The following is a 111,669-nucleotide window of genomic DNA, read 5'->3' on the forward strand; positions in this document are numbered from 1 at the left end:
ATGTCGCGGAAAGCCTCGCGCTTGCCCGCCGGGACGGGAATGACGAAGCCGTCGACATAGCCGCCCTCGACGGCCGCGCCCTCGTCCATCAGCGGCTCGAAGCCGCCGAAGATCATGCGCTTGCCGTCGAAGGGCATGTCGCCGATCTCCCGCATGCGCGGGTCGGACATCATCTTGTCGAAGCAGGCCTTCGCCGCCGCCTCGTCGGGAAACTCCATCCAGCCGAAGCAGACGGTCTCGTCCGCCTTCGCCGCAACGGCGCCCTTGAAGTCGTTGACCTTGCCGTCCGGAACGTCGACGCCCCAGGCATCGACGACGCGGCTGGCGCCGAATTCGCGCATCAGCTCGGCCGCCTTTCTGGCGTGTTCGACGAAGGCCTGACGGTTCGCGGTCGGAACCGCGGTCACGAAGCCCTGGATGTAGGTCATCTCACTCTCCTTCGTTTCCGTTGGCGCCGGGCGGTCGATCGGCAGGATCCACCGCATCCGGCGCTTCTCAGCCTGCCGCCGGGCCGCCTTCGGCCATGGCCTTCTCCATCGCGGCGAGATCCATCCAGGCGACTTCCCAGATGTGCCCGTCGGGATCCTCGTAGGAGCGGCCATACATGAAGCCGTAATCCTGCTTCGGCGTCGGATCGGCCTTGCCGCCGGCGGCAACCGCCGCCTCCACCGCGGCGTCGCAGGCCGCGGGGCTCTCCAGCATCAGGCAGAGCAGCATCTGGGCGCTGGCCTTGGCGTCGGGAATCGTCTTCGCCGTGAAGTCCCGCCAGCGCTGGTGGGACATCAGCATGACGTGGATGGTGTCCGAGATCACCATCCCGGAGGTCGTCGCGTTGGAAAACCGCTCGTTCTTCGTCGCGCCGAGCGCTTCGTAGAAGGCGGTGGAACGCGGAACGTCGCTGACGGGGAGATTGATGAAGATCTTCTGGCTCATGGACGCTTCACTTCAGTGTCTGGCGCATCGGTCGCCGGTTTCGTCTCGGGTCGGGGCCGTCTTCCGGCTTCAGTCCCGATCGGGAGCACCGAGCGGGAAGAGCGGGCGGTGGGGCCGCGCCTCCTCGATGCAGCGGGCGAAGGAGGGCCGCGCCATTAGTCGCTTGCGATAGGCGGTGACGGCGGGAAAGCGCTCGCCGATCGGATGGGTCCAATCGGCATAGAAGAGCTGTGGCGCGGCGGAACAGTCGGCGAGGGAGAAGGCCGCCCCCGCCACCCATTCGCGGCCCGCCATGTGGCGGTCGAGATGGGCATAGGCGGTGTCGAGCATCGCTCCGGCACGTTCGACGCCGTAGGGATCGCGCTTGTCCTTGGGGCACATGGCGTCGATGACGAACTTCTGCTGAGGCATCGCGATGTAGTTGTCGAAGAACCGGTCCCAGAAGCGCACCTCCAGCGCCCTTTCCGGGGCTTCCGGGATCAGTCGGACAGGGCCGGGGTGATGCAGCGCCAGGTGCTCGATGATGATCGAGGCCTCGTTGACCGGCCGGCCGTCGTCCAAAAGCATCGGGAACTTGCCGATCGGCCAGTGCGCCGTCAGTTCCCTGTAGGCATCCGGGGCGTCGGGCCCGAGCATGCGGAATTCGAAGGGCGTATCGTTCTCGTAGAGGGCGATCAGCACCTTCTGGCAATAGGAGGAGAAGGGATGGGCGAAGAGCTGCGGCATCATGTCTGCTCCTCCAGCGCGAAGCTGCCGGTCCGCACCGCGCCCGCCGGCTCGTAGACGGCGATGATCACGTCGCTCTCCGAGACCCGATGTTCCAGCAGTTTGAAGGCCGTCGGCATGGCGCCGGGAAGCGCCCGCTTGCCGCTGCCGAGAATAATCGGGAAGGTGAGGAGAAACAGCCGGTCGATCAGGCCGTTCTCGATGAGCCCGGGATAGATCGTGCTCGATCCCTGGACGATCAGCCGCGGCCCGTCGGTCCGCTTCAGCGCCTCGACGGCGGCGAAGTCCTCGAGCCGGTGGGAGTTCTGCCAAGCGAGCGGCTCGCTCGACGAGGTCAGCACGTATTTCGCCGCCGCGTTGAACTTGTCGGCGAAGGGGTCGTTCTCGATCTTCGGCCAATAGGCGGCGAAGATGTCGTAGGTTCTTCGCCCCAGGAGCAGATCGAACTCGCCCGCGAAGACCTCGTCGATGAAGGCGCCGGTGGTCTCGCTGAAATGCGGAACCAGCCAGCCGCCGAAGGCAAAGCCGCCGCTTTCGTCCTCGTTCGGGCCGCCCGGCGCCTGGACGACGCCGTCGAGGGACTGGAACATGCCGGCAATGATCTGGCGCATCGGAATTTCTCTCTCGCGGCACGTCTTGCCGATCAGTAGCGAAGGCTCGGATACCAGTCGGTCCCGCGGCCCCCGGGGGTCGTGTCGAGGATGATCCAGAGCGGATTGAGGTCCGGCGCCATGTGCGGGTCCTGGCCGGGATCGGCGACCTCCATGCCGCCCTCGGGGGCCCAGAAGTGCCGGATCGTGCCGCTCCTGCGGGAAAAGACGTTGTAGGCCGGCATGTCGGCGTCGCGCTCGCCGACATAGTCCGCCGTGTAGTCGCCGGACGGGTCGCTGTAGAGCTTCAGGTGCCGCCAGCCCCGTGCTTCGGCAAGGCGCGACAACCGCTCGATCGGCGAGCGGGCGACCATCGCGAAGCCGACGCGCTGCGCAATATGCGGCACCTCGCCGTCCCAGGAACTCATCGTCGCACTGCACATCGGGCAGAGGTTTTCGCGCGCCGGCCCGTACATGAAGCTGTAGAGGACGAGCGTGTCGTGCGGGCCGAAGAGATCGGCGAGGCCGACCTCGCCGTCGATCCCGACGAAGCGATAGTCCGTCGTCACTTCGCCGCCGGGCGGCAGGGCGCGGCGCTGGGCCGCGACCCTCGCGATGTGGCGGCGCAGCTCGATCTCCTCGGCGAGGAGCTCCGTGCGGGCCTTGCGATAGGCGCTGCTCTCGTTGGGAAAATGCACCGGCGCGAGACGGGCGAGTTCGCCCGCCGGCTTCAACTCTGCGTCCTGCATGTGTCGTCTCCTTCCCCTCGACGAGGGCGGCGATCTCAGGCGGCCCGCTCGTAGCGATGGGCGTTCTGCGCGAAGGACTCGAGCTGCTCGCCCAGCGCCCGCTGGAAGGCCGGTCTTGCGGTGCAGCGCTCGAGGTAGCGGGCAAGGGCCGGATAGTGGGAGAGGAGATCGCTGTGGCCGAGATCGCGCAGCACCGTCGCCATCAGGATGTCCGGCGCGCAGAAGTCGCCGACGAGATGGTCGCGGTCGCCGAGCGCTGTCTGCAGCTGGGCAAGGCGGGTCTCGACCGCCGCCACGGCGCGGGGGCGGAGCTTCGTCTTCAGCTCCTCGTCGTCGAGGAAGAAGACCACCTCGGCGAGCCGGGCGACCACCGGCTCGACGGTGTTGAGCGCCGCGAAAGTCCAGGTGAGGGCCTGCCGGCGGGTCGCCGGGTCCTTCGGCAGGAGATGGTCGCTGGCCTCGGCGATGCTCCAGACGATGGCGCCGGATTCGAACATCGAGCCGCCGTCCATCTCGATCGCCGGGACCTGGGCGAAGGGCTGGCGGGCGAGATGCTCGGGCTCGGTCTTCTGCTGGTGGTCGATCAGCCGGGCCGCGTAAGGCAGATCCGCCTCGTTCAGCGCCCAGCGGACCCGCAGGTCGCGCACATGGCCCTGGGCAAAGGAGGGAACCCAGTCATAGGCGGTGACGACGATGGATGCGCCTCCGCCGGTTGCGTCGTCGATCGAAGCGTCTTGCACCGGAACCTCCCAATTCCCAACTGGACATAAGAGTTGATATCAACGTAAATGAGCCATGTCAAACCGAAATGATTCGCCTGCCGATCCATCGAGAACCGTCCCCTTCACCACCACGCTGCGCGTCCGCGACACCTGCCTCTGCCTCCACACGCAGCGTGCGGCGCGGGGCATCGCCCGGAAGTTCGACGAGGCGTTTCGGCCGCTGGACCTGAAGAGCGGCCAGTTCTCGATCATGATGTCGCTGAACCGGCCGGAGCCGCCGACCCTCGGCGCCGTGGCGCAGCTTCTCGGCATGGACCGCACGACGCTGACGGCGAACCTCAAGCCCCTGCAGAGGCGCGGCCTCGTCGAGGTGCGCCCGGACGCGGCGGACCGGCGCTCGCGCCGCCTGGCGCTGACCGAGGCGGGAATCGCGCTTCTCGTCGACGCGGTGCCGCTCTGGGAGTGGACGCAGGCCGAACTGGAAACGAAGCTCGGCCTTGCCGGCGAGCCGGACCGGCTGCGGGCGGGGCTCGACGCTCTCGCCTGAGCTGCCGTGCGAAGCGCCGTCCGGGCCGGCGTCGGGGGCCGCGGAGCCCAGGGCGCGGCGGCGCAAGCCCCGGCAGGCGGCGGCCGCAACGGCCCTTTCGGCGGCCCCGACGCGTCGATCTGCCGACGCCGGTCGCGATGTCTTCCCGGCTCATTCCTTGCCTTGTCCGGCGTTTTGCCACATTGGCATGCTGCCAGAAGACGCCGGAACGGGCCGGGACAGTGCATGAAAAGGGGGTGTCGGTGAGCGATCAATATGGAGACGGCGGCGAGCGTCGGGGCTATCGCGGCCGTTCGTTCACCCCATCGCCCGCTCCCAAGCCGCCGAAGCGGTCGCGTCACGCCCGCAACCAGCTGGTGATCTTCCTCAATTTCTGCCTGTCGGCGGCGCTGTTCGCGGTGCTCGTCGCCGGAGCGCTGATCTACTGGGGCAAGGGCGAGTTCGAGCGGCCCGGTCCGCTGCAGCAGGAAGCGTCCTACGTGGTGCCGCGCTCGACCGGCGTCTCCGCCATCGCGACGGGGCTCGAGACGGCCGGCATCATCTCCGATGCCGACGTCTTCGAATATGGCGTGCGGCTCTCCGGCGCCGGCTCGCAGCTGAAGGCCGGCGAGTTCGCCTTCCCGCCCGGCGCCTCCATGCGCCAGGTGATGGAGAAGCTGAAGAGCGGCGATTCGATCATGCACGCCGTGACGATCCCCGAGGGCTGGACCGTCAACCGGGCCTATGAGCGGATCCGGGACGCCGACTTCCTCGCCGGCGAGATGCCCGACGAGGTTCCGGAGGGCACGCTGAAGCCCGACACCTATCTCGTCCAGCGCGGCACCACGCGCAAGGAGATCGTCCGGCAGATGAAGTCCGCCCAGGACCAGATGGTCCAGGAGATCTGGGAGGGGCGCGACGAGAATCTGCCGATCAAGGACATCGGCCAGTTCATCACGCTGGCCTCGATCGTCGAGCGCGAGACCGGCATCGCCGGGGAGCGGGCGCATGTCGCCTCGGTGTTCATCAACCGCCTGAGGAAGGGCATGCGGCTCGATTCCGACCCGACCTTCCTCTACGGCGTCTATGGCGGCGCCGGCAAGCCGTCCGGCCAGCCGGTGACCCAGTCCGACAAGGACAGCGACACGCCCTACAACACCTACAAGATCCGCGGCCTGCCGCCGGGCCCGATTGCCAATCCGGGCCGGGCGGCGCTGGAGGCGGTGGCCCATCCGATGGAGAGCGACGATCTCTATTTCGTCGCCGACGGCACCGGCGGCCACGTCTTCTCCCCGACGCTGCGCGAGCACAACAACAACGTCGCCAAGTACCGCGCGATCGAGCGCCAGCGTGCCGCCGAGGAGAGCGCCGCCTCCGGCAATGGCGGCTGAATGGCAGAGGCGGTCCGGCCGACGCACCGCCGCGCGACGGGATGGCGACCTCTGTGGCGAAGGCACGGCGCGTGGCGGCGGAGGTGCAATCCCCGGACTTCCCGCCGCCGGGGCTTGATCCGGGCGCCGGGATGGGACACTCCATCGGCTGATGCAGCCGACTTTCTCTCTTCGGGAAGGGGTGCGGGGCAGATCGAGCAACGGGGGACGCGCCATGGCGGTCAGAAGCATGACGGGCTTTGCGCGGGCCGAGGTCGAGACGGACGCCGGCTCCTTCGTCTGGGAGCTGCGGGCCGTCAACGGCAAGACCCTCGACGTGCGCTACCGCCTGCCCCAGGGCCTGGAACATCTGGAAGGCGAGCTGAAGCGGCTCGTTTCCGCCACCGTCACCCGCGGCAACCTGCAGGCCAATCTCCAGTGGCGGCGCGAACCGGGCGTCGCCCGCCTCGTCGTCAACGAGGAGATGCTGGCGCGGGTCCTCGCCATGTCGGGCAAGCTGGTCGCCGACGGCCACGCCGCGCCGCCGACGGCCGACGGCCTCCTCGCCATCAAGGGCCTGATCGACGTCGCCGAGCAGACGCTGGACGAAACCGGGGCGCAGGCGCGCGACCGCGCCGTCGTCGCCGGATTCGAGGCGGCGCTGTCGCGGCTCGAGGCCGTGCGGCGCGAGGAGGGCGCGGCGCTCGCCGCCATCCTCTCCGCCCGGCTGGCCGAGATCGCCGATCTCGCCGAGCGGGCCGACAAGGATCCCGCCCGCACCACCGAGGCGATCCGCAGGCGCCTGAAGGACCAGGTCGAGGCGCTGGTCGGGGCGAGCGAGAATCTCGATGCGGGGCGTCTCCACCAGGAGGCGGCGCTTCTGGCCGCCAAGGCCGACATCCGCGAGGAGATCGACCGGCTGCGCGCCCATCTGGCGGCAGCCGAGGCGCTGCTTTCGGCCGGCGGGGTGATCGGGCGCCGGCTGGACTTCCTTTCACAGGAATTTCACCGCGAATCGAATACCATCTGCTCGAAATCCAACGCGGCCACGCTGACGGCGATCGGGCTCGACCTCAAGGTCGTCGTCGACCAGTTCCGCGAGCAGGTACAGAACATCGAATGACGCTGATCCCCGACCTCGGCTCGACGCCGGACATCGCCCGCCGCGGCATCATGCTGGTCCTCTCCTCGCCCTCGGGGGCGGGCAAGTCGACGATCGCCCGCAACCTTCTCGAATTCGACCCGAGCTTCTCGCTGTCGGTGTCGGTGACGACGCGGGCCCGGCGCACCAGCGAGATCGACGGCATCCACTACCGCTTCGTCGACCGCGATGAGTTCGACCGGCTGCGCGCCGGTGACGGCCTCTTGGAATGGGCGGAGGTCCACGGCAACTTCTACGGCACGCCCCGGGCGCCGGCCGAAAAGGCGATGCGCGAGGGCCGCGACATGCTCTTCGACATCGACTACCAGGGCGCCCTGCAGCTGCAGGAGAAGGCCGGCGACGACGTCGTCTCGATCTTCATCCTGCCGCCCTCGATGGCGGAGCTGAAGACCCGGCTGCTGCGCCGCGCCGAGGACTCTGCCGAGACCATCGCCATCCGCCTGAAGAACTCCAAGGTCGAGATCGGCCGATGGCGCGACTACGACTATGTCGTCGTCAACGACGACCTCGACCGGGCGTTTCAGGCGGTGCGGGCGATCATCGCGGCGGAACGGCTGAAGCGGGACAGGCGGCCGGGGCTGGAGGCGTTCACGGAAGCGCTGCTGGCGCAGGAGGTGGGGTGAGGGGGGAGCTGTTTTGAAGGGCTGCCATGCTCGCGGACGATCCGCGCACCTTCATCTGTCGATTGATAGTCTCGCGGCTTACCGGTGCAGAAGCGCGCGTATGCTCGCCGACTGAGGGCATGATATTGTCCTTCATCTCATATGCCACGCCTGCATAAGGGCGAAAGAGAGTAAGAACTATTGTGAATCTACGATAGCAGTGCTATAGCAGCAGTGCGACAGTCGGTCGCTGTCTTATCAAGGAGCCTGCCATGCCTGCGATGTCCGTCTCAGTTCGTGGGGACCTGATTGCCGAAATGGTCCTTCGCTCCAACGGGCGAGTCGACGTTGGGGGTATGATAGAAAACCTCATCGAGTCGTTTCTCGACCGGACCCGGGGTGATCCGGATATCTGGTCGAAGGAGCATGCGGAGGCCGTAGCGGACGAGGGAGCCGATGAGACGGTGGTCAAGTATGGTCATCCGGCGAAGGGTTATCATTGGCAAAGCGTCTTTCTGCCGAACGGGACGCAACTGAAAATCTCCTACAAGGGCGGAGAGAAGCTGGCGGAGGTGCGGCACCAACAGCTCTATTTGGATGAGCAGCCTTGCTCGCCGTCGCAGTTCGCGTCGCGGGTGGCGAACAACACTTCACGGAATGCGTGGCGCGACATCTGGATCAAGCGGCCCACAGATCGGGAATGGCTTTTTGCCGATACCCTAAGGACCGCTGTGACGGCATGAGCCGGATTGTCGCCTTCGTCCCCTCGCGCAAACCTGCCCTGGTCGCCGCTGCCGGCGACCAGGCTACGATCCGCTTCCTGGAATTTTCATCGCGCAGATCCGCAACCCGAACCCCCGCCGAGCCTATGCCCGCGCCGTCGGTGAATTTCCTCGGCCGGTCTCACGTGTCTGGCGGGTACTCGATCGGGGCCGTCAAGCGCTGCACGTCGGTGGTTAAATCGATGAGTATTAAAGCGCGGCTCGGGCAACCGACGTTTTTCCATCCTGAGGAAAGGTCACTTAACATTCCGGGCGACGCTCCCTGAGCCCGCAATGCAGGATGACACCTCCCGAAGTCCAACCTATGTTGCGTTCATGACCCGCGACGACGTCATCGCCCGCCTGAAGGCCCTGGAGCCGCAGATCCGCGCCCATGGCGTGGCGGCGCTGTATCTCTATGGCTCCTACGCGCGCGACGAGGCCGGGCCGGACAGCGATATCGATCTGCTGGCCGACTTCGACGAGGGGCGGGACGCCGACATCATGGACTTCCTCGCGCCCTATGAGGCGCTGGAGAAGGCGTTTCCGGGGATCGAGATCGGGTTCAGCACCCGCGACCGGCTGGTGCCTGTCTACCGGCCGTCGATCGAAAGCAGCGCGGTTCGTGTCTTCTGATGGTTTCGGCCAAAGACCCCCGCGTCAGGCTCCAGCACATTCTGGAGAACATCGACGGCATCCTGTCCCATACGGAAGGATTGGCCTTCGAGACGATCGTCGGAGACTTCGTGCTCGTTCGCGCGGTCGAGCGATCGATCCAGATCATTTCCGAGGCAGCCAAGGAACTGCCACCGGAATTGCGGAGCCAGGAGCCCGATGTCCCTTGGCAGAGGATCATCGGCATCGGCAGCTTCCTGCGCCACGAATACAATCGCATCAACCAGAACGACATCCGGTCGATCCTGGCCGTCCATTTGCCGGCTCTGCGGCCCGCCATCATCCGGCTGATGACCCGGCTGGACGGATAGCGCATGTCGGCGGGGCATGCCGGCAAGAATTGAGCCGTCGCCCTCGTTCCCGTCCCTTTCGCCTCGCGGCTCCGGACAGGGAGAGGTCAGGCGGCGTTCCCCTCACACCGCATTCGCCAGCGCCACGAACTCGCTCACGCTGAGGGTTTCGGCCCGGCGCTGCGGGTCGATGCCGACGCTGGTGAGCAGCTGCTCGCCGCCGAGGCTTTTCAGGCTCTGGCGCAGCATCTTGCGGCGCTGGCCGAAGGCGGCGGCGGTGACTGTCTCGAGCTTTGCCAGGGCGGCGGGCTCGGGCGCCTCGCGCGGCACGATGTGGACGATCGAGGAGGTGACCTTCGGCGGCGGCGTGAAGGCGGCGGGCGAGACGTCGAACAGGATCTTCGCCCTGGCCCGCCATCCGGCCAGCACCGAGAGCCGGCCGTAGTGATCGGTGCCCGGCGCCGCGACGATGCGCTCGGCGACCTCCTTCTGGAACATCAGTGTCAGGCTCTCCCAGGCGGGCGGCCAGTCCGGCGGCGTCAGCCAGTTCAAGAGGAGCTGCGTGCCGACATTGTAGGGCAGGTTGGCGACGATCTTGATCCGGCCCCCCGCCGCCAGCCCCGCCAGATCGACCGTCAGCGCATCGGCGGCGACGATGTCGAGCCGGCCGGAATGATGGGCCGCGATCTCCTCCAACGCGGCGATGCAGCGCGGGTCCTTCTCGATCGCCACCACCCGTCCCGCCCCTTCGGCAAGAAGGGCCCGCGTCAGGCCGCCGGGGCCGGGGCCGACCTCGACGACGGTGACGTTGTCGAACGGCAGCGCCTGGCGGGCGATGCGGCCGGTGAGGTTGAGGTCGAGAAGGAAATTCTGGCCGAGGCTCTTCTTCGGCGAAAGGCCATGGGCATCGATCACCGCGCGCAGCGGCGGCAGGCCGTCCGGCGACGCCATCAGCGCTGCGTCGCGCCGGACCGCGCCTCGATTTCCGCCATCCGCCAGGCGAGCGACAGGGCGGCTCTGAAGCTGTCCGGGCGGGCCTTGCTCGTGCCGGCGATGTCGGCCGCGGTGCCGTGGTCCGGCGAGGTGCGGATGATCGGCAGGCCGAGCGTGACGTTGACGGTCTGGTCGAAGGCGAGGGTCTTTGCCGGGATCAGCGCCTGGTCGTGATACATGCAGATGGCGACGTCGTAGCGCGCCCGGGCCGGCGGGTGGAACATCGTGTCGGCGGGCAGCGGGCCGATGGCGTCGATCCCTTCGGCGCGCAGCATCTCGACGGCCGGGCGGATCACCGCCTCGTCCTCGGCGCCGATGGCGCCCTTTTCGCCGGCATGGGGGTTCAGCCCCGACACCGCGAGCCGCGGCGCGGCGACGCCGAGGCGGCGGCGATAATCGGCGGCGGTGATGCGGCAGGTGGTGACGATCAGCTCGCTCGTCAGCTGCCGCGGCACCTCGGCGAGCGGGATGTGGATGGTGACGGGCACGCAGGACAGCTCCGGCCCGGTGAGCAGCATCACCGGAGTGAGGTCGATTCCTACGCGCCGGGAGCAGAGTTCGGCGAGATATTCGGTATGGCCGGGATGCCGGAAGCCGACGTCGTAGAGCGCCTTCTTGTCGATCGGCCCGGTGACGATGCCGGAGGCCTGGCCGTCGAGGGCGAACCCCGTCGCCCGGTCGATCGCCGCGATGGTGCCGATGCCGTTGAGGAGGTTCGGCGTTCCCGGCGTCTCGTCCTGGCGCTCGGCGAGGGGCAGGACGGCAAGCGCGCGCGCCGGAACCTCCCCGGCTTCCTCGGGAGAGCCGACGATGGCGACGTCGATGCTGGCGGCGAGGCCGAGCCGCTCGGCCCGCGCCTTCAGCATCGAGGGGTCGGCGAGGACGAAGAGCGGCGGCAGCCTGCCGTCGCTCGAGGCTTTCAGCATCAGGAGGATGTCGGGTCCAACGCCCGACGGCTCGCCGAGCGTGACGGCGAGCGGCGCTGCCGGAGCGCCAGACGCGTCGGGGCGGCTCATTTTCGGACGATTCGGGCGTTCTTCCGCAGCTTGTCGAGGAGCGCCTTGTCGGGCCCCGATTCGCCCTTGCCGAGCTTTTCGAGCTCCTGGGCGCGGAACACCATGGCGGCGCTCTTGTCGTCGGAGATCTGCCTCGTGTTGCACACGGCGATGAACTCGGCGCCGCGCTCGGTCTCCTGGACCGGCGTCGTCTTGCCGGCCTTGGCGTTCTCGATGGCGTCCTTCCACCGCGGCGGCAATTCGGGCGCCGCGACGCGCCCGAGATCGCGCACGGTGACGTCGACCAGCTGCTTGGCGATGTCGTAGGTCCGCTCGCAGCCCTGCAGCCGCGACCGCATGCCTTCCGCCTCGCGCTTGCGCCGCGACAGCAGCGAACCGCGCTCGTCCGGCGGCACCACGAAGATCACCTGCTGCAGCGTGTATTCGGTCGTGCTCGGCTTCTTGCCGCCCTGGGCCAGCATCTTCTGGACGACGTCCTGCTCGCTCAGCGCGTCATTGCTGCGCAGGCTCGCCTGCACCGCCTGGCCCCAACCCATCTGGATCCGGATGTAGTCCTTGAAGGATCTGGCGGAGAAGCCGGCGCGCGACAGGACTTCGGTGAGCTGGGGAACGGTCAGCTTGTTCTGCTGGGCGAAGTTCTCGAAGGCCTGCTCGACGGCCTCGTCCGGGATGCTGACGCCGCGCCGGCGCATCTCCTGGCTCTTCAGCGCCTCGTCGACGAGCTCGTCGGTCGCCTTCTTGGTCAGGTTGCCGCTCTCGCGCCGGAGCTTCAGGAAGGCGGCCCGCTGGCGGATCTGGAAGGTGGTGACCGGCTGTCCGTTGACGACGACGGCGACTTCCGTCGCGGCCATCGCCGGGCGGGTGGCGCCCGGAAATCCGGTCGGGGCGGCGACGCAGACGGCCGTGGCGACGGCCAGGCCCAGTCTCACGAAGGTCATCGAGCTCATGAAGGTCATCGAGGCTGCTTACTCCCCAGTCGAGGTGACTTGTCCTGCCGCAACGTCGGCCGTGCTCACGCACGCTGAACGTCTCGAGCGACCGCATCCCGCAAGTGGCAGCTTTCGTTTAGGCGAGTTCGGTCCCCGTGAGAAGACACTCCCGGCCAAAAGACGCTCCGCCGGAAGAACGAGGGCTGCAACCGATGCGACATGCCTGGAGGCCATCAACACCAAAGCTTTGGCGAAAGCATGATGGTCCGCCGCATGCCGGCCCGATGCTCACCGCTTCGTCCTGCCCGCGCGATCTCCGAGTGGTCCCTGTCTGAGTGGTCCCTGAGTGGGTCCCCGAGCAAGATCCCTGCGCGGCCGCCCGGGCAGAGCTGCGACCGGTGGTGCCTGTGCCCGGTGGACCCTGTGCCCGGTCCACGGCGGCTGCGACGACTCTGCCGCAGCCGGTTGACCGCCTCAAAGGCCGATGTCGTAGGGCTCGTTGAAGCTGGTGAGCGTCCTCAGCCCGACCTTGAACATGACGGTCGAGGAACCGTTGTCGGCGGCATAGCTGGAATTCTCGTTCTCGTAGGACAGAAGCACCGAGAAGCAGTCGTCGGCCCAGCCGACCGCGACGCCGCTGCGGATGACGTTCTTGTTCTCGATGTCGTAGCCGATGGTCCCGTAGGCGGTCCAGTTCTGGTCGAACTTCAAGGAGGCGCCGGCGGTGAGCTGGTTGAGATCGTCGATCGAACCGTATGTCGGCTGCGCGCCGATGAAGGAATAGGCGAGGTAGCCGGTGACCGCGTCCCCCTCATAGGAGCCGAACAGATCGGCCCGGCGCAGCGAGAGGTCCTCCTCGTCGAAGCGGCCCTGGGTGCCGAGGGTGATGCCGGTCGGCATGCCGAAGGACAAGGAGCCGACATAGTCCGAACGGTCGGTCTCGAGGCCGGAATCGTAGCCCACCAGGCTGAGATCGCGCTGGGCGTAGGAATTGAGGCCGGCGAGGTGGTAGGACTGGCCGACCACCGCGTCGATGGAATAGCCGCCGTCGAAGCTGCCGGCATATTTCAGCCCGACATTCGCCCGGGTGCCGCCTTCCATCCGGTCGTAGCCGGAGAACTTGTCGAGGGCAAAGAGGTTGGCGGTGTTGAAGACGAGGGTCTGGGCGTCCTCATTGGGCAGCCGGCCGATTTCCGTCTCGTTCGGCCGCACGATGATCTGGGCGATCGGCTCGATCACGTGGCTGCTGTGGGCAGCCTCGATCAGATAGGGATAGCGCGCCTCCAGCGCCGCCGTCGCCATGCCGCGGCCGCCGCTGTGGTCGATCGAGACCGCGCCGAAGGGGGCGTCGCTGACGAGGGCCCCGCCGGCATAGAGCGGCAGGGTCGAGCCGTCGCTCGACATGTCGGCGGTGTAGAGGTCGCCTCTGGCCGAGGCGATCGGCGTCAGGACGAGGCCGGCGGGCAGGACGTAGCTGTTGCGCCATTCGAGCGCGGTGGTCGCGCGGGTGTAGCTGCCGTCGAGGCCGTCGTAGCGCAGATAGTCGGGGCTGAACTTGTAGCCGTTGAAGGGATCGACGCAGTCGTCCTCAGGCTCGGTGCCGCCGGACAGGTGGGTGTTGCAGATCCGCGTGGAGGAGGATTTGCTGCGATGCACCGAGGCGACGTTGGCCTCGAACTTCACTTCGCCACCGATGGCCGGCGTCTGCTCGATCCGCTCGTAGTCGAACGACGGCAGCACGCTCGCCTGCTGATCGGCATAGTCGTCGTCGTCCGACTGGAACTGGAATTCCTGCGCCCGCAGATCGAAGTAGCTCTGGTCGCCGAGACCGGTCAGATAGACTTCCGACACCCGCCGCGTCTCCGAATAGCCGGAGATCGAGTAGGTGTTGGAGAAATTGTCGTCGCTCTGGAGGAGCACGTCCCAGCCGAAGGTCCAGCGGTCCGACAGGGCGAACTTGCCCGTCGAGGCGATCATCCCGCGTTCCTTGGTGTAATCCGGCGATTCGTCGGCCAGAAGGCCGTTCCGATAGATGTTGTCGTCCTCGAACGCCTCCCGGTCCTGCTGGATGATGCCGGCGGTCTTCAGGGTGAACATGCCGTTGTCGAAGGCCTGGCGATATTCGGCCTCGGCGAGGAATCCCTGCTTGGTGTAATAGGTGCCGGCGACCGTCACGTCGGCGCTGTCGTTCAGCACCATGAAATACGGCACCCGCACGCCGTAGCCGAGATCGCTGGAGCTCTTGAAGCTCGGGGCGAGGAAGCCGGAGAGGCGCTTCACGGTCGGATCGGGCGACTGGAAGTAGGGGAGAGCGGCGATCGGCAGGCCGAACAGCTCGAACCGCGCGCCGTAATAGCGGATCACCTTCTCCTGCTCGTCCCAGACGATGCGGCGCGCCTTGATCTGCCACAGGGGCGGCCGCTCGGGATTCTCCCGGCAGGATTCGCAGGCGGTGTAGACGCCGCGTTCGAAGGTGGTGACGTTGCCGTTCTCGCGCACCGCCTGGGCGGCGGCGAAGCGGGTGTTGTCCGGCGTCTCCAGCCGGAGCGCCTCGACGAAGCCGTCGCGGAAGTCGTCGGTGATGTCGATCTGGTCGGCATAGACGAGATTTCCGTCCGGCTGTTGCAGCTGGACATCGCCCACGGCGATGAGGCGCCGTGTCTTCTGGTTGTAGATCAGCCGTCGGGCGACCAGCTTGTAGTCGCCATAGTCGATCTGCACGCCGCCGGTCGCGGTGACCACGTCGCCCTTGGTGTCATAGGTGACGGTATCGGCGGCCAGGAACAGCTTGGCATCCCTCTGCACCAGCGGCGCCGAGGTCGGCAACGCCGGCTGCGCCCGTCCAACCGACAGGCCGCCAAACGCACAAAGCATTGTCCCCGCTAGAAGAATGGCGAACGGCCGATACCAGGTCGCGCCTGGCGCGGCGACGTACGTCCCCCTCGAAATCATGCCTACCCATCCTCCTGATGGAGCAGGATCGTTACCCCTAACAATCCTGCGGCCAACACCGGAAACCATGCTGCCACGACCGGTGGAATGATATCGTTACTCCCCAGCGCCTTGGCGAGAAACGTTACCACGTAGAGAGTGAAGCCCGCCAGCACTCCGACCGCGATCGCGCGGCCCGGCTGTGCGGTTCTGGAGAACCGTGTCCCAACTGTCGCAGCCACCAGCGTCATCGCCAGGAACAGGGCCGGGCGGGCGAGCAGCGTCTGGTACTGCATGTCGAAGGCATTCGCGTTGAGGCCGAGGCTGCCCGCCACCTCGATCTTCGAGGGAAGCGACCAGACCGACGTCGCCTCCGGGTCGGCGACCCGCTGTTCGACATATTCGGGCCGCAGCGACGTCGGCAGCCGGAACTGCTGCGGATAGGACGGCGGATAGCCGATCCGTGTGACCCGCGGCCTGTCGAGCACCCACTGGCCGTTCTCGAGCGTCGCCTGATCGGCGTCGATGCGCTGGGTGATCGAACCGTCGGCGCCGAACAGGAAGGCGCTGGCGTGCCGCAGTTCGGCGCCGCCCCGGCCGACCGCCGCACCGCCGATGATCGAGCGCACTCCGTCCGCCGATTGGCGCAGCCAGATCTCCTCGCCGACCTCGGAGGGCGAGCCGCCGAAGACGCTGGTCTCGATCGACGAGGCCTGGGCCTTCGTCCAGGCCGCGAACGGGTTGTAGACGAAGGTCGCGGCGAGACCGAGAAGCAGCGAGCCGGCCGCGAACGGCAGCAGGATCTGCCAGATCGACACGCCGGCGCCCCTGGCGACGACGAGTTCGAGCCGCCGGTTGAGATTGAGCAGCGTGAAGATCGAGGCGAACAGGACGACGAAGGGAAACGCCTGTTCCATGAAGGCCGGCACGCGCAGGGCCGAAAAGCTCGCGGCGCCGACGAAGCCGAGGACCTCCGAGCGCCCGCGGCGGCTGAGCTCGATCATGTCGACCAGGTAGACGAGGGCCGAGACCGCGATCAGCGTCGAGAAGAACGACGTCAGATAGAGCCGCAGGAAATACCGGTTGAGCGTCCAGTTCATCATCGCCCGACCCCCGTCGCCGGGGCCTTGCGGCCCTCGAAGAGCCGGCCCATCGCGGCACTGGCCGCATGCAGCCCGTCGGCGGTGCGCCGGTAGACGATCCACTCGGTGATGTCGACATTGGCCCAGATCAGCCAGCTGTCGAGAACGATGGCGCTGAGCGGCAGAAGGTAGGCCAGAGGGACGAAGGCGACGTTCGTCTCGATCTGCGCGAGGACGAGGAAGCCGAGGGCCTTCAGGCCGAGCCCCCCGGCAAGCCCGAGGGTCATGGCGGCGGAACTCGCCTGGCGATTGGTGCGGGGCTGCGCCGCGACCACCACCGCCCAGAGCGCGAAGGCGATGGCGTAGAGCCACTGCGTCATCCGGTCGGTCAGCTCCGAGGTCAGCGAGTTCGGATTCTCGCGATAGACCTTGTCGGCGGGATTGGGCGAGATGAGATCGGCGGTCGAGCGCTCGGAGGTGCGGATCCAGTCGCCCTGGCTGGCCGGCTTCAGGTCGGCGAGATCGAAGGCGTAGGACTGGAACTGCACCACGGCGACCGAATCGTCCTTGACGTCGCGGCGATGCAGCTGGCCGTCGCTGAGGAGCAGCAGCGAGCGACCGTCCTCGTCGGCGATCCGCGCCTCGCGGGCGAAATAGATCAGCTCGGTGGCCGGGTCGCGGCTGTCGGCGATGAACAGGCTGGTGATGTTGGAGCCCCTGGCCGAGCCGATCGACAGTTCGAGCCCGTCCTGCACCTTCTCGAAGCGGCCGGGCTGGAGAAACAGCGTGATCGTGTCGGCGTTGATCGCCCGGATCCCGTCGCGAAAGGCGCGGGTCGACATCGGTCCGATCACATGGGCGACGAGAAGGATGGCGATCGCGCCGCAGATGCCGAGGACGACGATCGGCTTGGCGACGACCTTGGGCGAGGCGCCGGACGCCGCCATCACGGCGCGCTCCGAATCGGCATTCAGCCCGTTCAGCGCCTGGATCGCGCCGATCAGGATGGCGAAGGGAACGATGCCGGCGGCAAGGTCCGGCAGGAGCATCAGCGCGATCCAGAAGACATTGCCCGCCGCCGACGCCGTCGACTTGACGATGTCGACGCGCGAAAGGGCCTGCACGATCCAGACGATCAGCACCAGGGACGCCAGCGCGCCGAGCGAATTCACCACGGCGCGCCCGAAGACGTAGCGTTCGAGAAGCGTCATGAGGGGCGCCCTTCGATCAAGCGGCGGCTCCCCGGCAGATCCCCGCCGCACCGCGCTCCGCCATGCGGCCGTGCGCTTGGCGGCTCTGCGCCAAGCGGCGCGGACCGGCAGCCACCTTGCGGCGGCGGGCCGGCACCTCGCCGCTGGCCGGCTTGGAGAACTTCAACAGGATCATCGCGTTAGCCGTTGTCCTATCATGGTCCGACAGGGCCGGCACCCTTCGCCGAACGGGCCTGGCGATGCCGGAAACTTGGCCGCTGCCCGTCTGATGTCGCCGCCGCAATAGCTTTCCTGACCGGGCTTGTCGAGAAGTCCCGTATCGCAGTGGCGACCGGCGAGGGACCGGCACGCACCCCGCCCGGGCGCTGCGGCCGGCGAGGGCGGGGCGTGCGCAGCGACACTGCGCCCGTCCGGCTAACGAAAGCCGAAGCCGCATGGTTAACGCGATCATGCGTCGCGGCGCCCTTGCAAATCGCGCCCCGACGCTCAAATCTGCCCGGGTTCGACCACTGCCGCGACGGCCGGCCGGATGGCACCCGTGCTCTCGCCGCGGCCGGCGACGGCGAATGTGGCGCCGAAGGCCGAGCCACCCGCCTCCGGCCCTTCGCTTTCAGCCACCTCCAGGAGACATCATGGCCAAGCTTCCCAAGATCGAATTCGCGTCTCTCGACCAGGCCCCGGGCGACGTCCTCGTCGTTCTCTCCGGCGAGGGCGGATCGGTGCCGGAGGGGCTGCCGGGCGCCATGCGCGAGGCGATCGCCAACGCCGCGCGGATCGCCAAGTTCAAGGGCAAGCGGCTGGCGACCGTCGATCTGATAGCGCCCTCGGGCGTCGCGGCCGACCGCCTGCTCGTCGTCGGCACGCATGCCAAGGAGCCCGCGACGGAAGAGGACTTCCTGAAGCTCGGCGGGACCATCGCCGCCAAGGCCAAGGGCACCGTCACGATCCGCTGCGAGACGAAGGAAGGTCCGCTCGCTCCCGCCGACGCCGCGAGGATGGCGAGCGGGGCGACGCTGCGCGCCTACGAGTTCGACCTCTACAAGTCGAAGAAGTCCAAGGGCGACGACGAGGAGGAGAAGGAGGAGAAGGAGGGCGACGACGAGCCCGCGACGCTGACCTTCGCCGTCGCCGATCCGGACGGCGCCCGCGCCGCCTTCGCGGCCGAGGAGGCGATCGCGGCGGGCACGATGCTCGCCCGCGACCTCGTCAACGAGCCGGCCAACATCCTCGGCCCGGTCGAATATGCGGACCGCATCAAGGAGCTCGAGGCCCACGGCATCGACGTGGAGATCCTCGGCGAGGACGAGATGCGCGCGTTGAAGATGCACGCGCTCCTCGGCGTCTCGCAGGGCTCGCCGCGCCCGCCGCGGCTGGTGATCATGCGCTGGAACGGGGCTGCCGAGGGCGAGCAGCCGGTGGCCTTCGTCGGCAAGGGCGTGGTCTTCGACACCGGCGGCATCTCGATCAAGCCGGCCGGCGGCATGGAGGACATGAAGGGCGACATGGGCGGCTCGGCCGCCGTCGTCGGCCTGATGCGGGCGCTTGCCGGCCGCAAGGCGAAGGTCAACGCCATCGGCATCGTCGGCCTCGTCGAGAACGCCGTCGACGGCGCCGCCCAGCGGCCGGGTGACATCGTCACCGCCATGTCCGGCACGACCATCGAGGTGCTCAACACCGACGCGGAAGGCCGGCTCGTCCTCGCCGACGCGCTCTGGTACTGCCAGGACCGGTTCAAGCCGCAGTTCATGGTCAATCTCGCGACGCTGACCGGGGCGATCATCGTCGCCCTCGGCAACCATCACGCCGGGCTGTTCTCCAACAACGACGAACTCGCCGAGCGGCTGTCGGCCGCCGGCAAGGTCAGCGGCGAGAAGCTCTGGCGGCTGCCGCTGTCGCGCGAATACGACAAGATGATCGAGGGCAAGTTCGCCGACATCAAGAACATCGGCGGCGGCCGGGCGGCCGGGTCGATCACCGCGGCGCAGTTCCTGCAGCGCTTCGTCAACGACGTGCCCTGGGCGCATCTCGACATCGCCGGCACGGCGATGGGCTCGCCGTCCAACGAGTACAACCAGTCCTGGGCCTCGGGCTTCGGCGTCAGGCTGCTCGACAGGCTGGTCGCCGACCACTACCAGTCGGCCTGAGCCGAGGTCTCGGCCGAACATCGGGTCGACCGGCCGCAGCGACGTCGCTCCGAGACATGACGGGGCAGGGGAAGGCGACACGCCTTCCCTTCGCGCCCCGGATCGGCGAAGCTGAGCCCCGCGCGGCGGCTTGGGACCCGGCCGCGCGGCCGGCAACAGGGATCTGCCCCCAAGGGCCCCCCAAGGGATCTGCCCCCAGATGACGGAAGTCCTGTTCTACCATCTGACCGAGAGCCGGCTGGAACAGGCGCTGCCGGATCTCCTGGAGAAGTCGCTGGCGCGCGGCTGGCGGGTGGTCGTCCAGTGTTCCAGCGATGAGCGCCGCGACGCCCTCGACAACCATCTGTGGACCTATCGCGAGGACAGTTTCCTGCCCCATGGCAGCGACCGGGACAGTTCCGGCGTGTTGCAGCCGGTGCTCCTCACCGTCGAGGCCGGCCAGCGGGCGAACGAGCCGCATGTCCGGTTTCTCGTCGACGGGGCGGTGCCGGACACGCTGACCGGCTATGTGCGGGCGGTCTATCTCTTCGACGGCCACGACGCCGGCCAGCTGGAGACCGCACGCGGCCGCTGGAAGATCGAGAAGGCCGCCGGCCACGCCGTGACCTACTGGCAGCAGACCGAGGAAGGCCGCTGGGTCAAGAAGGCGTGAACGCCAGCGGGACCGGCCATCGGGAAGAGGCGCGCGGGTCGGGCTGCGATCGGGCGTGCCAGCCGGATGCGGTCATCTCGCCGCGGCCGCCGCATCGTCGTCACCGCTGAAACACGGTCATCGCCGGAACCGGCCGGACCGCTTGCGCGGGCGCTGGCGTCAGGGATCGGTCATGGCGAAGGCGGGGCCCTCCGCCTCGCTGCGCAGGCTCGCCTCGGCGCACCAGTCGCGGCGCTTGCCGCCCTCGTAGGGCGCGACGAGGCCTTCCTTCAGAAGCGTCCTGCCGAGATCGTCGTTGCCGTCAACCGACAGCCGCGCCAGCACCCGGCCGAAATACTTGTCGCCGGCGATGTCGGAGAGATAGACGCGGTCCGTGCCGACGAGCTCCGTCAGCCGGGCGGTCGCCCGCGCCGCCGCGGCCTTCTCGACGTCGCACTTGCCGCGCTTTTCCGGCGCGTCGATGCCGCGCAGCCGCACCGCCACATGGACGCTCTGCATCGGCCAGACGAAAGCCTCGACCTCCACCGTGTCGCCGTCGCGCACCTTGACGACGCTGGCCGCCACCGGCCCGGCGATCTCGCGCGGATAGGCGTCGTCGTCGGCGAAGGCCGAACCCGTCGCGGCGGGGCCGAGAATGCAGCCGATGAGTGCAGGAAGCGCCAGGACGCGCACGAGGCCGATGCTCCATATGTGAACATCTTCCTATATATGGATTCGCGCCCGATTCGACAAGTTCCTCAGGCGGCGCAGGGCTACGAGCCGAGGCGTCCACCGGTAGGACCGGCAGCCTACACGCAATGGTTTCGCGGCTCTTGGCGTGGATCAGAAATCCGAGATGATGCCGTTCTTCTCCCAGTCGCCGTAGCGGACCGGCTCCGGGCCGTCGCGGCCGGCGATTTCCTTCGGTCGCTCGCTGGCCTTAAGCGCTTGCGCATCGCGCTCGCGGCGGCGCTCCTCGGCCTCGGCGAGCGCCCGCCGGGCGGCGGGCGTCAGCGCCTTCTCCGCGCTGCCGGCCGGCTTCTGTTCGGAGGAGAGGCGCATCCGGGCGAGCACCGCGTCGCCGCTGCCGGCCTCGTGTGCCGCGTTCTTCTTTGTCTCGCCTTCGTCGCCCATCGCTGCGATCCTCGCTTCGTCGCGCATCGTTTCGTCTCGTCACATAGTCGGTGACGGCACCGAACCGAAGAGCATGAGCGCGAAATCCTGCATTCCGGTCGGGCCGGCGGCGGGATCATCCCGCGACGCGGCCCTGGAGCCAAGCGCCGGGGAACGGCGAAAGTCGCGGCGCGGCGCGTCACCGTCAGATGGCGGGCCGGATGGCGGCCGGCATGCAAGTCGTGTGAAACTTGAAGCCGGGACGGGAAATGCCCAGATTTCCGGGTGATCGGGCTGCCTGCCCGCAACGGATCGAACGGTGCGAGCCACCCCATGAACATGATCAAGACGGCGATGCTGATCGCCTTCCTTACCGCGCTCTTCATGGGCGCGGGGCTTTTGATCGGCGGGCGGGCCGGCATGCTGATCGCGCTGGTCATCGCGCTCGGCATGAACCTCTTCGCCTACTGGAACGGCGACAAGCTGGTGCTGAAGATGTACGGCGCCCGCCAGGTCGACGCGCGCACGGCGCCGGAATTCTATCGGATCGTCGAGCAGCTCACGGCCCGGGCCGGGTTGCCGATGCCGCGGGTCTTCGTCATCGACAGCGACCAGCCCAACGCGTTTGCCACCGGCCGCAACCCTGAGAACGCCGCGGTGGCGGCGAGCCGCGGGCTCCTGGAGGCGCTGACGCCCGAGGAGGTCGCCGGCGTCATGGCCCACGAACTCGCCCATGTCGAACATCGCGACACCCTGACCATGACGATCACCGCGACGCTCGCCGGCGCGATCTCGATGCTGGCCAATTTCGGCTTCTTCTTCGGCGGCAGCCGCGACAACAACAATCCGCTCGGCTTCATCGGGGTCCTTGCCGCGATGATCGTCGCGCCGCTTGCGGCGATGATGGTGCAGATGGCGGTCAGCCGGACGCGGGAATACGAGGCCGACCGGCGCGGCGCGGAAATCTGCGGCCAGCCCTTGTGGCTCGCCTCGGCGCTGGGCAAGATCGCCGGCGCCTCCCGTCGGATCCCGAATCGGAGCGCGGAACGCAATCCAGCCACGGCTCACATGTTCATCATCAATCCGCTCAGCGGACAACGCATGGATGGTCTGTTCTCGACCCATCCGGCGACGGAAAACCGCATTGCCGCGCTCCGCGAGCTGGCGACGCAGATGGGCGGCGAGACGCTCGGCTTCGAGGCGCGGGAACGGCTCGGCGACGGCACCTCGCCTCGCCGGAGTCAGGCGCGCGCGGCCTCGCAGCTGCCGGGCGGCAGCGCCGCGCGGGCCGGACCCTGGGACGGGCGGGCCTATGATCCGCGCAGCGACGAACGCGAGGACGACCATCCCGGTCCCTGGGGCCGGGGCTCGGCCGAGAAGCGCCCCTCTTCCCGCGGCCGCTCCCATCGCGGACCCTGGGGTTGAGCGGCCCGCAGGAGCCCGGAACGGCGGGTGAAGCCACGCGTGCGAAGCGCAAACAGGCGGGGGCCGGCAGGCCGCAACGTCCGCAGGGCGGTGGCAGGCCGAATTTCGGCGACGCCGACCGGCCGGGCCTTGCGGCGCGGCAGGTGGCGGCGCGGCTTCTTTCCGCCGTCGTCGACAAGCAGACCTCCCTCGACGGGCTGACCGATCCGGTCGGCGGCCATCCGCATTTCCGCCAGCTGAGCCCCCGCGACCAGTCGCTGGTGAAGGCGATCCTGACGTCGTCCCTGCGGTTTCGCGGCACCATCGAGGCGGAGATCGCGGCGCGGCTCGAACGGCCGCTGCCGCCGAACGCCGCCTCGCTGCGTCATGTCCTGCATGTGGGCGCGGCGCAGATCCTCTGCCTCGACGTGCCGGATTCGGCCGCCGTCGACCTTGCCGTCGCCAGCGCCGCCGCCGATCCGCGCGCCCAGCGCTTCACCGGCCTCGTCAATGCGGTGCTGCGGCGGATCGCCCGCGAGGTGAAGCATCTCGGCGCCGAGACGGCCGATGCCCGGACGAACTGTCCCGACTGGCTGTGGAACCGGCTCGCCGCGCAATATGGCGCCGAGCGCGCCGGCGCGATCGCCGCCGCCCATCTGTCGCGGGCGCCGATCGACCTGACGGTGAAGCGCGATGCCGAGACCTGGGCGGCGCGTCTCGGCGGCCGGGCGATCGGCGGCGGGGTTGCGAACGGCCCGGGAACGGTGCGGCTCGATGGCGGCGAGGGCGCGATCTCGGCGCTCGACGGCTTTGCGGAAGGCGACTGGTGGGTCCAGGACGTCGCGGCGACGCTGCCGATCCGGCTCCTCGGGGAGATCAGCGGCCTTGCCGTTGCCGATCTCTGCGCCGCTCCCGGCGGCAAGACGGCGCAGCTCTGCGCGCTGGGCGCCAGGGTCACGGCGCTCGACCAGTCCAAGACGCGGATGAAGCGGCTCGAGGACAATCTCGGCCGGCTCGGATTTGCGGCCGAGACGGTTGTCGGCGACGTCCTGGACTATTCACCGGAGACCTGGTTCGATGCGGTGCTCCTCGACGCGCCCTGCTCCTCGACCGGCACCATCCGCCGTCATCCCGACGTCGCCTATACCAAAGACGACGCCGAGATCGACAAGCTCGCGGCCCTGCAGCTGCGGCTTCTCGACAAGGCCGCCGATCTCGTCGCGCCCGGCGGCCGGCTGGTCTTCGCCAACTGTTCGCTCGACATGCGGGAAGGCGAGGCGGTCGCAAAAGCCTTCCTTGCGGCGCGGCCGGGCTACCGCCTCGAAGCGATCGAGCCCGGCGAAATGGCCGGCTTCGAATTCGCCGTCTCGGCCGAGGGAACCCTGCGCACCACGCCCGACATGTTGGGCGGGGCGGCGGGCGGCGGCATGGACGGATTCTTTGCCGCAAGGTTCAGACACGAAAAACCTTGATTTCCAGACTAATACGGCGCTCCATTCCGTTACGTGATCCCTGCGGTCGGTAAGGCTTTGTTTACCCTAATGGCGGAAACTTGGCTCTCGACGGCCTGTGAGGGGCGCCCAAGACGGCGCCTCCGCGGCTTCAAAGGCGACGCGTGAGCCCTCGCGAAGGGCCGGCCATGGGGTGATCGGAGTGTCGACGGCGTTGGCGGAAAACCCGCAGATTGCGGTTCTGACGATGCAGGAGGCCTGGCGGCGCCTGCGTCGGCGGCTGCGTACCGGTCCGCTGCATCGCCTGCGCTTCGTCGGCTCGGCGCCGGAGCGCCTGGCCGTCATCCCGCCGACGCTGCACCAGGGCGATCCCTTCGTCGCCGAGGCGATCTATGCCGGCAGGTTCCATCTCGCCGGGCGGCTCGTCGAGGCGGGCCGCGGCTCGATCTTCCAGGCGCCTTCGCCCTCGGACGAGTTTTCCGCCGAACTCCACAGCTTCTTCTGGCTGCGCCACCATGCGGCGGCCGGCGACGCCCTGGCGATCAAGAACGCCCGGGCTCTCGTCTCCGACTGGCTGCGCCATTCTTCCGGGCGCCTCGGCGGGCCGGCCTTCGAACCGGAGGTGGCGGCAAGGCGGCTCATCGCCTGGCTGAACCATGGCGACCTCCTGCTCGGCACGGCCGACTACGAGTTCTACCGGAGGTTCCTGCGCAGCCTCAGCGCCCAGACCCGCTATCTGCGGTCGATCGCCCAGGAGGCGCCGGCCGGCATGCCGCGGCTGATGGTGCGCATGGCGATCGCGCTGGCCGGCGTCTGCCTGCCGATGCCGGCGGGCCGGGCGAGGGCGAGCGTCCAGCATCTCGCCGACGAGCTCGACCGGCAGATCCTTCCCGACGGCGGCCATGCCAGCCGCAACCCGGCGGCCCTCGCCGCGATCCTCGCCGAACTGCTGCCGATCCGCGAGACCCTCGTCAACCAGGGCCAGCCGGTCCCCAAGGGCATCTATTCGGCGATCGACCGGATGCTGCCGGCGCTGCGCTTCTTCCGCCATGCCGACGGCACGCTGGCGCTGTTCAACGGCACCGGCGCCTGCGAGATGCAGCTCCTCGCGGCGCTGATGCGCTTCGACGAGACACTCGGCGAGCCGCTCTCCAACGCCCGGCACTCCGGCTACCACCGGCTGGCGGCCGGCGGCACGGTGGTGATCGCCGACACCGGCTGCCCGCCGCAGGTGGCGCTGTCGCGCAGCGCCCATGCCGGGACGCTGGCCTTCGAACTGTCGTCGCAGGCGGCGCGCATCGTCGTCAATTGCGGCTCGCCGCAGCCCGGCCAGCCGGAATTGCGGCGTCTCTCCCGCTCGACCGCGGCCCATTCCACCGTCACGGTGGAGGACCGCTCCTCCTCGCGCTTCGCCGGCCAGCCGCAGCTCGACCGCTTTCTCGGCTCGCCCCTCGTTCCCGGGCCGACGGAGGTTCGCGTCGACGAGATCGCCGCCGAAGGCAGCGAGCGCACCATCGGCTTCGACGCGACCCATGACGGCTACGAGCGCGAATTCGGCTTCCTGCACCAGCGGCGCCTGCAGCTCTCGGCGGACGGGGCGATGCTGTCGGGCAAGGATCACCTCATGGCGACCCGCAAGCCGCGGGGGCGCGAGGACGCCAAGCGGGCGGCGATCCGGTTTCACCTGCATCCGCAGGTCAGCGTCGAGACGATCGGCGGCACCGCCCGCCTGTCGCTTCGCGGCCAGCTCTGGCGCTTTTCCGCCGACCGGCCCTTCACGGTGGAGGATTCGATCTTCTTCGCCGACACTTCCGGCTCGCGCCGGACCCTGCAGCTGGTCGTCGAGGTCGATCCGGGGCTGACGCCCGAGGTCGCCTGGGCCTTCGAGCGGATGTCCTGACGACGCGGGGGGCAACGCGGTGCGGCGCGGCGGACGGAACCCGCCGGCTCGCGCGCCACGGCCTTTACCTTGCGGCCAGCCCCGCCAGATCTTTCCCGCATGACCTTGCGCCCGCGCCACCCCGCCGTCCTCGTCGTTGCCGGCCTCCTCTCCGCCTCGCTGCTCGGCGGCTGCGGCGGCCTGAACCGGGCGGTGACCACGGTGCCGAAGACCTTCGACGATCTCGGGGCGAAGACCGCCCCCTTCCGGGCCGGGCGCACGTCCGAAGACGAAGCCGGGCCTAGCCGCTGAGCGGCCCGCTGCCGCTCCTGCGGCATCGCGTCCCCGGCAAGCATGTCTTCTCCCAACAGGTCGCGCCGCGATTGACTCCGCCTGCAGCGAGGCTCATGGACGCGCCGCATCCGTCCTGTGCGCCGCTTGGGCCCGGCCGGACGACGTGGCGTGAACTTAATGATGCCGCCAGCATTATGGGCTGACAAACGATGCCTCGCTTTCCCATATCTGGCCGGACCAACCATGGAACCATGCCCGCGGCGTAACGATGCCGGCGCAGTCCACCCCGGCCGGCCGGCGCCGCCCTGAGGGCCCCCGCCGGCCGATCCTTCCGAACAATCCCCAGCTTTTCCCGACGGGCCGTCTCCGGTGCGCAGCCACCGCGGCGACGCCTGCGTAACGGAGTGACGGCTTTCCGCCGTTCGATCATGATCGACACCCCCATCGAGGCCTCCCGGACCGGCACGCCGGCCACGGCCGGCCATGGCGCCACGGCCGGCGCCGGCCTGACCATCGGCGCCCTCGGCGTCGTCTTCGGCGATATCGGCACCAGCCCCCTCTACGCCTTCAAGGTCGCGCTCACGGCGAGCGGCGGGGCGGACGCCCCCGCCGTCTTCGGCGTCCTGTCGCTGATCCTGTGGGCGCTCATTCTCGTCGTGACCGTCAAATACCTGTTCTGGATCCTGCGCGTCGACAATGCCGGGGAGGGCGGCATCCTGGCGCTTGCGGCGCTGCTCCGGCTCGATCGCCGCCACGGGCTGAAGCCGCAGTCGCTCTTCCTTCTCGCCATCGCGCTCGCCGGCGGCGCGCTGCTCTTCGGCGATGCGGTGCTGACGCCGGCGATCTCGGTGCTGTCCGCCGTGGAGGGTCTGGGCGAGATCACCTCCAGCCTCGACCATCTGATCGTGCCCGTGGCGCTCGCCATCGTCATCGGCCTGTTCGCCGCCCAGTTCCTCGGCGCCGGCCGCATCGGCCGGGCCTTCGGACCGATCATGCTCGTCTGGTTCGCCATGCTGGCGGTCTCGGGGGTGGTCCAGATCGTCCGGGTTCCGGCGGTGCTCGAGGCCGTCTCGCCGCATTATGCCATCGTCTATCTCGCCGCCCACCCGGCCGTCGCGGCGGCGGTCTGCGGCGCGGTCTTCCTCGCGGTGACCGGCGGCGAGGCGCTCTATGCCGATCTCGGCCAGTTCGGCCGGCGGGCGATCACCAATGCCTGGGTGTTCATCGCCTTTCCGGCCCTGGCCATCAACTATTTCGGCCAGGGCGCGCTGGTGCTGTCCGGCGAGGTGACGGACAGCCCCTTCTACGGCCTGTTCGGCGGCATCATGCTGCCCTTCGCGGTGATCCTCGCGACGCTCGCCTCGATCATCGCCTCGCAGGCGGTGATCACCGGCATCGCCAGCCTCGCCAGCCAGTCGATGCGCCTCGACTTCCTGCCCTCGATGCGGATCCGCTACTTCTCGCCGACCAACCCCCACGACCTCCTCGCCCCGGCGGTCAACACGTTGGTCGGCTTCTGCACCGCCATCGTGATCCTCACCTTCCGCTCGTCGGACGCCCTGTCCAGCGCCTATGGCATCGCGGTTGCCGGCGCGATGCTGAGCACCACGGCGCTCTATCTCGCCTACCGGCTGAAGGAGCCGGGGCGGGGCGGCTGGCGGGCGGTCTCGGTGGGCGTCACGGTGATCTTCCTCGGCCTCGACCTCGCTTTCGTCGGGGCCAATCTCGGCAAGCTGGAGGCCGGCGGCCTCCTGCCGATCGGGCTTTCCTCGGCGGTGATCTTCCTCGCCGTCTCCTGGCGGATCGGCCAGATGCGCATGGCCCGCATCCAGGAGGGGGAGGAACAGGGGATGCGGGAATATCTGAAGGCCTGCGGCGGCCGCCCGCCGACGACCGGCCGCTCGGCGGTCTTCCTGGTGCGGCGCGGGGCGAATATCCCGCACACGCTGGTGGAGATGACCGATCTCGCCGAGACGCGGTTTTCCCGCACCATCCTCGTCTCGGTGCGCACCCGGGCGATCCCCCGCGTCGCCCAGGACGAGCGGATCCAGCGGACCGACATCCGCCCGGACCTTGCCCGCATCGTCGTCTCTGTCGGCTATCTGCAGCGCATCAACCTGCCCTCGCTGATCGCCGGGGAACTCCTGAGCCTCGGCGCCGACCCGGAGAACACCGTCTATATCGTCGGCCTCGAACGGCCGGTGGCGCCGCCGATCTTCTCGCGGACCCTCGGGCCGTTCCTGTTCGCCTATGCCACCATGGCGCGGCTGGCGCTGCGGCCGGCGGACCGCTTCAACCTGCCGCCGACGCGCACCCTCGAACTCGGCATGCCGCGCTACCTGTGATCCGTCTGGGCCGGGCGGGACCGTGCGCCGGGCGTGGCCGTGAGGACAGGACTGGGCATTGTCGCGGCGGGGCAAGGCGACTATCAGGGCGCCATGACCCTGCGGCGGAGCAGATGCCGCGTGACACGCGCCCGGTCGTTGCGCCGCCTGCGGCCGCCGGGCGAAGCCGAGGAAGCCGAGAGATGTCCGTCAAAGCCAACGCCACGCCGCTGCCCGACCGGGTGAAGATCCGCCGCGCGCTGATCTCGGTCTCCGACAAGTCCGGCCTCGAGGACTTCGCCAGGGGGCTCTCCGACCTCGGCATCGAGCTGGTCTCGACCGGCGGAACGCAGACGGCGCTCACCGAGGCGGGCCTTGCCGTCCGTGACGTTTCCGAACTGACCGGCTTTCCCGAGATCATGGACGGCCGCGTGAAGACGCTGCATCCGGGCGTCCATGGCGGGCTTCTCGGCATCCGCGACGATGCGGCCCATGCCCGCGCGATGGAGGAGCACGGCATCGCCGGCATCGACCTCCTGGTCGTCAACCTCTATCCCTTCGAGGCGACGCGGGCCTCCGGCGCTTCACGTGAAACCATCGTCGAGAACATCGACATCGGCGGGCCGGCGATGATCCGGGCCGGCGCCAAGAACCACGGCTATGTCGCCGTCGTCGTCGATCCGGCCGACTATGGCGACGTGCTCGCCGCCCTCAAGGACAGCGGCGGCGAAACCGGCATCGCGCTGCGCCGCACCCTCGCCGGCCGCGCCTATGCCCGCACCGCCGCCTATGACGCGGCAGTCTCGGCCTGGTTCGCCGAGAGCCTCGGCGAGACGACGCCGAAGCGGGTCGCCATTGCGGGCGAACTCGCCGAGCCGCTCCGCTACGGCGAGAACCCGCATCAGTGGGCGGGCTTCTACCGCACCGGCGAGGCCCGGCCGGGCGTCGCCACGGCCCGCCAGGTGCAGGGCAAGGCGCTCTCCTACAACAACATCAACGACACCGACGCCGCCTTCGAGCTGGTCGGCGAGTTCGATCCCGCCCGGACCGCGGCGGTGGCGATCATCAAGCATGCCAATCCCTGCGGGGTCGCCGAAGGGGCCGATCTCGTCTCGGCCTACCGCGCGGCGCTCGCCTGCGACCCGGTCTCGGCCTTCGGCGGCATCGTCGCGCTCAACCGCCGGCTCGATGCCGCGAGCGCCGAGGCGATCGTAAAGGTGTTCACCGAGGTCATCATCGCGCCGGAGGCCGACGACGCGGCGATCGCCATCGTCGCCGCCAAGAAGAACCTTCGCCTGCTTCTCACCGGCGGCCTGCCGGACCCGCGCGCGCCCGGGCGCTTCGTGAAGTCCGTCGCCGGCGGGCTGCTCGTCCAGTCCCGCGACAACGGCGTCGTCGACGATCTCGACCTGAAGGTCGTGACGGAGCGCGCGCCGAGCGAGGCGGAGCTGTCGGATCTGCGCTTCGCCTTCCGCGTCGCCAAGCATGTGAAATCCAACACCATCGTCTATGCCAAAGGCGGGGCGACGGTCGGCATCGGCGCGGGGCAGATGAGCCGGGTCGATTCGGCCCGGATCGCGGCGCGCAAGGCCGAGGACGCGGCACGGGCCATCGGTGCCGACAAGCCCGCGACGATCGGCTCGGTGGTCGCCTCCGACGCCTTCTTCCCGTTTGCCGATGGGCTCCTGTCGGCAGTGGAGGCGGGCGCCACGGCGGTGATCCAGCCCGGCGGCTCGATGCGCGACGACGAGGTCATCGCCGCGGCGAACGAGCACGGCATCGCCATGGTGCTGACGGGGATGCGGCACTTCCGGCATTGAGGGGGCGAAGGTTGGGGGCGGCGGGTGGCCGAGCACCGGTGTCAAGGTCACCAAAGTTTTGCAAAAGTACACCAATGTCTTGAATTGGCACACCGATAGACGGCCTTTGGCTTAATTCCTGCCGAAGGCGTTCAGATGTGTTACTGAAATGTTAAGCACAAAGCAGGCCGATAGCAATTCCTTGCCGTCGGCCCGTATTTCCTTCCAGTGACTGTCGGAGGTGCGGCGAGAAATCCTTACGGTGGATCTCTCCTGGCGCCGTTGCATCGCCTGCGCAACGGGCCTGACGGCCCGATGAGAGTTCGCGACTGATCGTCAACCGTTCGGCGGCTGGCGGCCGCCGGTCGCATTCGGAATGAGGATACTACGAGCAGGCGAGCTACGCGATCCAGGATACCCTGGAGATGGTCGCCCAGCACTACGGCCGGTTTCTCCCGCAGGACAAGGCGACGATCGCGGCGCGGATCCTGAACAAGGTGTGGGAAGCGGCCTGAGGAAAGACGCTGGGCCTCGGCAGGTGCGTACCTGCCGAGGCCCTACTCTGTCGCGAGGCCGTTGGCTTATCCGGCGCGGCCAAGACCGCGCCGGAGGGCGAACTCCGCCAGAAGCGCCCGGCCGAGAACGCGCTTCTCGATCGCCAGCGCAGCTAGCGCCTCGACGTCGAGGCGGTGGCGGCGGACGAGCATGACTGCCTCCGCGTAGAGCCGCGCCAGCCGCTCATGCACACGCCGACCGTCGACATCGAGCCCGTGCGCCAGCGTCTCACCGAAGCCGTAGACACCTTCCGCCGCGGCGACGAGACGCGTCGCATGCCCGAGGTCGGAATCCTTCGGTCCGCCTGCCCCGCCGGACACGACGCCGAGAATCACCTCCTCCGCCGCCCGACCTGCCAGCATTGCGATGACGTCTCGTGCGATTTCCGAGCCGAGCCCCTCGATGCTCGCGGCGTCGACGTCGTGCGACACGAAGCCGCCGAGGTCTCCGCTCGCAATGATCGACAGCGATCTCGGCACCTGACCGAACAGCATCCGAACGATCGCATGTCCGGCCTCGTGGATCGCAACGCGCCGGATGACCGCCGGCGAGCGCCGATCCTCCGGAACCGCGGCCGCGACGAGATCCTCGGCGGCCAGCGGCCGCTTCGCCAGGCGCGCGATGCGGCGAGCGTCGCGAGCGATCCGCACCACGTCCGCTCCCGACATCGTCCCCGCGAACAGCGTCGCGACCTTCTCGATGACGTCGCGGTCGATCCCGTCGCCGAGGTGGTACCGGAAGATGCCGGCCAGTGCAGCTTCGTCGGGCAGGCCGATGAAGAAGCGGCGGTCGAGCCTCCCCGATCGGACGAGCGCAGGATCCAGGTTCCGGTCGTCGTTGCAGGCAGCGATCACGATGACCCCCTCACGCCGGCCGATTCCATCGAGGCACTCCAGCAAACACGTCGTGATCGCCGTGAACCAGCCGTCGTTTCTGTCGGTGCTGCCGCGGCCGCGGACCGTGTCGATCTCGTCGATGAACACGAGGGCGGGTATGTTCGCGGCCGCCTCGCTGAAGACGGCGCGCATCGCCTTCAAGACATCGCCGAGGTAGCCGCCCCTGTTCGTCTGCCAGTCCGAGTAGCTCGTCGGCACGAAATGAACCCCGGCGCTGTTCGCCAGTGCTTCGGCGAACGTCGTCTTCCCCGTCCCGGGTGGTCCGACGACGAGTGCACCCGCATCGACGTCACGCCACTCGATCTCGCCCGCCGCGAACGCACGCAGATCCTCGACAAGCTGGAGCCCCCAACGCTTGGCGTCTCCGAAGCCGTCGAGATTCTCGAGTCGCGGCCCCTCCGCGGGATCCGGCTGCGGATCCGCTCGCTCGCGCTCCGGCGCGTCCTTCCGCGCCAGCGACGCGAGCAGGGAGAAGCGCTCCGCAGGCGTGCGGCCGCGAGACAGCGCGAAGTCGAAATGATCCGGCGCGAGGTCCCGGAAGCCGAGCGGGTGAGGAAGGTCCGAGGCGTCACCGAAGCCGATCTCCTCCGCGAGCAGGTCTCGCGACGGCTCGCGCACCTCGAGGATCGCGTCGGCGAACGTCCGGAGCAGGTCCGGAATGGCGTCGTCCTCGCCGAAGAGGCAGATGAGCGAGTTTTCGGCAAGGAATGCAGGAACGCGATCGATTTCGAAGGTGCCAAACGACTGCCCTGATGCCTTGCTGTTCGGAGTTGCGAGCACGACGGGATCGTACATCACGTCGCCGTAGGCATGACGCGCCGCCACCTTGGTAGCGGTGGCCGCCGGCGTCCACCAGCGGCCGTCGAACACGACCGCGGCCAGCAACAGGCTGCGATCCGGTCGCGCGTTCGCGGCGGCCGCGACGTCGGCGCTGATCGCGTCGAAGATCAGGCGTTCGGAAGCCCGGAGGCGCTCGATCTGCCGCAGCACCTGCTGCCGCGAAAATTCCCGCTCTGCCTCGTCTTCTTCATTCTCCTGCGCCGCTGCGCGCCGCGCAGCCGACGGGATGCCTCGGTACTGTCGTCTCATCGGGATCTCACTGCGGTCTCGGGTCCGATCGGGGTGTCTTCCCAGTCGATGCGGACGATCCTTCTCAGCGCCAGCGCTATGACGGCACCGACGGGCTCACTGCTCTCGCGCATCGCGGAAGCGGCTTCCACGAGCGTGATCGGCGACATCTCGGCCAGATACGCGAGCAGCCGTACCCGGTCGCCGAGCGGCACTACGCGTTTCGCGTAGCGCATGGCGTCGCGGGCGTTCGAAAGGAGCGGTTCTTGACGAATCTCGTCTTCGGGGACCGCTCGATATGCGACCAAGGGATCGACCGGGGTCAGGCCGGTCTCGCCGGCGTCGAGGAAGCGGTCGCGGCCGTCGGTGCCGCGGACGAGGAAGTCAGGCACGCGCTCGATGACCTCCCCGTCGCCATCGGCGAATTCCACGACGGCCGGCAGGCACCACCAGGCGGCAACGTCCGGGTCGAGATCCAGCAGCAGACCGAGGTCGCGCGCGAGCGCAGACCGGAATGCCGGCCGGCCGAGGCAGCGCACAGTGCCGGCCGGGCCGAAGCGGCGGCTCGACGCGCGACGTCGCGCCTCCGTCAGGAGGCTCTCGGGGAGAACGGGAATATCGGAAGGGGAATGATCGAGGCGGAGGCTCATGGTCGTCGTCCGGAGATGCCGTGAAGGGGCGATCGCCGGGCGACGGGCGAAGAGCCCTATCCGGCGGTGCGATGCGTCGGGCACTTTGCCACGACGGCTACGGTCATCTTCGTGCGCTTGATCATGGACGAGAACGTAATAAGAACATTAGCTGTCGGTCAACCCCGATTCTGCTCGGGGGTTCTCATGGAGGTCGTCATGGCGAAGGCGGAGAAGTCGACGGTCGATCTTCCGGAGGTCCCGGACGACGTGGTCGAGGCCGCGATCGCGGAGGCCGGCGGCGACCCGCGCGAGGCGGTCCGCGGCCTGATCCGCGGGCAGCACGAGATCGAAGAGCGGCTCATCCGGCAGATCTCGGCCGGCTACGTCAGGCGGAAGCGATGAGCGGACGCGCACGACACTGCCGTCCACTCGGCAGCTTCGCCGACCGCGAGCCGGACGCCGTGGACTATGAAATGCGGACGGCGCTGCTTCTCGCCTGAGGAGGAGATCCCGCCGGACATGCGGGCCCGGATCGCGATCACCCGCCCGCGCGTCGACTGGCAGGAATACGAAGACGCTCGCCGCCTCGTCGCCGAGCATCTTGTCGTGCGGATCCGGGAACTCGTCGAATGCAGCCGACGCGGCAGCGCCTCCCGCGGTGGGCATGGATAGCCTCGTGATCGAAATTTGGCGACCGGCCGCCGGGATGGACGGCCGGTTCCGATGCGCTGAGAACTTGCCGAACTACGGCAGAGCCAGCGCCCCTATTGCGGCCCGACGAGCGGCTCGCAGCCCTCCATGCAGGCAGTCGTCTTCGCCAGCGTCTTCGTGTCCATCGGCTCGAAGCCGTCACGGTTCGGCATCTCGACCTTCGGCAGCGTGTTCTTGTCCATCACCGCATCGTCCGGGACGATCCCGTTGAGATTCAGGACATAGGCCGAGACCGCATAGACTTGGTCCGGCGTCAGCGACTGCGGAGCGTTGAACGGCATGGCGCGATGGACGTAGTCGTAGAGCGTTGTGGCGTACGGCCAGTAGCTGCCGACGGTCTTCACCGGCTTGTTCGTCGCAAGCGTGCCCTTGCCGCCGACGAGGCGGCCGCCGACCATGCCTTCGCCGCCCTCGCCCGTCTCGCCGTGGCAGGCGGCACAGGTGCTGGCGAAGATCTCCTTGCCGTCCGCCACCGAGCCGCTGCCGTCCGGCAGGTTCTGGCCATCCGGCGAGATGTCGATGTTCCAGGCCTTCACCAGGTCGGCCGACGGCTTCGAGCCGATCCCGAGCGGCTGGTCGGGCGTGCTCTTGGCCGCCGACTGAGCGAAGCCGACGGCGGTGGAAGCGACGACGAACCCGGCGGCCAGCGCCGCGACGGTCTTAAGCTCCGGCAGCATAGGCATTGGTCACCTCCCCGTTCTGGCCGATCTTCCACGGCGCGATGGCGTTGTAGTGATAGGTGTAGGCATTGCCGCGCTCGGAGATGAGGTCCTCCCGCGTCGGCTGGACGTAGCCGGTCTCGTCGGTCACCCGGCTGGCGATGACCGTCGGCGAGCCGTCCCAGCGCCAAGGCAGCCGAAATCGCGTCAGCGCCTTCGGCAGCGGCTCCCCGTCGAGCGTCGCCTCCGCCCAGGAGCGCCCGCCATCGACGGAGACGTCGACCTTCTTCACCCGGCCGGCGCCGGACCAGGCGATGCCGGAGATCTGGACCGGCCCCGGGCCGCCCTCGATCATGCCGCCGGCGGCCGGGCTGGTGATCACCGATTTCGCCTGCATGGTGAAGGTGAACTGCCGGGCGCGCCCGTCTGGCATCAGGTCGGTGTATTTCGAGGTTTCCTCGCGCGTTTCGAACGGCTTGTCGCCGACCTTCAGCCGCCGCAGCCACTTGATGCTCATATTGCCCTCGAAGCCCGGCAGGAGGAGGCGCACCGGGTAGCCTTGTTCCGGTCGCAGCGCCTCGCCGTTCTGGCCGAAGGCGATCAGCGCGTCGTCGAGCGCCTTCTCCATCGGGATGGAGCGGGTCATCGCCGCGGCGTCCGCGCCTTCGGCGAGGATCCACTTGCCCTCGGGCTTGACGCCAACGGCGTCGAGGAGCGTCGACAGGCGCACGCCGGTCCATTCGACGCAGGACAGAAGGCCGTGTGAGGTCTGGACGTTCGCGGCCGGCTTGCTGCCGTACTCCGACAGGGAGTTGCCCGAACACTCGAGGAAGTGGACGACCGAGACCGCAGGGAACCGCATCAGGTCGTTCATGGTGAAGATCAGTGGTCGATCGACCAGACCGTGGATCATCAGCTCGTGCTGGTCGGGATCGATCGTCGGCACGCCGTTGTGGTGGCGCTCGTAGAACAGCCCGTTCGGCGTGATGATCCCGTGCAGATCCTGCAGCGGCGTGAAGCTCCAGGACGACAGGTCGGTCGGCGTCCCGTCCGTCGGGCGGCGCACCACGTCCTTCTCAAACGGCGATGGAACGCCGTAGGGCGGCGTGACGATCGGCTGCCCCTGCTCCAGCATCGACTGCGGGACCAGCGGCCCGGCCGCCTGCGCCATCGCCGAACGCGTCCCGAGGATCCCGGCCCCGCCCAGCGCCGCCCCGCCGAGCGCGGCTGTCGCAAGGACGCGCCGCCTCCCCGGATCGAATGTCTGCCTGCTGTCCTTGACCATCGGTTCCTCCCTGATTGTTCCAAGAACAACTAGGCAGGGATCACCGAGCGTCACGCGACTTTCGGCGGCCTCTGGCGGTCGGATGCGGGCCGCGGCGGTCTAGACGAGTCCCAGTTCGCTCAGCACGGGCAACACGGCAGGACGGAGCGTGTAGCGTACGCTCCCCTGACCGCGCTCCTTCTGGATGAGGACGGATGATTGGTCCTCATGATCCTCCACGAACCGCCGGAAGCAGCCGAACCGGTCATAGACCAGGTGCTCGATCGCCAAGGAGAGATCGCCTTTGCCGTAGGCCTTCAGGGCATCGGCATAGGAGCCGCCGGGGTTGGCGGCGATCCAGGACAGGATCCGCCTCTCGTCCTCCGACGCCGGATGGAACTCGAGAAGGCATACCGGGTGGCGGACGCGAGGTCGTAGTTCTCGACGACACCTTCGGCCTCGATCATTTTCGCCGCCGTGTCGCCGTCGTACTCGATCGGGCGCTTCGCCAGTTCGGCATCGCAGGCCTCGATCAGGTCCAGGAGCCGATTGGCCTCGCCCCGGCGACGCATCTCCTTCACGTCCTTCGTCGACTGGACGGGAAGGCGCTCGATGACCTTGCGGACGGCGTCGGGCAAGAATGCGGCGGTGGGCATGCATGTCATGTATCGGTTTCGGCCGCGTTGAGCGAAACGATCGAATCCGCTCGGAAGCCGCTGTTCTCGTCGGCCCGGCCCAGCGGGTTCGCAAGGATCCGCGTCCCGGCGATCGTGTAGTCGCTGCCGGCGTGGATGTGTCCATGGACCCACAGGGCCGGCCGCCACGCTGCTATCTCGGGCTCGAGGTCGCTGGCGTAGCAGTGGTTCAGCGGATCGTCCGGCAGCGACAGCGGCCGCAGGCTCGGCGCATGATGCGTGACGACGATCGTGCGGGCAGGATTGGCATCCTCGGCGAAGGCTCCGGCCAGGAACCGCCGCGAGGCTCGGTGCCAGTCCAGCGTGTCGCTCGGCGTGATCCGGCGCGAACGGCGTGTGGACGAGTTCCGGTGGATGCAGTGGTAGTCGTTCATCCACCTGTTCGCGTCCGCGAACGCATGCCGCCTCGTCGCGTGATGCCGCGAGCGCAGGTCGGTCCACAACGTCGCGCCGAGGAAGCGGATGCCCGCGATCTCGACGGCGTCGTCGGACAGGAGCGTGACCCCGAGCCGCGCCGCCAGATCACGGCCAGCCGAAAGCTCGTTCTCGATCGTGAAGCCGAACGGACCGCCGTCGCGATACCAGTCGTGGTTTCCCGGAACGTAGATCGTCGGCGTGCCGGGGAAACGCTCGCCCAGCCAGGCAAGCGACGACGTCAGCCGGCCGGCGCAGTCGCCGGCGACGATCGCGACGTCGAACGGCGCGGTGATCTCGGTGGCGGGGTCGAACGGTCGGCCGCCGTCGTTCTGGTGGAGATCGGACAGGATGAGAAGGCGCAGATTCATGGCGCCGGACCTCGAGACTGGCCGGTGCATGAAGCCCGGCGGAGATGGAAAGCCGCCCGTCATGAGGGCGCACGATGGTGATCGCCGGCAGCGTCAGCGCTGCGGCGTCCTCTTCATCACGACGGGCTTTCTCGTCTCGTAGGTCATGCGTCAGGCATACTCCTGCTGCTTTCCAGAGTCGAGAAAGGCCAGACCTTCATGGTTTCCGGTCTCATTCTGGTGCAGGCGTCGAGCGGGGGCCTCAGCTTGAACAAGCGAGATCGTGTCCCGATGTCGAACACGCGGTATATCTGCCAGCCTTCGGTCCTCTCACCGACTTCGATTTCGTTCCGCGAGAGGAAAAAGGGCACATACTGTGATCCACGCGTGGATTTCACCTCGATGAACTTCTTCTTCTCCGTTTGCGGGTCCACGGAGACGATGTCATAGCCGTGGCCGTCTCCCTCATCGCGAGAAACCCATCGAACTTCGCTCAGAAGATCCCGCCTTCCTTCGGCGATCATGTTCTGTTGCTCGAAGTCGAAGACGAACTGTTCGCCACGCAGTCCGAGGATCCTGTTCTTGGCGTCCCGCGCCGCCGGGTCGAACTTCCGGACCAGCCGCGACAGCGCCTCCATCTGTTCTGCTGACGCGTTCCTGAGAGGAGGTATCGGTTCTACGACGTCGAAGGACGTAGCGTCCGCCTTTCGGCCCGGCTTCGGCGACGGCCTGTCGCTCCGCGGAGAGAAGTTCTCGAGAAACTCGAGGTCGGCAGGATAGCCGGCGAGACGCCGTTCGATGGCAGCAAAGAGACTCTGCTGGAAGTTCATCTTCCTGGCGTATCCGGTCAGGTGCGTGAATCCGAGTTCGGACAGTACGGCTGAAACGTTCATCAGCTTTAACTCGACGGAGCGTTTGGTTCTCTCGAGCCGGTCCTGCGCCTCCTGGCGAATATGAGACTTGATGAAGTCGACACGATCGTGCTCGAGTCGCATCATCCTGAGATACGTTTCAACCAGGAAGTCGTTGTCCTCGTCCGACCAGTCGGTCCCGTTCTTGGACGGAACCTCCTTCTCATCTTCCTCCCCCGAAGCTACGTCTGTCACGTACCGTTCCTTACGACATCGATCGCCGCCAGAGGCCGTCGTGCAAGCTCGAACGTATCGATGAGCGCGACATCCTCGGGAATGTCGAGGCGCTCCCTGAGAGTTTCCAACGACCACAACGGGTGAACCACGACCGCCCACCTGTTTCCATCGCGATCGACCGTGAAGCCCGGAAGGTCGAGCTTGCCGATCGCTCGCCGACGGCGGCCCGGGACATAGCTTTCCACTTCGTCTGCCATTGCGGCGGCCATCCGCGGCCAGTCCTCGAGTTCGAAGTTTTCGGAGAAGCGACCGTCCAGCCCGCACATGAAGCCGGCGTCCGAAAAGGCGCGCAGGTACGAGATCCCCAAGCGCCAGTCGAGCAGGCCGTGATAGTTCCGGTTGTCATACCTCTGCAGGCATAGATAGCACGACGTGTCGCAGGATTTCCTGTGATCGTGCGTACTGCTCTTCGCCTCCAAGGCCTTGCGTGGCCAAACGTCTCGTTCGTCCAGCATGCTGCGGATCAGGTGTGGCACGGCATTGTCGCCGGTCTGGAGATGACGGCAAAATCCCGAGCCGTTGGCAAGACTGTCGGCGATCTGCAGGAACGGTCTCATGCCGCCGTCCGGTCCGCTGGCCGAGCGTGGCGACAGGATCTCGAACTCCTCCGGTGCGACGTCGAGATCCAGCGCAGCGCGCTGGACCACCATCTGAGTCGCGGTGATCGCGGCCGCCCGGATGCTGGTCAGTTCCGGCAGACGCTCGCCGAAGGGCGAAGAGTCGATCTCCCTGATCCGCAAAGCCGGGTTCAGGTAGCGGGGCGAAATCTGGAGGGCATTCGTCCGCTTCGAAGACGCTAGCCATCCGTGGACAAGCGGATCCCCCGAAAGTGTGAAGCGACGATCGTCAACGAGATCGCCTTGAACGGCCTGGTCGAGCAGCACCGTATCGACCTCGCGGCCGAAGATCCGCCGCTTCGGGAACCCCCTGACCGGTTGCGTGTCCACGACTTCACGCACGGAGAACCCGTAGGGCTCGCCTTCCGGCACTTCAGGGCCCGGATTGACGGTGTGAATCTCGGTGACTTCCTGAAAGTAGACGTCGAGATTCCCGGTCGTATCCGGCTCCTGCAAGGTGCCGATGCTCGACAGCTTCAGGCTCCGGCGCCCGCCGACCCTGACGTCGTCCTGGCGCGGCGAGAAGTCCGTTCGATATCCCGCCGGACTGATGCATGCACGCCGATTCGCCTCGTCGATCGACGAGCCGCAGACGGCGCATTCGAGAAGGTCGCGTTGCCAGTTGCCGCACGCCGAGCAGTAGCCGAGGACATACTTGTCCTTGTACCAGTTGCCGTAGGGCGCGACGTCTACTTCCTTGTGTGACGAGAGATCGGGAAGTTCCCCGGTGAAACCGACGGCGAGATGCCGCTCCTTGTCCCGGACGACTACGCTCCCAGGGGCGAAGTCGAAGATCGCCATATCTTGATCCCGGTCGATCGTGTCCCAGCCGTCGAACTCGCCGTTCCCCTGCTTATCCATCTCAAGGTAGAGATTCCGGCTGCGCGTCGGCATTCCGTAGAGCGGAAAGAGGCCGTTCTCCGCCATCGCGGAGGCCAGGCCCGTGGCTTGGAGACCGAACTCTTCCTCCATGCCTGCGATGGCGCCGAGAAGCGCGTCCCGGGAAACGAGTCCCAGAAGATCCCCCTCGTCCACCGAACACGAGGAGGCGAGAAGGCTCGCAAGCTTGCGGCGATGTCCCTCCGTCGTGTCCAGGGCGTCCGAGAGCCTGCGCGGCCACTCTTCGTCGGACGCGAAATACTTGGAGCACCTCACGAACTCGCCGTGGAAGTCTCCCGGTACCAAATCGTCGCCCGCCCATTCGTCGCCTGCTTCTTCGCGCAGGACGTCGAAGGCGGCGATCATCCAGAACTTTCGCAGAAGCCTCGCCGGAATATCGGTCAACCCGTTGGTGAGGAAGGGCGGCGGCGGTGCGTCCCCGGTGATCGCGACAGGGTTTCGGAAGTAGTGCAGGTCGTGGGAGCGGCTGCGGCAGACGGTATAGACGGACGAGAACGCCTGACCACGACGCCCTGCCCGACCGACGCGCTGCTGATAGTTGAACCGCTGCGGCGGCATGTTCGCCTGGTAGACCGCCTGGAGCGCTCCGATGTCGACGCCGACCTCCATCGTCGTCGTCACCGAGAGAAGATCGATCTCATGCGCGCTTCGTCGGAGATCGAAGGCACCTGCGCTCTCGCCCTGCCTGGTGACGAAGATCCCTTTGAACTGCTGAAGGCGTTCGCTCGGATCTCCGGTCTGACCGGTCAATTCCTGGCAGCGCAGGCGGAACGGCTCGCCTCCGCCCTTCATGGCTCGGACGACACGCGCACCCAGGAAATTCCCGTCGCGCAGTTCGTCGACAACCCCGGAAGCTTTCTGCGGCAGCGGCTCGGCGCAACGGGTGCATCGCCCGAAGCCCTTGTGCAGATGAACCCTCGAGCACCTCTCGCAGCGCCAGAACGGATCGCCGGGACGTGTCGGACGAAGGAAGAGCTTGCGGACGTCGATCTTGCCGTTGCGATGACCGGCCGTGTCGATCTCTCGCAGGAACTCCTCTACGACAAGTGCCGCGGCCGCGTCGGTTCCGAATATCGATCTTGCGAGTTCGCGGAAGCGTCGGCTTCTTGAAACGTCATGCCAGCTATCCCAAGGCTTGGCGTCCTCGACCTTCATGAACCGGTTCGGCACGATCCTGTACGCGTCGCCGAACATTCGGAGCAACGCGTCCTTGCGGTCCAACTCGTCCGTATAGGCCTGGGTCCCGTAGAAGCTCGGCCAGCCGAGACCGGTCTCCTCGATCGCGAAATAGGTCTTGCTGAACAGGAGGTCCGTGGCCTCCGGGCTTTGCTGAAGCTCCAGTTGCGAGCGAGCGTCATCGAGCTTCTTCGCGTCGCTCGCGTCCGTGCTCTGCTTCCAGCGGTACGTCCCGTCTTCATGGCGATAGAAGTTCTCTTCCCACCGCCTTTTGCCGAGCAGCCTCCGCTTCGTGTCTGCGCCCTCGATCGGATTGGCACCCAGGCCGACCAGCGTCGAGAGAAGCGGCCTCAGCTTTCCATGCTCGCGGTCGGCGCCCTCGTTGAACTCGAAGAGGTGCTTGAGGGGAACTGCGACAGGAAAGTTCGCGCTGTCCCGTCTCTTTTCGAGATCGTTGATACGCTTGGCAATTCCCTCAAGGTCGCCCAAGCGCCTTTCGGCGAAGGCTCTACCGGCTTCTGCCTCGGCCGATTCGAGGGCAATCGCATCGTCCGCGGTGAAGGACTGTCCTTCTGCGATGCGTTCTGCTTCGATGGCGAGAAGCTCGCGACGGAGGTCTCGTTGGTGCGCCTCTTCCAGTTCCATCGCAAGACTGGCGGAATCCCGCCGACTGTCCGAGAACGCGACGAGCTTCCCGTCGCCACCCTGGATCTTCAGGGCTCCGACGAGTTCACTCGCCAGCAACTGAGAAAACTTGTTGAAACCAGTCCGGAAGCTACGGATCGGGGACAGCCTTCCCTCACGCCGAAGAGCGTTTTCCGAAAGTCGCCGAGTCGAGTAGTCCGCGCCGCATTTCGGGCAGCAGTAGGGGACGGCTGTGCCTGCCGAGTCGTCGAACCGCTTATGCGTATCCCTGCCGCTGGAGCGGTGGGAGAGAAGGTAGCCGGGAATCTGACCAGCGACTTCGGCGACCGAGACCACACCGGTCCTCTGATCCAGCGAAGCTTTCGACCAGTGGTACTTCGGATCGTCCGGCAACGGCGCGACGAGGCTTGGCCAGAACACCGCGTACTCGGAGAAGCTGGAGTCCTCGAAGCGGCCCGTCGACGCGGTCTCCGGAAGACTTTCCAATGCCTGGGGAGTCGGGAGAAGCGACACCTTGTTGGTTTTTGCCCCGTCGCCGCCGCGACGTCCTCCGACGAGGAGCGTTCCGCAGGCTTCGCAGTAGAGCATCTCGAAGCGGCGGAGCCGCTCGCTCCCCTCTCCGGTATCGAAGCCTACCCCGCGCTCGACGTCCGGGCTTGCCCACTTGAAGCCTGTATCGTCGCTGGTGGTGAGCGAGCCGAACAGTCCCTCGAGGCTGCGGAAGAAGAAGTGCCCACGGAAGCTGGGAAGCTCGGCGAACAGACGCTTGGAGGGCCTGAGCGTCTCCGGCAGGATCGGGTCAGGCATGTCCGGGATCGCGCGAAGCAGCATCAAGCCGCGAACGACCCGAGAACCGTCCGAGTTGCAGATTTTCTCCGCAATCTCGGATACGGGAGCGGGCCGGTCCGCCAGGATCGATCCGAGAAGCCGGCCGGCTGCCGTGACGGCCGCCTCGAGAGATGCCCGGCCCGTCAATCCGGACAGCCGATTGGCGGCTGCCGTGACTGCGGCGCCACACCGTGCGAAGTCGATGATCTCCCGATCGAATTCTTCGGAAAGCTCCACCAGCGTGGGGGCGTCGACATTGGCCTCGCCGGGGCTGGAAGGCTTGATCGCCTCGCCCTTCACGATCGATTCTTTCCAGATCTCCTTGGTACGCGTCTCCTTCTCAGCACGTCCATGTGTGCCGGCCGAGCCGAACATGTCCGTCAGATAGTTCAGGCTGCGCTCGGCGACGTCTTCTTCGTCGACCGGCAGCGACGCGGACGACGCGAGAATGCGCAGCTTGTGCCTATGCTCCGGCTCGTCGAGGCCGAGCCTCTGTAGGAGAAGTCTGACGAGAGCCGAGACCTCCGCTCCCCCCGAGCCTCTGACGAGATGAAGCTCGTCCATGACCAGGAAAAAGCGAGCGTCGACGCTTCCGTGCAGCCATTCGCGGGTCTTGTCGAGAATGCTGCGGTCGATTTCGCGGGTAAGCAGGGCGCTCATCATCGCCTGGTTGGTCACCAGGATGTCCGGCGGATACGCGTACATGTCCCACCGGCTGTACATCTCCGCCCCGTCGAGAGACTGGAAGAGATACCGGTTCTCGTCGGCGGTCGGATCCGCCTTCAGGCGGTTCTCGTCGTCCTCTCGGACCCTGGTCTGCAGCGTGTCGGCCTCTTGAAGCTTCGCTCGAAGCTGACGGATCTTCCGCTCCTTCCGCTTCTTTTCGTAGTCTTCCACCGGCCGCGGGTGATCGAGAAACCCGGTAACCGGCGTCGCGCCGGTATATCGCCCAAAATAGATGCGGTTGCCCGCGAAGTGGCCTTCGTGGACGGAGCGTGCGGCAGGCGAATCCAGCGCTTTCCTCAGGCGCGTCAACTGATCCTCGACGAGCGCGTTCATCGGGTAGAGGACGAGAGCACGAACGGCAGCGGGACGGCGTTCGCCGCCGCGCTGGTAGGCGAACTTGTTTCCGTCCTCCCACCAGCGTGTCCCCAGTTCGCGAGACGGCGCCCTCCACGAGACCGCTTCCGACGCGATCTGTGCCAGGACTGGCAACATCATCGACTCGGTCTTTCCCGAGCCGGTGCCGGACGTCACGATGCCAGGATGGCCGTCGACCCGCCCCCTCGCCAGCATCTGCAACTGGTGCGCATACGGGGCGTAGGCGCCGACCCGGCGGCCGTTAGCGTCGAGCTTACTTTCGAAGAGTCCGGAAAGCACGAGATCAACGAAGGCGCGCCGCTGTGCGAGAGGCATGTCGCCGAGATATCGATCGCCGGCCGCTCCGACCAGTTCTTCGATCGAAGTGTCTGCCGACCTGTATCGGGGGACCATCTCCAGGATCGGATCCAATGAGAGCGTGCCCGGCTTCTCCAGAATCGCTCGGCGGATTCGGGCCACGTCGGGATCGTCGATCCGGAAGGCGGTCTCGATGTAGGAGATGAGAAACTGTTTCGAGCGCTCGAAGCCGCCGATCGGGTCGTACATTCGGTCTTCAGCCTTTCAGTATGTCGATCGCCTTCGCGATCAGTTCGTCGTCCGACCGTTCCGTCCGCCGCTTCCAATGGAGTGCGGCTTCGAATCCGAGTCTGATGTCGTCGGGATCCAGATCGAGGTACGCGGCCGCAGTCGTCAGGAGCGAATGGCCGTCATGAGCGATCGACGTGTCGAAAGTCGCGCCGCACGCCGCTCTACAAGCACGCTGCGCTGCCTGCATCAGCCCTTCCGGGATGGGACCAGTTCCGGCTTTCGCGCGCGTCCACTGCATCGACTTGTATGCCTGGGCGTCGGGCAGCGCCGATGTGGGAGCATCTCCGGATGGCCGGCTTGCCGCAATCGGCACCAGATGGTCCCAGAGCGCCTCGGGGATCCCAACCCTTCCTCCGTCGTCGGCCAGTGTGGAAATCACCACAAGGTTTCGCGGAAGGGGATAGCCGTCCTTGCGATCGGCGAGCGCCTGCAGCCAGAATTGACACGGCGCGTAGTTGATGTTGCGCAGCAGGACCGGAACGAGAATGTCGGAATTTTCCGTCGCCTCCTCGATCGCATCGCTGAAGGGGGTGAAGAAATCACCTTTCCGGCCCACCAGGTCGGCGAATGAAACCATCGTCGGATCGCAGTGCACGACGTAGTGTTCTCCACCGCCGACGGCGTTGCAGATCGCTTCTGCGGCGGCGTCCCGGTGAGGTCCGGCCAGCGTCGGGACACGCCAGGTCATCGACGCGACGAACGTGATCATCAGGTCGGCAAACTGCATATGAGCGTCGTAGGCCCACATTCTCAGACTTCCGGCCCGGTCCTGAGGGCTCGAGGCCTTCGGCCGAGATCCGCGCTCCGTTCTCTCTGTTTCGGCTTTCGCCGAGGCGAGCGCTGACGCGACTCGCGCTAGCGAGTCGGGAGTGTCCAAAAGGCGGTCGACTATGAGATCGATGTCGGGAGACGTTTCCCGCCGCGATCCGCCCGATTCGAGCGAGGACACGCGGGCCGCGAGATCCATCGCGCTCTCGCCGAGGAATGCGATGACGGCTTCCTCGATGCTCGACTTCATCTCTGCCATGGCCGATGTCGTGGCGTCGGCATAGGCTCGGCTTCGTTCTGCTGCGAGGGACAGTTCGCGTTTCGCTTCCTCCAGAGCCCGCCGGGCGTCGGCAAGTTCTGTCTCCGCTTCGCGCCGGGGGCCGGTGAACTCCTCCTCGATCTTCTCGATCGATTCCTGCCGGGCCCTCTCCGCGGACGACCTGAGGTCTTCGGAGAAGGCGGGGTCTTCACGTAGAAGCTTGGGTAGCGCTTCGATGATCGGGGTGCGGTCCACGATGTCTGCCAAGGTCGCTCTCGCGACCTCCAACTCTTCGGCGGCGAGGCCCTCCGAGGAAAGCGCGTCGACCAGGTGCGCGGCTCGCGCCAGTATCTCTCGATCCCCCGCGTCGAATCGTCCGGAGGAAGCCGCTTTATCCAGAAGATCGCGAAGCGCCTGATCCTTTTCCGCTCCGGTCCTGATGTCGACGGGGCGGCTCTGGATGCTCGGATCGTCCATGAAGATCCGCAGACTTCTGCCGGACAAGGCAATGTCGTGGTGTCGTCCAGAGAGAGCGAACGCGGGGAATAGGCCCACCTGCCGCTCCGGCGCGAAATATCTGCCCGACCGATGGGTCAGCGAGTCACGTCTCACGAATAGATCAGGGCCGATCCCGACGAAATCTGCCTCGATCGCGGAAGGGGCCAAGATTCCGTCGAGCCGCAGCGCCGAGGCCGGGCTTTGCGCGGAGCGATCTGGGAGGAGCGCGACGACGAGCCTCGAGGCGGTTCGGACGGTCCGGGCCTGACCGCCGTCGGGAAGTGCGAAAGACTTCGTCGGCAGCGAAACCGACGAATGGAAATGCTGCGTTCCTGCTGGCCGCGCGAGCAGAACCGAAGCGTCGGGGGCCGTATGTTCGACCGACGGCTTTTTCTCCGCGTCGAGTTCGATGTCCCAGAAGGTTCCGAGGCTTTCGCTCTGCAGGACCGCGGATCGAACCGTAAAGGGTGTCGAGGGAACGGGGCCGTGGTCGTTGCCGGAAGAGTCCGACGCGCGGATCGGCTCGACGATCACGGCGTCGAAGCTTGCGCGTTCCCGGAGCCTGCAGATCATCTTGTTTCGCGGGGTTCTCGTGAGCATGTCCGCAAGCCTGAGAGATCGTGGATCGCCCTCAATTTCCCGTCGTGCCAGATCGGACGACGATCTCTTGCGAGGCGGACCCGTGTCCGTTCCATCCATGGAAGAATGCCTGATTCGGATGCCTGCGGATTCGATTTCACACGCAGTGCGGGGTAAATTTTCGAGAGTATGAGCGCGGAGTCCGGAGAGGCCGGATAGACGCAGGCCCATCCGCCGTCACTCGGCTCCAGTGCGCAATTGCGGAGATGGACGGTGGCCAGCCACCGCGCCCATGCCGACGGAAGCCGGTGGCGCTGGTGCATCGTCCGGATATTGTCTCCGGACGCCTCGAAGGCAGTAATCTCTCGCAAGTCCAGATATCGAAGGAGAGCGAGGTTCGCGGAGCCAAACGTTTCCCGCTGACCCGCATCGTGCTCGACCACGTATCGTGCGTTGGTGTCTCTGGCAGGGCGGTCCATCCGCACGAACCTTGGCCACGGCTCGGCTGCGTAGTTTCCGCCGAATCGGACTTCCGCAGAATCCCAGGTGCCGGTCCGCTCGAAGTCGTCACCGACGCCGATGTCCGACCACTCGTTCGACTTCTTCAGGACCGTCGCAACGCGAAGTTCTTCGAGATCGCTGGACTTGAGAAACTCCTGAAGGGCATCTTTCTCGCTCGATCCCACCCAGAGCTTTGGGAGACTCCACGCCGTGAGTCCAAGATTTCGCTCGAAGGTCAAATCGAAAGATCCGGCCCTCCGACGGATCGCCTCCTCCAGTAAGACCGGCATCGGCCCCTCGATGGAGACACCTTCGAGATCGGCCTTCTTGCGAGGACGATAGCTGGGGCGTCTTTGCACCAGCGTTCGCGCAGGCACCTGGGACACGTACGGGAGGTCGAACCATCCGCTGTCGACGAAAAGGCGGACGAGTGCCCATACGTCGGGCGCGCCTTCGGTAGAGGCGACGCGCGAAGCCATGTCTACGGCCGCCTGAAGTGTCATGGTTCGGGCGCTGCGGGCGTACAAGGCTTCCTGTAGCGCGATCAAACGAGGGTCAGGTTCGATTCCTGATCCGGAAGTTCCGGTCGTCAGGAGATCTGGATCTTTCGGCTGCGTGTCGTGGAAAATGCCGTCTTCTGGTAGATGGCGCGACCGATCGAAGTAGCGGATGTCCTCGTCGGCATGGGGATACGCGTCTCCCCGAAGGGTGACGGTCGTTGCCTGACTTCCTGCCTGGGCGCCTACCGGCCCGTTCCATACCCCTGGAGGAAAGCTCGCGATCCGGTCGCCGATCGACGTGCTCTCATACGACTGCCCCTCGATCAGGAGGACGGGCTGTCGGCCTCCTGGAAAGACGACGCGCGGCGTCATCGGCCACCGCCCCAGATAAGTTCCCCGAGCGCCGACGCGAACCTTGTCTACAAAGCGAAGGGATGGGTTCTGGGGGGTGTTGCTCCCGATTTCCTTCCGCTGGCCGACATTGCACAGCCGCCAAGACAGATAGCGGACTTCGCCACGCATCTGAATTTTGCTCCGCACGAGCGGCGTCAATCTCCCAAGCGCCGCTTCCGAGATCAGGCATTCGCCCGTGCGGTCTCCTTCGCTCACAATCCATGACGCCAAGCCGGATCGTTGGAGCGTCAGCATGCCGACACCCGCGGCCTTGGCGATTTCACCACTGAGCTTGCGACATGCCTGACGAAGTTCTCGATCGGACTGCAGCGTTCGCGATCTTCCGTCAGCGAGGATTTTCTGGACTTCGATCTCCCCGAATTCGTCGCAGGACAACACGATGCTCGTGCCGAATTCCTTCTCCGCCAGCACGCGCGTCCAAGCGCTCATGAAGGGAAGTTCCCTCGCAGCCTCCTCATCGACGTTCGCCGCGGTACGCCAGGATTCGAAGGCGCGGCGGAACGCCGGCGATGTGCGGTCGAAGTAGCTGTCGCCGGCAATTCGGCGGCTGATCGACCGGAGGTCGGTTCGTGAATAACCATCGTCTCGAACTCGGCGAAGGAGATCGAGGTCCTTTTTCGTCGGAAAGGCGAGCCGTTTAGTGATTCCGACGTGCGTCTCGTTGCCGTGATCTGGGAGTTCGAGAAGGATGTCCCGATGCTTCTTGAGCCACCGGGCCAATGCGATCCACATGTTGTGGAGGCCGACAAGATCTTGAGGCGACTGTCGTCCAAGGGCGGCGGTCGCCATCTTTCTGATGTCTCCCTCGTCCTTGTCCTTCGAGACGGTGATCTGCAGCCAGAGAAAGAAAATGAGTATCCGTACGAAGTTTGGTCGTGCCTCGCTCTCCCCAAGAGAGCGATGGGCTGCCTTGCCAACCGCCCGGAACGAGGGGCTGACTTCGCCCTTCAGATAGTCGTCCAGGAGAGGCGGGAGCACGGAAAGGAACTGGCGGTGAGCGCCCTCCAGATCATGAGCCCCAGAGTATTCGATAATCTTCCCGTCGTCGATCTCGATCGCGTCGATTCGTCCGTCGACGGCGGCGTTGAGGAAGAAGGTCTCAAGACACCAATCCTCCCATTCGACGGCAGACGGCATCTGCTTCCCCCCCATGCGCGTGCGACCTATCCCCTATTAGGCGCGTTGCTCACTATGGTTGTAGTAAGTGATTCGCTCAAGTCCTTAAGCAGCCGGTCGAAATCCTTCGTCTGGCACTCCCAGATAACCACGACCGACCACCCGCCCTCGGTGAGTTCTATTTCGGCCCGTCGGTCACGCTCGACGTTGCGCGCGAACTTCGCTTCCCAGAATTCGGTGCGCGTCTTCGGCGTCGAGGAAAGGCGGCAGCCCGGGTGTCGGTGCCAGAAGCAGCCGTGAACGAAGAGAGCGAGCTTTCTGCGCCGGTTCACGATGTCCGGGTTCCCCGGCAGTTCCTTGCCCTGCAGCCGATAGTGCACGCCGAGTCTGCGCAGAGCGCGCCTGACTGCCAGTTCGGGAGCCGTATCGCGCCGACGGACGCGCCTCATCAACTCGCTTCGGCGCGGATCGACGGGAGGTTCAGCCAATTTTCTGCTTCCGGGAGATCGTTCTTCCCTCCCGAAGTGGCTTCCTGGCAGTGGCGATGCAAGTCACGGTGAGACAGGCCGTGCCAGGTTCCTTCGCATGGCCGTCGAAGCCGAGGATCATGTCAGTCCTGCGGCGGCCGGACCATCGGATCTCCACCGCGCGACCATCTTCGTCCGACAAGACTTCGACAGGCGCGCCGCCGCATTCCCCGTCCTTCAGGAGAGCCGCGATAAGGGTTATGCGTCCGCGGACATAGGCGAACGGTACGTCGAGAACGAAGCGCCCGCCGACTTCAGACATAGCTGACAGCAAGCGGACGATCGAGCAGTCCAGCGGATCCAGCTTCTTCGCCGGTCCGGCGACGATCGCAACCGAGAACGTGACGTCCTCTGACGCCGGCATCAGGGCTCGGGCGATTCCTTTCCGGTCTTCGCCTTCGCTTCGGAATAGGCTCGTCAGAGGTTGCAGGGCAATTCCATCCTTGGCCGCCCGGCGTTCACGACGCGGGTAGCGCAGCGGTCCCTCGTCCTTGCGGTGCCCGTTCCTGGCGACCTCGGCCCGCTCCATCTCCGGTCCCCAGCCTTTGGGCCAGTAGGTGCCTCCGCCGTAGCCGTCCTTGCCCAGATCGGAGTCCGTCTTGCGTCCCATGAAGCGACGCACTGCCTTCGGCAGTCCCTTGTTCGCGTTGACGGCATCGATCGTCAGGCGGGGCGGCCGGCCTTCTGCACCGGACGCGAGATGCCGGACGACTTGTGCGAAGCCGTACGGCGGCACGGCGTTGCCGACCTGCCGGTATTGCGCCGTCTTGGGGCCCGTGAAGACGAAATCGTCAGGAAATCCCTGCAGTCGCGCCCCCTCGCGGATGGTCAGCGCCCGATCCTCGTGAGGATGGGTGAAGCAGCCGGACGTGATGTTCGCGAAGCCTGCCGAAATGGTGTAGGACGGCGCCTGGTCGTGCAGCCGGCCGTAGAGCGTCGCGTAGTCGGTCATCCTCACGCGGTGGAAGCGCTCCGGAAGGATGTCCTGGGGGATGTCCTTCCAGCTACCGCCTTGGGGCACCGTCGCGATCCGCGCCCGGTTCAACTCGCTGATTTGCGAACAAGCGTGGTTCTGCAGTTCGCCGCTCTCGCTCCGGAGCGCCGATTGATAGTCGCTGAGTGGCTCCGACGGATAGGGCAGAGGTGGATGGTTGTCCGGCCGAGCAGGAAGCGGATAGAGGTCCTCGATCGCCTCTCCCACCGTTCTATAGCGGGGCAGACCGTCGGCTCCGTCTTCCGAGAACATCGGGCGAGGAAAGCTGATCGGGGCGTCCGAAGTCGTCGCCACGAGGAGAAACCGGTTGCGGAGTTGGGGGAGACCGAAGTCAGCGAAGCTGACGACGTCGGCAGCCACCTGGTATCCGCGACCGGAGAGAAACTGGAATAGTTCTCTGACGATGGCGAGATTGTTGCCGTAGACGATGCCCGGAACGTTCTCGAGGACGATGTTGCGGGGCTTCAGCCCGAGATCGATGAATCCGTCGAGCAGGCGGGCGAAATGCACGAAGAGCGCGTTCCGCGGGTCCCCCGGATGGAAGATGCCCATCGTGCTGACCGCCTGGCAGGTAGGCCCGGCGAAGAACCAGTCGATCGCGGAGATGTCTGCCTTCTCGACGATCCCGGCGGCGGAGACCTCCGCGACGTTTCGGCACTCGACGACCGCGTCCGGATGACGTTTCTTGAATGTCTCCGTCGCGTACGCGTTGATGTCCAGCGCCCATCTGACATCGAGGTCGGGAAGCGCCATTGCCGCGCCGGCCGACATGCCTCCGCAGCCACAGTAAAGGTCGATCGCCTGCATCGATGTCTTCAACTCATGATACCCGAATCGTCCCTGCAGCATAACCGAGAACGACTTTCGCGATAGCCGAATTGAACGGCGCGGTTACGAAAGCGGCAAGCGGTCGATCTTGGTTCTTTCTTTTGCGGATGCGAACGTTCTGGGCGCATGCAGAGGAAACGGTCATGTCCCATTCCATCGAAGAACGTCCGCTTGAGGTCTATCTCGCGAACGTCGGCAACCCGGATTTCAACGAAGATCCGGGTCATCCGTTACCGCTCACTCGGAGCGGGTTCTGGTTTCCGGTCGCCGATTTGCGGCACGCGTCGAAGATCTGCGGCCATTACATCTCGACCTTCGACCTCGGGGGCGGAAACTGGGCCGGCGGCGTGGTGCGTCGCCGCGAAGATCAGACCGCGGTGGCGCGGATCAGCTACAACGGCCGCGCTTGGCGACCGGTGGAGGACAGCCTGCGTGATCGCGAGGAGATGTCGCTTGGCGAGGACGTGCTCGCCGCGCCGACCGCATCTCCGAGGCCCTGAAAGGAAAAGGCCCGGCGACCGAAGTCGCCGGGAAGTTTCACTCACACAAGAAAGGCGCGGTCTTTCCCGCCGTCCGCCGCGACGACCCCGCGGCACGGGATTGGCATCCTTATAGGGTCGATGCCGGCTTTGCTTCGACTGTCACCCAGTCGTTCCCGGCTACGATGCCCCAGTTGCCCTCGGCGTTCGGCCGCCGCCAGTATGGCTTGCGCATGCGCGCCAGCAGATCGAGGGCCCTGTCGAATGAATCGACCCGTACCTCTTCGCCCTTGGGACCGATCTGGAAGGCGCCGGCCCGACGAAGCCCCGTATGGAAGACGGAGCCGTCTTTCGCGCGAGGGACGCGGATCCTGCCCGCCGGGAGGGGTTGGCCGCTGGGAGAAGCCGGCGTCGTGGCGGGGGCGGGTGACGGCGAGGTGTCGGCAGACGCAGGGCGCGGCGTCACCTTCGGTCTCGTCGTGGGCTTGCATGTCGTCTCGTGCGCCGCTTCCGTCGGCGCCGGCCTGAAGCCTGCGAGCCGGACGGCGGCATCCGCCAGTCGAGCCTTGTCGCCCTGACGGCCGGCAGCGCGTGCAATCCACTTCTGCTGGTGGCTGATGGACGTGCCGGAGCAATGGGCGATGTGGACGAACGTGATGCGGTCGTCCGCGTATGCGACCTCGTTGATCCGTCGCAGCCTCGGCCTGACCCGGCCGACCCGGTCGAAGCAGGCCTCGACGTAGTCGTCCTCGTTCGACATCAGGACGACGAGCCTCAGGCGAGGGGGCAGGTCGCGCAGGAAGGCGTCGACGCAGTTGCCGGCCCAGTCCGTCCCGTCGCGCCGGTTGGCGAGCGCCTTGATGATCTCGCCCGACTTCGACGGCTTGTCCGAGCCGGCCGGCAGGTGGGAGACGGAGCAGCGGATCAGGGATCCGAACGCGAAGTCGGGCTCGCTCGCGCGAAACAGATGATCGAACGATCGGTCCGCCGGCAGCAGACCGAGGCTGCCGAGGCATTCGGCGAGCCGGCCGCGCATGCCGGCGAACGCGATCTCCTCAAAAGGCATCGAAAGGTTGGGGCCTGTCTGGCGGACCCCTTTCGAGAAGCCGAGGACGAGGATCTTCGGATCCGACGAGCCCCAGGCCATTGGATTGTTCTCGAGGATCCATCCGTTTTCCTCGATGGACGTTCGGCCCCATTCGGCCTGCCCGGCGAAACAGCGGGCGCACGAGATCCGGCCGTGCGCCGGGAGCGACGACATCGTCATGGCAGTTTCCTTTGTCGAAGATCAGTTGCGGGTGAAGGAAGAGCGGAAGCGGTCGACGTGCTCGGTCATTTCGTGGTGCGTCATCCTGGTCCACGAGACGGCCCGGACGATGCCCCAGTTGCCGTTCGGGTTCGGCCGGCGCCAGGCGGGAAGTGCGAGTCTCTGGAGATGGTCGAGAGCCTCGTCGAAAGTCGGAAACTGCTTCTCCGCTCCCTTCGCGCCGACCGAGAAGCGGCCGTCTCGCTCGAGGCCGGGATGGAAGATCGTTCCGTCCTGCGCGGCCGGAACAAACCAGACCCGGTCCTCGACGATCTCCTCGACGGGGGGTGTATCCCGATCCCGATAGGCGCCCTGGGTGCGCCAGACCGAAGGATGGAAGCTGTCGCGGCCCTTCAGCCAATCGAGCGCCTCCTTGGCGGGGATCTTACCCTCCACCGGCGTCATCGCCCGGTTCGCACCGGACATCAGGTTCCTGAGGCGGCCCTCGGAGATCCCTCCGAAGATCGCCAGTGCGGCCGGCTCGATCGGTTCGTCGTGATCGAGCGCCCAGCGCGCCTGGGCGAGCCGGAAGGTGTTCTCGAGATCGGTGTTCTCCATTTCCCACGCCCGGAGGGGAGCCCGTGCCATGAAGCCGGCGGCAGTCGCCAGCGTCTCCTCGAGGAAGGCCTCGTGCTCTTCGGGAGTCTTCGAGCGGCCGGTGGCGATGCCGCGGTGGGCATACGCGTTCAGCGCCATGAACACCCGGCCAATCGGCCAGTCCATCGGCATGGACTCGTCGAAGTCCTCGGCCCAGGCATCCTCACTGCGGATCTGTTCGCCGAGACTGGTCAAGTACGCAGTCATCCCGCGGTTGGCGGCTTCCTCGCCGCCGATCTCCGCGAGGAACCGGCCGCAGGCGCGAACGAGCGCCGCGATGTCATGGGGCTCGTAGTCCCGGCCGTGGCCGAAATCGGTCGAAAAGTACTCGGCATGGGGCGCGTCGCTCATGAATTCATTATCCCGTGTAATCACATGATCACGATATCGAGATAGATCCACCGAGGATCGCGGTCAAGCGAGGCCGTGAAAAAAACATTGCACGGTGTCACGCTGATGGCGGCGTTGCTGCCAATCGTTTCGCAAGCGCCCGCGGCGCCGGCCCATCACCCGTGTACCCGCTTGACGTGCCACGGTATTTGTTCCTATTCTGTTCCTGCGGCGACGGTAGTGAACTGCCGATACACCACGCTGGTTCGAGGCCGCGTTAACCCGAAATCAGCCCTCGTTAACGGAATCGTAGGATCCCGGGGGTTAGCTTCGGAGCCGTTCCATGCAGACCCCGTGTCAAGGAGCACTTCCTTCAATGACCCGCCTCAGTAGCCATCGACTCCTCAAGTGCATGCGGCTCGTCCGCGTCGCGAAGAGTCACGGCCAGGCGGTCGAAGTGCGCCGGGTCTAAGGACTCTCCCTCAACCGCGACGATGACGGACCGCAGCCTGCGCCGGGCATGACGCCCGACGTGCGCGCCGCGTCTCCGCCGTCTTCCTTCTTCTCCCGCAACGCCCGGAATCCGTTCTGAGGCCACGGCTCGCGTCGTGCCCGACGACCTTCTGCGCGCTCTGCGTCCGCGTCTGCCGACGCCGGCTCCTCAGCCGGCGAACGCTCCCGCTTGCCTGCAACGTCCGTGAAAGGAGAACGCCATGTGCGCGGACAACATCGCCTTCCACAATACCTCGAACCGCTTCGGCCACTTCGCTGGGCTGAGCCGTTCGCCGTTCGCGCCTATCCGTGCGGGCCACGCCGGTCGTCGCGCCGGCAACGCCGGCGAGGGCGCGGGCGTAGCGGCAGGCAAATCGGCCGAAACGGACATGACGACGCTCATCGCCAACGCGGGATAGGCCAGGTGCCCCGGATTTCCGACGCCCGCCGGGCGGCCCCGAAGCAGCGCGGTTCCCAGGTTGGTTTCCACATCGACCACCGGGGGAACGTGCAGATCCGCTTCATGAGCCGGCTCGAGTCCGAGCAATACGTGCGGCTGTCCGTCCGACCGGACGTCGAGCGGCTCAGGGAGCAGGTTCCGTCCGTCTGGTACGATCCGGACGGGCAAAGCCGGACGCACTGGTTCGACATCGTGACCGAGACGCCTGACGGCATCCGCATTGCGCAGGCCGTCAAGTACGAGGCCGACGTTCTCGATTCCGGCATCGAGGCCGTGCTGCTTCGGCTCTCCAGGTCCGCGTCTGACCCGGCCAACATCGGGGCCGATGGTCGTCCTTTCGCGAACGAGTACCGCATCCTCGACGAGCGCACGGTCTGCGGGGTCGTCGTCTACAACGCGGAACTCATCCAGCGCTTCCTGGGTGACCGCGACCACCAGGCCGTCGCCGCCGTCCGCGCGTGGCTGCGCGATGCCCCGGCCGATTTTCCGCTCGACGCGGCGAAGGCGGTGGACGGGCTCGGGTTCCGCGGCATGCGGGCTCTCGTGGCGCTCCTCGCGTCGGGAGAGGTCGTCCTGCGCGGGCACGAGCGTATCGAACCGGTCACCATCTTCGTCAATCGCCTGTTCAATTCTCGGTAGATAGCGTGGGGCGTATCCCGCCCCACGCGCCTCCGCTGGAGATCGTCATGAGTCAGATCGTCCCCGTCCGTCACTGGCGCTTCGGCCGCGCCGACCGGATCGTCTTCGAAGGCAGGGCCTTCCGCTACATCGGGAAGAAGAACCGGACGCACATCCTCCAGCGGGTCGAAGGCGACTTCATGGAGGACGACTACCTGCTCCTCTCCGACCGGCAGGTGTCGGCGGCCATCGAAACGAACCGTCTGCGCTACGACACCGACCATTTCTCCCGCCAGGTGCGCATGCTGCGCGCCCGCTTCGACACGAGCCGGATCGACGACCTCGACGCCGTCGCGCGCATGCAGCTTCTCTGGCGTTACGAGTGGGTCCGCGAGGCGCGGAATCTGATCGCCATGAATGGAAACGGCGTCCCCGAGATCGGGCGCACCGGCAGAGGGCTCGATCTTGCGGTCGCGCACCTGAGCGACCGGATGGAGAACTGGTTCGAAGAGGCCTTCCGGGACCTTATTCCCGATCTGCGGACGAAGGACTATCCCGCCGTGCCTGCGGGCTCGACGCTCTACGCGTGGATCCGCCGCTACGAGGACGCGGGCCTGCGCATCGAGGGGCTGCGCGACGCCCGCGAGCGTTGCGGCCGCGGCGGGCAACTCCACGAGGACGTCCTTGAGATCATCAGGCGGCGGGTCGAGGAATACCGTTCGGCGCTGAACCCGCGCAAGGCCGAGATCGTCCGGCGCGTGCACGACGACATTTGGCAACTCAACCGGACGACGGGCAGCCACCACGCAATGACGTCGCCGCGGATCGTCCGCGAACACATCGAGCGGCTCGACCAGTTCCTCGTCGATGCGGCGCGCCAAGGGTGCGACAAGGCGATCAACCGGCACGCAGGCGTCGGCCGCGGCGTCGTCGTGGACCGACTGCTCCAGCGTATCGAGATGGACGACTGGGAGTTCGACCTGCAGGTCCTTCTTTGCACGGCGGCGGAGTACGAGAACGCCACACCGGCGCAGCTGCGACAGATCCAGCGCGTGCGTCCCACGGCGAGCGTCGCCATCGACGCCTATTCGCGCACCATCGTCGGCTTCCATCTGTCGCCCTATCCGCCATCCAGCGCCGGCAGCATCGCGTGCCTGCGCTCCGTGATGGTCGACAAGACCCCACTCGCGGAACTGGCCGGCTGCGGGCGTCGCGACAGCCGCGACCCGGTTTGGAGAATGTTCGGCCGCCCGGAGACGATCGTCACCGACGGCGGGCCCGCCTTCGACTCGACATTCGACGACGTCGGCCGGGCCTGCGGGTCGAACCGCTCCGTTCCGGAGAAGGACCCGCGGCTGCGCGGGCGGATCGAGCGTTGGTTTGGCACGCTCCAGGACGGTCTGCTGCACAATTTCTCGGGCCGGACCTTCGCCAATTCCGTCGAGCGCGGCGACTACGATTCCGAGAGCCAGGCGAGCCTGACCTTCGAGGAACTTTACATCGCCTGCGTCCGCTACATCGTCGACGACTACCATCGCGCCCAGCATTCCGGGCTGATGGGGCGCAGTCCCGCGAACTTCTGGCAGGACGCGCTCGAGAACGACTGGAAGGGCGTCACCGCCTTCGCGACCCCAGAAGAGATGCGCTACGCCTTCACGGTGCGACATCTCCGTCGTCCGTCGACCGAGGGTATCCGGTTCCTGAACCTGCAGTACTGGTCGGAAGAGTTCGACATCATCCGGCCGGCGCTCGAGGGAGGCCCCGCCGTGTGTCGTGTCGATCCGCTCGATCTGTCCTCGATCCTTGTCGATCTGCCCGACCGGCTGCGGAAGGATCCTCGATACGAGAAGGGCCCCGGCTTCCTCGTCGTCCCCCACAAGGGTCCGTTGCCCGACTTGATCCGGAATGATCCCACGCTCGAGAACTGGGTTCAGGCCAACGCGATGCTGCGGGAGATCGTCGCCGAGGAAGCCGAGGAGGAGCGGCCGATCCGCGTGGCCGCCCGCAAGGATCTCTGGAGCACCGGACAACACGCGATGGAGCGGGCAGGGGTTCTGCGGAACCACGAACTGACCGCCGAGATGCTGAAGCGTTTCCAGGACCGGCTCGACCGCAAGCGCCGGAACGCCGCGCGAAATCCGGCCGACCGGAAGAAGACCGATGCGGCTCCTCACGGGCGCTCGGTTGCGACAGCAGATCGCGGTCCCCTTTCTTCCGGAACGCAGAAGACGGCGAAGCGGCCGAAGCCCGCCGCTCCGCGCAAGCCGGCCGGCAAGGCCGCACATCGGCAGATGTTCTCGCCCGAGGGCGGGAACGATCCCGACGACATCAAGGTGGAATGATCCATGGCACGAAGAACTTCGCATCTCGACGACATCCAGGATCAGTTCGCCGGGATCGACGTCGACGCCATCATCTCTCGCCGGCGCGGTGAGCGCCGGCGAGAGATCTCCGAGATCCTATCCCGGGTGAAGTTCTCCTACGTCGAATCGACGCGGGACGCCCGCTTCGCGGAGGCCTTCGAGGAGGCCGTCGACGAGATGCTCGTCCGCCCGGGAGAAAGTCCGGACGAGGCCGGCTACGAGGCGCCTCGCGAGGGCCGCCCGGTCTGGGCGAAGCCCGAGGGGTTCATCTTCTTCGTCACCGGCGAGAGCGGCGCCGGGAAGACCTTCATGATCCGCCGTTATCTCGAGCGCTCGGAGGTGTTCCAGCCGATCGTCCTGAAGGAGGGCACGATCGACCCTGTCGTCTCCGTCCGGGCGCCGAGCCCGTGCACACTGCAGCGGCTCGGGCTGCGGATCCTGCGCGCGATGGGCGACAACCCGAAGGTCGACCTCGCCGAGAACCGCGTCTGGGAGCGGATCACGCGGCTCGCCCGCGCCCGGCGGGTGAAGCTGATCCATATCGACGAGGCGCAGCATCTCGCCCGGACGCTGAAGAGCGTCAACGAGCAGCAGGCGGTCGCTAACGCGCTGAAGGACCTCGCCGAGCAGGACGGCTGGCCGATCAGCTTCGTCCCGTCGGGCATCCCGCTGACGAACGTCATCTCGCAGGTGGACCCGCAGATCGAGCGGCGGAGCTTCTACTTCACCATGCCGTCCCTGGACATGGAGAAGCAGGGCGACCGCCGGATCGTGGAGGTGGTGCTGGAGGCGCTCGCCCGACGCAAGGCCGGCCTCGACCTGGACGGATCACTCGGGCCCGGCTTCGTCGACCGCATCGCGCATGCCGCGAACTACCAGGTTGGCCGCTGCGCGCAGATCGTCCGGTTCGCGATCCACGCCGCGCTGAAGCGCGATCACGGCGTCCTGGCGCGGCAGGATTTCGTGGAAGCCTACCGGCAGCACTCGCAGGCCCGCGGGCTCGACCAGTTCAACGTCTTCGACGCCGAGCACTGGCAGAACCTCGAACCCGGGACCTTCATCATTCCCGAGGAAGACGACTGATGGCGAACCGAAGCGCCGGGAACCGCAGGGAGCGTCGCCTTCCTGTCTTCGGAATCCGGCCGGACCTGATGCCGCGGGAGACCGCGTCCAGCTACCTCTCCCGGCTGGCCTATCTCACCGGCAGGTCGGTGCCGGACATGAAGACAGAGGTCGGCCTCGATGTCCGCTCGATCGATCTCGGCGACGAGACCGCGATCCGACTCCTGTCCACCAAGGCCGGAATGGGCCATGGCGCTCTCGCCAGGTGGTCGCCGCGCCGGCACGCCGGCCGTATCTGGCGCCTGCACGGACAGGATCTTGGGACGGAGATGGTCGACCGGACCTTCTTCCGGTTCTGTCCCGCCTGTGTCGCCGCCGATCTGGACCGCGGCGGTCGAGCCGGCTCGTGGATGCGCGCCGAATGGACGGTGGCGCCACTGCGGACCTGCCCGGAGCACGGCCTGGTCCTCGTCGCCGCGGCGCCGGACCGGACCCCGTTCGCGCCCTACGACTACTGCCGCACGATCGCGTTCCTGGAGGAGGATGTTCCCCGTCTCGCCGACGAAGCGGTCCGGCACGCCCCGTCGGCGCTCGAGACGTATTTGCGCGATCGCCTGTTCACCGGCACGAAGGGCGCGACCTGGCCGGACGGTCTAGCGTTCCATGCCACGGCCGAACTGGCGGAGGTCTTTGGCGCCGTCGCTCTGCATGGAAAGGCGGTCCGCCTGACGCGCCTCACGTCCGGAGAGCGGATCGCGGCCGGCGCCGCCGGCCATGCCGTCCTTGCCGAAGGGCGCGCCGGGATCCGCCGCTTCCTCGAGGACCTGATCCGAGAGACGCGGACCGGCAAGGGCGTCTGGGGACCGCAACTGGCGATCGGGCGCATCAACGACTTCCTCGACGCCCGCCGTGAAGATCCCGGCTACGCGCCGGCGGTGGATTACGTCCGCGAGGTCGTCATGGACGAGGTACCGCTCGATCCGGACGACGTCGTCCTCGGCGTTCCGGTCGGCGAGCGCCGCGTCTGGAACTTGCGGTCGCTCGCCCGCGAGGTCGGCACCACCGTCCCGCTCCTACAGACGATTCTGCAGCGCAACGGCCTGATGTCGAAGAAAGCGGAGTTCCGCGCCAGCCGCTCGACGCTCGACGTCGGCAGGGTCCGTGAACTGGTCGCGCTGCTCGACGACGAGATACTCACCCTGCCGGCCGTCATGCGGCGGACCGGCCTGACGCGCCGCCACATCAATGCGGTCGTCGACGCCGGCGGCTTCGTCAGCATCACCGGCGCGGGCAAGGTCTACAACGCGCAGCACCGTTTCGGGGCCCGCAACGTCGATGAGACCATGTGCCGGCTGATGGGTGGCGAGCCGGTCGAGGCCATTCCGCCCGGCATGATGCCGCTCGGCGAGGCCAGGCACGCGGCGATCTGCACGTTTCCGGAGATCATCAGGCTCGTCCTCCAGGGCCGGCTCTCGCGCGTCGCGCGCCTCGTCGGCGTCGAAGGTCTCGACGCGGTGCTGGTTCCGAAGGACGAAGTCGCCCGGCTGACGTCGGCGCCGTCACGCGGGCTGACCCGCATCGAGGTGCAGCACCGCACACGGCTGAGCCAGAAGCCTGTCCAGAAGCTCTTCGAGCACCGCGTCTTCGATCTCGAGGTCGTCCGCAATCCGGTCAAGCGCAGCGAGCAGGTCGTCGCGACCGAGGAGAGCGTCGGGCGGTTCATGCGCGACGTCGTCGGGCTGCATCCGCTCGCGAAGCACCACGGGGTGCATTTCAGGCGGATGAAGGCGATCATGGCCGCCGCCGGCATCGAGCCGCTGCTCGACCCCGTGGAGTTCCACGCGACGTTCTACCCGCGGCAGACCGCCGAGGGACTGAACCTCGACGACGTCGACCCGAACGATGTCGTCGTGACGCGGCGGACGCGGTCGGAGTCGATCGAGCACAGCAACCAGGTGCGCAAGGCGACGGCGAGGCCGGCGGTGGAAATGCTGCGCGAGGTCGCGGCCGGGACCGAGGGCGATGACGACGAGCCGGCCGGCCGGAAGTGGACACGGCTGGGGCGGTCGCGACGTATCAAGGGCGAAATCGGGCGCAAGAGGGTGCCGTCGAGGCGATGGGTGGCGGAGCGGGCTATCTGATGTTCACCCGCCTCATGCGGTCCGCCAAACGCTATGCGCGGGAGGGAGGTCCAAGGATGATATCAACTTGTCCGCTGGTACGGGTGGAGTTGATAGTGCGGCAGAGTAGGGTGCTAGGCAGAGCGTTGTAGAAACTATTCGCCCTTGAGGCTTTGCTCTGCTTTGATGCGAGCAACTTCATCTCTGCCTCGTTGCTCCCCTATCTGCATGCCGATCCAGCTTATGAGGGGTGCAAGAATCAGAAATGCTAGAAAAGCCAAGAAGCCGTTCGTCTTGTCGTAGATCGGACCAATCGCGAAAATTGAGATGATAAACCCGTAGACAGCGCCTGATTCACGATGTTTCCGTCTGATAAACTCGCTGCCAAGGTCAGCGTTCATAGGTGCAGTCCCATTTGGTTTCCCCTTCAAGATCGAAAGTACAAACACCTTGCTCGAAAGAAGGTGAGTGATCCATGATATCTGATTCGCAAATGTCAGCCTCATGGGTGGGGAAAGCGCTTGATGGTCGCTATAGTGAATTTGGGCGGGCCGGTTTCGGCAAGTCACAGACTGGCTCACGAAGGCGCGGCTCTCGGACAGATCCATGCCGGATCAAATGCCAACAAGGCATCCGACCATTGGCACGGCTTCCTGCGGGGCCTGCTGGCCAGTGGGACGATCGACGATGCCGAGATGGAGGCGATGCGCGCCGAGGCCAAGGGGATGGCGGAGATCACCGGCTGCGAGGTCGCTGAAGACTTCGTGCGTGATGTGGATGCGGAAATTCGAGGAGGAGGGCGCGACGCCCACCGAATCGTGTCCGCCTATCTGGTGAGACCCGCCATCGATAACCCTGGAGGCGACCTGAAGCGCCGCGTCAATTAGTTCTACGGCTTCTGCACGGGGATAGCCTGTGACGGCGTCATCACGACCGAGGAGGCGATGGTTCTCGTCGACCGCATTCGTCTGGATTCTGAACTTCTCCAGGACGAGCGCGTCCGCAAGCTGAACGACGCCGCTCTCGGTGCGATTTCTTCCGGTGGGGTCGGCCAGGCAGACAGCCGATATCTCTGCGACCGCGTTGCCTGCCTCGTCGGTGACAGCTTCGTTGACATGGGTCTCGCGACCTACGGCAGCGTCGGCGCTATCGAGGGTGTCGTCCGGGATGCGCGCCGGATTGTCTTCCGTCGCAGGACCTTTGTCGTGACCGGCAAGCTCTCCCTCGGGTCGCGGACGGCCGTGGCCGAGATGATTAAGGAGCGCGGAGGTCACCTCTCGGCGGCCGTGGCGACGACCACGGACTATCTGGTCGTTGGGGTAGCGGCATCCCGTGACTGGGTACAGTCCAGCGAAGGGCGAAAGATCCAGCGAGCGCTCGAACTGCGCCGCGAAGGACGCGGTCCGGAGATCCTGCAAGAGGTCGTCCTTCGGAAGGCAATGGAATTCGGCACCCTGCTGGTCGATGCCTAACGAGGTGGCGAGACACTCCGCCGGCCGAGAATTCAGATCTTTGGTGTCCGAATTCGCATCTTCAGGTGACCGGCGGGTTTAGTGTCATAATGGGACGATCGCCGGCCGCTCCGGAATCCCTCGCTCACAGGATGTCCGGGAAATGGCGTGCCAAAACGGGACTGAAGGCCAGTTCGCGGCTTCGGTGATCTCGACAACCGGCCCAGCCGCTCGGCATCATTCGACCGGCTGCGGCGGGTGCCTCACGGTCGATCGGCAGGCTTACATCCCCTTGCGGTTTTCGGTCTCGTGCCGCACATTCCGGGGGACGGACCGGTCACTTTCTGAGGTGAGGCGACGACGATGGCATCGAGCCCTCTCGAGGCACTGAACGCCAACAAGCCGGCCCTGCTTCACGTCCTTGCCGCATACGGCGTTACCAATCCGCGCGTGTTCGGTTCCGTCTCTCGCGGTGACTTCGACAGTCGAAGCGACATCGACCTTCTCGTCAGCAAGACCCGGCCCATGAGCTACGCCACCATCGCTCGTCTTCGGCGCGATGTCCGGGATGCCGTGGGCTGGCCGGTCGACCTGGTGTTCGAAACGGCATTGAAGCCGGGGCTTCGTGAGATGATCCAGAGCGAACTTCAGCCGCTCGTATGAGGCGCGAGCAGGCAAGGCTGCAAAGTGCCATTCACGAGGCGCTCTTCTGGGGCAGACGGGCGCTCCGCCATCTCGGCGACGCCACGCCCTTGGCGTTTTCCGAGGACGAGAAGACGGTCGACGCCGTCACGCGCTGCGTCGAAGTCGTGGGTGAGGCGGCGGTGCGAGCGATTGCGGCACAGCCTGACATCGTGAAGAGCAATGCAGAGCTTTTCCTGCGCGAGGCTCGCGATGCCCGCAACGCGGCCATCCACGAATACGAGAAGATCGAAGCCGACAACATGTTCGTGACGATTGAGGAGGTGATCAGGCCGCTGGTTACCGGCTGCGAGGCTTTCCTCGGGGCGCGCGCCGGGGAGGCGGAGACGCCGGATGATCCGGATGGCCAGCCTTGAGCCGCCATGGACCATGGCGATCGCACCTACGCCATCCACTGGCGTTCGATGGAACGACGGAAACCCCCTCCGCCTCAGGCCACGGCTCGTTCCGGCGCCAGGAACGCCCGGAGGCCGTTATCGAGGGACTGCCGGTCGAACGGCTTGTAGAGATAGCCCTCGACGCCCGCCCGCTTCAGCCGCGTCATGAGCCCGAGATTGGCCTCGACGATCATCGCGACGATGTGCATCGAACCACCGGCCCGCTCGCGCAGGCGCTTGATCTCGTCGACGACGGTCTTGTCCTGTGCGCTCGCCGCGACGATCAGGAGGTCCGGCGCGCCGTGGCTTTCGATCCAGTCGAACGCCTCGGCCGGCTTCTCCAGCGTATCGACGTCGAGCCCGTCGCGGCTGAGGAGCCGGAAGGCGATCTTCCGGATGACCGGGGCGGCGTCGATGATCAGGCAGGTCTTCAAGGCTTCATCCTCCGACGCGGGGTGTCCCGATGCAAAACAGGCGAGAGGCGGCGCTGCAGCGGCCGGCAGAGCCGTGCGGGCGTCGTTCGACGCCGCGGCGATGCGATCGCGCTTGCGCGCTGCCGGCAGCACGCCGCAAGGCACGTTCTCCGCGCCGCTCTCACGTGACGCCACGGTAACGTGACGGCTTTGCCAGAGCGTTCAGGAAGATGGCTAACGTCGAGTAAATTGCAGCGCGGCCGTCTGAAACGCGCTGGTTGCGAGCGATGACCCGCCCCGCGGACGCGCTCCATCGGTCCGTGAGGCGCGCCCGTCGCCAACAGTGCTTGGCGCAGATCAGGCGGCGGCTTCGGCCGGTTTGGGGGCGAGCCGGAACACCACCTGCTCGTCGGTCTTCTCATAGGTGACGGCGAGGCCCGATTCCTCGGCGAGGAAGAGCGTGTAGTAGGGCTGGATCGCCTGGGCATCCAGGGCTTCCTCGCCGTTCACCCCGTCGAGCATCTGGACGAGCCGCTGCTGCAGGCGGATGCGCTGGCCGGTGGCGCTGATCGTCGCGCCGAAGGGCTCGATGCTGTCGATCATCACCTTGACCTCGCCGCCCCGGCTGATCGAGGCGCTCGCCATGACGACGAGATTGAGGACGATCTTGGCGCAGTTCTTCGGCACGTAGCCGGGCTCGCCCTCCCAGACGAGGTTCGGCTTCTCGTGCGCCATGTAGCCGGTCGCCACCGTCCTGGCGTCGTTGAGGTCGATCGTCGCGGTCTGCGACCCGGCGGCGCCGAAGGCGATGCGGGCAAACTGCAGCTTGGCGACGGCCGCCTTCAGGGACGAGCGCACCAGCTCCATGGATTCCTTGTCGCCGGGCATGTCGTCGAGGAGCTCGAGCCCGCTCTGGATGCCGAAGACCGGAGAGATGATGTCGTGGCACAGGCGGCTCGACAGAAGCGCCGCAAGATCCGCCGCGGAAATGGAGGGCAGGCTGGTCATGGGCACACCTTGGCTCGGGTCAGCTCGTTTCGAAGGGCGAATCATCGCCGGTTTTCTCGTCGGACCATGATTCCGTGGCGCCGGGAGGTCAACCGAGGCCGAGGCCGGCGACAGGCCCGTGGCGGCGCCCGATGCCCTCCCGCAAGCACCGGTCCGACCACCGCGAAGCCGGCGGGAACGGGAAAGTTCGGGTTCTTCGCAATGCATTAGGCATTCGGAAACCACGATCGGATCAAATTGCGCGGGAATGGGACGACCCCGTCCCTCCTGGGGCCGACATGGCCTCTTACGCGAAAGGAATGGATCATGCGCTCGATCATCGGGACGTTCCGCACTCTTCTCGCCGCCGCTTGCCTCAGCCTTGCGGCGATCGGCATCCTCGCCAGCCCCGCCGCCGCCCAGGCCGTCGGGCGCAACGGCTACACCATGGACGAGGTGATCAATACCGGCCAGCAGTTCTTCGGCTCGACGTCGGGCGGGCTCGCCCAGCTCGTCGAGCGGGCCTTCCAGAGCTACGGCCTGCCGAACGGCTACATCCTCGGCCAGGAAGCCTCCGGCGCCTTCTTCGGCGGCCTGCGCTTCGGCGAGGGCACGCTGTTCACCAAGAATGCCGGGCAGCGCAAGATCTTCTGGCAGGGCCCCTCGCTCGGCTTCGACGTCGGCGGCGACGGTGCCCGCACCATGATGCTGGTCTACAACCTGCCCTCGGTCGATTCCGTCTTCGGCCGCTTCGGCGGCATCTCGGGCAGCGCCTATCTCGTCGGCGGCGTCGGCATGACGGTGCTGGCGCGCGACAACGTCCTGCTCGTCCCGGTGAAGACCGGCGTCGGCGCCCGGCTCGGCCTCAATCTCGGCTATCTGAAGCTGACGCCGATGCCGACCTGGAACCCCTTCTGATCCCGGCATCCGATCCCGGCAACGCCGCGCCCCTCGCGCGGGCGGCGGCGGCCCGAATTCGTCCACCCGGCGCCGGAACCGCAAGCGCGGCCCGGCGCTTGTGCATTGGCCAGGTCCGGCGGAACCCGTCCGCCGGCAGGGGGCGAGGCCGCGATGTGCTCCGTGACCAATTCACCATAGGGCGTTGCTTTTATGTCCCTTCGCGCCGCCGAGTCGCGCATCGGACGCGCAAATGTTCTATATGTCCTCGCGAAGGACGTGAATTTCCGGAACTTCGATGATCGCCACCGCCCTCACATTCGTGTCCGGCTTCCTGACTGCGACGCTGATCGCGCTCGTGATCGCGCCGCTGTTCTGGTCGAGGTCCCGGCGTCTCGCTCTCAGGGAGTATCGGGCCGCCATTCCTGCCTCGGCGCGGGAGATCCGTGCCAGCCTCGATCACGTCAGGGCCGAGGCGGCCCAGTCTGCCCGGCGCCGCGAGATGAAGGCGGAGGCGGAGACCCGGAAGGCTGCCCTGGCGCGGGCCGAGGCCGGCCGCGTCGCCGGCGAGAATGCCGAGCTGCGCGCCCGCAACACCGTCCTCGTCGAGAGCCTCGCCCATACGACGGCGGAGCTCGAGGAGGCGAGCGAGCAGATGGCGATCCGTGACGCCGAGATCGAGGAACTCGACGCCGAGCTGCGCGCCGTCCGCCACGATCTCGACATCCGCTCCGACGAACTCGAGGCGCTGGCCGCCCGGTTCACCGATCTCGGCGCCATCGCCGACGAGCGCAAGACGATGATCGTCGATCTCGAGGCGCGGCTGGAGGATCTCTCCGATGCGCTGCGCGAGGCCGAGCGCAACCGCCGCGAGGCGAGCCACGCGGTCGAGCGGCTGCGCGGCGAAGTCACGTCCCTCGAGTCCCATCTCGCCAGGGAGAAGAATGCCGTCAAGCGGCTCGACGACAAGGCGGCGCGGCTGGCGGCGCAGCTGTCGGAGCGCGACGAGCAGGTCGCCCGGCTGCTCGGCGAAACGGCGAGCGCCGCGGCCCTCGGTGCCTCCCATCACCCCGGCCCGGCCCGCGACGCTGTTCCCGATGCCGCACCGGAGGACGATCTTTCGGCCGAGCGACGGCTGCGGCTGCGCCCGGCCGTGCGGCCCGCCTTCGGCCGGCGCAGCGAGGAGGCGGAGGCGGCGGAGCTCGCCGCCAAGGCTGCCGCCACGTCTGCCACCACGTCCGCAGCCAGGATTGCCGCCGCACAGCCGGCGCCGAAGCAGGCCGTCGCCGCGGTTCCGCCCGGGCCGGCGGCCGCCGTCGGTGAAACGTCACCGGCGCCGCAGGTCCCCGCCGCGCCGGCAGGCATGCCCGGCGCGGCCGCCGGAACCCAGGCCGCGCCGCTTTCCGGCGAGGGCGCTGCGCCAGAGCCGACGGCCTCGCTCGCCGAGAGCCTCGGCCTTGCCGCGCGGCCCGACTTTCCCGACGATCTCGACGACGAAGGCCTGCGGCAGAAGGTCGGCGAACTCGCCGCCCGCGTCATCGCGCTCACCGCCGAGAAGGAGGGGCCGCGCTCGCCCCTCGATACCATCCTCGCGGCCGAGAGCCCGGTTGCCCTGGCCGGAGCGCAGGACGGCTCGCAGCCCTCGCTCGCCGACCGGGTCCGCAGAATCCGCGAAGAGGCGCGCGATCACGCCGCCGAATAGAGCCGCGACAGCACGATCGCCGCGCTGGTCGCGACGTTGAGGCTGTCGATCCCCGGCGCCATCGCGATCCGCACCGTCTCGCAGCGTTCCAGCAGCGCCTCCGGCAGGCCGCGGCCCTCGCTGCCGAGGAGAAGGGCGATGCCCGGCCGCGGCGCGAACTGCGCAAGATCGATCCTGCCGCGCGGCGACAGGGCGACCTTGTGGTGGCCGGAGACCTCCAGCGCCGCGACGATCGCCTCGCTCGCCGACCCGTGATGCCAGGGCAGCGTCAGGGCGGTTCCGACCGACACGCGAATCGCCTTGCGGTAGAGTGGGTGGCAGGAGGTGGCGTCGAGCACGACGCCGGAGGCGCCGAAGGCAGCGGCGTTGCGGAAGATCGCGCCGACATTGTCGTGATTGGCGAGACCGACGGCGACCACCAGCGGGCCGCCATGCCGGTGGGCCGCGTGGAGGAGGTCGGCGAGCCCGCCGGTCTCGTCCCGCTCGGCCTCTTCGCCCGAAGCCTCGCGTTCGACGCCATGGGCGAGGACGCCGCGATGGATGGCGAAACCCGCAACCTCGTCCATCACCGCGCGGTCGGTGACATAGACCGGGACGTCGCCGGGGACGCGGGCGAGCCGCTCTGCGATCCCTTCCACACGGCTCTTCAGGACGAACAGGCTGGTCGGCCGGAAGCGGGCGGATTTCATGAGGTGGTCGAGAACGACGGTGCCCTCGGCGATGAAGCCGCCGCCGCCGATGCGGTCGCGCTCGCGGATGTCGCCATAGTCGGCGACGCGCGGATCGTCGGCATCGGTGATCTGGATGAGCCGGGCGGCGATGTCGGGTGTCAGGGCCATGCCTGTCGATACAGGAACAGCGATGCGGATTGAAGGCCTTCGGGCGCCGGCACGCGCGTTCCGCCCGCTCGCGCCGGCATCTTCCCCTTGCAGGGATCCGGCCGGCAGGGCAGAGGGGGCTATCCTTGCGGGGCGCCGCGGCCCGGTTGCCGGAGTTTTCTCACCGGGCGGGCGCTTCCGCTCCGCGTCGCGGTGCCGGAGCGGTGCCTGACGCGTCATCGAACAGCGAGACCCAAGCCATGATCCTGTTTCCCGCGATCGACCTGAAGGATGGCGCCTGCGTGCGCCTGAAGCTCGGCCTGATGGAGGAGGCGACGGTCTACAACGCCGACCCGGCGGGCCAGGCCAAGGCCTTCCAGGACGTCGGCTTCAGCCATCTCCACGTCGTCGACCTCAACGGCGCCTTCGCCGGCCGGGCGGTCAACGACGATGCGGTCGACGCCATCCTCGGCGCCGTCGGCAAGGAGATGAAGGTGCAGCTCGGCGGCGGCATCCGCACGATGGACGACATCGAACGCTGGCTCGCCAAGGGCCTGTCGCGGGTGATCCTCGGCACCGTGGCGGTGCGCGATCCCGATCTCGTGAAGGCGGCGGCCGGGCGGTTCCCCGGGCAGATCGCCGTCGGCATCGATGCCAAAGGCGGAAAGGTCGCCGTCGAGGGCTGGGCCGAGACCTCCGAACTGACCGCCGTCGATCTGGCCAGGCGCTTCGAGGACGCCGGCGTCGCGGCGATCATCTACACCGACATCGACCGGGACGGGGTGCTGGCCGGCATCAACTGGGAGGCGACCATCGACCTCGCCGAGGCGGTCTCGATCCCGGTGATCGCCTCCGGCGGCCTCGCCTCGATCGCCGACGTCGTGCGCATGACCATGCCGGACGCGGCGAAGCTCGAGGGCGCGATCTCGGGGCGGGCGCTCTATGACGGCCGGCTGGATGCGGCCGAGGCGCTGAAGGTGCTCTCGGGGGTGGCTTGAGCCCCGGCGGGCCGGTGCGGCCGGCTTCTTTCAGACCATGATCCGGCGCAGTGGGGCGCCGACATCGCGGCCCGCGACCCTCTGGCATGGGCAGCTGGGAATCTATAGATTGGAATTATTCTAAATAATCTCTGCGCGATGATCCTGTCGACGCACCAGCCATGCGAGGTCGCCATGTTCTCCTTCGCCCCCGGACGCCGCCGCTTCTCCGACCTGTCCGAACGCGAGATCCTGGCGCTGGCGATCTCCGCGGAGGAGGACGACGGGCGGATCTATGCCGGCTATGCCGAGCGGCTGGAGGCGGATTATCCCGCGAGCGCCAGCATCTTCCGCGAGATGGCGAAGGAAGAGGACGGCCATCGCCGGGCGCTGATCGCCGAGCACGAACGGCGCTTCGGTCCGACCATCCCGCTGATCCGGCGCGAGCATGTCTCGGACTACGTCTCCCGCCAGCCGGTCTGGCTGGTCGAAAATCTCGGGCTGGAGCGCATCCGTTCCGAGGCCGAGCGGATGGAGAAGGACGCCGCGCGCTTCTACGAGGTCGCCGCTCAGCGCAGCACCGATGCCGGCACGCGCCGCCTGCTCGGCGATCTCGCGGCCGCCGAGCGGGACCACGAGCACAGGGCCGAGGAACTGGCCGAGCAGAACCTCGGCGGCGAGAGCCGGGAGACGGAGGACAAGACCGCCCGGCGCCAGATGATTCTGACCCTCGTCCAGCCGGGGCTCGCCGGGCTGATGGACGGCTCGGTCTCGACGCTGGCGCCGATCTTCGCCACCGCCTTCGCGACGCGCGACCCGCATACGACGCTGCTGGTCGGTCTCGCCGCCGCCGTCGGCGCCGGCATCTCGATGGGCTTCACCGAGGCGGCCCATGACGACGGCAAGCTGTCTGGCCGCGGTTCGCCGATCAAGCGGGGCCTCGCCTCCGGCATCATGACGACCGTCGGCGGCCTCGGCCATGCGCTGCCCTACCTCATTCCGGACTTCTGGACGGCGACGATCCTCGCCTTCGCCATCGTCTTCCTGGAGCTCTGGGCGATCGTCTGGATCCAGCACCGCTTCATGGAGACGCCGGTCTGGCGCGCGGCGGTGCAGGTGGTCGTCGGCGGGGCGCTGGTGCTCGCCGCCGGGGCGGCGATCGGGGCGGGGTGACGAGACGGACGGGCGGCCTCCCAAGAGCGGTCCTCAACGCGTCTGTGCCTCGGTGAGGGGCCGGGGGGCGAGAGTCACCGGGTCGTCGCCCTGCTACCGCCAGTGAATATGCGCTTGAGAGCATGTTTCTCTGGCGCTAAGATGGATCATGGCGTGGATCCGTTCTCTTTCATCCGGAATTCGATCCAGAGTTCCAGGCACTGGATGAAGAGACGCAGGACCACCTGTTGGCCCATCTGGCCGTCTTGCAGGAGTTCGGACCGAATCTTGGCCGACCCAAGGTGGATTCTCTCAAGAATTCCAAGCACGCCAACATGAAGGAGCTTCGATTTCGGCAACGAACCGCCGTCTGGCGGATCGCGTTCGTCTTCGATCCCGAGAGAAGGGCCGTCCTCTTGTGCGGTGGAGACAAGGGCGGAAAGAACGAGAGCCGAAGGATCTGATCGCGATTGCCGATGCCCGTTACGAGCGGTATTTGAAGGAGATGCAAAATGCGCAGCCTTGACGACGTCAAGAAGGGCCTGCCTCCGGAGCGTCTCGCGCGCGTCGAGAAGACGGCGAAGAGCCTCCTGCGTGCCGAAGGCCTTCGCCAGCTTCGCAAGGGGTTGAACCGGACGCAGCACGAGGTCGCGGAAGCGACCGGAATGTCGCAGTACAATGTCTCCCGCCTGGAGAGCAGAGACGACATGCTGCTCTCGACACTCAACCGGTATGTCGAAGGCCTGGGAGGCCGACTTCGCGTGATCGCCGAGATGCCGGGAGATGCGACGATCGAGATTGATATCGCTCGCAAGGCCCCCGTGGGAGACGCTCGCAAGACGCTTGCACAGGAGACGGACTGACCCGGCGCTGCCCGGCTCGTTCGGCCGAAGCGCGATCTCCGCCACCCGAAACGAAAACGCCGCGGAACCAGTAGGATCCGCGGCGTCTCTGCTTTCGGGGAGGGGCCGACGAGCGGCCCGCTGAACTCAGGCGGCGACTTCTTCGGGTTCGCGCAGCACGTAGCCGCGGCCCCAGACCGTCTCGATGTAGTTCTTGCCATCGGCGGCCGTCGCCAGCTTCTTGCGCAGCTTGCAGATGAACACGTCGATGATCTTCAGCTCCGGCTCGTCCATGCCGCCATAGAGATGGTTGAGGAACATCTCCTTGGTCAGGGTCGTGCCCTTGCGCAGCGACAGGAGCTCCAGCATGGCGTATTCCTTGCCGGTCAGATGGACCCGCTGGCCGTTCACCTCGACGGTCTTGGCGTCGAGATTGACCGTCAGGTCGCCGGTGTGGATGACCGACTGGGCATGGCCCTTGGAACGCCGGACGATGGCGTGGATGCGGGCGACCAGCTCGTCCTTGTGGAACGGCTTGGTCATGTAGTCGTCGGCACCGAAGCCGAGGCCGCGGACCTTGTCCTCGATGCCGGCCATGCCGGAAAGGATCAGGATCGGCGTCTTGACCTTGGACAGCCGCAGGGTGCGCAGCACCTCGTAGCCGGACATGTCGGGCAGGTTGAGATCGAGGAGGATCAGGTCGTAGTCGTAGAGCTTGCCGAGATCGACGCCCTCCTCGCCGAGGTCGGTCGTATAGACGTTGAAGCTCTCCGACTTCAGCATCAATTCGATGCTCTGTGCGACCGCGCTGTCGTCTTCGATTAAAAGAACGCGCATCAGAAAGTCCTCTCAGCCAGCCGAGCCGAACCCGGGAAATTCGGCATAGCGATTATTGTCATCGTTTGGCCCAAACTGGCACTGAATGGTTAACAAATCCTCCTGGTCCGTCATGGACCCAGGCCGCAGCAGTACCGCGGCCTGATTGGCGGGAGCCGGCAGAGCTCCTTGTCGGTCGTCTCCTGCCGGGCAGAAGACCTCGCCGTTTCGGTTTACCCTGCCTTAAACCCTCGATCCTATGATTAACCGTGCGCGTAAACAGACGGTTAAGGGCATAGGTCACGAGCCTTGCCCGAAGCAGTTCGCCGCGCTGAGTTTTAACGCGCTCCGCCTGGCGGAGCCGTGAGTTGAGGGTGTGTGCATGAAACGCGACAACATGGTGCGGCTAACGCGCTTCAAGGTTCTTGAGAAGCGTCGCCAGGTCGAGCAGCTCGACCTCATGCTGGAGGACTTCTCCCGGATGGCCGCGGAGCTGGACGCCCAGATCCTCAACGAAGAAAAAAAGTCGGGGATTACCGACATGAACCACTTCGCCTATTCGACCTTCGCCAAGGCGGCCCGCCTGCGGCGCGACAACCTGCAGAACTCCGCCAAGGACCTGAAGGTCCAGATCAATGCGGCGAGGCTGTCGCTGGAAGAGGCCGAGGCCGAGCTCGAAAACGCCGAGAAGATGGAACAGCGCGACGGCCTGCGCGACGATCACGAGCCGCGGCGCACCGCCATCGGCTGAGGCGGGCGCCGCCTCTGCCGCAGGACTGCATGGCCGGGGAAGCGTTCGCCATCGGCGCGGCGCCCGGCGGGACGGGCCGGACGGTCGCTTCTTCGGTGGACGCGCTCGCCGCCGGCGCGGCGGCGTCCTCGGGTCCCTCAAGTCGATTCGCGCGTCCGGTCGCGGCCTTTGATGGAACGCCGCGTTCCATCCGGTGGCCTCGCGCGGGGACGCCGGTCGCCGGTTACGCCGAGCGCTGCAACTCGGCGCCGTTGACGATCCCGGGGACGATCTTGGGGACGATCCCGGCGACGATCCCTGCGATCTCGCTGCGGCAGGAGCCGCAATTGGTGCCGGCCTGCAGGAGCCGTCCCACCTCCTCGACGCTCATCGCCCGGCCGGAGGTGACCGCCCCGGCGATCTCGTTGACCCCGACCGAAAAGCACGAGCAGACGATGGCGCCGGGATCCGGCCGGTCGGCTCCGCCGCGCCCGGCGAGCAGCCGGTAGCGCGCTGGCGACGGATGGGCTGCTGCGAGCTGCGAGGCGGCCCAGCCCCGCGACACGGCGACCGGCTCGCGGGAGAGATAGAGCGCGGCAACCAGCCGTTCCCCGGCAAAGGCGGCAAAGCGATGGGCGCCGCCCGCAGCGTCGCGATAGGCCAGAATGGCGCCTGCGGGGACGCCGAAGAGCCGTTCGGCAAGACCGGCGGGGTCGTGCGAAGCGGCAAGGCCGGCCATCTCCAGCCGCCATCCCCGCTCCGCCCGGGCCAGCGCGAAATAGTCGAGCCCCGCCGTCTGCGGCCGCTCCGCCGTCACGGCAAAGCCGTACCAGGCGGCTTCGAACCGGCTGACGGTGACGGCCGTCGCCTTCAGCCCCGGCTGGCCGGAGACCGGATCCACCGCAGAGGAGACCAGTGCGTCGATCCGGCCCCGGGAGGACGTGTCGCCGGTCCAGTGCATCGGCACGAAGACGGAGCCCTGGCGCTGCCGGTCGCTGATCAGCACCCGGACGACCACTTCGCCGCGGGGCGAGCGGATCCGCACGAGATCGGCCTCGGCAAGGCCGAGCCGCGCGGCATCGGCCGGATGCAGCTCGGCATAGGGCTCGGCGATGTGGGCCGAGAGGCGCGCCGAAAGCCCGGTGCGGGTCATGGTGTGCCAGTGGTCCCGCACCCGGCCGGTGTTGAGGGTGAGGTGGCCTGCGCCCGGCGTCGCGGCGTCGGGCGGTGTCGTGGTGACGCTCTCCGCAGCGGCGTCGTCCGGCACTCGGCGCACGGCCGGCGCCGGCACGAAGCGGGCACGGCCGTCGGCGTGGAAGAAGCCGCCCGCGGCGAAGAAGCGGGTATCCTCGGCGGTCGCAGATGCGGGGTGCGGGACGGAAACTGCGCCGCCTTCAACCGTTACGGCCGGCCGGGGCCATTGCACCGGGCGGAGCGCGTCGTAGCCGGCTGCACCCAGCCCGGCGAGGCCGCCGATGTCGAAATCCCTTCTGCCGGCATTCTCGAAGGCCGACAACCGGGCGTGCTCGTCGAAGATCGCGGCCGGGCCCTGGTAGTCGAAAGCGGAGCCGGCGCCCATGCGCCTTGCGACCTCGCAGATCATCCACCAGTCCGGCCGCGCCTCGCCGGGCAGGGGCAGGAAGGCGCGCTGGCGCGAGATGCGGCGTTCCGAATTGGTGACCGTGCCGTCCTTCTCGCCCCAGGCGGCGGCGGGCAGGGCCACATGCGCATGCTTCAACGTATCATTGCGGGCGACGACATCGGAGACGACGACGAAGGGGCAGGCGGCGAGCGCCCGCGCCACCTTGTCGGCATCGGGCATCGAGACGACCGGATTGGTGCCGATGATCCAGATCGCCTTGATCGACCCGGAAGCGACCGCGTCGAACATTTCGACCGCCTTCCGGCCGGGCTTCTCGGCGAGCCTCGGTGCGTTCCAGAAGCGGCGAACGATGTCGCGCGCGGCCTCGTCCTCCAGTCCCATGTGGGCGGCCAGCATGTTGGCCATGCCGCCGACCTCGCGCCCGCCCATGGCGTTGGGTTGGCCGGTGATCGAGAAGGGTCCCATGCCGGGCCGGCCGATCCGTCCGGTGGCGAGGTGACAGTTGATGATGGCGTTGACCTTGTCGGTGCCGGAGACCGACTGGTTGACGCCCTGGCTGTAGACGGTGACGGTCGTCTCCGTTGCCGCGAAGAGCTCGTAGAAGCGCCGGACGTCGGTGGGCTCGAGGTCGGTGGCGGCGGCGACGGCCGGAATGTCGAGCCCGGCGGCGGCCTCGAGAGCGGCGTCGAAGCCGGCCGTGTGGGCGGCGACATAGGCCTGGTCGATCGCGCCGACGTCGGCGAGATGACGAAGTAAGCCGGCAAATAAAGTCGTATCGCCGTCGCTCGCGATCGGCAGGTGGAGGTCGGCGATCTCGGCCGTCGCCGTGCGGCGGGGATCGATCAGCACGACCTTCATCGATGGCCGCGCGGCCTTGGCCGCGGCGAGCCGTTGATGGATGACCGGATGGCACCAGGCAAGGTTCGAGCCGACGAGGACGACGAGATCGGCGCGTTCGAGATCCTCATAGGTGCCGGGCACGGTGTCCGAGCCGAAGGCGCGGCGATGGCCGGCGACGGAGGAGGCCATGCAGAGCCGTGAATTGGTGTCGATGTTGGCCGAGCCGAGAAAGCCCTTCATCAGCTTGTTGGCGACGTAGTAGTCCTCGGTCAGGAGCTGGCCGGAGACGTAGAAGGCGACGGAATCCGGCCCGTGCTCGGCGATGGTGCGGGAAAAGCGGTCCGCCACGAGGTCGAGGGCGGTGTCCCAGTCGGTCCGCACGCCGTGCTGCAGGGGATGCAGCAGCCGGCTTTCGAGCCCCAGCGTCTCGCCGAGGGCCGAGCCCTTGGAGCACAGCCGGCCGTAATTTGCCGGATGCTCCGCATCCCCGGCGATCGCGACGCCGCCGTCGTCGCGCGGCGTCGCCAGGATGCCGCAGCCGACGCCGCAATAGGCGCAGGTGGTGCGGACGGACTTTTGCGTCGGGGCGACGTCCATGGGATGTCCCTTATCGGTTGTGGCGGCTGGCTTGCGGAGGGCGCAGCGGATCGACGGTTCTTTGGACGGGCGCGCTCCCGGGGGCTCCGTCTGATCCGCTGGGGCTGGAAACCCGGCGCGGCCGTCTGACGAGGAGGCCGGGTTCTCGGAAAAACTTCCATCGCCCTCCCGCAGCGCCGGGATCGACGTGGGGCTCCCTCACCCGATCACGCCCGTCATTCGGCCGCCTCGTGCAACTCCGCCACCTGCTCGGCGAGCGAAAGCTCGATCACCTCGGTCAGCGGATCGACCCGGACGGCGAAGACCCGGACCCGGCCCTCGTCGGGCCCTCGCATCTCGCCGCTGGTGAGCGAGATCACCGCATTGTGGAGCGGGCAGGTGACGGACGAGTCATGGACGATCCCCTCCGACAGCGGTCCGCCCTTGTGGGGGCAGCGGTCCTCGGTGGCGAAGATGCGGTCCTCCGCGGTGCGGAAGACGGCGATCCGCCCCAGCGGCGTGACGACGCAGCGGGCGCCGCGGCGGGGAATGTCGGTGAGAAGGCCGATCCTGTGCCAGGAGCTGGTCATCATTCCGCGGCCTCCCTGAAGCCGATCGCGGCCATCGGCTCGAACTCGTGGCGGGCCATGGCGCCCGAGGCGCGCTCCGCCCAGGGGTCGCGCTGGGCGAACTGCTGGCTGAAGACGAAGCGGTCGAAATAGTGCCGGCGCTTTTCGGGATCGTCGACGATGGCCGCCTGGATCGAGCTCATGCCGACCCGCTTCAGCCATTTGTACATGCGCTCGAGATAGTGTCCCTGCTCGCGATAGAGCTGGACGAGGGCGACGATCGTCTGCAGCGCCTCCTCCTCTGTTCTGACTTGGGTGAGCACCTCGGTGCCCTTGATGTCGAGGCCGGCGGCGCCGGCGAAGTGGATCTCGAAGCCGGCATCGGTGCAGATGACGCCGACGTCCTTGCAGGTCGCCTCGGCGCAGTTGCGCGGGCAGCCGGAGACCGCCATCTTGACCTTGGCGGGGGTCCAGGAGCCCCACATGAAGCGCTCGATCCGGATGCCGAGGCCGGTGGAATCCTGCGTCCCGAAGCGGCACCAGTCGGTGCCGACGCAAGTCTTCACCGTGCGCAGCGCCTTGCCGTAGGCGGCGCCCGAGACCATGCCGGCGGCGTTGAGGTCGGCCCAGACGGCCGGCAGGTCCTCCTTCTTGACGCCCAGCATGTCGATGCGCTGGCCGCCGGTGCATTTGACCGAGGGGATCTGGAACTTGTCGACGACGTCGGCGATGGCCCGAAGCTCCTTCGCCGAAGTCATGCCGCCCCACATTCGCGGGACGACGGAATAGGTGCCGTCCTTCTGGATGTTGGCATGGACGCGCTCGTTGACGAAGCGCGACTGGTCGTCGTCGACATATTCGCCCGGCCAGTCGGCGAGGAGATAGTAGTTCAGCGCCGGGCGGCATTTGGCGCAGCCGCAGGAGGTCTTCCACTCGAGCTCCTGCATGACCTCGGGGATCGATTTCAGGGCTTTGGCGACGATCAGCCGGCGGACCTCGGCATGGCCGAGATCGGTGCAGGAGCACATCGGCTTGATCGCCTGCGGGTTGAAGGCGTCGCCCAGCGTCAGTGCCATCAGCTGCTCGACGAGGCCGGTGCAGGTGCCGCAGGAGGAGGACGCCTTGGTGTGGGCGCGCACGTCGTCGAGGGAGGTCAGGCCCTTGGCCGTGATCGTCCCGGTGATCTTTCCTTTGCACACGCCGTTGCAGCCGCAGATTTCCGCATCATCCGGCAAGGCTGCAACGGCCGCCATAGGGTCCAGGGGGGCGCCCCCCTGATAGGACTGGCCGAAGATCAGGGTCTCGCGCATCTGCGAGACCTTCGTCTTCTTCTTCATCAGGTCGAAGAACCAGGCGCCGTCCGCCGTCTCGCCATAAAGCACCGCGCCGATGATCGCATCGTCCTGGATGACCAGGCGCTTGTAGACGCCGGCCGAGGCATCGCGCAGCACGATCTCTTCGCGGTCGTCGGCCTCGGCGAAGTCGCCGGCGGAGAACAGGTCGATGCCGGTGACCTTCAGCTTGGTCGAGGTGACCGAGCCGAGATAGGCGTTTTCGCAGGGGCCGCAGAGCTGCGCGGCGACCACTTCTGCCATTTCGTAGAGCGGCGCGACAAGGCCGTAGCACATGCCGCGATGTTCCACGCACTCCCCGAGGGCGAAGATGTCGGGGTCCGACGTGCGCATGTCGTCGCCGACCTTGATGCCGCGGCCGACGTCGAGACCCGCCTGTTTTGCGAGATCGGTGGACGGCCGGATGCCGACGGCCATGACGACGATCGCAGCGTCGATCACCGTGCCGTCGTCGAGCTTCACGCCCTCGACCCTGTCCTCGCCGAGGATGGCGTGGGTGTTCGCCTTGGTGACGACGTCGATGCCGCGCTCCTTCAGGGACCGCTCGAGCAGGAAGCCGGCGGCGGGATCGAGTTGGCGCTCCATCAGCGTCGGCATCAGATGGAGAACGGTGACGTCCATGCCGCGCAGCTTCAGGCCGGCGGCGGCCTCCAGGCCGAGCAGGCCGCCGCCGATGACCACGGCACGGCCGCCGGTCTTCGCCGCTTCCAGCATCTTCTCGACGTCGTCGAGGTCGCGATAGGTCAGGACGCCGGGAAGGGTGGAGCCGGGGATCGGCACGATGAAGGGGTTGGAGCCGGTGGCGACGATCAGCTTGCCGTAGGAAGCCGTCGTGCCGTCGGCCGCGGTGACGGTCTTTGCCGCCCGGTCGATCGCCTCGACCCGCTTGCCCTTGTGCAGCGTGACGCCGTGGGCCGCGTACCAGGCGTCGTCATGGGTGACGATCTCCGCATAGGACTTTTCGCCGGACAGCACCGGCGAGAGCATCAGCCGGTTGTAGTTGACGCGCGGCTCGGCGTTGAAGATCGTCACCTCATACTGGCCGGGGGCCCGTTCGAAGAGGCGTTCGAGGGCACGGCCGGGGGCCATGCCGTTGCCGATGACGACGAGTTTCTCAGGCATGGGCGAAGGCTCCATGGTTCAGGCAATTGTCGTTGGCCGCGGCACCACCTAGACTGGCGCGAGCCGAACCGGGGCGCGGGCGATGGCGGGGCGGGTCTTCGACTGGGACGAGACGAAGCGGCGGGCGAATATCGCCAAGCACGGCGTGGATTTTTCGCTGGCGCGCGAATTCTTCTGGGACGTCGCGGTCATCGAGCGGGACAGCCGAAACGACTACGGCGAAGACCGGCTTTCCGTGACGGCGCCCTTGCTGGGTCGTCTGCACATCATGATCTATGTGGTTCGGGACGGCAGGATCCGGATCATCAGCCTTCGCCGGGCGAACAAGCGGGAAAGGCGACGTTATGAAGAAGCGATGGCAGACCGAGCCGATCAGTGACGAGGAAGACGCCGCGATCACCGCCGCGGCCCTGTCGGACCCCGACAATCCGCCGCTGACCGACGAGCAGATGGACCGCATGCGCCCGGCGCGGGATGTGATGCCGCGCGAGCTGTTCGAGAAGCTGACCGACACAAGGGCCGTCTTCGTGCCGGAAAAGACCGTCGCGACCTTCAGGAAGGCGTTCGGCGCCGACTGGGAAGAGGCGATGCGCGACGTCCTGCGGGAGGCCGCCGAGCGCAGGGACGAGGCGGCGGAGTAGGGCGCGCCGGCATGGCGTCGGTCAGCAGTCATCACGCCGCCTCCTGCGCCTTTCGGGGCGTCATGGCATGGCCGAGGGCGACGGGCTTCTGCGGCATCAGTGCAGACCTTCGCCGGCTGCCGGATCGGCGGGAACCGCGATCGTCGCCGGATGCGGATAGGCCTCCTGGATCATCGTCCCGGAGAGGAGCCCGTAGGCGCTGGTCCAGGCCGACCTGACCTCCGGCGTGAAATGTTCGCCGAGCCCCTGTTCCAGCGTCCAGAGGAGGGCGGCACCGACGGGCGCGTAATGCTCCGGCGTGACGCCATAGGCGACATGACGCACGCCGAGCGCCCCTGCGGCCGGCAGCACCGTCTCCGGCCTCGACAGCCCGCCGACCACCATCGCCAGCATCTGGATCAGCTTGCGGCGCTGCTCGGTCATGTCCTCGGCAAACAGCGGCCGAAGCTCGGGATTGGTCTCGAACAGCCGCCCATAGAACAGGGCGGAGGCGGTATCGGCGATCGGGGCCACCTGGGCGAAGCTCGACTGGACGAGCGCGACTTCATCTGCGGTCATGGCTGCTTCTCCGTGGTTTCGGGTTGGCGTGAAGCTTCGGCCGTCATGCTGCAGCCACCTTCAACGGGGTGCTGTCCGGCTTCGAGCGGGGCGAGGGCCGTGCGCCCCCCTCGTATTCTTCGAGGAAATCGAGCAGTTCCTGGCGAGTGCGCCAGTAGTCCGGATGCTCGAGCAGTGCCTTGCGGCTGCGCGGGCGGGGCAGGTCGACGCTCATGATCTTGCCGATCCTGGCCCTCGGGCCGTTGGTCATCATCACCACCCGGTCGGCGAGGAGGATCGCCTCGTCGACGTCGTGGGTGACGCAGATCGCGGTCACCTCCGTGCGCTTCCAGACGTCCATCAGGACGTCCTGCAGCTCCCAGCGCGTCAGCGAGTCCAGCATGCCGAAGGGCTCGTCGAGGAGGAGCAGCTTCGGCGACAAAGCGAAGGCCCGGGCGATGCCGACCCGCTGCTTCATGCCGTTGGAAAGATCGGCCGCCTTGCGGTGCATGGCATCGGCAAGACCCACCCGGTGGAGATAATGCTCGACCACGTCGCGGCGCTCGGCCGGCGCGGCGTTCGGATAGACCCGGTCGACGCCGAGCGCGACGTTTTCGCGGGCGGTCAGCCAGGGCATCAGCGACGGCGCCTGGAACACCACGGCGCGGTCCGGGCCGGCACCCGAAACCTCGCGGCCGTCGAGAATGATGCCGCCCGAGGAGATGTCGGTGAGCCCCGCGGCCATCGACAGGACCGTCGACTTGCCGCAGCCCGAATGGCCGATCAGCGTGACGAACTCGCCCTGGCGCATCTTCAGGTCGAAGCCGTCGACGACGGTGAGCGGCCCCTTCGGGGTCGGATAGACCTTGCGCACCTCGAAGAATTCGACGAAGCCGCGCTCGATCGGCGAGCGGGCGGCGTCGAGATAGGCCTTGGGCAGGTCCGGCGAGGGGACGCGCCGCCTGGCGCCGAGGGTGATCGGCGTGACATTGGGCAGGGCGACGGCGTCGCCGGCCTCGGCGCTCGCGTGGCGGCCCTTTTCGACGAGATAGCCGGTGATTTCGCGGCGCAGGCGCTTGAAGGTCTCGTTGCCGTTCATGGCCGTGCGATCGCGCGGATGCGGCAGGTCGACGGCGAAGGACGGGCCGAGCGAAGCGCGCGGGCCGGGATCGAGCGGGATGATCCGGTCGGCCAGAAGGATCGCCTCGTCGACGTCGTTGGTGATGAGGACGATGGTCTTCTTCTCGATCTGAGAGATCGCGGCGAACTCGTCCTGGAGCTTTCCCCGGGTGAGGGCGTCGAGAGCCGAGAGCGGCTCGTCGAGGAGGAGGATTTCCGGGCTCATGGCGAGAGCCCGCGCCACCGAGACGCGCTGGCGCATGCCGCCGGAGAGCTCCGCCGGCTTGCGGCTTTCGGCATGGGAGAGGCCGACCATGGCGATGTATTTGTCGATCCGGGCGCGCCGCTCGGCCTTCGGGGCCTTGGCGAAGACCTGGTCCACAGCGAGCGCGACATTGCCGCGCACCGACAGCCAGGGCATCAGCGAATAGGACTGGAAGACGACGCCGCGCTCGGGGCCGGGGCCGGTGACCTTGTCGCCGCGCACCAGGACCTCGCCGGCATCCGGCGCAATCAGTCCGGCGAGCAGCGAGATCAGCGTGGTCTTGCCGGAGCCGGAGAAGCCGACGATGGCGACGAGCTCGCCTTCCGCAACCTGAAGATCGAGGTCCTTCAGGATCTCGGCGCGGTGCTTGCCCTCGCCATAGGACTTGGAGACCTTGTTCAGCTCGATGATCGGGGGCGTGGCCATGGGGCGTTCCTTCCGCATCATCGCGTGCCGGAGAAGGTGAAGGCGGTCTGCAGCGCGGCCATGATCCGGTCGAGAACGAAGCCGACGATACCGATGGTGATGACCGCGACGATGATCCGGGCGAGGGAATCCGACGAGCCGTTCTGGAACTCGTCCCAGACGAATTTGCCGAGGCCGGGATTCTGGGCGAGCATCTCCGCGGCGATCAGCACCATCCAGCCGACGCCGAGCGACAGCCGCAGGCCGGTGAAGATCAGCGGCATCGCCGAGGGCAGGACCAGCTTGGTGATGGTCTTCGTCGTCGAGAGCTGCAGCACCTTGCCGACATTGACCAGATCCTTGTCGATCGAGGCGACGCCGAGGGCGGTGTTGATCAGCGTCGGCCAGAGCGAGCAGAGCATCACGGTGATCGCCGAGACGACCATCGATTTCGGCATGGCGTCGGAGGCGTTCACGTAGAGCGCCGAGACGATCATCGTGACGATCGGCAGCCAGGCCAGCGGCGAAACCGGCTTGAAGATCTGGATCAGCGGGTTCAGTGCGCCGCTCACCGTCGACGACAGGCCGCAGGCGATGCCGACCGGCACGGCGATGATCGTCGCGAGGACGAAACCGAGGAAGACCGTCTTCAGCGAGGTGAGGATCTGCTCGGGATAGGTGGGCGCGCCGGTATAGTCGCGCACCTTCACCCGGTCGGCATGGCCGGCCTCGACGAGCTTCTGGTTGCGTGCCTCCTGGCGCTCGTAGAACTCCGCCTTGTCGGCGGAGGTGCGCTGGTAGTCGGCATAGAGCGCTTCGGCCTGGCCCCAGACCGCGGCGGGGCCGGGCACCGTGCCGAGCGAGGTCTGCACCTGCGGGGCGAGAGCCGCCCAGGCGGCGAGGAAGGCGGCGATGCCGATCAGCGGCACCACCAGCCCCATCCAAAGCCCCTTGAGATTGGATCTCGCATCGTCGCCGGCGGCGATCTTCATGATCGGCACGGTCCAGCCGAGGCCGATGGCGGTCAGCGGGCCGCTGGCCCGGGTGATGCGCATCATGCGCTTCTCGCGCTTCAGCACCCGGCGCGCTTCGGCCGAAGGCACGTCGCCCATGAAGTCGGAGGCGGTGGTCATCTCGCGATGTCCTCGAATGGAGTTTTTTGTGCCGAATGAGAGCGCCGCCGCGGCGAAGACCTCGCCGCGGGCACGCCGTCCCGGAGATCAGTTGGAGAGGCTTGCGACGTCCTCTGCGCCCTTCAGGCCGATCTCGAATTTCTTGAGATATTCGTTGGGCCTCGAGCCGTCATATTCGACGCCGTCGATGAACTCGGCCGTCGCCGGCTTGTAGCCGTCGGTCTCGGGGATGTCGGCGGCGTCGAGGAGGCCGTCGTCGATCAGCGAGGCGGCGGCCTGTCTGTAGATGTCCGGCCGGTAGACGCTCTTCGCCGTCTCGGCATACCAGTCGTCGGACTTCTCTTCCGCGATCTGGCCCCAGCGGCGCATCTGGGTGAGGTACCAGACCGCGTCGGAGTAGTAGGGGTAGGTGGCGAATTTCTTGAAGAAGACGTTGAAATCCGGCGCCGGGCGCTTGTCGCCCTTCTCGTATTCGAAGGTGCCGGTCATCGAATTGGCGATGACCTCGGCGTCGGCGCCGACATATTCGGGCCGCGCCAGGATCTCGACGGCCTCCAGGCGGTTTTCGGGGCTCTCATCGAGCCACTTGCCGGCGCGGATCAGCGCCTTGGTGACGGCGATCGTCGTCTGCGGGTTCTCCTCGACGAACTTCGCCGTCAGGCCGAAGACCTTTTCCGGATTGTCCTTCCAGATCTCGTAGTCGGTGATGACCGGAACGCCGATGCCCTTGAAGACGGCTGCCTGGTTCCACGGCTCGCCGACGCAGTAGCCCTGGATGGTGCCGGCCTCCAGCGTCGCCGGCATCTGCGGCGGCGGCGTGACGGAGAGGAGGACGTCGGCCTTCACCTGCCCGGACGTGTCCGACGGCGTGTAGTAGCCGGGGTTCAGCCCGCCGGCGGCGAGCCAGTAGCGCAGCTCGTAATTGTGGGTCGAGACCGGGAAGACCATGCCCATGTTGAAGGGCTTTCCCTGCGCCTTGTACTGTTCGACCACCGGCTTCAGGGCGCTTGCCGGGATCGGGTGCTCCGGCCTGCCCTCGGCATCCTTGGCGATGTGCTTCTTCATCTCGGCCCAGACGGCGTTGGAGACGGTGATGCCGTTGCCGTTGAGATCCATGGAGAAGGGCGTCACGATGTGCGCCTTGGTGCCGTAGCCGATGGTCGCCGCCAGTGGCTGGCCGGCCAGCATGTGGGCGCCGTCGAGCTCGCCGGTGATCACCCGGTCGAGCAGCACCTTCCAGTTCGCCTGGGGCTCGATGGTGACATAGAGACCCTCGTCCTCGAAGAAGTGCTTCTCCTTGGCGATGGCGAGCGGCGCCATGTCGGTCAGCTTGATGAAGCCGAACTTCAGCTCGTCCTTTTCGGGGATCAGCATGTCGGCCTTCGCCGGCAGAACCGTCATGGCGGCTCCGGCGATGGCTGCGCGAAGAAGCAGACGTCGGGTAATCGCAGTCAGGATCGGCATGAACAAAGCTCTCCCGTGGCCTGGCGTGGAAACGCGCCGGCTTGGCGATGTCTGGAAAAAGAAAAAGGCTGCCCGACCCTTCCCGTCACGACCCGAAGTCTGTGACGATGCAAAGAAGTGTCGGCAGCCTTGCCAGTGGCGCCCGCCCTTGGACGCCGAATGCTGAAGACGACTATGGTCGCCTCACGGAACCCTGTTTAGAACAAGCCGAAGCGTGGTGCAATGCGAAAACGGGGATTTTCGCGAGATTTTTGGGCGATTGTTGCTTGTGATAAGAAATTAGGCAGAATGAAAATGGGTTAGGCAGCCGGGATGCGAGCCGAGTGAGCATCTGGCGCAGCGAGGGGCAGTGATTTCCGCTCCAGGCGCTCCTGCGCTCGCATGGCTTCGCCGAGCTGAGACTTTGCCACTGTCGTCGTTGGCGTTGGGATGATGAGGCCGAAGCCCTTCCCGTCGAAGTGGCGGCTTCGGCGCCGCGGCCTGACGAACGGACGCAAGCATCAAGGCCTCGTCATCCCGGCCCCCGAGCCGGGATCCAATCCAAATCACTGGAGCCGCGGCAACGTACCAATCCGAAGACGCTGATTCTTCTGATGCGAATGGCTGCTTTCGAGGCGGAGGAATGGATCCCGGGTCAAGCCCGGGATGACGACCTCGTGGGATGTCGACCTCCGTCCGGTGAGGTCGCTGATCCAAGAAGCTCTGCTTTACGATGAAGCGGCCGCGGTTTCCGTTTGTCGTCAGGGGCTTGGCTTGGGGTTCAGGCCTTAGGGCTGCCGCAAGAAGTCACTGAAGAAAGTCCGCCTTCCGGGTGCTGCCATCCTTCTTTGCTGCCTGCAGAGCTTCACGGTCCGCGTCAGTAAGCGGATGTTCGACCTTCGCGTGAGGCATTGCGGAGGCGCATCAGGCTCTCCGCCATGAAGTGCACCGGAATTTCGGACGTCTCGTAGCTGGGGCCGTTGAGCTCGATCAGATCCCCGAGCGCTCCGAACACCTTGTCCCTCAGTCGGTCCAGGCTGGCTGCCTCGATCGACAGACCGGCGAAGTCGTCGCTGCTGGCAACCCAGACGCTCGCCTCCTCGTCCCAAACCGCTCGCACGATGATCGACGCATGACGCATGGGTTTTCTCCGAACATTCTTCCGTCTCGCCGAAACTGGCATGTGACGAGCGGATTTGCGAGCCCCGACGCCTCACCCCTGCGCGTCGAACAGCCCCGCCGGCCTGTCGCCGGCGTCGCCGGTGGCGGCGGCGGCGCCTGCATCGCCCACCGTGCCCATCGCTGCGTCGAAGAGCTGCGGCGAAAAGGTGTCGCCGGCGATCCTCAGGCCCTCGTCGGACAGCGGCGCGTCGCCCCAGCGGGCCATCTGGCGATAGAGCCAGCGGCCGTGGCCGGGGTCCGGCCGGTTGGCGCCCGAGCCGGCAAAGACCATGAAGTCGGCGACGGCGCGGCTCTGGCCAGGCGCCGTCTCCAGCCGGCCCGTCAGGCCCGGCATCAGCGCCGCTTGCGCGACGTCGAGGCGCTCGGGCCCGGCGAGGAGCCCGGCGAGTTCGGGGAAGTTCTCCGGCTCGGAGCACCATGCGGCGGCGTCGCCGAGGGCGCGGAGGAGGTTCGCCAGCGTCTCGGGGTTCTCCTCGGCGAAGGCTTTTCGCACGCCGAGGACCTTTTCCGGGCCACGCCGCCAGATCTCGGCCCGGCTGGTGACGATGCGCCCGGCGCCGCGCTGGACGGCGATCGTGCCCCAGGGCTCGCCGGCGCAGAACCCGTCGATGCCGCCGCCGGCCAGCGCGTCCGGCATCAGCGGCGGCGGCACCACGGTGATCTCGACGTCCTTCTCCGGCACGATGCCGCAGGCCGCGAGCCAGTAGCGCAGGTCGTAGTTGTGGCTCGAATGGGGATGGACGACGGCGAGCCGCAGCGGCGCCCCGCCGGCCTCGCCGCGGCGGCGAACCACCGCCGCCAGGGCTTGGCCGGCGCTGGCGGGATGAGCGTCGTAGCCGGCCGGGCCCAGCTGGTCCATCGCCTCGGCGACGGTGTTGGAGACGGTGACGCCGTTGCCGCCGAGGGCCAGCACCATCGGCGCCAGCATCGGCACGGGGAGGGGCCCGAGGCCGAGATTGGCGGCGATCGGCATCGGCGCCAGCATGTGGGCGCAGTCGAGTTGGCCGACGCCGATGCGGTCGCGCACCGTCGCCCAGGAGGTCTCGCGCTGCAGGACGAGGGAAATGCCGCGCTCCTCGGCAAATCCTTTGTGGGCGGCGGCGATGAGGACCGCGCCGTCGAGCAGCGGCACGTAGCCTGCGCGGATGTAACTCGGCCTGGCCATCAGTCGTCTCCGAGAAGGGTGTAGGCGGAGACGAGGCCGGCGGCGACTTCGCCGATGCGGCGGTTCTCGTTCATCGCGGTGCGGCGCAGGAGCTTGTAGGCGGCCGCCTCGTCGAGCTTCTTCACCTTCATCAGAATGCCCTTGGCGCGGTCGATGGTCTTGCGTTCGGCGAGTTCGGAGCGCGCCTCGGCGAGTTCCCGAGTCAGCCGGCTGACGGCGTTGAAGCGCGAGATCGCCATTTCGAGGATCGGCTTGATCCGCTCCTTCTTCAGCCCGTCGACCACATAGGCCGAGACGCCGGCCTCGATCGCCGCCTCGATCTCGGCAGTGTCGGAGCGATCGACGAACATCGCCATCGGCCGCTTCACCACGCGGGAGACCTGGAAGAAATGCTCGAGCTGGTCGCGATTGGGATTTTCCAGATCGACGACGATGACGTCGGGCTCCAGCATCTCGATCCGCTTCACCAGCCCGGCGACGGTGGTCACGACCGAGACGTTGCCGTAGCCGGCCTCGCGCAGCCCCTCTTCGATGATCGAGGCGCGCAGGCCGTTGTCATCGACGAGAAGGATGTTGAGCGGCTGCGACATGGGCGGGATATTGCACCTGCGAAGATGAGATGCGCAACGGCAAAAGAGCGCGCATGCGTCTTGTCGCGTGGCGCTTCGCGGGAGCTCGCCGCAGGCGGCGCATCGCGCCGGCCGGTCCGCGACGAAAACCGCCCCGCTTGATCCCGATCAAGGTGGCCGCCGCCGACGGGCCTAGTGTGGGATCAACCGAATGGAGATTTCCGACATGACCCAGATGATGAAAGCCGCCGTCGTCCATGCCTTTGGCGACAAGCTCGTGCTCGAATCCGTTCCCGTTCCGCGGCCGGGTCCCGGCGAGGTGCTGGTCAAGGTCGCCGCCTGCGGCGTCTGCCACACCGACCTTCACGCCGCCGAGGGCGACTGGCCGGTGAAACCGTCGCTGCCGTTCATTCCCGGCCACGAGGTGGTCGGCACGGTGGCCGAACTCGGCCAGGGCGTCACCGACCTCGCCGTCGGCGACCTCGTTGGCGTGCCGTGGCTGCACGATGCCTGCCGGGCCTGCGAATATTGCGAGACCGGCTGGGAGACCCTCTGCGAGCACCAGCACAACACCGGCTACAGCGTGAATGGCGGTTTCGCGGAATATGTGATCGCCGCGGCGCCCTTTGCCGCGCGCCTGCCGGCGGGCGTCGATCTCGCCGCGATCGCGCCGATCCTCTGTGCCGGCGTCACGACCTACAAGGGCCTGAAGGAGACTGACGCCAAGCCCGGCCAGTGGGTGGCGATCTCCGGCATCGGCGGTCTCGGCCATGTCGGCGTGCAATATGCCAAGGCGATGGGGTTCAACGTCGTCGCCCTCGACATCGCCCCGGACAAGCTGGAACTCGCCAGGCGTGACGGTGCGGACGTTGCGATCGACGCCTCGTCGCCCGACGCGGTTCAGCAAGTTCTCGAAGTCACCGGCGGCGGTGCCCATGGCATCCTCGTCACCGCCGTCTCCGTGCCGGCCTTCAGCCAGGTGCTGCAGATGGTGCGCCGACGCGGCACGATCAGCCTCGTCGGCCTGCCGGCGGGCGAGTTCCCGACGCCGATCTTCGACGTCGTCCTGAAGCGCATCACCGTGCGCGGCTCGATCGTCGGGACGCGGGCCGACCTCGACGAGGCGGTGGCCTTCGCCGTCGCCGGCAAGGTGAGATGCGAGGTCCGCACCGCGCCGCTGGAGGCGATCAACGAGATCTTCGCCGACCTCAAGGCCGGCAAGGTGGAAGGCCGCATGGTGCTCGACATCGACATCGCCGGCGCGACGCGCCTTGCCGCAGCACCGGCGAAAGCCGCCTGAGCCGGAACGGAGCCAGACCCATGTACAAGACGATTCTCGTCTGCCTCGATACCGCCGAGCGCGTCGACCGGCTGCTCGACGTCGCCCTGCCGATCGCCGAGCGGCAGGGCGCCCATCTCGTCGGCCTGCACGTCACGCCAAGCGTCCTCGCCGATCTGGTGAGCGAGGTTTCGGTGGAATATCTCGAGGCGACGCGAAAGTCCCTGCGGCAGGCGGCCGAAGCGGTGCGGACGGCGTTCGAGGCCCGTGTCGCGGGAGAGGGCGTCTCGACCGAATGGCGCAGCGAGGAGCCGGCCGATCCCGATTATGCGCGGGCAGTGACGCGCCACGCGCTCTGTTCGGACCTCGTCGTCGTCGCCCAGTCCCACACCTCGCAATGGAACGGCGGCGGCCTCGTGACCGAGGTCCTCTTCGAGACCGGACGACCGATCCTCTTCGTTCCCCAGGCAGGGGAATTCCCGACCATCGGCGAGCGACCGGTGATCGCCTGGAACGGCACGCGGGAAGCGGCGCGGGCGGCCTTCGACGCGATCCCGATCCTCTCAGTGGCGGGAACCGTCCGCCTCCTCGCGATCGACCCCCATCGCGGCGGCGGCAAGGACGGTCTCGCACCAGCCGACGACCTGGCGGTGACGCTGGCGCGCCACGGGCTGAAGGTCGAGGCCGGCGTCACCTATAGTGGCGACATCTCCGTCGGAAACGCGCTTCTGTCCTATCTCGCCGATGTCGGCGCGGATCTGCTCGTGATGGGCTGCTACGGGCACTCGCGGATCCGCGAGATGCTGTTCGGCGGCGTCACCCGGCAGATCCTGCGCGACATGACGGTGCCGGTGCTGATGTCGCGCTGAGGCGGCATGCTGCAGGGGCGGCGGGCGGACCCCGGCGGCCGCAAGCGCTGGCCGCGCGGCGGTCGCGGGTTCGAGAACCCCAAAGTCATCCAAAAAAAAGACCCGGCCCGCGAAAGCGGTTCGGGTCCTTGTGTCGCCGCGATGCGGAATGTCGAGGCGGTGGTGCCGGATCGGTCCGGTGCCGGTGCCCCGTTCTCCTCTCAGCGGTAGCGCGAGAAGACCTCGCCGTCGAGGCCGAGCTGGCGCAGCGCGGCTTGCGGCGGCTTGCGGCCCGCCTCGATGGCGACGGCGCAATGGCGGGCGGCCCTGACATCCGACAGGAAATCCGCAAATCCTCCGACGAAGCCTTTTCGACGGCTCATGACACTCTCCTTTGATCATCCGAGTGATTTTCAGGATAGACAGTGACAAGGGCCGCTTGAAGCGACGATCCGACGTTGCTGCAATGCACCCGTTGCATCTCTCGAGGTCGTGGCTTGATCAGGGCACATGGAAATTCGGGGCGTGGAGGACACGTCCCCTTGGCGGACGGAGGGCCCCGGCGGCAGATGCGCATGGCGCGCATGAGGTGGCTGCCCGTACCCGCGCTTGCCCGGCAGAAGGGCCGCCTCACCGGCTGGCGCATCCGCCGCCGCTTCGCCGTGACGCGCATCGCCGTCCTCGCCCTCCTGGCTCTCTTTGCCGCCGTCGCCATCCTCTCGGCGGGGCGGTTCGCCGCGCACCAGGCTTTCGCCGAGGTCTATGCCGGCGCGCTCGAGACCCTCAACGTCCAGACCGCAACCCTCGACGGCGTCCTCGACAAGTACCGGGTGCTGCCGCCGCTGCTCGCGCAAGGAGCGGAGTTCCGGCGCTTCTTCGTCGAGCCGGCAGGGCCCGGCAGCGGCGCCGACGTGGCGGGAATGCGGATCGCGGCGGAATCCGTGGTTGGCCTTTCCGGGGCGCTCGATCTCTTGCTGATCGATCCTGCCGGCGCGATCTTCCACGCGGCGAGGGGCCGGCTGAGCGAGACGCGGGGCCGGCTGGAGGAGGCGATCGCCGCCGCCCGCCAGGGGCGGCTCGGCCGCCAGAGCCTCGTCCTGCCGGACGGCGAGCGGGCCTATGTCTTCGTCGCGCCGGTCCGCCGGGGCGACTCGCTCGGCGGCTTCATCGCCCTCGTCGTCGACCTCGAGAATGTCGAGGCGACCTGGGCACTGTCGAAGAATACCGTCTACGTCACCGACCGGTCGGGGCGGATCTTCCTGTCGAACCGCCGGGACTGGCGGATGGCGCGGCCGGAGACGGTGACGGCCGGTGCCGGCGCGCGGGGGCGCGAGCCCCTCGACCTGACGCGCGGCCTGCCGCTGCTCGAGTGGCAGATCCACGTCCTCGCCGACACGGCGGCCGTCGCCGAGGCGCGGCTCGGCGGCCAGACGGTGGCGGGGCTGGTCAGCCTGGTTCTCGCCGGCATCGCGGTGATCGCGCTGCGCCGGCGGGAGGTCGGCATCCTGCGCGAGCGCCGCGACCGGGCGCTGGCGCTGCGGCTCGAACGGGTGGTGCGCGACCGCACCCGGGCGCTCAGCCAGGCGAACCTCTTCCTGAAGGACGAGGTCGAGGAGCGGCGTCTGACCGAGGCGAAGCTGCGGCGCACCCAGGACGAACTCGTCCAGGCGGCGAAGCTCGCCAGCCTCGGCCAGATGGCGGCGGCGCTCGGCCACGAGTTCAACCAGCCGCTCGCCGCGATCCGCACCTATGCCGACAATGCCGAGCGGTTCCTGTCCCGCGAGCGCGCCGACATGGCGAGCGGCAATCTCAAGCGCATCGTGGCGATGACCGACCGCATGGCCGAGATGTCGAAGACGCTGCTGGCCTTTGCCCGCAAGCCCGGCACGGCCTCCAACCCGGTCGCGCTCGGGCCGATCCTCGACGAGGCGATGATCCTGGTGCGCCCGCGCCTGCGCAAGGCCGGCATCGCGCTCACCGTCGATCCGGCGCTGCGGCAGGTGACGGTGATGGGCGGGCGGGTGCGCCTCGCCCAGGTCTTCGTCAATCTCGTCAACAATGCCGTCGACGCGATGTCCGGAACGGGTGCCGGTCCCGGGGCAGGGGCGGGAAGGGGTGACGCTGTGTCCGGCTCCGGGGGCGAGGCGGCCGGCGCGGCCGGCGGCAGGATCGCCATCGGCCTCGGCCCCGGCGCGGGTTCCGGTTCGGGTTCTGGCGGCCCGGGCGGGCCGGGCGGCGAAGCAGCGCCGGGAGAAACAGCGCCGGGAATGGTGGAGATCCGCGTCGCCGACGACGGCCCCGGCATCCTGCCGGCGATGCAGGACCAGATCTTCGAGCCCTTCGTCACCACCAAGGCGAGCGGCGAGGGGATCGGGATCGGCCTGTCGATCGTCAGGAACATCCTCGCCGATTTCGGCGGAACCATAAGGCTGGTGGCGAGCGGCCCCGGGGGGAGCGAATTTGCAATCGTCCTCGTCAGCGCCGATACCGGCGAGACAGTGCGCGACCCGTTTCTCGAGGTATCCTGAACGATGACCGGCTTCGGCGAACCGAGCGTCCATCTCGTCGACGACGACGACGACGTGCGCGACGCGCTCTGCCAGGGGCTCGAACTGGAAGGCATGCCGGTCGAACTGCACGAGGACGGCTCGACGCTCTTGTCGCGGATCAGCCACGAGACCTATGCGGTGGTGGTCAGCGACATCCGCATGCCGGGCCTCGACGGCCTGGATCTGCTCAAGGCGGCGCTGGCCATCGATCCGACCCTGCCGGTCATCCTGATCACCGGCCATGGCGACGTGCAGATGGCGGTGGATGCCATGCGGGCCGGCGCCTACGACTTCATCGAGAAGCCGTTCTCGGTGTCGCGGCTGCATGCGGTGGTCGAGCGGGCGCTGGAGAAGCGCCGCCTGGTCCTGGAAAACCGCATCCTGCGCTCGACCCTCGACGACGGCGACGAGCTGGCCCTGCGGCTCGTCGGCCGCACGCCCGGGATCCAGCGGCTGCGCCAGCAGATCCACGCGCTCGCCGACACCGACGTCGACGTCCTGGTGCTCGGCGAGACCGGCACCGGCAAGGAGGTGGTGGCGCGGGGCCTGCACGAATGCGGCAGCCGGGCGAAGAAGAACTTCGTCGCCATCAACTGCGCGGCGCTGCCCGCCGACATCATCGAATCGGAGCTCTTCGGCCACGAGCCCGGCGCCTTCACCGGCGCCGCCAAGCTCCGGATCGGCAAGCTCGAACATGCCGACGGCGGCACGATCTTCCTCGACGAGATCGAATCGATGCCGCTCGACCTGCAGGCGAAACTCCTGCGGGCGATCGAGACGCGGGTGATCGAGCGGCTCGGCTCCAACCGGCCGATCCCGCTCGACGTGCGCTTCGTCGCCGCCACCAAGACCGATCTCGCCGAGGCGGGCCGCACCGGGCGCTTCCGCTCCGACCTTTACTACCGCCTCAACGTCGTGACGCTGACGATCCCGCCGCTGCGGGACCGGCGCGAGGACGTGCCGCTGTTGTTCTTCCACCTGGCGCGGGAAGCCCGGGCGCGGTTCCGCCGCGAGATCCCGGCGGTCGATCACGGGCTGGAGATGCAGCTGATGCGCCGCGACTGGCCGGGCAACGTGCGCGAACTGCGGAACTACGCCGACCGCTTCGTGCTCGGCATGTGGTCGGGCTTCGACGACGGCGAAGCTTCGGGAATGTCGAGTGGAGGGGCAGCGGCGGGCCTGCGGGCCGCGGCCGGCGCCGAGGGCGGCTCTTTGGCCGACCGGCTCACCGCCTATGAGCGGGCGGTCATCGAGGCCGAACTCGCCCGCAATGGCGGCGCGCTGCGACCGACCTACGAAGCCCTGCAGATCTCGCGCAAGGGCCTCTACGACAAGATCCGCAGGCTGGGGATCGAAAGCCGCGAAGCGCTGGAAGATTGAGGCGGCGTGCGGCTCGACCGTGAGGGCTGCCGCAGCAAGACCTGGCAGGTGACGGAGCGGACATTGCGTCTCCGTGCCGTTTCGTCACAGACGATACTTCGAACAACCCACTGATCGTCCGGAATTGTTTCGGCCCATCCCTCATTTTGGGGATGCTTCTCACCTGACGGTTTGTTTCCAATACTGGCGGGGTCAGCGCAATTGCCCCAGCCACGAGGCCCCCCAGCGCGGTCCGGTCGCTCCCAACGGCCGGACCGCGTTCCGATCCCGAGGCGTGCGGGGTGACGACAGCTCCGATTGGACAGGGCAACTCCAGCACGTAGAATGGCGACCATGCTCGATGCGATCCTGGATGAACTCTACGGCACGATCGACGGTCAGGTCGAATGGCGGAGCGCGTTGCGCTCGGCGATCGAGGCTGCCGGTGCCGAGCGGCTCTCCATCCACGCATTCGGAGCAGACGGCTCGTTCCGGCAGGAAACCGAGCCCTTCGATCCGGAGGGCGTGCTGCTCTATGCCCGCGATTTTGCCGACAAGGATCTGCGGGTCGGCCGGATTCTCGGCGGAAGGCGGGGCGTCCTTGCGACCCAGGACGTGATGACCGGCGAGGAGATCGCCCGCTGCGCCGTCCACAACGAGTTCTACCGGATCTATCCGGAGTGCTGGAACACGGTCAACATCGCTTTGGACGGGGACAAGACCCTGTGGGTCCCCTCGTTCTACCGCAGTGCCAGGCACGGCAGCTTCTCGGAGGACGAAAAGCGTGTGCTCGCCATCCTGGCGTCGCATATCGCCAGGGTCTCGGAGACCCGGACGGCCCTTTCTCCGCAGGGTTCGAGCCTGTCGACGGACGGCATCCTCGCCGCCTATGACGCCCTCGACGACGGCATCGTCATCTTCGATCAGTTCGGCTGCGTCCTCCACATGAACCAGGCGGCGCGTAGCCTCGCCGAGGCGATGGACGGCATCATGGTCCGCGACGGCGTCCTCCTGGCCTCCCATCACGACTGCGCGGAGCCGCTGGCAACGATGATGGCTGCCACGATCCGGGTCGCGGCGGGCGAAGCCCACGAGATGCCCCGGCCGATCGGTCTTCGCCGCGCGACGACGCCGCATGCGCTGCTCGTGCGCGCCTATGTCGCGCCGAACGGCGCCGATGGCGGCCGCATCAGCGTCCTGAAGCTGCAGGACCATGCCCATTGGGCGCTGCCTTCGCCGGAGATGGTCCGGGCGGCCACGGGCCTGAGCCTGGCCGAATCCCGCCTCGCCATCGCCCTCCTCGAAGGTCTCGGCGCTTCGGCCTACGCCAAACGCGCCGGCGTGTCGGAGCATACCGTGCGCAGCCAGTTGAAGGTGATCCGCGCGAAGCTGCGGGTCTCGCGCCAGGCGGATATCGTCGCCGTCATCGCGAGGCTCTGCCGAGGATGAGGAGGAAGCGGGCCGCTTCCCGTCCGCCGTCGCGAGAGGAGGCCTGCGTGATCCGCTTCGGGATCCGGCGCCGCTACCGTCCGACCAACGACAATCGTCATCTGTCGGTGATCGGCGGATCGTCGCCCGGGCCGGTCTGGGCCGCCATCGCATTCGCCGTCTGCAGCTTCTGGCTCGGCGTCGCGGCGCTGCTTGTCAGGCTGATGTGATCCGACGACCGACGTCTTGAAGAAAGACGCCGGACGTCGTGCCATGGGCCGCCCGATCGATCGGAGCGGGGTCGGTCTCGAGCCCGCTCGGCGCGTGCGGACCCGGTGCCTCGATGCGGCCTGCCCGCTCAGGCGGCCTTGAGGCCGGCGATCGCGCCGAGGGCGTCGTTGGTGGCCTTTTCGCGCTGTTCGGGACCGGTCGCGATGCCTTCGGCGACGATCACTTCGAGATCGGTGACGCCGAAGAAGCCGAAGACGGTGCGCAGGTAGGTCTCGGCATGTTCGAAGGAGGCGGCCGGGGTGCCGGCGCCGTAGAAGCCGCCGCGGGCGATGGTGAGGATCACCCGCTTGTCGCCGGCCAGACCCTCCGGCCCCGCTTCGGTGTAGCGGAACGTCTTGCCGGCCACGGCGACGCGGTCGACCCAGGCCTTCAGCTGGCTGGAAACCGTGAAATTGTAGAGCGCGACGCCGATCACCACGACATCGGCGGCGAGGAACTCCTCCAGCACCCGGCCGCCGAGGGCGAGATCCTCCTGCAGGGCCTGGTCGTGCTGGACCGACGCGCTCTGGCCGGCCAGATACCGGCCGGTCAGATGGGAGATGGGCTCGGCGACGAGATCGCGATAGGAGACCTCGATGCCGGGGTTTTCACTCACCAGGCGCTCGACGGCGGCCCTGGAGAGCGCGCGGCTGACCGAATTCTCGCCGAGAATGCTGGAATCGAGATGGAGCAGTTTCATGGCTGTATCCTCTGGGCACGACGGCATCGGCGAGACGATCGAGAGCGATCCCCGGTCGGCACGATGCGGCAATTCGATGTGGTGGAGCGTCGGTCGCGCGGCCTTTCGGACGCCCGGCGTTCCAGGTATGGCTTTGATACCGAGGCCCATTAAATGACCGCCATGCTGCGGCGCAAGGAGGCACATTCTTGGAACCTGAGAACAGCGCTGTGACCCATGACGACCACCGGTTTCCCGGCGGTTGCCAGGCGGTGGGCAGCGTGCTGTCGCGGATCGGCGACAAGTGGTCGGTGCTGGTGGTGATGCTGCTCGCCGGCGGGCCGAAGCGCTTCAGCGAGCTGAAGCGGGCGATCGGCACCATCTCCCAGCGCATGCTGACGCTGACGCTGCGCGGGCTGGAGCGGGACGGCCTCGTCACCCGCACCGTGACGCCGACGATCCCGCCGCGGGTCGACTACGAACTCACCGATCTCGGCCATTCGCTGTGCGGCCCGGTGCGCGGTATCGGCGACTGGGCGTTCGAGAACCACGGCCGGATCGAAGCGGCGCGACAGCGCTATGACGGGCGGCAGGAGGGCGCTGGCTGAGGGATGCGCGGGCCGCCTCCGGCTCGTGGCCGCGCGGCAGGAATGGCGCGCGGCAGGGATATCGGCCGCCCTCGTCAGCCTTGCGAGCGCCGATAGGCCTCAAGCAGGTCCGTCACCAGGATTCCGTCGATGCGCATGTCCGTCAGGTCGGCGTTCCGGATCTCGGCCTTCGCCAGCGTCGCGCCGTCGATGACGACGCCGGAGAGATTGGCGTCGGTGATCGTCGCGCCGGCAAGATTGACGTTGTTGAACCGGGCCTTTGCCAGATTGACGTCGTCGAAGACGGCTTCGGCGAGATTGGTGTCCGCGAACGTCGCCCGGGTGAGGACCGCGTGGAAGCGCGCATCGGCGAGGTTGACGCCGTCGAAATTGGCGCCCGTCATCTCGGCGCGGTGGTATCGCACGCCTTCCAGCCTTTCGCCGTCGAAGGGTCCGGTGTTTTCATCGTCGCTCATGATGGGCCTCCACGCCTTCGGGCACCCGGCATCGTCGCCGGCCGGACCCGGCAATGCACCGGTTCTCGCATCGGCGCCAGTCGCGGATTCTCACCGAGCCCATCGTCCCTCGCCAAGCCGCGGGCAGGGCCGCGCTTCCGCTTCGGCTGCATCTCCTGTATCCCGTGGCTTTTCCGCCGACGTCACGGAACTGCTCATGGACCGGCTCGACAAGAAGATTTTGCGGCTCCTGCAGGAGGACGCAACCCTCGCGGTCGCCGATGTCGCCAAGCGCGTCGGCCTGTCGACGACGCCCTGCTGGCGGCGCATCCAGCGGCTGGAGGAGGACGGCGTCATCATGCGGCGGGTCGCGGTGCTCGATCCGGAAAAGATCAACGCCCGCGTCACCGTCTTCGTGGCGATCCGCACCAACTCCCATTCCACCGAATGGCTGAAGCGGTTTTCCGAGGTGATCGGCGAGTTTCCCGAGGTGATCGAGTTCTACCGCATGAGCGGCGACGTCGATTATCTGCTCCGGGTGGTGGTGCCGGACATCGCCGCCTACGACGCCTTCTACAAGCGGATGATCGAGAAGATCGAGATCCGCGACGTCTCCTCGTCCTTCGCCATGGAGCAGATCAAGTACACGACCCAGATGCCGCTCGACTACATGGTGCTCGACAAGGAGCCGCGGGGGGATTGAGTCTGAGCGCGGCGCGGGCACGGCGGCCTGAACGGTGGCTGCCTCGCCGGAACCGGCCACGCCCTGACCGGGCCGCCGTCACGGAAACGTCATGGAGGTAACTCATAGTTGCGGGCGAGGGGCGAGATAGCAGGGAGCTGCGCGATGAAACTCGTCCTGACGACATGGAACCTCGAATGGTTGGGCCAGCTCCTCAAGGGTCATGAGCGAACCATCGCCACCGAGGCCAGACGCGTCACCAGCGCCGCCGGCAAGCGGCTGCAGGCGCTGCAGAAGGCGCAGATCGCCGAGGAGATCCGGCTGATCGGGCCCGACATCCTGTGCATCCAGGAAGGGCCGAGCACCGGCCAGGCGCGCCTGCTGCAGGCGTTCTGCGACGAGGAACTCGCCGGCGAATACGTGCCGATCCTCCGCCCGGACGGCGATCGCTACTACATCCGTGGGGCGCAGGGCATCTGGTTCCTGGTGAAGCGCCGGCGGCTCGATCTGCTCCAGCCGACGCTCTTGCCGATCCCCAAATGGTGGGAGGCGACGGAGCGCCAGAGCCGGTTCGATCCGGCCCAGCCGGGCGAGCACGGCGCGAGCTGGCCGATCAACCATCCCGCCTACAAGCCCGGGCCACGCCAGCCGCAGCCGGAGGACGAGGAGGGCGAGCCGCTGCCGCCCGACCTCGGCGACCGCGAGCATTTCCACTATCGCCATCCGCAGACCATGGTGTGCCGGATCGGCGGCAAGCGCGTCGACTTCGTCGGGGTCCACCTGAAATCGAAGTTCAGCGGCGAGGACTACGAACCGGCCGGCCGGATCCGTCAGGCGCTCCGCCTCGAGGCGCGGGCCGCGAGCGAGGCGGAGGCCGCGACCATCGCTGCGGCGGAGCAGAAGGCCGTCGAGGCGCGGATCAAGATCTCCACCGAGGCCGAGGACATCCGCTACTATATCGACGCCCGCTTCGAGGACGAGCCGTTTCCGGCGATCTTCCTGCTCGGCGACATGAATGACGGCGTCGGCAAGGAATATTTCGAGCGCCGCTACCTCTTCCACGACCTGATCTCGAACCTGCAGGGCGACGTCTTCTTCGCCCGGCGCTTCCTCAACCACGCGCTGTTCGACTACGGCATCGACGGGGCGACGGACTATCGCTGGACCGTCCGCTTCCTCGACGCCTGGGAGCCCTATCGCGACCCGAAGATCCTGCTCGACCACATCATGTTCACCCAGTCCGTGGTGGGCGAGAACGCCTTCGCGCATTCGCCGGTCCGCGTGCCGCCCCATGGCGGCCGGGTCGAGCATGCGGCCCACAATGCCGCCAATGTCGTGTTCGAGCGGAGCGAGGACCAGACCAGCGACCACCGGCCGGTCAGCGTCGACATCGAGGTCGATGGCAAAATCACCTGAACCGCCGGGAACGACGGGGCGCCTCGGCGGTGATCGAGGGCAGGGCCGCGCAGGTCACGACGCTGGCGGTCGGAGCGCGGCGTGCGGCGACGCTACCGGTTGAGCAGCGCCAGGAGGCTCGACGTGTCCCAGCGCTTGCCGCCCATCGCCTCGACCTCGGCGTAGAACTGGTCAACGAGGGCCGTCACCGGCAGGCGGGCGCCGTTGCGCTTGGCTTCAGTGAGGCAGATGCCGAGATCCTTGCGCATCCATTCGACGGCGAAGCCGTGGTCGTAATGGCCCTCGTTCATGGTCTTGTGGCGGTTTTCCATCTGCCAGGAGCCGGCGGCGCCCTTGGAGATCACGCCGACGACCTTTTCGATGTCGAGGCCGGCCTTCTGGCCGAAGGCGATGGATTCTGCGAGCCCCTGGACGAGGCCGGCGATGCAGATCTGGTTCATCATCTTGGTCAGCTGGCCGGAGCCCGCCGGGCCCATGAGCCCGACCATCTTGGCATAGGCCTCGATGACCGGCTTTGCGGCTGAAAAATCGGCATCGTCGCCGCCGCACATCACTGTCAGGGCGCCGTTCTCGGCGCCGGCCTGGCCGCCGGAGACCGGCGCGTCGATGAACCTGAAGCCCTTGGCATTGGCGGCTTCAGCCAACTCGCGGGCGAGCTCGGCCGAGGCCGTGGTGTTGTCGATGAGCGTCGCGCCGCCCTTCATGCCGGCGAAGATGCCGTCGTCGCCATAAACGACCGAGCGCACGTCGTCGTCATTGCCGACGCACATGAAGACGAAGTCGGCGTCCCCCGCCGCTTCGCGCGGCGTCGGGGCGTGGCCGCCGCCATATTGGTCGGCCCATTTCTCGGCCTTTGCGGCCGTGCGGTTCCAGACGGTGACGTCGTGGCCGCCCCTGGTCTTCAGGTGACCCGCCATGGGATAGCCCATCACGCCGAGCCCGATGAATGCGACCTTGGCCATTTGTCCCGTCTCCCGGTCCGTGCGTTTTCCGCCCCTCAGTTCGTCTGCGAAGTAGTCCGGCGGGGGTGGAGCGTCAATCGCGAACGGCCGGCGCCGGCGATCCTCGCCGCCGGCTGCCTCAGGCCGCGCGGGCGATCGGCATCCGGCCTTCGCTCGGCAGGGTGAAGGTGTCGACGAGGCCGTTCAGGCGGTCGCCCTCGTCGGCGAGGCCCTCGATCGCGGCGGTCGTCTTGTCGACCATCGCGGCGTTCTGCTGGGTCACCTGGTCGAGCTCGCGCATCGCCTGGCTGACTTCGCCGAGACGGCGGGCCTGGTCGCGGGACATCTCGGCGATGCCCTCCAGCGCCGAATTGACGGTCTGGATGTTGGTTTCGATGCTCGCAAGGGATTCGCCGGTGCGCCGGACGAGCATGACGCCGCCCCCGACCTCGTCGCTGGAGCGCTTGATCAGCTTGCCGATCTCGGCGGCGGCCCCGGCCGAGCGCTGGGCGAGCTCGCGCACCTCCTGGGCGACGACCGCGAAGCCCTTGCCGGATTCGCCGGCCCGGGCCGCCTCGACACCGGCATTCAGCGCCAGGAGATTGGTCTGGAAGGCGATCTCGTCGATGACACCGATGATCGTCTCGATCTCCTTCGACGACGTCTCGATCCGCTCCATCGCCAGCACCGCCTGGCTGACGACCTCGGACGAGCGGCCGGCGTCGACGACGGTCCGCTCGGTGGTCTTCACGGCGTCGTCGCAGCGCGCCAGCGAGCTGTGCACCGCGTCGTTGGTCTCGGCCAGCGCCGCGGCGGTCTCCTCCAGCGTCGCGGCCTGCCGCTCGGTCCGGCTCGACAGGTCCTGCGAGGAGGCCTGCAGCTCGAAGGATTCATGGCGCACGTTGGTGGCCGCTTCCCGGATCGACAGGATCGTCTCCGCCAGCTGGTCGAGGGAGCGGTTGTAGTCGAGGCGCAGGCTCTCCAGCGCCGGCGGGAAGGGCGTCGTGATGCGGGTGTCGAGGCGGCCGGAGGCCAGCGCCTTCATGCCGTCGGCGAGGATGCGGACGGTCCGCTGCAGCTCGTCGGCGCTGCGCTCGCGCTCGGTGCTGGTCTGTTCGCGCTCCAGCGCCAGCTGCTGGTCCTTGGCAAGCGTGGTCGCCTCGATCTCGTCCTTCTCGATGGCATTGCGCCGGAAGGTGTCCAGCGCCCGCGCCATCGCGCCGATCTCGTCCTTGCGGCCGGTGGTGTCGATGACGATCGTCTTGTCGCCGTCGGTCAGGCGGTTCATCAGCCCGGCGATGTCGATCAGCGGCCGCGTCAGCCGCGAGGAGACGACGAAGCCGACCAGCGCCATCGCCAGCACGATGGCGAGGGTCGCCCAGAGCGCGTATTTCGCCAGCTGGTTGGCGGAGGCGAGCATGGTCTCCTGATCTTCGCCGATGACCAGCAGCATCGGTTCGTCGAGGACCTGCAGCGGCTGCCAGACGTAGAACGTCCCGTGGCCGTCCATTTCGGCAAAGGCGGTGCCGCTGCGGCCGTCCCGCGCGGCGCTCTGCAATGCGGCGGGGAGCTCGGCCGTCGCCGTCCCGGGGCTGCCCGCCGCGACCCGTCCATCGGAGGCGACGAGCATCGCCGTGCCGACGCCGTTGGTGTCGTCCTGCGGGGCGACGACCGCGTCGAGGGCTTCTGCGGAGATCCGGATGACGATCGTGCCGCGGCGTTCGGTCTCGCCCCAATAGTTGAAGGCCAGGGGCTGGGCCAGGAAGGCCGAGCGGCCGCCGGCCGGATAGTCGGTGAGGCCGGTGGTGACGACGTCGGTCAGGCCGGCCGCCTGGGATCGCTGGACGAGATCGGCGAGAACGCCGTCCTTGAGGGTTGCGACGTTCTGCAGGAGCTCCGGCCCCTTGGCGGCGCTGAAGGCCACGATGCCGTCGGTCCCGACCACATAGACGTCGGCGAGACTGGCATTCGACAACGCGTTGACGAGGGAGCCGTGGAACTTGCCGTATTTCATCGCATAGAGGAGCCGCGATCCCTCGCCGTCGGCGGCGATCCGCTGCTCGGTGGTCAGGTCCGGATTGCGGAAATACTCCAGGATCTTGGCGTTTTCCGACTGGAGCAGCCGGTCGAGGCCATCCATGGTCTCGCCGATCGTGTTGTTCTGGGCGATCTCGGCCAGCGTCTGGCGGGCGCGGTGCATGTGGCTCTCGAGGGCGTCGGCGCGAATCTGGGCGACCATGTCGAGCCGGGCCTGGCTGGCCTCGATCAGCCCGGCCCTGCCGATCTGGTAACTGAGGACGCCGACAGCGGTGCCCGCCACCAGCGCTGCGCCGACGACGACGAGGGCGAACTTCGCCTTGATCGAAAGGGAACCGAATCGCATGGGATCCTCACGGAGGGTGATCGTTGCCAACGATACTTTCCGCTTTCCCTTTCGAAATGGTGAATTTGCAACGTCTCGTTATACCAAAAGGGCCAGCGGCCCGTGCGCCGGGTCGCGGTGGCCGCGGAAAGAATCCGGATCGCCCCGATGAGCCACGGGACATCAGCTTCGCAACCAGGAGATATGGGCTCGACCACGGGCGGTCACCGGTGACCGCAGGGCGTCGACCTCCCGGGACGCCGGCCGCATGGATGGGTTCGCGGGATCCCGCCGCAGGGCGCGGCTCGTCGTCCTTCGCCGGGCCTCAGCGCTTCAGATGCCGGGTGAGCCGCCGTTCCGCCCAGTTGGTCGCGTGGCGCAGCGCCTCGACGAGGGCGAGGTAGAGCAGCGCCGCCCAGACATAGGTCTGGAAGTCGTAGGTGCGCGAATAGGCCTGCCGGGTCTCGCCGAAGAGGTCGTAGACGGTAATGATCGCGACGATGGCCGAGGCCTTGATCATCAGGATGATCTCGTTGGCATAGGGGCGCAGGGCCACGATCATCGCCTGCGGCATCACCACCTTGAAGAAGATCACCTGGCGCGGCAGCCCGAGCGAGCGGCCGCCCTCCCACTGGCCCTTCGGCACGCTCTCGATGGCGCCGCGCAGGATCTCCGCCTGGTAGGCGGCGGTGTTGAGCGCCAGCGAGAACAGCCCGCAATACCAGGCCTCCCGGAAGAACCACCACAGGCCGATCGTTTCGAAGAAGCCGCGGAACTGGCCGAAGCCATAGTAGAACAGGAAGATCTGGGCGATCAGCGGCGTGCCGCGGAAGAAATACACGAAGGCGAAGGCCGAACCCTGCGCAATCGGGTTGGACGCCATGCGGCCGAGCGCCACGGGCAGCGAGACGATCGCGCCGAGGACGAAGGAGACGGCGACGAGGGAGACCGTGACCCACAGGCCGCGGAGATAGGACCAGCCGAAGCGCTCGATCAGCGTCACGTCGAAGGCCTGGACGAAGTAGAAGGCGAAGGCGGCGGCCACCGCGATCCACAGGCCGATCGCGACGAGCCCGCCGAGCTTGAGCTTCTGCGGCGGCGCCTTCGGGGCGGCCAGGGCCGGATTGTTGCCGCTCACTTCGCCACCTCGCCGCGCTTGGTCCAGCGGTCGATGCCGCCGATGGCGATGGAGGAGAGGATCGTCAGGACGAGATAGAGGGCGATCGCCGTGCCGAAGAACAGGAACGGCTCGCGCGAGACCCGCGCCGCGACCTGCGCCTGGCGCAGGATGTCGGCAAGGCCGATGACCGAGACGAGGGCGGTGTCCTTCAGGAGGTTCATCCAAAGATTGCCGAGGCCCGGCAGGGCGATCTTGATCAGCTGCGGCAGGATGACGAGGACCATCACCTTCGCCCGCCCGAGGCCGAGCGCCATGCCGCCCTCGCGCTGGCCGTGGGGGATCGCCCGGAAGGCGGAGAGGAACACCTCGCTCGAGAAGGCCGCGAAGACGACGCCGAGGGCCACCATGCCGGAGACGAAGCTCGACAGCGCGATATCCGGCAGGCCGGTCGCCTGGGAGACCGATTTCAGCGCGGCATTGACCCCGAAATAGACCAGAAACAGCGTCAGAAGTTCGGGCAGGCCGCGAAAGATCGTCGTGAAGATGTCGGCGGACAGCTTCAGCAGGTAATCCTCCGACTGCTTGGCGAGCGACAGGAGGAAGCCGAGGCCAAGGCCGATCGGCAGCGTCGCCAGCGACAGGGCGACGGTGACGACGACGCCGGCGGCGAGATCGTCGCCCCAGCCGGTTGATCCGAAGCCGAGAAGGGTGAGGGATTCGTTCATCCGGTCCGTTCGTCACTGCGCTGGCGGTGGCTCTCTTTCGCCGAGCACGCGTCTTCCACGAAGACGAAAAAGGCCGCCGGGCACGATGCCGGCGACCTCCTTCATTCCTATCCCGCGATGCGCCTCACTGGGCGGCCGGCTCTTCGCCATAGACGTCGAAGTCGAAATACGACTTCTGGATCTTGTCGTAGGTGCCGTCTTCCCGGATCGCCGCGATGGCGTCGTCGAGCATCGTCTTCAGCTTGTCGTCGCCCTTGCGAAGGCCGATGCCGACGCCCTTGCCGTAGATCGCCGGATCGGCGGGCAGGGTGGAGAGAAGCTTGCAGCAGGCGCCCGCGTCGCTCTTCAGCCACTCGTCGAGGACGACGACGTCGTCCATCACCGCGTCGAGGCGGCCGTTCTCGATGTCGAGCTTGTATTCCTCGGCGGTCGGATACTGGCGCACGTCGGCGCTCGGAAAGAGCGCGGCCGCGGCCTGGGCGTGGGTGGTCGAGACCTGCGCGCCGATCGCCTTGCCGGACAGCGCCGCGTCGGTCGCCTCGGTGATCTGCGAATCCTTCGGGACGGCGATCGCCGGCGGCGTCTGATAGTACTTGTCGGTGAAGGCGATCTGTTCCTCGCGCTCCGGCGTGATCGACATGGAGGCGACAAGGGCGTCGAAATTGCCGTTCTGGAGCGCCGGGATCATGCCGTCCCAATCCTGGGTGACGAAGGTGCATTCGACCTTCATCTGGGCGCAGAGCGCCTTGGCGATTTCGACGTCGAAGCCCTTCAATTCGCCCGACGCGTCGAGGAAGTTGAACGGCGGATAGGCGCCCTCGGTGCCGATCACCACCTTCGACCAGTCCTTGTCGGCGTCGCTCTGTTGAGCCACGGCGGTTCCGGCGAAGAGGCCGGCGAGCGCGGCGGCGAGAGCGAAGGATTGGGCTAGACGCATTGAGGACCCCTTTGTCGTCAGGAAAAGATCGATCGTGATGGCATGCAACGGCGCGGCGTCATCCGTGCCGCGCGATTGGGCATGCTGTGTCGGGAGGCATGCTGCCATTTTTCGAAAGCCGAGCGCAACTGCGATCTGCCTGCGAGCACAACCGATTTCTCGTGGACGCAACCGGGTCCCGGGCTCAGCCACGGGACGTGCGGTGGAGGAAGGCTTCGGCGGTCACGAGGTCGTCTGGCGTGTTGACGTTGAAGAACGGGTCGCCTGCGGGAGCGTCGGGGGTGGCATCGATCGCCGCGGTGTCGAAGCCGACCTCCTCGAGGAAGGCGCGGATCGCCAGCGGTCGCCCCGTATCGAGCCAGCGGGTGAGATCGGCGAGGAGCGAGCCCGGCCACAGCCCCGTCGCCGGTTGCAGGCGGCCCTCGAAGACCGCGATCACCGGACGCTCGCCGGCCCGTTGCGCGAGGCGTTCGGCGAGATCCTGCGGCAGGAAGGGCGTGTCGCCCGGCACGACGAGGAGACGACGCTCCGGCTCGCCCGGACGGCGCGCCGGCAACGCCGCAAGGCCCGCCTCGATGCCGGCGAGCGGGCCGGGCAGGCCGGGGCGCCGATCGGGCGCGAGCGTCAGGCCGAAGCGCTCGTAGCCGCGATCCCGGGGCGCGGCGAGAAAGATCCGGTCTGCCTGGGGCTCCAGCCGCGCGATGACATGGGCGACCAGCGGGCGGCCGCAAAGCGGCGTCAGCGGCTTCGGCGTCGGCCCGCCCATGCGGCTTCCCCGGCCGCCGGCCAGGACGAGGCCCGCCGGCTTCACGGGACTTGCCGGCTTCATGGGGCGTGCCGGACGCGCCGCACCATCAGCGCCACGATGAGCGAGCCGAGACCGAAGGCCGACATCAGCGCGAAGAGGCCGAGCGGGCCGCCGTGGCGGGTGGCGACCAGCGAGGCGACGAAGGAGGCCAGCGCCCCGGTGCCGATCTGCAGCGCGCCGAGCATGCCGGCGGCGGCCCCCGCCGCATGGGGCACGACGCTGATGCCGCCGGCAGTCGAGGTCGGCGTCGCCAGCCCATTGCCGATGCCGACGAGGAACATCGGTCCGAACAGCGTCAGCGGCGTCAGCCAGCCATAGGCGATGAAGCCAAGGGAAAGGAGGGCGGCGCCCATGGAGATGGCGCTGCCGGCCACCATCAGCGTCTTGATGCCGAGACGCTCGGACAGCTGCGCGGTGACGAAGTTGCCGGCGATGTAACCGGCGGCGCAAAGGCCGAACCACAGGCCATAGGCGGCCGGCGTCATGTGGAGGATGTTCACCGCGACGAAGGGCGCCCCGCCGAGAAAGGCGAAGAACACCGCCGAGATCAGCGCCGAGACGAGGGCGTAGGTCCAGAACGAACCGGCGGAAAGGAGCACGCCGTAGTTCTTGAACTGGTCGCGCATCGGCTTGCCGCGCTCGGCATTGGTCTCGGAGAGGTCGGCGAAGAGCAGGCCGAGGGTGAGCGCGCCGATCGCCGCGAGCAGCCAGAACACCATGCGCCAGCCGAAGGCCGTGTCGATGGTCCCGCCGACGAGGGGGCCGAGCAACGGGGCGACGGCAAATCCCATGGTGACGTAGCCGATCATCGCGGCGGCGCGCTCGCGCTCATAGACGTCGCGCACGATCGCCCGGGACAGGGCGATGCCGGTGGCGCTCGCCGCCTGCACCACGCGCCCCGCGAGAAACAGCCCGACACCCTCGGCGGCGATGCACATGAAGGTGCCGGCCATGAACAGCACCATGCCGCCGATGATCACCGGGCGGCGGCCGTAGCGATCCGACAGCGGCCCCGCGAGGAGCTGGATCAGCGCGGTGGCGGCGAGATAGAGCGACAGGCCGAGGCCGACGATCGCCTCCTCCGCCATGAGATCGTCGGCGATCGAGGCCATCGACGGAATGAAGATGTTGATCGCCAGCGGCGACAGGGCCGAGGCGATCATCAAGGTGAAGAGCATCGGCCGGCGCGCGGCGATGCCGGCTGCCGGCGATTGCATGTCGCGAAGGCTCGTCATGATGGGATCGTCGCGCCTCTTGCGGCCGTTGCGGCGGAAGGGCGCCGCCTGAAGGTTCGCGGGCAAGATGTCGCTGCCGCGGGGCGAAGGCAAGTCGCAACGTGGCCGGTCTCGCCGCCGGTGGAGGCGACGGGAGGCTGCGAGCCGCGCGCCGCGACGCTGCGCCAGGTTAACTTCGTCGAAATACTAAGTGTGCAGAATCAAAAACGGAAATCCATCATTCTTTAAAATTTCGGCCCATTCCGCAAGGGAATCGCAGCGCTTTCGTGGTCAAGACTGATGCTTCGCCATTGGCGTGGGGAACCGGAATGGGCTTCGATTTTTCCGCAATGACCGCTCTGCTCGGTGGCTATGCCGATTCGCGCCAGCGGCCCCACGACTATGATCCGGGCGAGCGCCGGCAGCGCGGAGCCTGGCGGCAAAGGCCCGATTCCGAGAGCGGGGCCGGGGCGCGCGGCCCGTCAGCCGATGCGGCGGCGGACGCCTCGGACGCTGCCCCGCGGCTCGCCCTTCCGCCGGTGACCGGCGGCGCGCCCGGGCAGGTCTGCGGCGTCGGCCGGGCGCTCGACGCCCTCATCGCCGCCGAGGAGACGCGCCGCCGCAAGACCCTGCCGGAGCCCGAGGCGAAGGCCGACCATTCCGAACTGTCCAGCGTGCTCAAGGCCTCGCTGCCCGCGCGGCCGGCGCCGCAGGCCGATGCCCCGGACGGGAGCCCTGCCGCCGCGTCCACCGAGGGCGGACGCGACTGGGGGCAGATCCGCGACCTCATCGAGGCCCTGGCGAAAGCCGATCGACCCTCGGCCGGGGAAAAGGCGCGCGGCGAGCCCCTCGCCGAGGCGCGCGACACACGGCCATGGCGACCGAAGCAGGTTCCCTGACCGCAGCACCAGGCCAAAGCCAGAATTCGGCCCGCCAGTTTCCGAAGCTCAGGCGGTCGTAAGAGGTATCGCAAATGAGGTATCGCAAAAGCCGGAGCGAGACGGCGGGCTCGCCCGGTTCGTCACGCTTTGGCCTTGGCTGGGAGGGGCCTCGGCCCTGTCAGCCGGACGGGCCCTGCAGCGAGTTGGTCACCGGCCCGACGAGCCGGTCGTAGCGCGAGCGCAGGTTCTTCGGATAGCGGATCGCCACGGAGTGGATCAGGTCGCCGCGAAAGATGTAGCGCTCGTAGAAGATCTTGCCGTCGCGGTAGCCGGAGACCACCGCCCAGCGCTGGCCGGAGGCCTTGTATGTGACGTCGTCCGCCTTGCCGCGATCGCGGATGATCGACGCGGGCGTCTCGCCGCCGCCGTTCTGGCGCGCATAGATGAAGAGCTGGGCGCCGTCCGGCGAGGCCCAGGCCAGCCCGTCGCCCTCGACGGGGGCTGGGAGCTTCTCGGGAAAGGCCTCTGCGGGGAAGCTCGCCTTCGTCCCGAAACGCTGGTTCTGGTAGGTCACCTCGTCCGCCAGCGCGGGGCCGCACAAGACCGCCGCGGCGAGGCTCGAAGCCGCCACGAGAGATCCGATCCGCCATTTCGCCATGTCTATCCTCCGGTCACGCTCATATGCCGCGAGACGGCGGGCCTGCGCGTCTCCCGATCGATAATGAAGTCGTGTCCCTTCGGTTTCCTGCCGATCGCCTCGTCGATGGCGTTCGACAGGAGTTCGTTGCCCTCGGAGGCCCGGAGCGGCGCCCTGAGGTCGGCGGCGTCCTCCTGCCCGAGGCACATGTAGAGGGTGCCGGTGCAGGTGAGGCGGACGCGGTTGCAGCTTTCGCAGAAATTGTGGGTGAGCGGCGTGATGAAGCCGAGCCGGCCGCCGGTTTCCTTGACCTCCACGTAACGCGCCGGCCCGCCGGTCGCGTAGGGGATGTCGGCGAGGGTGAAGCGCTCGGCGAGCTGCGCGCGCACCGCCGACAGCGGCAGGTACTGGTCGGTCCGATCGCCGTCGATTTCGCCGAGCGGCATCGTCTCGATGAGGGTCAGGTCGATGTTCTCGCCATGGGCCCAGCGCAGCATCTCGGGAATTTCTGCCTCGTTGAAGCCCTTCAGCGCCACGGCATTGAGCTTGACCCGGATGCCGGCGGCCTGTGCGGCGCGGATGCCGGCCATCACCTTGTCGAGATTGCCCCAGCGGGTGATCTGCTTGAACTTGTCGGCATCGAGTGTGTCGAGCGAGACGTTGATCCGTCGGACGCCGCAATCGGCGAGCTCGGCGGCAAAGCGCTCCAGCTGCGAGCCGTTGGTGGTGATGGTCAGCTCTTCCAGCGCGCCGGTTCCCAGATGCCGCGAGAGCGAACGGATGAGATGCATGATGTTGCGCCGGACCAGCGGCTCGCCGCCGGTGAGCCGCAGCTTGCGCACGCCCTTCTCGACGAAGGCGGTGGCGAGCCGGTCGAGTTCCTCCAGCGTCAGAAGGTCCTGCTTCGGCAGGAAGGTCATGTCCTCGGCCATGCAGTAGACGCAGCGGAAGTCGCAGCGGTCGGTCACCGAGATGCGCAGATAGGAGACCGTGCGGCCGAACGGGTCGATCATCTGGCCGCCGGGAGCCCGGCCCGGAAGGGCCGCCGTCGCGCCGGGCCGCTCTGCGATGTCGCGGGAAATGTCCAAGAATTCGTCCCTTCGAAGGCGCGTCTGCTTGCAATCTGAAGGATGAATGTGGAAGTCCCGGGCTGAAGGGTCAAGCGGCCGTGTCCCATGAACCCATGGGAATCAGGTTCGTAATCAGTTGGCCGCGACCGCTGCGAAGGGACGGACGGGGATGAACGCAAGCATCGAAGCACCGAGCGAACTGCGGGTCGCCAAGGATCGCCGCCTCTTGACGGTGGTCTGGCCGGACGGGGCGAGGGACGAGTTCTCCGCCGAGATGCTGCGGGTCCTGTCGCCGTCTGCCGAAGTGCGCGGCCATTCGGAGGCCGACCGCAAGACCATGTCCGGCAAGCGCGACGTGACGATCGCCGATCTCCAGCCGATCGGCCACTATGCGATCCGGATCGTGTTTTCCGACGGCCACGATTCCGGGCTGTTCTCGTGGAGCTACCTCTCCGAGCTCGGCCGCGACAAGGACGCCCGCTGGCAGGGCTACCTGGACGAGCTGAAGGCCAAGGGTCTGCGGCGCGAGCCGTGACCCGCCGGGCCTGAGGCGGCGTCTGCCGCGGCCGGTCAGTAGATCGTCTGCTTCAGCCGCTCGGGATAGTCGGCGTCGTATTTCGCCCCGTCGAAATCCGCCATCCGGGCGGCCAGCATCTCGCCGGTGCTGGGCAGGCTCTTGCGGTCGACATGCCGCGAGGGGTCCCAGAGCTTCGAGCGCACCAGCGCCTTCTGGCACTGGAAATAGACGGTTTCGACATGGACCCGCACGACGCTGCGCGGCGGCTTGCCGTTGATCGCCAGGCGCTCCAGCAGGGCCGGCGCCGTGTCGATCTCGGCACGGCCGTTGACCCGCAGTGTCTCGCCGACGCCGGGGATGAGGAAGATCAGCGCCACCCGGGGATCGCGGACGATGTTGCGCAGCGTGTCGGTGCGGTTGTTGCCGAGCCGGTCGGGGATCAGCAGCGTGCGCTCGTCCTCCACGACGACGAAGCCGGCCGGATCGCCGCGGGGCGAGCAGTCGAGCCCTTCCGGCCCGGCGCTGGCGATCAGGACGAAGGGCGAGGCTTCGACGAAGGCGCGGTAATGCGCCGTGAGGTGGTCGGTCTCCTTGGCGAGGGAGGTCGCCAGAGGCTGGCCGTAGAGCGCCTCGAGATCCGCGATCGAGCGGATGATGGTGTCGCCCATGAGGTGGCCCTTTCTTCGCGTCCTTGCCGTGTGTCGGCCGTGTCGTCTCGGCCGACGACGATGTCCGGCCATTGACGGTGCGGCGCGGCCGGCTGTCAACGCCACAGGCGTGACCGTCGCAATCGCCGCCGGCGGCCTCCGGGCGCCGGCGCGAAGACCGAAGGGGTGCCGCCGGGTCGCGACGCTCTCAGGCGGCCTGGGCGCGCCTGAAAGCGTCGCGCGCCGTTACCCGCGCGACGAAGCCCTTGATCGCCTCGCTCTCGGTCAGGCGCGGCGCGCCGAACATCGACAGCCACCAGAGCGTCGCGCCGAGCGCGAGGTCGGCGGCGGTGAAGGTCTCGCCGGTGACGTAGGGGGCTTTTGCAAGCTGCGCTTCCAGCGTGTCGATGACGTCGTCATAGCTGCCCCAGCCGAGCGCCATCTTCGGCAGCGGCTCGCTGCCCTTGCGCATCATCGCGTCGATGCCGGCCGGCTCCAGGCAGGAGGG

At 67.4% G+C, this 111,669-nt stretch carries 107 protein-coding genes (2 of these 107 running past the window's edge); 48 read left to right on the top strand and 59 right to left on the bottom strand.

Features of this window, described 5'->3' with window-relative positions:
• The 6 genes from ATO4_RS07260 to ATO4_RS07285 form a co-directional block, all read right to left on the bottom strand.
• Nucleotides 1-428: the 5' portion of a DUF1428 domain-containing protein gene (locus tag ATO4_RS07260; protein ID WP_083590865.1), read on the bottom strand. It extends 280 nt beyond the left edge of the window; only the first 428 of its 708 coding nucleotides appear in the window; the start codon lies at nucleotides 426-428; the stop codon falls past the left edge of the window.
• 67 nt (nucleotides 429-495) lie between these two features.
• Nucleotides 496-933, bottom strand: a complete 438-nt coding sequence (locus ATO4_RS07265; RefSeq protein WP_083590771.1) for a VOC family protein — start codon at nucleotides 931-933, stop codon at nucleotides 496-498.
• A 69-nt stretch (nucleotides 934-1,002) separates the two neighbouring features.
• Nucleotides 1,003-1,662 carry a glutathione S-transferase family protein gene (locus ATO4_RS07270; RefSeq protein WP_083590772.1) on the bottom strand — a complete coding sequence of 220 codons (660 nt, stop codon included), beginning with the start codon at nucleotides 1,660-1,662 and terminating at the stop codon, nucleotides 1,003-1,005.
• Entirely contained in the window at nucleotides 1,659-2,270 is a 612-nt protein-coding gene (locus ATO4_RS07275) for a dihydrofolate reductase family protein (protein WP_083590773.1), read from the bottom strand. Before ATO4_RS07275 ends, ATO4_RS07270 begins: the two co-directional genes overlap by 4 nt.
• A gap of 32 nt (nucleotides 2,271-2,302) precedes the next feature.
• Nucleotides 2,303-2,998: a DUF899 family protein gene (locus ATO4_RS07280; RefSeq protein ID WP_083590774.1), complete on the bottom strand. Its 696-nt coding sequence runs from the start codon at nucleotides 2,996-2,998 to the stop codon at nucleotides 2,303-2,305.
• Nucleotides 2,999-3,033: 35 nt separating this feature from the next.
• On the bottom strand, nucleotides 3,034-3,738 hold the full coding sequence (locus ATO4_RS07285) for a glutathione S-transferase family protein (RefSeq protein ID WP_245308613.1): 705 nt from the start codon (nucleotides 3,736-3,738) through the stop codon (nucleotides 3,034-3,036).
• Nucleotides 3,739-3,793: 55 nt separating this feature from the next.
• On the opposite strand from ATO4_RS07285, the gene ATO4_RS07290 reads away from it, so the two are divergent.
• From ATO4_RS07290 to ATO4_RS07320, 8 genes are all read left to right on the top strand, one after another.
• On the top strand, nucleotides 3,794-4,267 hold the full coding sequence (locus ATO4_RS07290; protein WP_083590775.1) for a MarR family winged helix-turn-helix transcriptional regulator: 474 nt from the start codon (nucleotides 3,794-3,796) through the stop codon (nucleotides 4,265-4,267).
• Nucleotides 4,268-4,509: 242 nt separating this feature from the next.
• Nucleotides 4,510-5,637, top strand: coding sequence for an endolytic transglycosylase MltG (mltG, locus tag ATO4_RS07295; RefSeq protein ID WP_245308614.1), 1,128 nt, complete (start codon nucleotides 4,510-4,512; stop codon nucleotides 5,635-5,637).
• Between the two features lie 214 nt (nucleotides 5,638-5,851).
• On the top strand, nucleotides 5,852-6,739 hold the full coding sequence (locus ATO4_RS07300) for a YicC/YloC family endoribonuclease (protein ID WP_083590777.1): 888 nt from the start codon (nucleotides 5,852-5,854) through the stop codon (nucleotides 6,737-6,739).
• Entirely contained in the window at nucleotides 6,736-7,401 is a 666-nt protein-coding gene (gmk, locus tag ATO4_RS07305; RefSeq protein ID WP_083590778.1) for a guanylate kinase, read from the top strand. The genes ATO4_RS07300 and gmk overlap by 4 nt, the downstream gene beginning before the upstream one ends.
• Nucleotides 7,402-7,652: 251 nt before the next feature.
• Nucleotides 7,653-8,123 carry a hypothetical protein gene (locus tag ATO4_RS07310; RefSeq protein ID WP_083590779.1) on the top strand — a complete coding sequence of 157 codons (471 nt, stop codon included), beginning with the start codon at nucleotides 7,653-7,655 and terminating at the stop codon, nucleotides 8,121-8,123.
• Nucleotides 8,120-8,428 (top strand): hypothetical protein, encoded by a 309-nt coding sequence (locus ATO4_RS26955; RefSeq protein ID WP_139802303.1) that lies wholly within the window; start codon nucleotides 8,120-8,122, stop codon nucleotides 8,426-8,428. The genes ATO4_RS07310 and ATO4_RS26955 overlap by 4 nt, the downstream gene beginning before the upstream one ends.
• A gap of 49 nt (nucleotides 8,429-8,477) precedes the next feature.
• Nucleotides 8,478-8,777: a nucleotidyltransferase domain-containing protein gene (locus ATO4_RS07315; RefSeq protein ID WP_083590780.1), complete on the top strand. Its 300-nt coding sequence runs from the start codon at nucleotides 8,478-8,480 to the stop codon at nucleotides 8,775-8,777.
• Nucleotides 8,777-9,127, top strand: a complete 351-nt coding sequence (locus ATO4_RS07320; RefSeq protein WP_083590781.1) for a HepT-like ribonuclease domain-containing protein — start codon at nucleotides 8,777-8,779, stop codon at nucleotides 9,125-9,127. The genes ATO4_RS07315 and ATO4_RS07320 overlap by 1 nt, the downstream gene beginning before the upstream one ends.
• A gap of 102 nt (nucleotides 9,128-9,229) precedes the next feature.
• Here ATO4_RS07320 and rsmA read toward each other — a convergent pair whose 3' ends face one another.
• The 7 genes from rsmA to ATO4_RS27650 all read right to left on the bottom strand — a co-directional run bounded on the left by rsmA (nucleotide 9,230) and on the right by ATO4_RS27650 (nucleotide 17,443).
• On the bottom strand, nucleotides 9,230-10,057 hold the full coding sequence (gene rsmA / locus ATO4_RS07325; protein WP_083590782.1) for a 16S rRNA (adenine(1518)-N(6)/adenine(1519)-N(6))-dimethyltransferase RsmA: 828 nt from the start codon (nucleotides 10,055-10,057) through the stop codon (nucleotides 9,230-9,232).
• Nucleotides 10,057-11,115 carry a 4-hydroxythreonine-4-phosphate dehydrogenase PdxA gene (pdxA, locus tag ATO4_RS07330; protein ID WP_083590783.1) on the bottom strand — a complete coding sequence of 353 codons (1,059 nt, stop codon included), beginning with the start codon at nucleotides 11,113-11,115 and terminating at the stop codon, nucleotides 10,057-10,059. The genes rsmA and pdxA overlap by 1 nt, the downstream gene beginning before the upstream one ends.
• Nucleotides 11,112-12,071, bottom strand: a complete 960-nt coding sequence (locus ATO4_RS07335) for a peptidylprolyl isomerase (RefSeq protein ID WP_245308615.1) — start codon at nucleotides 12,069-12,071, stop codon at nucleotides 11,112-11,114. Before ATO4_RS07335 ends, pdxA begins: the two co-directional genes overlap by 4 nt.
• A 447-nt stretch (nucleotides 12,072-12,518) precedes the next feature.
• A complete protein-coding gene (locus ATO4_RS07340; RefSeq protein ID WP_245308616.1) occupies nucleotides 12,519-14,918 on the bottom strand; it encodes an LPS-assembly protein LptD in 2,400 nt (799 codons plus the stop codon).
• A gap of 80 nt (nucleotides 14,919-14,998) precedes the next feature.
• The gene (lptG, locus tag ATO4_RS07345; protein WP_083590785.1) at nucleotides 14,999-16,078 is read right to left on the bottom strand and encodes an LPS export ABC transporter permease LptG; all 1,080 of its coding nucleotides are present in this window, start codon (nucleotides 16,076-16,078) and stop codon (nucleotides 14,999-15,001) included.
• Complete coding sequence (locus tag ATO4_RS07350) at nucleotides 16,075-17,268, bottom strand: LptF/LptG family permease (RefSeq protein WP_083590786.1); 1,194 nt, start codon at nucleotides 17,266-17,268, stop codon at nucleotides 16,075-16,077. The genes lptG and ATO4_RS07350 overlap by 4 nt, the downstream gene beginning before the upstream one ends.
• A gap of 16 nt (nucleotides 17,269-17,284) precedes the next feature.
• A complete protein-coding gene (locus ATO4_RS27650) occupies nucleotides 17,285-17,443 on the bottom strand; it encodes a hypothetical protein (RefSeq protein WP_176222891.1) in 159 nt (52 codons plus the stop codon).
• 457 nt (nucleotides 17,444-17,900) lie between these two features.
• Here ATO4_RS27650 and ATO4_RS07355 point away from each other — a divergent pair, with 457 nt between their 5' ends.
• Both ATO4_RS07355 and ATO4_RS07360 read left to right on the top strand, forming a co-directional pair.
• Complete coding sequence (locus ATO4_RS07355) at nucleotides 17,901-19,412, top strand: leucyl aminopeptidase (protein WP_083590787.1); 1,512 nt, start codon at nucleotides 17,901-17,903, stop codon at nucleotides 19,410-19,412.
• Between the two features lie 199 nt (nucleotides 19,413-19,611).
• The gene (locus tag ATO4_RS07360; protein WP_083590788.1) at nucleotides 19,612-20,064 is read left to right on the top strand and encodes a DNA polymerase III subunit chi; all 453 of its coding nucleotides are present in this window, start codon (nucleotides 19,612-19,614) and stop codon (nucleotides 20,062-20,064) included.
• Between the two features lie 159 nt (nucleotides 20,065-20,223).
• On the opposite strand, the gene ATO4_RS27655 is transcribed toward ATO4_RS07360, so the two are convergent.
• Both ATO4_RS27655 and ATO4_RS07370 read right to left on the bottom strand, forming a co-directional pair.
• A complete protein-coding gene (locus tag ATO4_RS27655) occupies nucleotides 20,224-20,736 on the bottom strand; it encodes a thermonuclease family protein (RefSeq protein WP_245308617.1) in 513 nt (170 codons plus the stop codon).
• 150 nt (nucleotides 20,737-20,886) lie between these two features.
• Nucleotides 20,887-21,105: a succinate dehydrogenase assembly factor 4 gene (locus ATO4_RS07370; RefSeq protein WP_083590868.1), complete on the bottom strand. Its 219-nt coding sequence runs from the start codon at nucleotides 21,103-21,105 to the stop codon at nucleotides 20,887-20,889.
• A gap of 384 nt (nucleotides 21,106-21,489) precedes the next feature.
• Here ATO4_RS07370 and htpX point away from each other — a divergent pair, with 384 nt between their 5' ends.
• The 6 genes from htpX (at nucleotide 21,490) to purH (ending at nucleotide 30,328) form a co-directional block, all read left to right on the top strand.
• Entirely contained in the window at nucleotides 21,490-22,581 is a 1,092-nt protein-coding gene (gene htpX, locus ATO4_RS07375; protein WP_083590790.1) for a zinc metalloprotease HtpX, read from the top strand.
• Entirely contained in the window at nucleotides 22,578-24,032 is a 1,455-nt protein-coding gene (locus ATO4_RS07380; RefSeq protein WP_083590791.1) for a transcription antitermination factor NusB, read from the top strand. Before htpX ends, ATO4_RS07380 begins: the two co-directional genes overlap by 4 nt.
• Before the next feature lie 181 nt (nucleotides 24,033-24,213).
• Nucleotides 24,214-25,911, top strand: coding sequence for a heparinase II/III family protein (locus ATO4_RS07385; RefSeq protein WP_139802304.1), 1,698 nt, complete (start codon nucleotides 24,214-24,216; stop codon nucleotides 25,909-25,911).
• A 99-nt stretch (nucleotides 25,912-26,010) separates the two neighbouring features.
• On the top strand, nucleotides 26,011-26,202 hold the full coding sequence (locus ATO4_RS07390) for a hypothetical protein (protein WP_083590793.1): 192 nt from the start codon (nucleotides 26,011-26,013) through the stop codon (nucleotides 26,200-26,202).
• A 410-nt stretch (nucleotides 26,203-26,612) separates the two neighbouring features.
• The gene (locus tag ATO4_RS07395) at nucleotides 26,613-28,529 is read left to right on the top strand and encodes a KUP/HAK/KT family potassium transporter (RefSeq protein WP_083590794.1); all 1,917 of its coding nucleotides are present in this window, start codon (nucleotides 26,613-26,615) and stop codon (nucleotides 28,527-28,529) included.
• A gap of 182 nt (nucleotides 28,530-28,711) precedes the next feature.
• Complete coding sequence (gene purH, locus ATO4_RS07400) at nucleotides 28,712-30,328, top strand: bifunctional phosphoribosylaminoimidazolecarboxamide formyltransferase/IMP cyclohydrolase (RefSeq protein WP_083590795.1); 1,617 nt, start codon at nucleotides 28,712-28,714, stop codon at nucleotides 30,326-30,328.
• Nucleotides 30,329-30,888: 560 nt separating this feature from the next.
• Here purH and ATO4_RS07405 read toward each other — a convergent pair.
• Nucleotides 30,889-32,847 (bottom strand): AAA family ATPase, encoded by a 1,959-nt coding sequence (locus ATO4_RS07405; RefSeq protein WP_083590796.1) that lies wholly within the window; start codon nucleotides 32,845-32,847, stop codon nucleotides 30,889-30,891.
• Nucleotides 32,844-33,476: a hypothetical protein gene (locus ATO4_RS07410; protein ID WP_083590797.1), complete on the bottom strand. Its 633-nt coding sequence runs from the start codon at nucleotides 33,474-33,476 to the stop codon at nucleotides 32,844-32,846. Before ATO4_RS07410 ends, ATO4_RS07405 begins: the two co-directional genes overlap by 4 nt.
• 198 nt (nucleotides 33,477-33,674) lie before the next feature.
• On the opposite strand from ATO4_RS07410, the gene ATO4_RS07415 reads away from it, so the two are divergent.
• Both ATO4_RS07415 and ATO4_RS28055 read left to right on the top strand, forming a co-directional pair.
• Nucleotides 33,675-33,860 carry a hypothetical protein gene (locus tag ATO4_RS07415; protein ID WP_139802305.1) on the top strand — a complete coding sequence of 62 codons (186 nt, stop codon included), beginning with the start codon at nucleotides 33,675-33,677 and terminating at the stop codon, nucleotides 33,858-33,860.
• Between the two features lie 117 nt (nucleotides 33,861-33,977).
• On the top strand, nucleotides 33,978-34,130 hold the full coding sequence (locus tag ATO4_RS28055; protein WP_210191037.1) for a hypothetical protein: 153 nt from the start codon (nucleotides 33,978-33,980) through the stop codon (nucleotides 34,128-34,130).
• Nucleotides 34,131-34,222: 92 nt separating this feature from the next.
• Here ATO4_RS28055 and ATO4_RS07425 read toward each other — a convergent pair whose 3' ends face one another.
• The 11 genes from ATO4_RS07425 to ATO4_RS07470 all read right to left on the bottom strand — a co-directional run bounded on the left by ATO4_RS07425 (nucleotide 34,223) and on the right by ATO4_RS07470 (nucleotide 51,517).
• Nucleotides 34,223-34,852, bottom strand: a complete 630-nt coding sequence (locus ATO4_RS07425; RefSeq protein ID WP_245308618.1) for a cytochrome c — start codon at nucleotides 34,850-34,852, stop codon at nucleotides 34,223-34,225.
• Nucleotides 34,830-36,113 (bottom strand): sulfite dehydrogenase, encoded by a 1,284-nt coding sequence (gene soxC, locus ATO4_RS07430; protein WP_083590801.1) that lies wholly within the window; start codon nucleotides 36,111-36,113, stop codon nucleotides 34,830-34,832. Before soxC ends, ATO4_RS07425 begins: the two co-directional genes overlap by 23 nt.
• A 99-nt stretch (nucleotides 36,114-36,212) precedes the next feature.
• Nucleotides 36,213-36,383 (bottom strand): hypothetical protein, encoded by a 171-nt coding sequence (locus ATO4_RS27660; protein WP_176222892.1) that lies wholly within the window; start codon nucleotides 36,381-36,383, stop codon nucleotides 36,213-36,215.
• 26 nt (nucleotides 36,384-36,409) lie between these two features.
• On the bottom strand, nucleotides 36,410-36,748 hold the full coding sequence (locus ATO4_RS07435) for a hypothetical protein (protein ID WP_083590802.1): 339 nt from the start codon (nucleotides 36,746-36,748) through the stop codon (nucleotides 36,410-36,412).
• A gap of 5 nt (nucleotides 36,749-36,753) precedes the next feature.
• Nucleotides 36,754-37,572, bottom strand: coding sequence for a metallophosphoesterase (locus tag ATO4_RS07440; RefSeq protein WP_083590803.1), 819 nt, complete (start codon nucleotides 37,570-37,572; stop codon nucleotides 36,754-36,756).
• Between the two features lie 143 nt (nucleotides 37,573-37,715).
• Nucleotides 37,716-38,657 carry a DUF3883 domain-containing protein gene (locus tag ATO4_RS07445; protein WP_083590804.1) on the bottom strand — a complete coding sequence of 314 codons (942 nt, stop codon included), beginning with the start codon at nucleotides 38,655-38,657 and terminating at the stop codon, nucleotides 37,716-37,718.
• A complete protein-coding gene (locus tag ATO4_RS07450; protein ID WP_083590805.1) occupies nucleotides 38,654-44,512 on the bottom strand; it encodes a DEAD/DEAH box helicase in 5,859 nt (1,952 codons plus the stop codon). Before ATO4_RS07450 ends, ATO4_RS07445 begins: the two co-directional genes overlap by 4 nt.
• A 7-nt stretch (nucleotides 44,513-44,519) precedes the next feature.
• Entirely contained in the window at nucleotides 44,520-46,679 is a 2,160-nt protein-coding gene (locus ATO4_RS07455) for a hypothetical protein (protein ID WP_139802306.1), read from the bottom strand.
• On the bottom strand, nucleotides 46,649-49,210 hold the full coding sequence (locus ATO4_RS07460) for a hypothetical protein (protein WP_139802307.1): 2,562 nt from the start codon (nucleotides 49,208-49,210) through the stop codon (nucleotides 46,649-46,651). The genes ATO4_RS07455 and ATO4_RS07460 overlap by 31 nt, the downstream gene beginning before the upstream one ends.
• A gap of 26 nt (nucleotides 49,211-49,236) precedes the next feature.
• Entirely contained in the window at nucleotides 49,237-49,677 is a 441-nt protein-coding gene (gene vsr, locus ATO4_RS07465; protein ID WP_245308620.1) for a DNA mismatch endonuclease Vsr, read from the bottom strand.
• A complete protein-coding gene (locus ATO4_RS07470; RefSeq protein WP_176222893.1) occupies nucleotides 49,670-51,517 on the bottom strand; it encodes a DNA cytosine methyltransferase in 1,848 nt (615 codons plus the stop codon). The genes vsr and ATO4_RS07470 overlap by 8 nt, the downstream gene beginning before the upstream one ends.
• Before the next feature lie 164 nt (nucleotides 51,518-51,681).
• Here ATO4_RS07470 and ATO4_RS07475 point away from each other — a divergent pair, with 164 nt between their 5' ends.
• On the top strand, nucleotides 51,682-52,038 hold the full coding sequence (locus ATO4_RS07475; RefSeq protein ID WP_083590810.1) for a hypothetical protein: 357 nt from the start codon (nucleotides 51,682-51,684) through the stop codon (nucleotides 52,036-52,038).
• Between the two features lie 109 nt (nucleotides 52,039-52,147).
• Here ATO4_RS07475 and ATO4_RS28060 read toward each other — a convergent pair whose 3' ends face one another.
• A complete protein-coding gene (locus ATO4_RS28060) occupies nucleotides 52,148-53,284 on the bottom strand; it encodes a hypothetical protein (RefSeq protein WP_210191038.1) in 1,137 nt (378 codons plus the stop codon).
• A 21-nt stretch (nucleotides 53,285-53,305) separates the two neighbouring features.
• Nucleotides 53,306-54,271, bottom strand: a complete 966-nt coding sequence (locus ATO4_RS07485; RefSeq protein ID WP_083590811.1) for a hypothetical protein — start codon at nucleotides 54,269-54,271, stop codon at nucleotides 53,306-53,308.
• Nucleotides 54,272-54,963: 692 nt separating this feature from the next.
• Here ATO4_RS07485 and ATO4_RS07490 point away from each other — a divergent pair.
• Genes ATO4_RS07490 through ATO4_RS07510 form a run of 5 tightly spaced genes read left to right on the top strand, consistent with a single transcriptional unit; the run spans nucleotide 54,964 to nucleotide 61,386 of the window.
• The gene (locus tag ATO4_RS07490; protein WP_083590812.1) at nucleotides 54,964-55,161 is read left to right on the top strand and encodes a hypothetical protein; all 198 of its coding nucleotides are present in this window, start codon (nucleotides 54,964-54,966) and stop codon (nucleotides 55,159-55,161) included.
• Nucleotides 55,162-55,166: 5 nt separating this feature from the next.
• Nucleotides 55,167-55,841 carry a hypothetical protein gene (locus ATO4_RS07495; protein WP_083590813.1) on the top strand — a complete coding sequence of 225 codons (675 nt, stop codon included), beginning with the start codon at nucleotides 55,167-55,169 and terminating at the stop codon, nucleotides 55,839-55,841.
• Between the two features lie 47 nt (nucleotides 55,842-55,888).
• The gene (locus ATO4_RS07500) at nucleotides 55,889-58,162 is read left to right on the top strand and encodes a hypothetical protein (protein WP_083590814.1); all 2,274 of its coding nucleotides are present in this window, start codon (nucleotides 55,889-55,891) and stop codon (nucleotides 58,160-58,162) included.
• Nucleotides 58,163-58,165: 3 nt separating this feature from the next.
• Nucleotides 58,166-59,266 carry an ATP-binding protein gene (locus ATO4_RS07505; protein ID WP_083590815.1) on the top strand — a complete coding sequence of 367 codons (1,101 nt, stop codon included), beginning with the start codon at nucleotides 58,166-58,168 and terminating at the stop codon, nucleotides 59,264-59,266.
• Nucleotides 59,266-61,386 carry a TniQ family protein gene (locus ATO4_RS07510; protein ID WP_083590816.1) on the top strand — a complete coding sequence of 707 codons (2,121 nt, stop codon included), beginning with the start codon at nucleotides 59,266-59,268 and terminating at the stop codon, nucleotides 61,384-61,386. Before ATO4_RS07505 ends, ATO4_RS07510 begins: the two co-directional genes overlap by 1 nt.
• Before the next feature lie 134 nt (nucleotides 61,387-61,520).
• On the opposite strand, the gene ATO4_RS07515 is transcribed toward ATO4_RS07510, so the two are convergent.
• The gene (locus ATO4_RS07515; RefSeq protein WP_083590817.1) at nucleotides 61,521-61,766 is read right to left on the bottom strand and encodes a hypothetical protein; all 246 of its coding nucleotides are present in this window, start codon (nucleotides 61,764-61,766) and stop codon (nucleotides 61,521-61,523) included.
• A 123-nt stretch (nucleotides 61,767-61,889) separates the two neighbouring features.
• Here ATO4_RS07515 and ATO4_RS07520 point away from each other — a divergent pair, with 123 nt between their 5' ends.
• The 4 genes from ATO4_RS07520 to ATO4_RS07535 all read left to right on the top strand — a co-directional run bounded on the left by ATO4_RS07520 (nucleotide 61,890) and on the right by ATO4_RS07535 (nucleotide 63,874).
• Nucleotides 61,890-62,252, top strand: coding sequence for a hypothetical protein (locus ATO4_RS07520; protein WP_083590818.1), 363 nt, complete (start codon nucleotides 61,890-61,892; stop codon nucleotides 62,250-62,252).
• 57 nt (nucleotides 62,253-62,309) lie between these two features.
• Complete coding sequence (locus tag ATO4_RS07525) at nucleotides 62,310-62,837, top strand: BRCT domain-containing protein (protein WP_083590819.1); 528 nt, start codon at nucleotides 62,310-62,312, stop codon at nucleotides 62,835-62,837.
• A gap of 342 nt (nucleotides 62,838-63,179) precedes the next feature.
• Entirely contained in the window at nucleotides 63,180-63,479 is a 300-nt protein-coding gene (locus ATO4_RS07530) for a nucleotidyltransferase domain-containing protein (protein ID WP_083590820.1), read from the top strand.
• Nucleotides 63,476-63,874 (top strand): HepT-like ribonuclease domain-containing protein, encoded by a 399-nt coding sequence (locus ATO4_RS07535; RefSeq protein WP_083590821.1) that lies wholly within the window; start codon nucleotides 63,476-63,478, stop codon nucleotides 63,872-63,874. The genes ATO4_RS07530 and ATO4_RS07535 overlap by 4 nt, the downstream gene beginning before the upstream one ends.
• A 74-nt stretch (nucleotides 63,875-63,948) precedes the next feature.
• Here ATO4_RS07535 and ATO4_RS07540 read toward each other — a convergent pair whose 3' ends face one another.
• Both ATO4_RS07540 and ATO4_RS07545 read right to left on the bottom strand, forming a co-directional pair.
• Complete coding sequence (locus tag ATO4_RS07540) at nucleotides 63,949-64,329, bottom strand: response regulator (protein WP_176222894.1); 381 nt, start codon at nucleotides 64,327-64,329, stop codon at nucleotides 63,949-63,951.
• A 336-nt stretch (nucleotides 64,330-64,665) separates the two neighbouring features.
• Nucleotides 64,666-65,316, bottom strand: coding sequence for a histidine phosphotransferase family protein (locus ATO4_RS07545; RefSeq protein ID WP_083590823.1), 651 nt, complete (start codon nucleotides 65,314-65,316; stop codon nucleotides 64,666-64,668).
• Nucleotides 65,317-65,622: 306 nt separating this feature from the next.
• Here ATO4_RS07545 and ATO4_RS07550 point away from each other — a divergent pair, with 306 nt between their 5' ends.
• Complete coding sequence (locus ATO4_RS07550; protein ID WP_083590824.1) at nucleotides 65,623-66,213, top strand: DUF1134 domain-containing protein; 591 nt, start codon at nucleotides 65,623-65,625, stop codon at nucleotides 66,211-66,213.
• A gap of 277 nt (nucleotides 66,214-66,490) precedes the next feature.
• Nucleotides 66,491-67,894, top strand: coding sequence for a hypothetical protein (locus ATO4_RS07555; RefSeq protein WP_083590825.1), 1,404 nt, complete (start codon nucleotides 66,491-66,493; stop codon nucleotides 67,892-67,894).
• On the opposite strand, the gene ATO4_RS07560 is transcribed toward ATO4_RS07555, so the two are convergent.
• Nucleotides 67,879-68,733, bottom strand: a complete 855-nt coding sequence (locus tag ATO4_RS07560) for an RNA methyltransferase (protein ID WP_083590826.1) — start codon at nucleotides 68,731-68,733, stop codon at nucleotides 67,879-67,881. The two genes, ATO4_RS07555 and ATO4_RS07560, sit on opposite strands and share 16 nt — an antisense overlap.
• A gap of 239 nt (nucleotides 68,734-68,972) precedes the next feature.
• Here ATO4_RS07560 and hisA point away from each other — a divergent pair, with 239 nt between their 5' ends.
• The 4 genes from hisA (at nucleotide 68,973) to ATO4_RS07580 (ending at nucleotide 71,704) form a co-directional block, all read left to right on the top strand.
• Complete coding sequence (gene hisA / locus ATO4_RS07565) at nucleotides 68,973-69,710, top strand: 1-(5-phosphoribosyl)-5-[(5-phosphoribosylamino)methylideneamino]imidazole-4-carboxamide isomerase (RefSeq protein ID WP_083590827.1); 738 nt, start codon at nucleotides 68,973-68,975, stop codon at nucleotides 69,708-69,710.
• Between the two features lie 174 nt (nucleotides 69,711-69,884).
• Nucleotides 69,885-70,862, top strand: coding sequence for an iron exporter MbfA (gene mbfA, locus ATO4_RS07570; RefSeq protein ID WP_083590870.1), 978 nt, complete (start codon nucleotides 69,885-69,887; stop codon nucleotides 70,860-70,862).
• Nucleotides 70,863-71,107: 245 nt separating this feature from the next.
• A complete protein-coding gene (locus ATO4_RS28250; RefSeq protein ID WP_245308626.1) occupies nucleotides 71,108-71,305 on the top strand; it encodes a type II toxin-antitoxin system RelE/ParE family toxin in 198 nt (65 codons plus the stop codon).
• A 48-nt stretch (nucleotides 71,306-71,353) separates the two neighbouring features.
• Nucleotides 71,354-71,704: a helix-turn-helix transcriptional regulator gene (locus ATO4_RS07580; RefSeq protein WP_083590828.1), complete on the top strand. Its 351-nt coding sequence runs from the start codon at nucleotides 71,354-71,356 to the stop codon at nucleotides 71,702-71,704.
• A gap of 126 nt (nucleotides 71,705-71,830) precedes the next feature.
• Here the strand turns inward: ATO4_RS07580 and ctrA are convergent, their stop codons facing one another.
• Entirely contained in the window at nucleotides 71,831-72,520 is a 690-nt protein-coding gene (ctrA, locus tag ATO4_RS07585) for a cell cycle two-component system response regulator CtrA (RefSeq protein ID WP_083590829.1), read from the bottom strand.
• A gap of 361 nt (nucleotides 72,521-72,881) precedes the next feature.
• Between ctrA and ATO4_RS07590 the strand changes: the two genes are divergently transcribed.
• On the top strand, nucleotides 72,882-73,250 hold the full coding sequence (locus ATO4_RS07590; protein WP_083590830.1) for a flagellar export protein FliJ: 369 nt from the start codon (nucleotides 72,882-72,884) through the stop codon (nucleotides 73,248-73,250).
• A gap of 223 nt (nucleotides 73,251-73,473) precedes the next feature.
• Here the strand turns inward: ATO4_RS07590 and ATO4_RS07595 are convergent, their stop codons facing one another.
• The 3 genes from ATO4_RS07595 to nirB all read right to left on the bottom strand — a co-directional run bounded on the left by ATO4_RS07595 (nucleotide 73,474) and on the right by nirB (nucleotide 79,291).
• Entirely contained in the window at nucleotides 73,474-76,269 is a 2,796-nt protein-coding gene (locus ATO4_RS07595) for a nitrate reductase (protein WP_083590831.1), read from the bottom strand.
• Nucleotides 76,270-76,484: 215 nt separating this feature from the next.
• On the bottom strand, nucleotides 76,485-76,838 hold the full coding sequence (gene nirD / locus ATO4_RS07600) for a nitrite reductase small subunit NirD (RefSeq protein WP_083590871.1): 354 nt from the start codon (nucleotides 76,836-76,838) through the stop codon (nucleotides 76,485-76,487).
• A complete protein-coding gene (nirB, locus tag ATO4_RS07605) occupies nucleotides 76,838-79,291 on the bottom strand; it encodes a nitrite reductase large subunit NirB (RefSeq protein WP_083590872.1) in 2,454 nt (817 codons plus the stop codon). The genes nirD and nirB overlap by 1 nt, the downstream gene beginning before the upstream one ends.
• A gap of 82 nt (nucleotides 79,292-79,373) precedes the next feature.
• Here nirB and ATO4_RS07610 point away from each other — a divergent pair, with 82 nt between their 5' ends.
• Nucleotides 79,374-79,670 (top strand): BrnT family toxin, encoded by a 297-nt coding sequence (locus ATO4_RS07610; RefSeq protein ID WP_083590832.1) that lies wholly within the window; start codon nucleotides 79,374-79,376, stop codon nucleotides 79,668-79,670.
• A complete protein-coding gene (locus ATO4_RS07615; RefSeq protein ID WP_083590833.1) occupies nucleotides 79,636-79,932 on the top strand; it encodes a hypothetical protein in 297 nt (98 codons plus the stop codon). The genes ATO4_RS07610 and ATO4_RS07615 overlap by 35 nt, the downstream gene beginning before the upstream one ends.
• A 96-nt stretch (nucleotides 79,933-80,028) precedes the next feature.
• On the opposite strand, the gene ATO4_RS07620 is transcribed toward ATO4_RS07615, so the two are convergent.
• From ATO4_RS07620 to ATO4_RS07650, 7 genes are all read right to left on the bottom strand, one after another.
• Nucleotides 80,029-80,490: a globin family protein gene (locus tag ATO4_RS07620; protein WP_083590834.1), complete on the bottom strand. Its 462-nt coding sequence runs from the start codon at nucleotides 80,488-80,490 to the stop codon at nucleotides 80,029-80,031.
• 43 nt (nucleotides 80,491-80,533) lie between these two features.
• Nucleotides 80,534-82,279: a nitrate ABC transporter ATP-binding protein gene (locus tag ATO4_RS07625; RefSeq protein ID WP_083590835.1), complete on the bottom strand. Its 1,746-nt coding sequence runs from the start codon at nucleotides 82,277-82,279 to the stop codon at nucleotides 80,534-80,536.
• A 17-nt stretch (nucleotides 82,280-82,296) separates the two neighbouring features.
• Nucleotides 82,297-83,391, bottom strand: a complete 1,095-nt coding sequence (locus ATO4_RS07630) for an ABC transporter permease (protein ID WP_176222895.1) — start codon at nucleotides 83,389-83,391, stop codon at nucleotides 82,297-82,299.
• 87 nt (nucleotides 83,392-83,478) lie between these two features.
• Nucleotides 83,479-84,792, bottom strand: coding sequence for a CmpA/NrtA family ABC transporter substrate-binding protein (locus ATO4_RS07635; RefSeq protein WP_245308621.1), 1,314 nt, complete (start codon nucleotides 84,790-84,792; stop codon nucleotides 83,479-83,481).
• A 919-nt stretch (nucleotides 84,793-85,711) separates the two neighbouring features.
• Complete coding sequence (locus ATO4_RS07640) at nucleotides 85,712-85,975, bottom strand: DUF1902 domain-containing protein (RefSeq protein ID WP_083590837.1); 264 nt, start codon at nucleotides 85,973-85,975, stop codon at nucleotides 85,712-85,714.
• Between the two features lie 72 nt (nucleotides 85,976-86,047).
• The gene (locus ATO4_RS07645; protein ID WP_083590838.1) at nucleotides 86,048-87,181 is read right to left on the bottom strand and encodes a CmpA/NrtA family ABC transporter substrate-binding protein; all 1,134 of its coding nucleotides are present in this window, start codon (nucleotides 87,179-87,181) and stop codon (nucleotides 86,048-86,050) included.
• Nucleotides 87,181-87,771, bottom strand: a complete 591-nt coding sequence (locus ATO4_RS07650; RefSeq protein WP_083590839.1) for an ANTAR domain-containing protein — start codon at nucleotides 87,769-87,771, stop codon at nucleotides 87,181-87,183. Before ATO4_RS07650 ends, ATO4_RS07645 begins: the two co-directional genes overlap by 1 nt.
• 205 nt (nucleotides 87,772-87,976) lie before the next feature.
• Here ATO4_RS07650 and adhP point away from each other — a divergent pair, with 205 nt between their 5' ends.
• Together adhP and ATO4_RS07660 are read left to right on the top strand one after the other, a co-directional pair.
• Nucleotides 87,977-89,050, top strand: coding sequence for an alcohol dehydrogenase AdhP (adhP, locus tag ATO4_RS07655; RefSeq protein ID WP_083590874.1), 1,074 nt, complete (start codon nucleotides 87,977-87,979; stop codon nucleotides 89,048-89,050).
• Nucleotides 89,051-89,070: 20 nt separating this feature from the next.
• Nucleotides 89,071-89,898 (top strand): universal stress protein, encoded by an 828-nt coding sequence (locus ATO4_RS07660; protein ID WP_083590840.1) that lies wholly within the window; start codon nucleotides 89,071-89,073, stop codon nucleotides 89,896-89,898.
• A 200-nt stretch (nucleotides 89,899-90,098) separates the two neighbouring features.
• Here the strand turns inward: ATO4_RS07660 and ATO4_RS27665 are convergent, their stop codons facing one another.
• Nucleotides 90,099-90,260: a hypothetical protein gene (locus ATO4_RS27665; RefSeq protein WP_176222896.1), complete on the bottom strand. Its 162-nt coding sequence runs from the start codon at nucleotides 90,258-90,260 to the stop codon at nucleotides 90,099-90,101.
• Nucleotides 90,261-90,452: 192 nt separating this feature from the next.
• On the opposite strand from ATO4_RS27665, the gene ATO4_RS07665 reads away from it, so the two are divergent.
• The 4 genes from ATO4_RS07665 to ATO4_RS27670 all read left to right on the top strand — a co-directional run bounded on the left by ATO4_RS07665 (nucleotide 90,453) and on the right by ATO4_RS27670 (nucleotide 95,443).
• Entirely contained in the window at nucleotides 90,453-92,405 is a 1,953-nt protein-coding gene (locus ATO4_RS07665; RefSeq protein ID WP_176222897.1) for an ATP-binding protein, read from the top strand.
• 3 nt (nucleotides 92,406-92,408) lie between these two features.
• Nucleotides 92,409-93,806 carry a sigma-54 dependent transcriptional regulator gene (locus tag ATO4_RS07670; RefSeq protein WP_083590842.1) on the top strand — a complete coding sequence of 466 codons (1,398 nt, stop codon included), beginning with the start codon at nucleotides 92,409-92,411 and terminating at the stop codon, nucleotides 93,804-93,806.
• A gap of 333 nt (nucleotides 93,807-94,139) precedes the next feature.
• A complete protein-coding gene (locus tag ATO4_RS07675) occupies nucleotides 94,140-95,234 on the top strand; it encodes a helix-turn-helix transcriptional regulator (protein ID WP_139802309.1) in 1,095 nt (364 codons plus the stop codon).
• A 47-nt stretch (nucleotides 95,235-95,281) separates the two neighbouring features.
• The gene (locus tag ATO4_RS27670; protein ID WP_176222898.1) at nucleotides 95,282-95,443 is read left to right on the top strand and encodes a hypothetical protein; all 162 of its coding nucleotides are present in this window, start codon (nucleotides 95,282-95,284) and stop codon (nucleotides 95,441-95,443) included.
• 128 nt (nucleotides 95,444-95,571) lie between these two features.
• On the opposite strand, the gene ATO4_RS07680 is transcribed toward ATO4_RS27670, so the two are convergent.
• Complete coding sequence (locus ATO4_RS07680) at nucleotides 95,572-96,183, bottom strand: FMN-dependent NADH-azoreductase (RefSeq protein WP_083590844.1); 612 nt, start codon at nucleotides 96,181-96,183, stop codon at nucleotides 95,572-95,574.
• A 188-nt stretch (nucleotides 96,184-96,371) separates the two neighbouring features.
• Here ATO4_RS07680 and ATO4_RS07685 point away from each other — a divergent pair, with 188 nt between their 5' ends.
• Nucleotides 96,372-96,770 carry a helix-turn-helix domain-containing protein gene (locus tag ATO4_RS07685; RefSeq protein WP_083590845.1) on the top strand — a complete coding sequence of 133 codons (399 nt, stop codon included), beginning with the start codon at nucleotides 96,372-96,374 and terminating at the stop codon, nucleotides 96,768-96,770.
• A gap of 74 nt (nucleotides 96,771-96,844) precedes the next feature.
• Here ATO4_RS07685 and ATO4_RS07690 read toward each other — a convergent pair whose 3' ends face one another.
• Nucleotides 96,845-97,225, bottom strand: coding sequence for a pentapeptide repeat-containing protein (locus tag ATO4_RS07690; RefSeq protein WP_083590846.1), 381 nt, complete (start codon nucleotides 97,223-97,225; stop codon nucleotides 96,845-96,847).
• A gap of 196 nt (nucleotides 97,226-97,421) precedes the next feature.
• On the opposite strand from ATO4_RS07690, the gene ATO4_RS07695 reads away from it, so the two are divergent.
• Both ATO4_RS07695 and ATO4_RS07700 read left to right on the top strand, forming a co-directional pair.
• On the top strand, nucleotides 97,422-97,907 hold the full coding sequence (locus tag ATO4_RS07695; RefSeq protein WP_083590847.1) for an Lrp/AsnC family transcriptional regulator: 486 nt from the start codon (nucleotides 97,422-97,424) through the stop codon (nucleotides 97,905-97,907).
• A gap of 144 nt (nucleotides 97,908-98,051) precedes the next feature.
• Nucleotides 98,052-99,302 carry a hypothetical protein gene (locus ATO4_RS07700; RefSeq protein WP_083590848.1) on the top strand — a complete coding sequence of 417 codons (1,251 nt, stop codon included), beginning with the start codon at nucleotides 98,052-98,054 and terminating at the stop codon, nucleotides 99,300-99,302.
• Between the two features lie 92 nt (nucleotides 99,303-99,394).
• Here the strand turns inward: ATO4_RS07700 and ATO4_RS07705 are convergent, their stop codons facing one another.
• From ATO4_RS07705 to ATO4_RS07735, 7 genes are all read right to left on the bottom strand, one after another.
• Entirely contained in the window at nucleotides 99,395-100,264 is an 870-nt protein-coding gene (locus ATO4_RS07705; protein WP_083590849.1) for an NAD(P)-dependent oxidoreductase, read from the bottom strand.
• 118 nt (nucleotides 100,265-100,382) lie between these two features.
• Nucleotides 100,383-102,626, bottom strand: coding sequence for a methyl-accepting chemotaxis protein (locus ATO4_RS07710; RefSeq protein ID WP_083590850.1), 2,244 nt, complete (start codon nucleotides 102,624-102,626; stop codon nucleotides 100,383-100,385).
• A gap of 304 nt (nucleotides 102,627-102,930) precedes the next feature.
• Complete coding sequence (locus ATO4_RS07715) at nucleotides 102,931-103,743, bottom strand: ABC transporter permease (protein ID WP_176222899.1); 813 nt, start codon at nucleotides 103,741-103,743, stop codon at nucleotides 102,931-102,933.
• Nucleotides 103,740-104,450, bottom strand: a complete 711-nt coding sequence (locus tag ATO4_RS07720; protein ID WP_083590851.1) for an ABC transporter permease subunit — start codon at nucleotides 104,448-104,450, stop codon at nucleotides 103,740-103,742. The genes ATO4_RS07715 and ATO4_RS07720 overlap by 4 nt, the downstream gene beginning before the upstream one ends.
• A 124-nt stretch (nucleotides 104,451-104,574) precedes the next feature.
• Nucleotides 104,575-105,387 carry an ABC transporter substrate-binding protein gene (locus tag ATO4_RS07725; protein ID WP_083590876.1) on the bottom strand — a complete coding sequence of 271 codons (813 nt, stop codon included), beginning with the start codon at nucleotides 105,385-105,387 and terminating at the stop codon, nucleotides 104,575-104,577.
• Between the two features lie 184 nt (nucleotides 105,388-105,571).
• Entirely contained in the window at nucleotides 105,572-106,216 is a 645-nt protein-coding gene (gene mobA / locus ATO4_RS07730; protein ID WP_083590852.1) for a molybdenum cofactor guanylyltransferase, read from the bottom strand.
• A complete protein-coding gene (locus ATO4_RS07735; RefSeq protein ID WP_245308623.1) occupies nucleotides 106,213-107,430 on the bottom strand; it encodes a multidrug effflux MFS transporter in 1,218 nt (405 codons plus the stop codon). Before ATO4_RS07735 ends, mobA begins: the two co-directional genes overlap by 4 nt.
• A 329-nt stretch (nucleotides 107,431-107,759) precedes the next feature.
• On the opposite strand from ATO4_RS07735, the gene ATO4_RS07740 reads away from it, so the two are divergent.
• A complete protein-coding gene (locus tag ATO4_RS07740; protein ID WP_139802310.1) occupies nucleotides 107,760-108,308 on the top strand; it encodes a hypothetical protein in 549 nt (182 codons plus the stop codon).
• A gap of 160 nt (nucleotides 108,309-108,468) precedes the next feature.
• On the opposite strand, the gene ATO4_RS07745 is transcribed toward ATO4_RS07740, so the two are convergent.
• Nucleotides 108,469-108,948, bottom strand: coding sequence for a hypothetical protein (locus ATO4_RS07745; protein WP_083590854.1), 480 nt, complete (start codon nucleotides 108,946-108,948; stop codon nucleotides 108,469-108,471).
• Nucleotides 108,949-108,950: 2 nt separating this feature from the next.
• Nucleotides 108,951-109,940, bottom strand: a complete 990-nt coding sequence (moaA, locus tag ATO4_RS07750) for a GTP 3',8-cyclase MoaA (RefSeq protein ID WP_083590878.1) — start codon at nucleotides 109,938-109,940, stop codon at nucleotides 108,951-108,953.
• Nucleotides 109,941-110,166: 226 nt separating this feature from the next.
• Between moaA and ATO4_RS07755 the strand changes: the two genes are divergently transcribed.
• On the top strand, nucleotides 110,167-110,532 hold the full coding sequence (locus ATO4_RS07755) for a DUF971 domain-containing protein (protein WP_083590855.1): 366 nt from the start codon (nucleotides 110,167-110,169) through the stop codon (nucleotides 110,530-110,532).
• Nucleotides 110,533-110,567: 35 nt separating this feature from the next.
• Here ATO4_RS07755 and ATO4_RS07760 read toward each other — a convergent pair whose 3' ends face one another.
• Together ATO4_RS07760 and ATO4_RS07765 are read right to left on the bottom strand one after the other, a co-directional pair.
• Nucleotides 110,568-111,182, bottom strand: coding sequence for a pyridoxamine 5'-phosphate oxidase family protein (locus ATO4_RS07760; RefSeq protein WP_083590856.1), 615 nt, complete (start codon nucleotides 111,180-111,182; stop codon nucleotides 110,568-110,570).
• Between the two features lie 187 nt (nucleotides 111,183-111,369).
• Nucleotides 111,370-111,669: the end of a glutathione S-transferase family protein gene (locus tag ATO4_RS07765; protein ID WP_083590857.1), read on the bottom strand. The gene runs 312 nt beyond the window's last position; 300 of the gene's 612 nt are visible here — the last part of the coding sequence; the start codon falls outside the window, past its right edge — the gene reads right to left on this strand; its stop codon occupies nucleotides 111,370-111,372.

It is taken from the genome of Aurantimonas sp. 22II-16-19i, from assembly GCF_002088275.1.
Taxonomy (GTDB): domain Bacteria; phylum Pseudomonadota; class Alphaproteobacteria; order Rhizobiales; family Rhizobiaceae; genus Jiella.

Coding starts and splice junctions, on each gene's coding strand:
- htpX (WP_083590790.1), top strand. CDS start 21,490: ATGAACATGATCAAGACGGCGATGCTGATCGCCTTCCTTACCGCGCTC.
- ATO4_RS27665 (WP_176222896.1), bottom strand. CDS start 90,260: ATGAGCCGTCGAAAAGGCTTCGTCGGAGGATTTGCGGATTTCCTGTCG.
- ATO4_RS07755 (WP_083590855.1), top strand. CDS start 110,167: ATGAACGCAAGCATCGAAGCACCGAGCGAACTGCGGGTCGCCAAGGAT.
- ATO4_RS07525 (WP_083590819.1), top strand. CDS start 62,310: ATGGTTCTCGTCGACCGCATTCGTCTGGATTCTGAACTTCTCCAGGAC.
- ATO4_RS07620 (WP_083590834.1), bottom strand. CDS start 80,490: ATGACCGCAGATGAAGTCGCGCTCGTCCAGTCGAGCTTCGCCCAGGTG.
- ATO4_RS07590 (WP_083590830.1), top strand. CDS start 72,882: ATGAAACGCGACAACATGGTGCGGCTAACGCGCTTCAAGGTTCTTGAG.
- ATO4_RS07610 (WP_083590832.1), top strand. CDS start 79,374: ATGGCGGGGCGGGTCTTCGACTGGGACGAGACGAAGCGGCGGGCGAAT.
- ATO4_RS07595 (WP_083590831.1), bottom strand. CDS start 76,269: ATGGACGTCGCCCCGACGCAAAAGTCCGTCCGCACCACCTGCGCCTAT.
- ATO4_RS07635 (WP_245308621.1), bottom strand. CDS start 84,792: ATGACGGTTCTGCCGGCGAAGGCCGACATGCTGATCCCCGAAAAGGAC.
- ATO4_RS07640 (WP_083590837.1), bottom strand. CDS start 85,975: ATGCGTCATGCGTCGATCATCGTGCGAGCGGTTTGGGACGAGGAGGCG.
- ATO4_RS07510 (WP_083590816.1), top strand. CDS start 59,266: ATGGCGAACCGAAGCGCCGGGAACCGCAGGGAGCGTCGCCTTCCTGTC.
- ATO4_RS07690 (WP_083590846.1), bottom strand. CDS start 97,225: ATGAGCGACGATGAAAACACCGGACCCTTCGACGGCGAAAGGCTGGAA.
- ATO4_RS07300 (WP_083590777.1), top strand. CDS start 5,852: ATGGCGGTCAGAAGCATGACGGGCTTTGCGCGGGCCGAGGTCGAGACG.
- mbfA (WP_083590870.1), top strand. CDS start 69,885: ATGTTCTCCTTCGCCCCCGGACGCCGCCGCTTCTCCGACCTGTCCGAA.
- ATO4_RS07440 (WP_083590803.1), bottom strand. CDS start 37,572: ATGAATCTGCGCCTTCTCATCCTGTCCGATCTCCACCAGAACGACGGC.
- ATO4_RS07520 (WP_083590818.1), top strand. CDS start 61,890: ATGGTCGCTATAGTGAATTTGGGCGGGCCGGTTTCGGCAAGTCACAGA.
- moaA (WP_083590878.1), bottom strand. CDS start 109,940: ATGATCGACCCGTTCGGCCGCACGGTCTCCTATCTGCGCATCTCGGTG.
- ATO4_RS07320 (WP_083590781.1), top strand. CDS start 8,777: ATGGTTTCGGCCAAAGACCCCCGCGTCAGGCTCCAGCACATTCTGGAG.
- ATO4_RS07410 (WP_083590797.1), bottom strand. CDS start 33,476: ATGAGCCTCCGCCTCGATCATTCCCCTTCCGATATTCCCGTTCTCCCC.
- ATO4_RS07280 (WP_083590774.1), bottom strand. CDS start 2,998: ATGCAGGACGCAGAGTTGAAGCCGGCGGGCGAACTCGCCCGTCTCGCG.
- ATO4_RS07535 (WP_083590821.1), top strand. CDS start 63,476: ATGAGGCGCGAGCAGGCAAGGCTGCAAAGTGCCATTCACGAGGCGCTC.
- ATO4_RS26955 (WP_139802303.1), top strand. CDS start 8,120: ATGAGCCGGATTGTCGCCTTCGTCCCCTCGCGCAAACCTGCCCTGGTC.
- ATO4_RS07650 (WP_083590839.1), bottom strand. CDS start 87,771: ATGTCGCAGCCGCTCAACATCCTTCTCGTCGATGACAACGGCCTGCGC.
- ATO4_RS07470 (WP_176222893.1), bottom strand. CDS start 51,517: ATGCAGGCGATCGACCTTTACTGTGGCTGCGGAGGCATGTCGGCCGGC.
- ATO4_RS07370 (WP_083590868.1), bottom strand. CDS start 21,105: ATGCGCCTCTCCTCCGAACAGAAGCCGGCCGGCAGCGCGGAGAAGGCG.
- ATO4_RS07615 (WP_083590833.1), top strand. CDS start 79,636: ATGAAGAAGCGATGGCAGACCGAGCCGATCAGTGACGAGGAAGACGCC.
- nirB (WP_083590872.1), bottom strand. CDS start 79,291: ATGCCTGAGAAACTCGTCGTCATCGGCAACGGCATGGCCCCCGGCCGT.
- ATO4_RS07760 (WP_083590856.1), bottom strand. CDS start 111,182: ATGGGCGACACCATCATCCGCTCGATCGCGGATCTCGAGGCGCTCTAC.
- ATO4_RS07425 (WP_245308618.1), bottom strand. CDS start 34,852: ATGCCTATGCTGCCGGAGCTTAAGACCGTCGCGGCGCTGGCCGCCGGG.
- ATO4_RS07705 (WP_083590849.1), bottom strand. CDS start 100,264: ATGGCCAAGGTCGCATTCATCGGGCTCGGCGTGATGGGCTATCCCATG.
- ATO4_RS07315 (WP_083590780.1), top strand. CDS start 8,478: ATGACCCGCGACGACGTCATCGCCCGCCTGAAGGCCCTGGAGCCGCAG.
- ATO4_RS07270 (WP_083590772.1), bottom strand. CDS start 1,662: ATGATGCCGCAGCTCTTCGCCCATCCCTTCTCCTCCTATTGCCAGAAG.
- mobA (WP_083590852.1), bottom strand. CDS start 106,216: ATGAAGCCGGCAAGTCCCGTGAAGCCGGCGGGCCTCGTCCTGGCCGGC.
- ATO4_RS07405 (WP_083590796.1), bottom strand. CDS start 32,847: ATGAGACGACAGTACCGAGGCATCCCGTCGGCTGCGCGGCGCGCAGCG.
- ATO4_RS07550 (WP_083590824.1), top strand. CDS start 65,623: ATGCGCTCGATCATCGGGACGTTCCGCACTCTTCTCGCCGCCGCTTGC.
- ATO4_RS07665 (WP_176222897.1), top strand. CDS start 90,453: ATGGCGCGCATGAGGTGGCTGCCCGTACCCGCGCTTGCCCGGCAGAAG.
- ATO4_RS07450 (WP_083590805.1), bottom strand. CDS start 44,512: ATGTACGACCCGATCGGCGGCTTCGAGCGCTCGAAACAGTTTCTCATC.
- ATO4_RS07340 (WP_245308616.1), bottom strand. CDS start 14,918: ATGCTTTGTGCGTTTGGCGGCCTGTCGGTTGGACGGGCGCAGCCGGCG.
- ATO4_RS07670 (WP_083590842.1), top strand. CDS start 92,409: ATGACCGGCTTCGGCGAACCGAGCGTCCATCTCGTCGACGACGACGAC.
- ATO4_RS07680 (WP_083590844.1), bottom strand. CDS start 96,183: ATGAAACTGCTCCATCTCGATTCCAGCATTCTCGGCGAGAATTCGGTC.
- ATO4_RS07415 (WP_139802305.1), top strand. CDS start 33,675: ATGGCGAAGGCGGAGAAGTCGACGGTCGATCTTCCGGAGGTCCCGGAC.
- ATO4_RS07460 (WP_139802307.1), bottom strand. CDS start 49,210: ATGCCGTCTGCCGTCGAATGGGAGGATTGGTGTCTTGAGACCTTCTTC.
- ATO4_RS07735 (WP_245308623.1), bottom strand. CDS start 107,430: ATGACGAGCCTTCGCGACATGCAATCGCCGGCAGCCGGCATCGCCGCG.
- ATO4_RS07700 (WP_083590848.1), top strand. CDS start 98,052: ATGAAACTCGTCCTGACGACATGGAACCTCGAATGGTTGGGCCAGCTC.
- ATO4_RS07725 (WP_083590876.1), bottom strand. CDS start 105,387: ATGCGTCTAGCCCAATCCTTCGCTCTCGCCGCCGCGCTCGCCGGCCTC.
- ATO4_RS07350 (WP_083590786.1), bottom strand. CDS start 17,268: ATGACGCTTCTCGAACGCTACGTCTTCGGGCGCGCCGTGGTGAATTCG.
- adhP (WP_083590874.1), top strand. CDS start 87,977: ATGACCCAGATGATGAAAGCCGCCGTCGTCCATGCCTTTGGCGACAAG.
- ATO4_RS07500 (WP_083590814.1), top strand. CDS start 55,889: ATGAGTCAGATCGTCCCCGTCCGTCACTGGCGCTTCGGCCGCGCCGAC.
- ATO4_RS28060 (WP_210191038.1), bottom strand. CDS start 53,284: ATGACGATGTCGTCGCTCCCGGCGCACGGCCGGATCTCGTGCGCCCGC.
- ATO4_RS07720 (WP_083590851.1), bottom strand. CDS start 104,450: ATGAACGAATCCCTCACCCTTCTCGGCTTCGGATCAACCGGCTGGGGC.
- ATO4_RS07290 (WP_083590775.1), top strand. CDS start 3,794: ATGTCAAACCGAAATGATTCGCCTGCCGATCCATCGAGAACCGTCCCC.
- ATO4_RS07310 (WP_083590779.1), top strand. CDS start 7,653: ATGCCTGCGATGTCCGTCTCAGTTCGTGGGGACCTGATTGCCGAAATG.
- ATO4_RS07675 (WP_139802309.1), top strand. CDS start 94,140: ATGCTCGATGCGATCCTGGATGAACTCTACGGCACGATCGACGGTCAG.
- ATO4_RS07485 (WP_083590811.1), bottom strand. CDS start 54,271: ATGAGCGACGCGCCCCATGCCGAGTACTTTTCGACCGATTTCGGCCAC.
- ATO4_RS07435 (WP_083590802.1), bottom strand. CDS start 36,748: ATGCCCACCGCCGCATTCTTGCCCGACGCCGTCCGCAAGGTCATCGAG.
- gmk (WP_083590778.1), top strand. CDS start 6,736: ATGACGCTGATCCCCGACCTCGGCTCGACGCCGGACATCGCCCGCCGC.
- ATO4_RS07275 (WP_083590773.1), bottom strand. CDS start 2,270: ATGCGCCAGATCATTGCCGGCATGTTCCAGTCCCTCGACGGCGTCGTC.
- ATO4_RS07455 (WP_139802306.1), bottom strand. CDS start 46,679: ATGCTCACGAGAACCCCGCGAAACAAGATGATCTGCAGGCTCCGGGAA.
- ATO4_RS07395 (WP_083590794.1), top strand. CDS start 26,613: ATGATCGACACCCCCATCGAGGCCTCCCGGACCGGCACGCCGGCCACG.
- ATO4_RS07265 (WP_083590771.1), bottom strand. CDS start 933: ATGAGCCAGAAGATCTTCATCAATCTCCCCGTCAGCGACGTTCCGCGT.
- soxC (WP_083590801.1), bottom strand. CDS start 36,113: ATGGTCAAGGACAGCAGGCAGACATTCGATCCGGGGAGGCGGCGCGTC.
- ATO4_RS07630 (WP_176222895.1), bottom strand. CDS start 83,391: ATGACCACCGCCTCCGACTTCATGGGCGACGTGCCTTCGGCCGAAGCG.
- purH (WP_083590795.1), top strand. CDS start 28,712: ATGTCCGTCAAAGCCAACGCCACGCCGCTGCCCGACCGGGTGAAGATC.
- ATO4_RS07555 (WP_083590825.1), top strand. CDS start 66,491: ATGATCGCCACCGCCCTCACATTCGTGTCCGGCTTCCTGACTGCGACG.
- ATO4_RS07580 (WP_083590828.1), top strand. CDS start 71,354: ATGCGCAGCCTTGACGACGTCAAGAAGGGCCTGCCTCCGGAGCGTCTC.
- ATO4_RS07530 (WP_083590820.1), top strand. CDS start 63,180: ATGGCATCGAGCCCTCTCGAGGCACTGAACGCCAACAAGCCGGCCCTG.
- pdxA (WP_083590783.1), bottom strand. CDS start 11,115: ATGAGCCGCCCCGACGCGTCTGGCGCTCCGGCAGCGCCGCTCGCCGTC.
- ATO4_RS07745 (WP_083590854.1), bottom strand. CDS start 108,948: ATGGCGAAATGGCGGATCGGATCTCTCGTGGCGGCTTCGAGCCTCGCC.
- ATO4_RS07490 (WP_083590812.1), top strand. CDS start 54,964: ATGTGCGCGGACAACATCGCCTTCCACAATACCTCGAACCGCTTCGGC.
- ATO4_RS07645 (WP_083590838.1), bottom strand. CDS start 87,181: ATGGCCAGGCCGAGTTACATCCGCGCAGGCTACGTGCCGCTGCTCGAC.
- ATO4_RS07515 (WP_083590817.1), bottom strand. CDS start 61,766: ATGAACGCTGACCTTGGCAGCGAGTTTATCAGACGGAAACATCGTGAA.
- lptG (WP_083590785.1), bottom strand. CDS start 16,078: ATGATGAACTGGACGCTCAACCGGTATTTCCTGCGGCTCTATCTGACG.
- nirD (WP_083590871.1), bottom strand. CDS start 76,838: ATGACCAGCTCCTGGCACAGGATCGGCCTTCTCACCGACATTCCCCGC.
- ATO4_RS07335 (WP_245308615.1), bottom strand. CDS start 12,071: ATGACCTTCATGAGCTCGATGACCTTCGTGAGACTGGGCCTGGCCGTC.
- ATO4_RS07695 (WP_083590847.1), top strand. CDS start 97,422: ATGGACCGGCTCGACAAGAAGATTTTGCGGCTCCTGCAGGAGGACGCA.
- ATO4_RS07740 (WP_139802310.1), top strand. CDS start 107,760: ATGACCGCTCTGCTCGGTGGCTATGCCGATTCGCGCCAGCGGCCCCAC.
- ATO4_RS07390 (WP_083590793.1), top strand. CDS start 26,011: ATGACCTTGCGCCCGCGCCACCCCGCCGTCCTCGTCGTTGCCGGCCTC.
- hisA (WP_083590827.1), top strand. CDS start 68,973: ATGATCCTGTTTCCCGCGATCGACCTGAAGGATGGCGCCTGCGTGCGC.
- ATO4_RS07505 (WP_083590815.1), top strand. CDS start 58,166: ATGGCACGAAGAACTTCGCATCTCGACGACATCCAGGATCAGTTCGCC.
- ATO4_RS28055 (WP_210191037.1), top strand. CDS start 33,978: ATGCGGGCCCGGATCGCGATCACCCGCCCGCGCGTCGACTGGCAGGAA.
- ATO4_RS07360 (WP_083590788.1), top strand. CDS start 19,612: ATGACGGAAGTCCTGTTCTACCATCTGACCGAGAGCCGGCTGGAACAG.
- ATO4_RS27650 (WP_176222891.1), bottom strand. CDS start 17,443: ATGATCCTGTTGAAGTTCTCCAAGCCGGCCAGCGGCGAGGTGCCGGCC.
- ctrA (WP_083590829.1), bottom strand. CDS start 72,520: ATGCGCGTTCTTTTAATCGAAGACGACAGCGCGGTCGCACAGAGCATC.
- ATO4_RS07475 (WP_083590810.1), top strand. CDS start 51,682: ATGTCCCATTCCATCGAAGAACGTCCGCTTGAGGTCTATCTCGCGAAC.
- ATO4_RS07545 (WP_083590823.1), bottom strand. CDS start 65,316: ATGACCAGCCTGCCCTCCATTTCCGCGGCGGATCTTGCGGCGCTTCTG.
- ATO4_RS07660 (WP_083590840.1), top strand. CDS start 89,071: ATGTACAAGACGATTCTCGTCTGCCTCGATACCGCCGAGCGCGTCGAC.
- ATO4_RS07710 (WP_083590850.1), bottom strand. CDS start 102,626: ATGCGATTCGGTTCCCTTTCGATCAAGGCGAAGTTCGCCCTCGTCGTC.
- ATO4_RS07560 (WP_083590826.1), bottom strand. CDS start 68,733: ATGGCCCTGACACCCGACATCGCCGCCCGGCTCATCCAGATCACCGAT.
- rsmA (WP_083590782.1), bottom strand. CDS start 10,057: ATGGCGTCGCCGGACGGCCTGCCGCCGCTGCGCGCGGTGATCGATGCC.
- ATO4_RS07355 (WP_083590787.1), top strand. CDS start 17,901: ATGGCCAAGCTTCCCAAGATCGAATTCGCGTCTCTCGACCAGGCCCCG.
- ATO4_RS07625 (WP_083590835.1), bottom strand. CDS start 82,279: ATGGCCACGCCCCCGATCATCGAGCTGAACAAGGTCTCCAAGTCCTAT.